Source organism: Actinomycetospora termitidis (assembly GCF_030286555.1).
Taxonomy (GTDB): domain Bacteria; phylum Actinomycetota; class Actinomycetes; order Mycobacteriales; family Pseudonocardiaceae; genus Actinomycetospora; species Actinomycetospora termitidis.
The window spans coordinates 341,002-452,354 of the sequence record NZ_JASVWF010000003.1; the positions used below are offsets into that span (position 1 = coordinate 341,002).

Genomic DNA, 111,353 nt, shown 5'->3' on the forward strand with positions numbered 1-111,353 from the left:
GTCCCGGGCGATTCCGACGACCTCGCCGAGCGCCTCCGCACCGTGCGCTCCCGCGACGACGCCCGCTGGCGCGCGGAGGTCCGCCGCCTCCGCCCGACGCTCAGCGAGAGGCACACCAGGCACGCCGAGGGCGCCCACGAGGTGCCTGATGTACCTCTCGGCGAGATCGACCGATCCGGCTCCGCCCGCCCCATTCGCGAGAGGCACACCAGGCACGCTGACGGCGGGCGCGAGGTGCCTGATGTACCTCTCGGCGAGACCGAGGCGCCTGCGGCCGTCGTCGCCCTCGCCTACCCCGACCGCATCGCCCGTGCCCGTGGCCAGGACGCCCGCGAGTTCCTGACGACGGGTGGCACCGGTGTCGAGCTCGCCGCCGGTTCGCGGCTGCGCGGCCAGGAGTGGATCGTCGTCGCGGACGCCGTCCGGGGGCCGGGCGACCGGGTCGCGAAGGTGCGCCTCGCCGTGCCCGTCGACGACGCTCTCGCCCGCTGGGCCGCCGCCCACCTCCACGCCGACGACGAGGTGGTCGCCTGGGAGGACGGAGACGTCGTCGCGGAGCGCCGCGAACGACTCGGCGCGATCGTCCTCGCCCGGCGACCCCTGACGAGCCCGAGCCGGGAAGCCGTCGCGGCCGCCGTTCGGACGGGTCTGCAGGAGGAAGGACCCGACCTCCTCCGGTGGACCGACGAGGCCACGTCCCTGCGCCGACGTCTCGCCTTCCTCCACGCCGCGCGCGGCGAGCCGTGGCCCGCCGTCGACGATGCGTCCCTGCTCGCGCGGACCGACGAGTGGCTCGACCTCTCCCGCGTCCGCCGCCGCGCGGACCTCGGCCGGACGACGCCGCACCTCACGGCCCTGCTCCCCTGGCAGGAGGCCGGCCGGCTCGACGAACTCGCCCCGACCCACGTCACCACCCCTGCCGGACGGCGGGTCCGGGTCGACTACACCGAACCCGACCAGCCGACCGTCGCGCTGAAGCTCCAGCACGCGTTCGGCTGGGAGCACGCGCCGGTCCTGGCCGGGGTCCCCGTCGTCGTGCACCTGCTCTCGCCCGCCGGCCGACCCGCGGCGGTGACGGCGGACCTGGCGTCGTTCTGGGGCGAGGGCTACCGCCAGGTTCGCGCCGACCTGCGGGGCCGCTACCCGAAGCACGCGTGGCCGGAGGACCCGCGGGCCTAGCGGCGGGTCCCCTGGTCGCGCACGAGTCGGTCGAACCTCGCCGGGCCGCAGATCGTCAGCATCCGCACCGGCTCGTCGCCGAGCACCCACAGCGAGTGCTCGACGTCGCGGGGCAGGAAGATGAAGCCGCCGGTGTCCGCGGTGAACTCGTCGTCGCCGCAGCGGCCGCCGACCCGCCCCGCGAGGACGTGGAACATCTCGTCCTCGCCCTCATGGGTGTGCGGGGCGACGACGAGCCCGACCGGCGCGGCCTGCTCCATCACCGACACCCGTCCCTCCGTGTCCTCGCCGGTCGCCTTCACGGTGAACGTGGCGCCGTCGAAGTCGTAGGTGTCCCCGGCGCCGGGCGCGCGTACGAACCAGCTCATGGGCACGGACTACCCGGTCGTGCCGGCGTGTGCGGGACGCACACGGGCAGCGGAGTTCGTGGAGTCCGCGGCAGGCGTTGCGAGACGCACACGGCCGGGGCGCTTGACCCTGCCCCCGGAGAGCGTTGCGCCACGCAACGCCGCGCCGGACGGGCTCGACCCGAGCCAGCCGTGTGCGCCGCGCAACGCCCGGCCGGACCAACTCGACCGGACCCGGCCGTGTGCGCCACGCAACGCCGCGCCGGAGCAGCCGCTCGACCTACCCACCCAGCGAGAACACCTTCCGCGCCGTCTCGCCCAGGATGTTGCGCTTGCCGTGCTCGGAGACGAACGGCAGCGCCGCGATCCGGCCCGGCACGTCGAAGTCCCAGTGCGGCCAGTCGCTCGAGTACATCAGCGTGTTCTCCGCGTCGATCGCCTCGAGCGTGGCGGCCAGCAACTTGTCGTCGGTCCACTCCATCGGCTGCGAGGTGTAGTACATCTCGCGGATGTAGTGCGACGGCGGCCGCGTGAGCAGCGGGGCGTCCGACTGGCGCATCGAGTACTCGTGGTCGAGCCGCTGCATCATGAACGGCAGCCACGCGAGGCCGCTCTCGATCCAGATCGTCCGCAGCCCCGGGAAGCGCTCCGGGATGCCGTTGACGACCCAGTTCGTCATGTGCGTCATGTTGCAGGTCACGAAGCTCATGGCGTGGGCCGAGAGGAACCGGTTCATCGTCGACGTCATCGTGTCGGCCTGGTTCGGCCCGGCGTGGAACCCGATCGGCAGCCCGCGCCGCTCCAGCTCCCGGTACACCGGCATGTACGCATTGCGGTGCACCCCCGCGTGCCGCTGCGACGTCACGAGGAACCCGATGACGCCGGGGGTGTCCGCGAACTCCTCGATCGTCGCCAGGCACGCGTCTGGGTTCTCGAACGGCAGCCCCAGCATCGTGCGGATCCGCGGCTCGCGCGGCAGCACCTCGGCGGTGAACCAGCGGTTGTAGGCCTGCAGCAGCGCCGTCGCGACCTCCGGCTGCGGGTGCAGCCCCGTCTCCAGCATCGGCTGCGGGAACACCACCTGGACGTCGATCGACATCGCGTCCATCGCCCGGCGCACGAGCGTCACGTCGCGCTCGGCACCGGACCCGACGTCGGGCGTCGACTCCCCCAGCGACGCCTGGTGCGGGATCCGTCCCGAGACGTCCTGCATCGTCAGGCCGGGCGGGTGGTTGTGCAGCGCCAGGTGCGAGGCCTGCGGCCAGTTCCGCATCATCTGCGAGGCGGTGTCCCGCATGACGGGGCTGTCGAGGTAGCCCAGGATCTCCGGCCACGAGTCCAGCTCCACGTGGTGGGAGTCGACGTCGACGATGAAGTAGTCGTCCAGGCCGTAGAACTCGGTGTCCCGACGCGCGTTGGCCAGGATCTCGCGGGTGTCGGTGGCGGTGGTGATCTCCTGCGTGGGCAGGCGTCGGACAGAGGTCATGACGAGCTCCTCGAGAACCACAGGGCGAGGTCGAACGGGTTCAGGTCGTTGCTGCGCAGCGCGGCCGTCGCCAGCGCCACCGCGTCGGTCGGTGTGAGGTCCGTTCCGGACGGCGGGTCGTACCCCTCCTCCGCGGCGACGGCCCAGCAGCGGCCGGCGACACCGACCAGCGCGCGCGCCGTGTCGGGTGGGAGCTTCGCGAGGGCCCCGTCGTCCAGACCCGCCGCGACCTCGGCGTCCAGTTCGGCCACCAGCGCGGCGATGCGCTCAGACCGTGACACGGATCCGGCCCTCCTCCTCGACCACCGGGAACGACCGCAGCGACGCCCCCGGCACCCCCGGGTGCCGACCCGTCGTCACGTCGTACTCGTAGCCGTGCCACGGGCACACGACGTGCATCGTGTCCTCGTCGAAGCGCAGGCCGAGGCTCCGCTTGCCCTCGTCGAGCCGCTCGCGGACCCGGCTGATGATCCGTCCCTGGCAGGCCGGCCCGCCCTGGTGCGCGCAGCGGTTCTCCCAGGCGTACAGCCGGCCGCCGAAGCGGAAGATGCCGACGGTGGTCGTGCCGTCGATCTCGACGACGAGGCGGCCCCGCTCGGGCACGTCCCCGGCCGCGGCGACGTCCACGGCGCGCGGCGTCGATGTGGTGGTGGTCATAGCAGTCAGCGTCCCCGCCGCCACCGCATCTGTAAATTTCACGATGTTACGGTGCTTCGTGAGTTCATCGAACTTTACGCTGCGGCAGGTCTCCTACCTGGTCGCCGTCGCGGAGCACGGCACGCTCGCCGCGGCCGCCGCGACGCTGCACGTCTCGCCGTCCGCGATCTCGGTCGCCCTCGACGAGCTCGAACGCGCCCTCGGGGTGCAGCTGACCCTGCGCCGCCGGGCCCACGGGGTGCGCCTGACCCCGGCCGGCCGCGCGGCCGTGACCCGCGGCCGCCGCCTGCTCCGGGACGCCGGCGAGCTGGCCACGAGCCTCGGCGGGGCGTCCGGCGTCGTGTCCGTCGGCTGCTACCCGACCCTCGCGCCCGTCGTCCTCGCCCCGTGGATCGCCGCGGTGCACCGGCGGCACCCGGACACGCGCGTGGAATTCGTCGAGGACGACCAGGACCACCTGCAACGCCGCCTGCTCGACGGCGAGCTCGATCTCGCCGTGCTCTACGACCACGGCCTCTCCGCCGACCTGGAGACCGAGCGCGTGGCCGCGAACGTGCCCTACCTGCTCGTCGCGCGCGACCACCCGGCCACCGACCTGCACGCGGTCGCCGACGAGCCCATGGTGCTGCTCGACCTCCCGCCGTCGTCGGACCACGCGCTCGCCGTCTGCCGCGAGCTCGGCGTCACGCCGCGGATCGAGCACCGCACCCGCTCGACGGAGATGGTGCGGGCCCTCGTCGGGCTGGGCCTGGGCTGGTCGGTGCTGGCGCAGGCCGTCCCCGACCACGACGTCAGGGTCGCGCGGGTCCCGCTGCCCGCCGAGCCGTTGCCGGTGGTGGCCGCGTGGTCGCGGGCGGTCACGCGGAGCCCGGTCGTGCAGGCGATGCTCGACGCTCGCCCGTGATCACGGCTCCTGCGCCGCGGCGATGACCGCCGTCAGGTCCCCGTGCAGTCGCATCAATTCCTCGACCGGCATCCCGAGCCGCTCGACGATCGCCGGCGGGATGCGCTCGGCCTCCGCCCGCAGCGCCCGCCCGGCCGCGGTCAGCGTGACGGCAAGCGTGCGCTCGTCGCCCGGGACCCGCCGTCGTTCCAGGTAGCCCTGGCCCTCGAGCCGCTTGAGCAGGGGCGACAGCGTGCCCGGGTCCAGGGCGAGCTTCCCCGACAGCGCGGTCACCGACAACGGCTCGTCGCCCCACAGCGCGAGCATCACCAGGTACTGCGGGTGCGTGAGACCCATCGGCTCGAGCAGGGGCCGGTAGAGCGCGATCACCGACCGCGCGGCGACCGCCAGCGCGAAGCAGACCTGGTTCTCGAGGGCGAGGGGGTCGATCTCGTCCGGGGCGGCCGTCACACCCCGAACCTTACACGTGGTGTGCATACTGTTGGTGTGCAAAGTGTTCGGCGGCCCGGTCCTCTGTGGTGGCTCTGGTACGCCTACGGCGGCGGCCTGCCCGAGCGGTTCTCCGGGTGGGTGCTGCACGACACCACCTGCCGCACCTGGTGGCTCCGCCACATCCTCCGCATCCTCGTGCAGATCGCGCCCTTCGCCGCCGCGATCATCGTGTTCGTCCCGGGCCCGCTGTGGCTGCGCGTGATGTGCGCGCTCGGCGGCGGCATCATGGGGATGATCTTCGCGGTGGCCTACGTGCACGAGACCGCGGAGCACCGGCTGCTCAAGGCCGGGTTCCCGGTGGGCACCGGGGTCGCGACCCGCGCCGAACGCGACCGCGAGAAGGACGAGGCGGCCGCCGCCCGGTACGCCGCCCGCTACCGCGTTCCCGACGACGGGTCCTGACGACGGGCCCGTCAGCCCGCCAGCGCCACCGACGCCCGGTACCGGTCCGCGACCAACGACGCGACCGCCGGGTGGTCCCCCAACGGCTCCGCGACGACCGCCGCCCCCGCGCCCGTGGCCCACCGGTGGAACACCCCCGGCGCAAGCAGCCACGTCAGCAGCGCCACCGGCCCGTCCTGCGCCGCCACGACGTCGGCCAACCGCGGGTCGCCACCCGCCACGTAGCCGACCGGGACCTCGACGCCGACCCGGTCCCGCGCCAGCGAGGCCGCCACCCGCAGGTCGGCCTGCGCCACCGCGTCCGTGGATCCCGCCGCGGCCAGCACGACCCGCTCGTCGGCCCACCCCGCGTCCCGCAGCCGAGAGAGCGCCGCATCGACGAGCACGGCGTCCGGACCGAGCGGCTCGGTCACCAGCACGTCGTCGCGCCCCAGCGCCGCCAGCTGGTCCGGCACGTCGCGCCGCACGTGGAACCCCGACGCGAGGAACGCCGGCACGACGACCACCGGCCCGTCCGGGACCTTCGGCAGCAGGTCCGCGAGCTGGGGGCGTGCCACGCCAGCCCAGGCCAGGCGCACGTCCACGTCCGGCAGCAGCGAGCGCACCCGTGTCAGCAACGCGCCCCACGTCGCCCGCCCGGCCGGGTCGTTCGTGCCGTGCGCGAGCACGACCAGGGTCACGAAGACGCCGCCACGTGCTCCTCCAACCGCCGCACCATCGCGCCGAGCCGGAAGCGCTCCGGAGCGATCGACGGGACGTCGAGCCGGTCCAACGGGGCCGCCGTCACGGGGCCCACCGCACACGCGAGCACGTCGCCGCGGAACGCCGACAGGAGCTCGTCCCGACGACCGACCGCCTCCGCCCGGTGCACCAGCCCCTCGACCGCCGGCGCCGACGTGAACGTCACCGCGTCCACCTCGTGGCCCACGATCGCCGCGATCAACGAGTCCACGGCGGGCAGGTCCGACGGCGGCTCCCACCGGTAGACGTGCACCTCGACGACGTCCGCGCCCGCCTCGCGCAACGCCGTCAGGAACGAGGTCATGGGATCGCCGTGCAGCTGCACCGCGATCCGGCGCCCGGACACCCCCTGCGCGAGGAGGTGCTCCAGGACCTCCGGCGAGGACTCCGTCTCGTCCGCGGACCACGCCTCGCGCAGCCCCGACCCGCGGATCGCGCCCCGCGCCTTCGGGCCCCGCGCGAGGACCTCCGCCGTCCCGAGCACGGACCGCAGCCGCTCCCCCAGGCCCCACTCGTCGGCGACCTCGAGCCACCCGCGGAAACCCTGGCCGGTGGTGGCGACGACGACGTCGGGCGGTGCGTCGAGCAGGCCCCGGGTCACCGCGGCGAGGTCGGTGTCGTCGGCCAGCGGCACGATCCGCATCGTCGGGCCGTGCACCGTCGTGGCGCCGCGTCGGTGCAGGAGCTCGATCTGGTCGTCGGCGCGGCGGTCCGCCGTCACGCCGACGCGCACGCCCGCCAGCGGCCCGTCAGCCACGCCCGACCTCCACCGTCCCGTTCACCACCCGCACAGGATAGGTCGCGACCACGACGTCCGAATCCTCCAGCGCCGTCCCGGACTCCAACGAGAAGTGCTGCTTGTACAGCGGCGACGCGACGACGGGGGTGCCGCCGAGGTCCCCGACGATGCCGCGCGAGAGCACCGAGGCGTTCGAGAACGGGTCCACGTTGTGGAGCGCGAACAGCCGGTCGTCGTGGGTGCGGAAGACCGCGACGGGCTCGCCGTCGACCAGCGCGCACACCCCACGCTCCGGCTGGAGCCGGTCGAGCGGACACACCTCCGTCCATCCCGTTCCCGACGCCGGGTCGGGCGGGTCCACCGGTTTCGGCTGCGGGTCCTTCGCAGGCTGGGCGACGACGTCGAGACTCATGCCGGGGCTCCCATCGGTATGACTCATGCCGGGGCTCCCATCGGTATCCGGGCTCCGTCGGTGATCGGGACCCCGCCGAGGCCCAGCGCGGCCAGGTCCGTCGGCTGGCCGTCCTTCATCCCGGCGGGGACGCGGCGGCCGAGGTGGTCGACGAACTCGATCGTCGGGTCCGGCACGCCCGGGGCGTTGACGAACGAGGTGAACCGCTCGAGCTTGTCCGGGTCGTCCAGCACCGCGGCCCACTCGTCGGCGTAGCCCGCGACGTGCCGGGCCATCTGCTCGTCGAGCGAGGCGCAGATCCCGAGCGAGTCGGACATGATCACGTCGCGGAGGTGGTCGATCCCGCCCTCGAGCGACTCGATCCACGGCGCGGTCCGCTGCAGCCGGTCGGCGGTCCGGACGTAGAACATGAGGAACCGGTCGATCGTGCGGACGAGCGTCGTGGTGTCCAGGTCCGAGGCGATCAGCTCGGCGTGCCGCGGGGTGAACCCGCCGTTGCCGCCGAGGTAGAGGTTCCAGCCGGTCTCGGTGGCGATGATCCCGAAGTCCTTGGACCGCGCCTCGGCGCACTCGCGGGCGCAGCCCGACACCCCGGACTTCAGCTTGTGCGGTGAGCGCAGCCCCCGGTAGCGCAGCTCCAGCGCGACCGCGAGCCCAACGGAGTCCTGCACGCCGTAGCGGCACCAGTCGGTGCCGACGCACGACTTCACCGTCCGCAGCGACTTCCCGTACGCGTGGCCGGACTCGAACCCGGCGTCCACCAGCCGCTTCCAGATGGCCGGCAGCTGCTCGACGCGCGCGCCGAACATGTCGATGCGCTGTCCGCCGGTGATCTTGGTGTAGAGGCCGAAGTCCTTCGCGACCGAGCCGATCGCGATCAGCCCCTCGCCCGTCACCTCCCCGCCGGGCAGGCGCGGCACCACGGAGTAGGTGCCGTTGCGCTGCAGGTTCGCGAGGAAGTGGTCGTTGGTGTCCTGCAGGGCCGCGGACTCGCCGTCGAGCACGTGCCCGCCCGCCAGCGTCGCGAGCATGGAGGCGACCGCCGGCTTGCAGACGTCGCACCCGCGGCCGGTGCCGTACTGCTCGACGATCGCGGAGAACGTCGTCAGGCCGGTCACCATGACGATCTCGTAGAGCTCCGCGCGGGACTGCACGAAGTGCTCGCACAGCGCCTTCGAGACCTCGACCCCGCAGCTCGTCAGCACCTTCGCGAGCGTCGGCACGCACGAGCCGCAGGTCGTCCCGGCCCGGGTGCACGCCTTGAGCTGCGGCACCGTCGTGGCCTCGCCGGAGCTGATCGCCTCCACCAGCGCACCCTTGGTGACCGCGTTGCACGAGCAGATCTGGGCACCGTCGGGAAGGGCCTCGAAGCCGACGGCCTCGCCACTTGACGGCGCGATCAGCGACATCGGATCCCCCGGGAGCGTCGCGCCCAGGAACCCGCGCAGCGTCTCGTAGTCCGAGGCGTCGCCGACCAGGACGCCGCCGAGCAGCGTCTGCGCGTCGTCGCTGACGACGAGCTTGGAGTAGGTCCCGGCGACCGGGTCGTTCAGCGTCACCTCGAGGGCGCCGGGGGTCGTGGCGTGGGCGTCCCCGAACGAGGCGACGTCGACGCCGAGCAGCTTGAGCTTCGTCGACAGGTCGGCCTCGGTGAAGCGGCCCTCGCCGCCGGTCAGGCGCTCCGCCACGACCTCGGCCATCGCGTAGCCCGGGGCCACGAGGCCGTAGGTGCGGCCCTTCACGGCGGCCACCTCGCCGATCGCCCAGACGTGCTCCGCGTACGTGCGGCAGCGCTCGTCGACCAGGACGCCGCCGCGCTCGCCGACCTCCAGTCCGACCTCGCGGGCCAGTGCGTCGGCGGGCCGGATGCCGGCGGAGAACACGACGACGGACGCGTCCAGCTCCGTGCCGTCGGAGAGCGTGACCGTGAGCCCGCCACGGTGGTCCCGGGCGATGGAGCTCGTGGAGACGCCGGTGTGCACCCGCAGGCCGAGCTCGGACACCAGCCGCGCCAGCAGCGCGCCGCCGCCCTCGTCGACCTGCACCGGCATCAGCCGCGGCGCCATCTCCACCACGTGCGGCGACAGGCCCAGCTGCCGCAGCGCGTTCGCGGCCTCCAGCCCGAGCAGCCCGCCCCCGACGACGACGCCCGCGCGGCGCCCCGCCCCGGCATGGGCGGTCGCCTCCTCGGCGGCCGCACGCAGCCCGTCCAGGTCGTCGAGGGTGCGGTAGACGAACACGCCGTCCTGGTCGCGGCCCGGGACGGGCGGCACGAAGGGCACGCTGCCGGTGGCGAGGACCAGCTCGTCGTAGGCGACGTCGCGACCCTTCCCGGTGCGCACCGTGCGCCCGGCGAGGTCGATCCCGACGACGGGTTCGTCCAGGTGCAGCTCGACCAGCGGGTCGTGCCCGTCGAGCGTGAGGTCCTCCGCGGAGGCGTCCCCGACGTAGGACGACAGCGCGACCCGGTCGTAGGCGGGCCGGTTCTCCTGCGCCAGCACCACGACCCGCCAGGCGTCCCCGGTGTCCCGGCGCCGCAGGCCCTCGACGAAGCGGTGTCCCACCATCCCGTGGCCGACGACGACGACGGTCTTCACGATGTGTTGTGCTCCCTCCGGTCGCAGGTGAGCAGTTGTTGCGGCTATGACCACAACAACTACTCACCTGTGCTCACACGGACGCGTACGAGACCTTCGAGCCCGTCGTGGGGTCGGTCGCCGCCTTCGGCGTGCGCATGTAGACGAGGTAGGTCACGACGAAGCAGACGGCGTAGAAGGCGAGGAACGCCCAGAACGCCGGCGAGCCGGACGTCGTCGTCAGGAACGACTGGCGGAACGCGAGGTTGATCAGCAGGCCGCCGAAGGCGCCGATGGCGCCCGCGATGCCGATCACGGCACCGGAGATCCGGCGCGCCCACAGCAGCGCGGCCTCCTGGTCCCAGCCGCGCGTCTCCGACGACGCCAGGGCCTTCGTCCGGAAGATCGCCGGGATCATCTTGTACACCGAGCCGTTGCCGATGCCCGAGGTGATGAACAGCAGCACGAAGCCGATGACGAAGATCGGCAGCGAGTCGATCGCGGAGGCCCAGATGCAGATCAGGGCAGCCACGGCCATCGCGACGAAGTTCCAGAACGTCACGCGTACGCCGCCGATCCGGTCGGAGAGCGCGCCGCCCACCGGGCGGATCAGCGACCCGAGCAGCGGCCCGATGAACGTCAGCGTCGCGGCCTGCAGCGGGGTGCGGCCGAACTGGTTCTGCAGGACGAGTCCGAACGCGAAGCTGTAGCCGATGAACGAGCCGAAGGTGCCGATGTAGAGGAAGGAGATGATCCAGGTCTGCGCCTCGGAGCAGGCCTCCTTCAACGCCCCGGTGTCGTTGCGCACCGAGGTCAGGTTGTCCATGAAGAAGACCGAGCCGACCAGGGCCAGCACGATCAGCGGGATGTAGATGGCGAGCAGGATGCGCGGCGCCCCGGTCCCCGCCGTCGCGATGATCAGCAGGCCGACCAGCTGGATGACCGCGACCCCGAGGTTGCCGCCCCCGGCGTTCAGCCCGAGGGCCTTGCCCTTCTCCTTCTCGGGGAAGAACGCGTTGATGTTCGTCATCGACGAGGCGAAGTTGCCGCCACCGACGCCGGCGATCGCGGCGATCACCATGAACGTGGTGTAGCTCGTCCCCGGCTGCATGAAGAAGGCCAGCAGCACCGTCGGGACCAGCAGCAGAGCGGCGCTGATGACCGTCCAGTTCCGCCCGCCGAACACCGCGACCGCCAGCGTGTAGGGCAGCCGCAGCACCGAGCCGACCAGCGTCGGCATCGACACGAGGAAGAACTTGCCCGCCGTGTCGATGTGGTAGGTCTGCTCGGGCATGAACAGCACGAGCACCGCGAACAGCGACCAGATCGAGAACCCGATGTGCTCGGAGAACACCGAGAACCACAGGTTCCGGTTCGCGACCTTCTTGCCGCCGCCCCGCCAGAACGACTCGTCCTCGGGCCGCCAGTCGTCGATCCACCGGCCCCGCAGCAGTCCCTCGGACCGTGGTGTCGCCACCGTCATGCCGTCCGCCTCTCGTCCTCGCCGGGGGCGCGACGCGGTGGGCGCCCCGTTCGGCGGCCGACGCTAGGAAGCGGCCGTTACACTCCGATGACGGTGTGTTTCCGGGGAACGACGGAACGAGGGCGGGCCGTCACGGTTCCCTCAGAGCAGTTCGGTGACCACGCGGGCGGCGTGCTCGAGGCCGCGCAGGGACTCCCGCGTGCACGCCGGGTGCTGGGCGTGCACGGCCAGGCGGAAGAGCAGGCCGTGCAGCAGCATCTGCGGCCACGCCTCCAGGTGCGCCCAGCGCGTGACGATGCCGGAATCGGCCCCGCCCCAGGCCAGCGCGTCCACGACGACGACCGCGGCGGCCCACTCCGCCGGACGCCAGAACGGCACGAGGTCCAGGACGGCGGGTGGGCCCTGGTCGGCGTCCGCCGCCCCGCCCGGGCCCTCGAAGAGCACCGTGCCGAACAGGTCGCCGTGCACGAGCTGGTTCGGCAGCGTCGTCGCGACCCGTCGTCGAGCCAGCTCGGCGAAGAGGTCACCGCCGGTCTCGGCGTCCAGGGACGCCTTCTTCTCGCCGAACGCCGCGCGGTCGGCGCGGGCGAGGATGTCGTCGCGGTCGTCGACCAGGCGCGGCCGGGACAGGCGCGCGGTGGCCCGGTGCAGCCGCAGCGACACCGCCACCACGTCGTCGTGCCGCGGGCGGATCTCCCCGGCGACGTCGTGGCAGGCGGCCCAGCCGGAGACGACGCGCCGCCCGTCGGAGCCCCGCACGGGCCGGGCGAGACGCACGCCGTCGACGCCGTCGGTGCCCAGCTCCTCGAGCGTCGCCGCCGACCAAGCGGCGAGCACGGTGTCGGACACCGGCCGCAGCAGGACGCCGTCGCAGCTCCACGCGGGCCCGGGCAGGTGCGGACGCGGGCGCGGCACCGAGTCCCGCACGCCGAAGGCGGTGCGGACGTGCAGCGGGGGGCCCTCGGGCTCCCCTGCGGCAGGGTCGTCGGAGGAGCCCTGGGAGGAGTCCTGAGCCACCGCGGTCATCGTTCCCCCGTCGCCCCGCCGAGCCTGACCGTCACGCTCCGCACGCTACCGCCGACACGGGTCGAGTCAGGGGCACGTGGACCGGCGTGTCCGTCCGCACCGGTGGAGCGCCGATCCCCGCTCAGGACCCCGGGACCATGCGTAGCACCCGGGCCACCCGGTCGAGCCACCACGTGGCCCGGTCCGGGGACATCGCCGGGAGGTTCCCGACGGCGGGTCCGGGCGCGTCCGGCAGGACCGGCAGCTCCCCGCCGGCAGGCACGAGGGAGTCGAGGACCGTGTCCTGCGCCAGCAGGCTCGTGGTGCCCAGGCCGCACGCGTACGGCAGCTCCGGCAGGGCGCCGGCGAGCGCGAGGCCGGCGGCGAGCCCGACCGAGCTCTCCACGGCCGACGACACCACGCACGGCAGCCCGATCGCCTCCGCGATCCGCAGCGAGGCGGCCACCCCGCCCAGCGGTGCGACCTTGACGACGGCGACGTCCGCGGCGTCCGCCTCGACGACCCGCATCGGGTCGGAGGCCCGCCGGATCGATTCGTCCGCGGCGACCGGGACGTCGACCCGACGCCGCACCGCGGCCAGCTCCTCGACGGTGCGGCACGGCTGCTCGACGTACTCCAGCCCGCCCGCGGCACGATCCAGGCCCCGGATCGCCGCCACCGCGTCGTCCACGGCCCACCCGCCGTTGGCGTCGACCCGCACACGCCCGCCCGGGCCCAGGGCGGAGCGGACGGCCTCGACCCGGGCGAGGTCGTCGGCGGCGGACTGCCCGGCCTCGGCGACCTTGACCTTCGCGGTCCGCGCGCCCGAGGCGGTGACGATGGTGTGCGCCTGCTCCGGCCCGACGGCGGGGACGGTCGCGTTGACCGGCACGCTCGTCCGCCGCGGCGCGGGCCACGCCGGGCCGAGCGCGGACTCCAGCGCGCACGCCAACCAGGGCACGGCCTCGTCGTCGTCGTACTCGACGAACGGGCAGAACTCGCCCCACCCGCCGTCGGGACCCTGCAGCAGGAGCGTCTCGCGCGTCGTGATGCCGCGGAACCGGACCCGCATCGGCAGGGCCACGGGTACGGCCCGGAGCACGACGCCACCGACGGTCGTGACCTGGTCCTCCACCCAGCCCAACGTAGCGCGTGATCATCGTCGGCGGGCGCGCCTACCGTGGGGGCATGGAGCGTTCCCGCCCGGTCGAGGTCGTGCCCACCGACGGCTCCGCCGCCGCGGCCCACGCGCTGGGCGAGCGGCTCGTGTCCGCGGTCGCCGGCCACGGCCCGGCGGTCCTGCCGACCGGCCCCGACGACCCGCCGCCCCCCGCGCACCTCACCGCCCCGGTCCCGGCCGGGGTGGCCGCCGTCGTGACGACGTCGGGGTCGACCGGCGTCCCGAAGGCGGTCCTGCTCTCGGGGACCGCGCTGGCGGCGTCGGCGGCGTCGACGACCGCGCGCCTCGGTGGCGAGGGCCGCTGGCTGCTCGCGCTGCCCGCCCACCACGTCGCCGGGGTCCAGGTGCTGCTGCGCTCCGCCCGGGCGGGGGTGCCGGCGGCGGTGATGGACCTGCGGGACGGGTTCCGCCCGGACGCGTTCGCCGCCGCCGTGGCCGAGGCGCGACCGACCGTCTCCCGGCTGTCCCTGGTGCCCACCCAGCTCCGCCGCCTCCTCGACGACGCCGGGGCGGGCCTGGCCGCGGTGCGGCGCTTCGACGCCGTGCTGATCGGCGGGGCCGCCGCGGAGGCCGCCCTGCTGGACCGCGCCCGGGAGGCCGGCGTGCGGGTGGTGACGACGTACGGCATGAGCGAGACCTGCGGCGGCTGCGTGTACGACGGTGTGCCCCTGGACCGGGTCACCGCCGAGATCGTCGACCCCGACCCGTCCGGTGTCGGACGGATCGTGCTCGGCGGGGCGACGATCGCCGAGGGATACCAGGGGCTGGACGACCCCGCGTTCCTGCCCGGCCGCCGCTTCGCCACCTCCGACCTCGGCCGGCTCGCCCCCGACGGCCGCCTGGAGGTCCTCGGCCGTGCCGACGACGTCATCGTGACCGGCGGCGAGAAGGTGCCCCCGGCCGTCGTCGAGAAGGCCCTGCTCGAGATGCCGGGGGTGCGCGAGGCGTGCGTGGTCGGCGTGCCGGACGCCGAGTGGGGGTCGCGGGTCGTCGCCGTGGTGGCCGGGAGCGGGCTGGACCCCGAGGAGGTGCGACGGCAGGTCGCGCCGGCCCTCGGCCGTGCGGCGCCCCGCGCGGTGCGGGTGCTCGACGCCGTGCCCCTGCGCGGGATCGGCAAGCCGGACCGGACGGCGGTCCGTGACCTCTTCGACGAGGGGTCGGGGGCAACACGCCCGTCATGAGCGGGTGATGACATGGGGCGATGCACCTGCTCGTCCTGACCGGGGAGTCGCGGCTCGACGTCGTGCTCCCGGGGCTCGCGGTGCTGCCCGACCACCGGGTCGCCCTCGGCGCCCTCACCGCCGCCGAGGCGGTCACCTCCGCGGTCGACGTCGACGCGGTCCTCCTCGACGCGCGCACGCGTCCGTTCGCGGCGGCCGAGCTGGCGGCGACCGTGGACACGGTGCGGCCCGGGCTGCCGGTCGTCGTCGTGGTCGGCCCGGACGCGGCGTTCCCGGTCGAGGACGACGTGCCCGTCGACACGCTGCTCCTCCCCGACGCGTCACCCGCCGAGGTCGCGGCCCGGCTGCGGCTGGTCGCCCGCCCCGTCCCGCCCGCCCCGCGCCCGCGCCGGGACCGCCGCCCGGCCGCGCCGCCCCCGGGCGCGCTGGTGGTCGACGAGCTCGTCGTCGACACCGTCGCCTACCAGGCCTGGCTCGCGGGCCGCCCACTCGCACTCGCCCGTCGGGAGCTGGAGCTCCTCGCCGCCCTGGCCGCGCGCCCGGGCCGCCCGATGAGCCGGACCGCCCTGCTCCGGCACGTGTGGGGCCGGGACTACGACGGCAGCGCCCGCACCGTCGACGTGCACGTCCGCCAGCTGCGCCGCGTGCTCGGACCCGGTCACCGCGAGATGATCCGCACCCTGCGCGGGGTCGGCTACGCCCTCTTCCCGACGGCGGGCCCTGCCGCGGCCGCCGCCGACGCCCCCGGCCGCGTGGCCGCGCCGCTGCGCCCGGAGGAGGCCCTCGACGCGCCGTCCGCCCCGGCCCGTCCCGGCGGACGGGACGCGCCCGGCGACGTCGTCGCGAGCAAGCGCGCCGGGCTGCCGCTGGACCTGGACGCGATCGCCGAGCCGACCCGGCTGGGCGCCCTCGAGCGCTACAGCCTCAAGACGCTCGGGGCCTGCTCGGAGGGCGACGACGGGCTCTTCCTCCTGCGGGCCCGCACCCGGGGACGTATCCCGGTGGCGGCCGCCCGCGCGCTCGCCGCGCTGCTGCGCGAGCGCGACCTCGGGCCGGTGCACCTGACGACCCGCCAGCAGCTGGAGCTGCACGACGTGCCGGCCGGGCTCGTCGTCGGGACCCTCGACGCCCTGCACGCGGCCGGCCTGGACACCGCCGCGACCTGCGGCCACACGGTCCGCGGGGTGACCAGCTGTCCCGACGCCGGGGTCTCGGCCGAGGAGCCCTTCGACTGCACCCCCGACGCCGACCGGCTCACCGACTCGCTGCTGCGGCTCGGCCCGGAGCTCAACACCCGCCTGCCGCAGCGCTTCACGATCAGCCTCGGCGGCTGCCCCGGGTGCCGAGGGCAGGCGAAGGTGTCCGACGTCGGGCTCGTGTCCGTGCTCGACGACGAGGGCCGGCCGGGCTACGAACTGTGGGTCGGCGGCGGGCTCGGCCGGTCGCGGCCGACGCTGGCGACGCGCCTCGCGCCCTTCGTCCCGCGCGACCGGCTGCTGCCCGCCGTGCACGCGGTGCTGGCGGTCTTCCTCGCCCACGGGGCGTTCGAGAACCCCAACCGGGCGCGGTTGAAGTTCCTGGTCGCGCGCCTCGGCCTCCCTCGCTTCCGCGCGCTCGTCGTGGAGGCCGAGACCGATCTGCGGCACCGGCCGTGGCCGGCGCCGGCCCCGCTGCCCGAGGTCCGCGTGCCCGGGGTCCCCGAGGGCCCGGCTCCGCCCGACGGCTGGGGCGACGACGTCCGTCCGCAACGCACCCCGGGGCTCGCCACGGTCACGGTCACCGTGCCGCTGGGGAGCCTGTCCGCGGCGGCGCTGGAGGCCGTGGCCGAGGTCGCGGGAGAGATGGGCGACGGGAGCGTGCGGCTGACCCGCGAGCAGAACGTGGTGGTCCGGGACGTGCCGGTCGGCCGCGTCGAGGCCCTCGCCGCCCGCGTCGCCGCCGTCGGCCTCGCCGTGCACACCGACCGCCCCGCCCGGGACGTGCGCGCCTGCGTCGGCGCCCCCTCCTGCGCGCTCGCGATCACCCCGACCCGCGACCTCGCCCGCGGCCTGTGGCACCTGCCCGCCCTGCGCCGGAACTCCGGCGTCGCGGTGAGCGTGTCCGGCTGCCCCGCGTCCTGCGCGCGCCACCAGGCCGCGGACCTCGGGCTCGCCGGCAACCTCGTGTCGGTCCGCGGGCACCGCGTGCCCGGATACCGGGTGCACCTCGGCGGCGACCTGGGGCGCGACCGCCTCGGCACCGTCCTGGGGCGCGTCGCGGCCGACCAGGTCACGCAGCTCGTGGACCAGGTGGTCCGGACGTGGGAGGGCGTACGGGTCGGGCACGAGAGCCTCGCCGACACCGTGGCTCGCACCGGCCTGGAGCCGTTCGTGTCCGCCCTGCGCGGGCTGCCCGGCCTGTCCTGGGAGGCGGGCGACGACGAGCGCCCGTCGCTCCCGCTGGTCACCCGCTGACCCGGGGGTCCACGATCACCGGGTGACCCGTACCGAGCTCGTCGTCGAGACCCCCGACGGCCCCTGCCGCGCCACGCTGCACACCCCCGAGGGCGCCGGCCCCTGGCCCGGCGTCCTGTACTACCCGGACGCCGGCGGGGTGCGGGAGACGATCGCGGGCATGGCGGACCGGCTCGCGGCGCACGGCTTCGCGGCCCTGCTGCCGGACATCTACCACCGCACGCCGTACCCGCCGTTCGACACGTCGACGCTGTTCGGGGACCCGGAGGAGTTCGCCCGGCTCACGGAGCTCGCCCGCACCCTGACCCCCGAGCGGGTCGCCGCGGACGCCGGCGCGTACGTGGACGCGCTGACCGCCCGTCCCGAGGTCGCCGACGGCGGGGTCGGCGCGGTGGGCTACTGCTTCGGCGGGTCGATGGCGTTCCGGGCGGCGGCGGAACGACCGGCCCTCGTCGCCGCCGTCGCGACCTTCCACGGCGGCGGGCTCGCGACGCCGGACGTCCCGACGAGCCCGCACCGCCTGCTCGGGTCGGTCCGCGCGGCGGTGTACGTCGCGGCCGCCACGGACGACGACTCGTTCGACGCCGAGGCCCACGAGCGGCTGCGCGCGGCCTTCGACGACACCGGCGTGCCCGGGACGATCGAGACCTACCCGGCGGCCCACGGGTTCGCGGTGCCGGACAACCCCACCCACGACGACGACGCGGACCGCCGCCACCTCGACGCCATGGTGACGTTCCTGCGCGAGCACCTCACGCGCTGACCTCCGCGCGCGGCGCGATCCGTTCCAGGGCCGCGAGGTCGTCCGCGAGCCAGCCGAGCCAGCCCCAGGCGTCGACCAGGCGCAGCGCGACGGCGGGGTGGGCGGCGCGGTCGGGGAGGTCGGCGACCGCCCGCAGGCCGTCCCGCACGAGGCCCGTCGGCGGGGCGGGGACCGGGCGCGGGTCGCCGTCGTGACCCAGCTCGGCCGCCCAGTGGTGGTACCGGTCGGTGACGACCGCGACGTCCTCGCGCAGCCGCGCCGCGAGGCCCGGCCACGGCGCGGCACAGGCCGGTCCGGGCTCGGCCGCGAGCGCGCTCCGGGCGCCCCGACTCACCCGGTGGAGCACGGCGAGCACGACCATCCAGTCCAGGTCGTGGTCGTGCCCGCGGTGGTGCTCGGACCGGAACTGGGTGTAGGTCGCCTCGTACCGGGCGATCCCCACGACCGTCGCGGCGAGACGGTCGGACACCACCTGGCGCGGGACCGTCCCCGCGAGCCACGCGGTCGTGCCGTCGACGAGCTCCGCGGCGTCCTCGAGACCGAGCGACGCGGCCCGACGGATCTCGCCGTGGCCGCCGGCGGGCCACACGGCGACACCGACCAGGAGCCCGATCGCGGCCCCGAGGAACACGTCGAGCACGCGCTCCGGGCCGAGCATCCACGTCGGCGGGGCGAGCTGCGCGAACAGGACCGCGACGACGAGGGTGAAGCAGGCCTGCGCGGCGACCGTCCCGGCAAATCGGCCGGAGGCGACCGCCACCACCACGACCACCGGCAGCAGCGCCCCCGTCGCCACCGGGTGCGGCCCGACGAGCAGCACGAGCCCGATCGCCAGTGCCCCGCCGATCGTCGTCCCCAGCAGCGCCGGCGGCAGGGCGGCCCGGGTCGACGCGGCCGACGTCCGCAGGAGCGTCAACGTCGCGAGCAGGACCCAGAACCCGTGCGCCACGTCCAGCTCGCCGGCGACCAGGCGGGCGAGGGCCAGGCCGACGCCCAGCCGCAGCGCGTTCTGCAGGTACACCGACCGCAGCGAGAGGTGGCACCGCACGCGCCGCCACCACAGGCGCACCGGAGAGGCACCGGCGTACCAGAACGGGTCGTCGGCGAGGTCCTCGCCCGGGCCGGTCGGGGTCGGGACCGGCCGCCGGGGCGCCAGCACGGCGTGCGTCGCCAGCACGACGATGCGCGCCTCCTCGGCGACCTGCGAGACCGCGACGGCGGTCTCGGCGCGCACCACCGCCTCCTCCCCCGGCCCCAGGACCTCCACCGCGTGCAGCCGCCGCGCCGTGAACGCGGCGCGGGCCGCGTCGAGGCCGTCGAGGTCCGGGGCCGCCCGATGGCCGGCGAGCGCGGCGGCCACCTGGTGCAGGGAGTGCGCGACGGCGGCCAGCAGCGCCCGCGGCGCCTCGGGGTCCGGGGCGGTCCCGGGACCGATCGGGGCGGGCGGCCACTCCTCGAGGGCCACGACCCGCTGGTGCAGCGCGCGCAGCGCCGCGGCGAGATGCGTCAGCCCCCGGTCGGCGGCGTCCGGGCCGGTCGGGCGCTCGGCGACCGGGACGACCGAGAGCCGCAGCCGCTCCGCCGTCCACGTCGAGGTCCGTCGGGCCCGGGCGAGGTCCGCCCCGTCGGTCGCCAGTGCCTCGAGGTGCGCGGCGAGCGCGCGGGCGGCGGCCGCGGCCCGCCGGGCGAACGGGTGGGGCGACGCGGGCGGGAGCAGGAACCGGTCGGCCAGCGCGAGCAGCGCGGTGCCGATCACGAGCCCGACGAGCCGCAGCGGGAGCTGGTCGGGCTCGAACGGCGGGAACGACGGCAGGATGTAGAGCAGGTGCAGGCCGACGACGACGCCCGCCGCGCGCGGTCCGCCCAGCGCGAGCAGGGCCACCGCGACGCCCGCGACGAGCACCCCGAGCGTCGCGGCCCAGGTGTCGACGGCGAGCAGCGACCCGAGGGTCACCAGCACCAGCCCGGCTGCGCAGCACGTCGCGATCGTGCGGAGGCGCTGCGCGGGGGTGCCGCTGACGTCGGAGAAGACGCCGAACCCGAGCACGCCGAAGACCGCGTACACCGCCACGGTCGGCTCGCCCAGCCCGTAGCGGCACACGAGGAACCCGACCGACGCCGCGACCGCGATCCGGACCGCCCGACGGGTCGCCGCCAGCCCGGGATCGCGGCGCAGCAGCCACCGCAGGAGACGCCGCCGCACCGCGTCATCGTGGCGGCGCCCGCCCGCGACCGGTAGTCCCCGCGACCGGGCGGCTCTACGGTCGATCTGCTCGTGCCCGACGCCGAGGGAGGGGACACCGATGGGCGGACTCCGCGTCGCGGTCGTCGGCGCCGGGATCGGGGGCGCCGCCGCGGCGCTCGTGCTCGCCCACCACGGCGTCGACGTCGCGGTGTACGAGCGGCGGTCGACGGTCTCGCCGGTCGGGTCCGGGTTGGGGCTCGCCCGCAACGGCCGTCGGGTCCTGGAGGACCTCGGCCTCGGGCCCGAGCTGGACCGGACGGGAGCGCCGATCACGACGATGCGGTTGCTCACCTCGGACGGGGACGAGGCGGGGCACTACGACGTCGGGGCGCTGCTCGGGATGCGCCGGGCGGACCTGCTCCGCATCCTGCTGGGCGGACTCGGGGCCGACGTCGTCCGTCGCGGTCGCGAGTGCGTCGGTGTGGACGTCGACGGCCCGCGGCCCGTGCTGCGCCTCGCGGACGGGTCGTCCGTGACCGCCGACGTCGTCGTGGGCGCCGACGGCCTCCACTCCCGGACCGCACCGGTCGTCACGACGGTGCCCGCTCCGCACCCGTCGGGCACCTCGGCCCTGCGCGGCTTCGTCGACGCGACCGGCCTGCCCCGGCACCTCCGGTCCGACCAGAACGCCTGGCTCGGCCCGGACCGCCACCTGCTCAGCTACCCCGTGGACCGGCACGGGACGGTGAACTTCGCGGCGTTCGTGCCCCGCCCGGGCGGGAGCGCCGACGAGTGGTCGTTCCGGGTCGATCCCGACGACGTGCGGGCCGGGTTCGCCGGTTGGGCGGAGGACGTCACGGCGCTCCTCGCGCGGGCGGACGAGGTCTACCGGTGGGACCTCGCCGACCGTGACCCGTTCACGCCGTGGTCGCGGGCCGGGGTCGTCCTGCTCGGGGACGCCGCCCACCCGATGCTGCCGCACATGGGCCAGGGTGCGAACCAGGCGATCGAGGACGCCGCGGTGCTGGCGGCCCTGCTCGCCGACGTGTCCGACCCGGCCGGGGTCCCGGCGCGCCTCGCAGCGTACGAGGACGAGCGCCGCCCCCGCACGGAGCGCATCCAGACGCGGTCCCGCCGCAACGGCGAGCGCTTCTCGACCGGCTCGGCGCCGGGCGGCGACCTGTCCTGGGTGCACGGCTACGACGCGCCCGCCGCGGGCCGTGCGGCGGCGGCGCGGGTGGCCGGCGCCTAGGGTCGCTCGTCGTGGATCAACCGCTGTTCGACAGCTCGGCCTGGCGCCCGGTGGAGGGCTTCGACTTCACCGACATCACCTACCACCGCGCCGTGGACCTCGGCTGCGTGCGCATCGCGTTCGACCGCCCGGAGGTCCGCAACGCGTTCCGCCCGCACACCGTCGACGAACTGGCGACGGCGCTGGAGCACGCCCGGACGAGCGCGGACGTCGGCGTCGTCCTGCTGACCGGCAACGGCCCCTCCCAGCGCGACGGCGGGCACGCGTTCTGCTCCGGCGGCGACCAGCGCATCCGCGGGCGCACGGGCTACCAGTACGCCTCGTCGGAGACCGCGGTCAGCCCGCAGGAGCAGGGCCGCGCCGGTCGCCTGCACATCCTCGAGTGCCAGCGCCTCATCCGGTTCATGCCGAAGATCGTCATCGCCGTCGTCAACGGCTGGGCCGCCGGCGGCGGACACTCGCTGCACGTCGTGTCCGACCTGACGCTGGCGAGCGCCGAGCACGCGCGGTTCAAGCAGACCGACGCCGACGTCGGCTCGTTCGACGGCGGGTACGGCTCGGCCTACCTGGCCCGGCAGGTCGGGCAGAAGTTCGCCCGCGAGATCTTCTTCCTCGGCCGCACCTACTCCGCCGAGCAGATGCACCACATGGGCGCGGTGAACGAGGTGGTCCCGCACGCCGAGCTGGAGTCGACGGCGCTGCAGTGGGCCCGCGAGATCCTCGGGAAGTCGCCGCAGGCCCAGCGGATGCTCAAGTACTCGTTCAACCTCATCGACGACGGCCTCGTCGGCCAGCAGCTGTTCGCGGGCGAGACCACGCGCCTGGCCTACATGACCGACGAGGCCGTGGAGGGCAAGGAGTCGTTCCTGGAGAAGCGCGCGCCGGACTGGTCGCCGTTCCCCTGGTACGCCTAACCCCTCGTCACTCTGCGCTCATCTCAATCGTCATCCTGCTCACAGCTGGTTAACACAACGGCAAAGGGAGTACACAAATACGCCATACGCGGCGTGCGAGGGTCGAACGGCGCCGGGCAAGGGAGCTCGCGCATCCCATGACCCGCCGCCGTCGGGGGCGGCCAGTCGGAAGGAACTCCCGCATGTCGAACAAGGTCGTCGCACGACTGGGCCGCCTCGCGGCCGCCGCCGCCGTCTCCGTCGCCCTCGTCGGGCTGGGCGGCGGCGTGGCCTCCGCCGAGGAGACTCCGGACGGGGTCATCCAGGAGGTCGGCGGCGCCGTCTCCGACGTCGAGGAGGCGACGGGCGTCGCGGACGCCACGGACAGCATCAGCGAGGCGACCGGGGTGGACGACGTCGAGGAGGACCTCGGCGTCACGAAGGCCGAGGAAGGGCTGGGGCTCGGCTGAGCCACCACGCGCGTCGTCGGGGCCGGGTCACCACTGTGGCCCGGCCCCGACGTGTGTCCGGCCCCGATCACGAGTGCTACACCTGACACGTCCCGGGACACCAGTTCCTGCGCCACGTCGCCCTCGCGGCGGGAGTCCGGAAGTGAACCGCCATGTGCACCGAGCAGGCCGATCCCGCCGCCGTCGCGTTCGCCGCTCCCCGACCCGCCGTCGGGAGCGCCGTGGACCCGGTGGTGCTGGAGCCGGTCGACGCACTGTCGATCACGGTGCTCGTCGACAACTCCTTCGACGCACTGCTGGCGAACACCGACGTCGCGACCCGGGCACGCCTCGGCACCGGGCCGGGGCTGGAGGCGGAGCAGTACGTCGACGGGCTCGCCCGTCCGGGCCTGGTCGCCGAGCACGGGTTCTCCGCGCTGGTCACCGTCACCCGCGACGGGCACGACCACACCCTCCTCTTCGACACCGGTGTCTCCCCGGACGGCATGGCCACGAACGGTCGCCGGCTCGGCGTCGACCCGACCGACGTCGCGGCCGTCGTCCTCTCGCACGGCCACGCCGACCACACCGGCGGCTTCCCCGGGCTCGAGCGCTGGCTCGGGCGTGCCGCGAGCCCGCTCGTCCTGCACCCGGTGGCCTTCACGCGACGCCGGCTCGCCCCGCCCGGTGGCGAGCCGTTCCTCATGCCGCAGCTCGACCGCGCTGCCCTGACCGGCGACGGGATCGAGCTGATCGAGCGCCGGGATCCGTCGTTCCTGCTCGGCGGGAGCGTGCTCGTCACCGGCGAGGTCGACCGCACCACCGAGTTCGAGCGGGGCATGGCCTTCCACGAGGCCCTGGTCGGCGACGCCTGGACCCCGGACCCGTGGATCATCGACGACCAGGCGCTCGTGGTGGACGTCCGTGGCCGTGGCCTGGTCGTCCTCACCGGGTGCGGTCACGCCGGCGCGGTGAACATCGCGCGGCACGCGCTGCGGCTGACCGGTGCCGACCGCCTGCACGCCCTGCTCGGCGGGCTGCACCTCACCGGGCCGGGCTTCGAGCAGATCATCGAGCCGACGGTGTCCGCGCTGGTCGACCTCGCCCCGGACGTCGTCGTTCCCGCCCACTGCACGGGGTGGCGCGCGCAGATGCGGCTGGCCCAGGAGCTCGGCGACGCGTTCGTCCCGGGCGCCGTGGGCAGCCGCTACGCGTTCAGCCCGTGAGCTCCCACTCCGCGCCGCCCGGGCCGACCCGCCGATGCCGAGCACGACGTGTCCGACCAGCACCACCACGGCTCCCATGACGATGCCGGCGGTCACCATCGGCCGGCTCCGACGCGGCCGTTCCGGCCCCGGCACCGGCAGCGCCGCGAGTCCGGCCGGGGCCGCCCCGCCGCCGGTCGGCGCCAGGGCCACCGGGCCGGCCGTCCACGTCGACACCACCGGCAGCCACATCGTCACGGCGGCGGCGAGGACGACCAGCGCGTGCAGGACGCTCAGCACGACGGGCAGCGGGCGGTCGAGCGTGAGCACCGCGGACACGTCGAAGACGACCGAGGACACCGCGAGGACGGTCAGCAGCGGCCGGAACCGTCCCCGTCCCTGCTGCAGGCGCCGCGTCCCCCAGGTCTGCAGGAGCCAGTGCACGGCGGGCGGGAGCGAGAACAGCACCGCCAGCAGGACCAGCATGGTGATCCGCGCGGACTCGTTCGATGCTCGCGACGAGAGCATCAGCCCGCCCGAGGCGACCGCGACCAGCTGGGCGACGATGCCGAGCGCGAGCGCCGCCCACCACAGCGCGACGGCGACGGTCGCGAGGCCGGGGCGGCCGGGACCGAGCTCCGGCGGCGGGGTGCGCACCGTCTCCTCGTCGGAGGGCGGGAGCGGGGCCGGCGTCGCGCGCACCGTCTCCTCGTCGGAGGGCGGCGGGAACACCGACGGACTCGACATGACGTTCTCCCCCCGGAGCGGGCCACTCGGACGAGCCGAGTACCCCGTCCGGGGCTCCTGTGCACCGTTCATGCCCCGGTGTCTACGGCGCCCATTCCGGGACCCCTCCCGAGAAGCACACCATGCACCTCCACCGGCCGTGCGAGGTGCATCACGTACCTGTCGCGACCGGGTCCCTACCGGCGGTGGCGGCTCGGGGCGTTCAGGTCGTTCAGGCGCCCGTCGGAGGTCTCGGCGCGGTGGCTCCCGGAGCGTCCCGGGGCCGCTGGGGCCGGCTCCTCGGCGCGCCGACGACGCCCGGGCGGCGCGTCGGCCATGGACGGCGACGGGTCGTCGCCGAACGACATCAGCCGCCGTCGTCCGGACGGGGCCCGACCGACCACCCCGGTGATCGCCTCCGGGTCGCTGTCCCGACGACGGGGCGGCGCGGGCTGCGGAGCGCTCGGCACCCGGGCCGCCGGCCACGAGCCGCTCGGACCCGGCGGCGACGGCCGCAGCGCGGGACCGGGCTGGGAGAACGGGCCGGCGCGACGGGCGTCGGGGACGCCCACCAGCGGACGTCGACCCGGCCCGGTCCCCGCCGGCGCCCGGAACCGCGGGTCCTGCCGGAAGTCCGAGGCCGGCCGCAGCGCGTTGAGCGCGGCGAGCGAGCTCTCCTCGGTCTCGGCGGGGACGATCATGCCCCCGGCCGGGATCTCGGGCGGCGCGGGCACCGGCCGCTTGGGGCCCCGGGGCCGGAGCGGACGCTGGGCCGGCCCGGGGATCAGGGCGGGCCTGCGCCCGGCGGCGACGTCCTCGATCCAGCCCAGGCCGAGCGCGAGGACCACCGTCAGGACGACCGCCGTCCCCACCATCGCGCCCGTGGAACTCCAGCCCAGCCGCTCGTCCACGAGCGGCGCGAGCGCGATCGCCACGTTGTGCCAGAGGTAGATCGTCACCGCCCGCGCGTTGATCACGGTGATGACCCGACCGAGCAGCGGGATCCGCTCGAGCCACGCGAGCCGCGGGGTGTAGCGGAGCACGAGCAGCACCGCGCCCAGCGACACCAGGGCCTGGCCGAGGGGGATGTCGTTCAGGTCGATCCCGACGTCGCCCGCCGGGTTCGCCAGCGCCCACGCGACCCCCGCGCCGATCGCGACCCCGGCCGCCAGCAGCGCCCAGCCCCACGGCATCCGCCGCAGCGAGCCGTCGCGGTGGGCGAAGCCGAGCATCCAGCAGCCGGCGAAGATCGACGCGTCGACGAGCGCCGTCCCGAAGGCGCCGAAGTCGCGCACCGCCCCGCCGAGCAGGGCGTCCAGCGCGACCACGACGAGCGGCACCGTGATCGCCAGCGCCGGCCGTCGCCGCCACGCCCACAGCAGGGCCGGCGTCAGCAGGACCAGCCACAGGTAGGTCCGGATGTACCAGAGGACGACGGTCGCGTCCCCGGCCCACTCGCTGCCGGGCGGGTCGAGCACGGGCACGAACCAGAACAGCCACTCGGTCACCGGCGGGGCCTCGTCGGGACCGAACCCGTGCCACAGCATCACCGGCACGACGATCAGCCCGAACAGCCAGAACGGCGGCAGCAGGCGCTTGAGCCGGCGCCCGATCACGTCGACCGCCTCGGCCCGCGCCAGCGACGCGAGCATCAGCGACCCGCCGAGCGCGAACATCACGCCCATCGACGGGAAGACGAACGACAGCCAGCCCCACCCGACGACGTGGTAGCCGATCACCCGCACCAGCGCGATCGCGCGGAGCACGTCCAGCCAGCGGGTCCGCTCCAGCGGCTCCTTCCCGACGGCCGGTGTGGCGGGCTTCGACGGTGTGGCTTTCCTGCCGTTGGACGTCAGCATGGCCGCACTGCTGACACCAGGAGAGGGCGCCACCGGCACCGGCGCCGCCTGCCCCGGCATCAGCGCACGCAGCGCCCCGAGCCGCTGGATGCGCTGCCAGCGCACGCGGCCGCCGGTCACCGCGGCCAGGACCGACCGGATGAGCACCGCGTACATCAGCGGCCGGTAGAGGATCTGCTGCACCGGGGCGACCCACAACGGCCCCATCGGCTCGCCGTCGAGCCGGAACGCGTACGCCGCGCCGGCCGTCTGTACCGCCAGCATCGAGCCCCACAGCACCAGCGTCAGCGCCGCGTCGCCGAAGACCAGGCCGTAGACGAAGAAGACGTCGACCAGCGGTGCGGCCAGGGGGAACAGCACCTGGAAGATCCCGATGTGGCCGAGCCCGAGCCACCCGGTGCGCCCGGAGGCACCGCGCTCACGCAGCGACCGGCGGTGCTTCCAGACCGCCTGCATCGTCCCGTAGGTCCAGCGGTAGCGCTGGCGCCAGAGCTGGGACACGGTGGTGGGCGCCTCGGTCCACGCGACCGCGCGCTCCTCGTAGACCACCCGCCAGCCCGCGCGGCCCAGGGCGATGGTGAGGTCGGTGTCCTCGGCGAGGGTGTCCAGCGAGAGCCCGCCGACCTCGAGCACGGCCTCGCGCCGGAACGCCCCGGCCGCGCCGGGGATCGTCGTGATCGCCTGCATCGTGTCCTGGACGCGGCGGTCGACGCCGAAGCCGACGACGTACTCGATGTGCTGCAGGCGCGGGATGAGCGCGGCGCGGTTCGCGACCTTGACGTTGCCGGCGACCGCGCCGATCCGCGGATCGGCGAACGGCGCGACCAGGCGGGCGACCGTGTCCGCCTGGAAGACGGTGTCCCCGTCCATCATCACGACGAGGTCGTGCTTCGCGCGGGCGACGCCGGTGTTGAGCGCGATCGGCTTGCCGCTGTTGGGCTGCCGGATCACGCGGACCGCGGGCAGGGCGAGCGACTCGACCAGCTCCGCGGTGCCGTCGGTCGACCCGTCGTCGACGACGAGGATCTCCAGCGGGTGCTCGTTCGCGAGGATCGAGCGCAGCGTGGCCTCGATGTTCTCGGTCTCGTTGTAGGCCGGGACGATCACCGACACCGGCGGCGGCGCGGCCGGTTCCGGTCCCCACGAGAAGGCGGGGTCCCGACGACGGCGGGCGTGGCGGCGCGCGACGAGGAGCGTCAGCAGCAGCCGCAGCACGACGATGCCGCCGACGGCGAGCAGCAGGCCCTGCAGCACGCGGACCGCACCGGTCGCCACGTCCACCGCCCCGACGAGGCCGCCGCCGACGAGCCGGTCGCGGTCCGAGGCGGGCGCGTGCGCGGCCGGGGCGCCGACCGCGCCGGTCACCGTCTCGAACCGGTACCCCCGCGCCTGCAGCTCGGGGATCAGCCGGTCGAGGGCGGCGACGGTCTGCGAGCGGTCCCCGCCCGCGTCGTGGAGCAGCACGGTCGCGCCCACCCCGTCGCGCGGGGTCGCGTTCCGGACGATCGCGTCGACGCCGGGACGCTGCCAGTCCTCGCCGTCGACGTCGGTGAAGACGTTGACGTAGCCGTCCTGCCCGGACTCGAGGACGGCGTCGTAGGCCCGGTCGTCGATCGCGTCGGGGGTCGAGGAGAACGGCGGGCGGACCAGGTAGGTCGTCTCCCCGGTGGCGCCGGCGATCGCCAGCTGGGTCTCGCCGAGCTCGCGCTCGAGGCGCCAGCGCGGCACCTGGGAGAGGTCGGCGTGGGTGAACGTGTGGATGCCGATCTCGCCGCCCGCGGCACGGATCTGGCGCAGCAGGTCCGGGTGGCGCACGCCCAGGGACCCGACGACGAAGAACGTCCCCGGCACCCGGTGCTTCGCCAGCACCGCGAGGATCTGCGGGGTCCAGGTCGGGTCCGGGCCGTCGTCGAAGGTCAACGCGATGGTGCGCGGCGGGAGCGCGGTGGACCGGGCGGGGGCGACCCGGCCGTCGACGAAGGTGCCGCCCCCCGAGACGGACGCCGGGACCGCCGCGCTGTCGCCCTGCTCGTGCTCGGAGTCGTTGCCGATCGAGGCGTTGACCAGGCCCGTGACGCCCAGCACGGTGACCACGAGGACGGCGAGGACGGCGAGGAGGATCCAGGTCCCGACCGAGGGTCCGGAGCGCGCGGGAGTCGCCCGACGTGCCACCCTGCGCTCACCCACCCTCGCTCGACGGGGCCACGCACCGTGACCGTGTCCGCAGTGTGACATCTCGATCCGGTCACGCCGCGCCGAGCCGAGAATGCCTGTTCACGATCGGTCACGGGCTTCGGGCGATGCGTCCGGTTCGTCCGGAAGATCGTCACGGTCCGGAGCGTCGATGGCCCGCAACGCCGTGGACTTGCGGTACCGGCGTGCGCACCGTCACGGTTCGACCGTGCCCGTACCCCGTCGTCGGTCCCGCCTCGTCCGCCGGCTGCTGGCGGTCGAGATCGTGACGGTGCTGGTGACGGTGCTGATCGCCGCCGGGGTGAGCGCGGTGAGCACGCGCACGCTGGTGGAGGACGACGAGGCGGCGCGGATGCTCGGGCTGGCCACCGCGCTGGCTGCCGCCCCCGGGGTCCCGGCCGCGGTCTCCGCGCGCGACGTCGCCGCGCTCGAGCCGGCTGCGGAGGCGGTGCGGCTCGACGCCGACGCCTCCTTCGTCACGATCATGACCCCGGACGGCACCCGCCTGACCCACCCCGACCGTGCCCTGATCGGGCAGACCTACCAGGGCACGTTCGCGCCCGCGGCGGCCGGCGCGACGCTGGTCGAGACCTTCCCCGGCACGCTCGGGCCGTCGGTGCGCGCGATCGTGCCGGTGCTGGCCACGGCGGGCGGACCCGTCGTCGGGATGGTCGCGGTCGGCCTGCTCCGGGTGGACGTGTTCTCCCGGGTGCTGCGGGAGCTCGGTTTCCTGGCGCTCGGGGCGGTGGCGGCGATCGGGATCGGGGTCGTGCTCGCCCTCGTGGCGGCCCGGCGGGTCCGGCGCGACACCCTCGGGCTCGAGCCGTCCGAGATCACCGCGCTGCACCGCCACCACGAGGCCGTGCTGCACGCGATCCGGGAGGGGCTCCTGGTCCTCGATGCGACGGACCGCGTGGTCGTGGTGAACGACGAGGCGACGCGCCTGCTGGAACTCACCGGACCCGCCGTCGGGAAGACCCTGGCGGAGCTGGGCGTCGATCCCGCGCTGGCGGCGCGTCTGGCCGACCCGAGTCCGGTCACGGACGAGACGCTGCTGGTCGGGGAGCGCCTGCTGCTGCTCAACCGGACGTGGGCCGGTGAGGCGAGCGGTGCGGGCCGCTCGTGGGTGATCACGCTGCGGGACCGCACGGAGGTCGAGCAGGTGATGCGGGCCCTCGACGACGCGCGGTCGGTCGCGGGAGCGCTGCGGTTCCAGGCCCACGAGCACGCGAACCACCTGCAGGCGGTGTCCACGCTCATCGAGCTGGGCGCCCACGACGACGCCCGCGACCTCGCCGTGCGCTGGAGCCGGGACATCGCGGACCTGGGCGCCGACCTCCGCGAGCGGATCGCCGACCCCGCCCTCGCGGCCCTGGTCCTGGACAAGGCCACCGATGCGCGCGACCGGGGTGTGGACCTGCGCGTCTCCGGCGGCTCGGCGGCGACGGCGGACTCCGACGACCTCGTGACCGTCGTCGGCAACCTCCTGGACAACGCCCTGGACGCGGTCCTGACGACGACGGGGCGGGGCGTGGTGGAGCTCGGCCTGTCCGACGGCCCCGACGGCCTGACGGTGCGGGTCGCCGACGACGGGCCGGGCCTGGCCGACCCGGAGGCGGCGTTCCGGGCGGGGTGGTCGACGAAGGCGGGGGCGGCGGGCTCCCGCGGGCTGGGTCTCGCCCTGGTGGCGCGGGTCGTGGAGCGGCGCGGCGGGACGATCACGACCGGGGCGGGCGTGGACGGGACCGGCACCGGCTTCGTCGTCGTGCTGCCGTCAGGGGTTCCCCAGCCGGTACCCCACACCCCGGACCGTGACCACGAGGCCGGGGACGCCCAGGCGTGAGCGCAGCGCGGCGACGTGCACCTCGAGGGTGCGCCCGCCCGCGTCGGCGCCGTGGTCGTCCGGGGCGAGCCCCCAGACGTCGTCGAGCAGCTCCTCGCGGGTCGCGACCTTCCCCTCCCGACGGGCCAGGGCGGCGAGAAGGTCGAACTCCTTGCGGCGCAGCGCCACCTCGGCGCCGTCGACGAGCACGGAGCGCGCGCCGAGGTCGATCTGGACCGGGCCCGCCGTGATCGTCGAGACCAGCGCGTGGCCGGAGACCCGGCGCATCACCGCCTCGATGCGGGCGACCAGCTCGTCGATCGAGAACGGCTTGACGACGTAGTCGTCCGCGCCGCTGCGCAGCCCCATGACGCGGGCGCTGTCGTGGCCGCGGGCGGTCACCGCGATGATCGGCACCGTCGAGCGGCCCCGGATGCGGCGGCACACCTCGATGCCGTCGAGGTCGGGCAGGCCGAGGTCGAGCAGGACCAGGTCGGGCGGGTCGGCCTCGTCGGAGACGGCGGCGACCGCCGACACGCCGCTCGCCGCCGTGCCGACACGCCACCCCTGGGCGCGCAGGACCTTGGCCAGCGCGTCGCGCACGGCCTCGGTGTCCTCGACGAGCAAGACCTTCATCGGTGCCTCAAAGGTTCCTCAAGTTCGGGTGGCACGACCTGGGTCCGGAGCGCGAGTGTCATCACACTCACCGCAACGCATGAGAGCTGTACCACGTCGCCCGCACCGAAGGAGACACCGATGTCGACCACCACCGAGGCCTCGCCGCAGGCTCCACCGCCGAGGAAGGGCCGGGGCGGCGTCTACAAGCAGCTCTGGTTCTGGGTGCTGGTCGGCATCACCGCGGGCATCGTGGTCGGCTTCGCGGCCCCCGGCTTCGCCTCCGACCTGAAGGTCCTCCCGGACATCTTCATCCAGCTCATCAAGATGGTGACCGCGCCGGTCATCTTCTGCACGGTGATCGTCGGGATCGCCTCGATCGGCAACCTCGCCGCCGCGGGCGGCATCGCCGGGCGGGCCCTGGCCTACTTCCTGCTGATGACGGTGATCGCGCTCGGCCTCGGGCTCGTCGTGGTCAACATCGTCCAGCCCGGCGCCGGCTTCCCGCAGATCCCGCCGGACCCGGCCACCCTCGCCGAGGCCCAGGAGGACGTCGCGGCGGGCGCCCAGGGCGGCGGCGCGATGGACTTCATCACCGGCACCCTGCTGCCCGAGAGCTTCCTCGGCCCGTTCGTGGAGAACGAGATCCTGCGGGTCCTCGTGCTCGCGATCCTGGTGGCGGCGGCGACGTCGATGCTGGCCCCGGCGCTGCGCAAGCGGGTCGTCGGCGGCGTCGACCTGATCGCCAAGATCCTGTTCGGGATCATCCGCATGATCATGTTCCTGGCGCCGCTCGCGGCCTTCGGCGGGATCGCCTACACCGTCGGCGCGCTAGGCGGCGAGAGCCTCACCAACCTGCTCTCGCTCATGGTCACCTTCTGGGCGACCTGCGCGATCTTCGTGTTCGGCGTGCTGTTCGTCGTCTGCCTGCTCTCCGGGTTCAACGTCTTCAAGCTGATCCGGATGATCAAGGACGAGATCCTCATCATCGTCGGGACCTCGTCGTCGGAGACCGTGCTGCCCCGCCTGCTCGCCAAGCTGGAGGCGGCCGGCGCGTCCCGCTCGACGGTCAGCATGGTGCTGCCGACCGGGTACTCGTTCAACCTCGACGGCACCTGCATCTACCTGACGATGGCCGCGCTGTTCATCGCCCAGGCCGGCGGGCAGGACCTGCCGTGGGGCGTGCAGCTCGGGCTCGTCGCGCTGATGCTGCTGACCTCGAAGGGCGCCGCGGGCGTCTCCGGCGCCGGGCTCATCACGCTCGCCGCGTCCCTGCAGGCCTTCGGCGGGGAGTTCTACACCGTCGAGTCGATCGCCATCGGGATCGCGATCATCGCCGGCATCGACCGCATCATGAGCGAGGGCCGCGCGCTGACCAACGTCATCGGCAACACGGTGGCGGTCATGGTCGTGGCCGGCTGGTGCGGCGAGCGCGACGACGAGAAGTTCCAGGCCGCCCTGAACGACCCGTCGCTGGTCCGCGACGCGATCGAGCAGGAGACCCACGGCGGCGAGGACGACGAGGCGTCGGCGTCCGGCGACCGCACGCCGGTGGGTGCGTCCGCGTAGCCACCTCCGGAACGAGCGAACGGCACTCTCTCAGCCTCCAGGGGGCGCGAGAGTGCCGTTCGTTCCGTCGAGAGGGGTGCGCCTCAGTACGTCGGCAGCGACGTGTCGACCTGCTGCGCCCAGCCGGTGACCCCGCCGCCCACGTGCACGGCGTTCGAGAACCCGGCCTGCTGCAGCGCGGAGAGCGCCTCGGCGGAGCGGACGCCGGACTTGCAGTACAGGATCGTCTGCCGGTCCTGCGGGATCTCCGCGAACGCCTCGCCCGAGAGGATCTTGTCCTTCGGGATGAGCTTCGCGCCCGGGATGCGGACGATCTCCCACTCGTGCGGCTCGCGGACGTCGATCAGCTCGAACTTGTCGCCCGCGTCGATCTTCTCCTTGAGCTCGACCGGCGTGATCGTGTGGCCGGCCGCCGCGGTCTGCGCCTCGTCGGAGACGACGCCGCAGAACGCCTCGTAGTCGATCAGCTCGGTGACCGGCGTGGCGTTCGGGTCACGCCGGATCTTCACCTCGCGGTACTCCATGTCGAGGGCGTCGTAGACCTTGAGCCGGCCGAGCAGCGTGTCGCCGATCCCGCAGATCAGCTTGATCGCCTCGGTGACCATGATCGAGCCGATCGACGCGCACAGCACGCCCAGCACGCCGCCCTCGGCGCACGACGGGACCATGCCCGGCGGCGGGGGCTCGGGGTAGAGGTGCCGGTAGTTCAGGCCCTGCCCGTTCGGGGCGTCCTCCCAGAAGACCGACACCTGGCCCTCGAAGCGGAAGATCGAGCCCCACACGTACGGCTTGCCCAGCAGCACCGCGGCGTCGTTCACCAGGTACCGCGTGGCGAAGTTGTCGGTGCCGTCGAGGATCAGGTCGTAGTCGCGGAAGACGTCCAGCGCGTTCGACGCGTCCAGCGGCTGCTGGTGCAGGTGCACCGTCACGAACGGGTTGATCTCGGCGACGGACTCCTTCGCCGAGACGGCCTTGGGCTTGCCGACGTCGGACTGACCGTGGATGACCTGACGCTGCAGGTTGGACTCGTCGACGACGTCGAAGTCCACGATGCCGAGCGTCCCGACGCCCGCCGCGGCGAGGTAGAGCAGCGCCGGGCTGCCGAGCCCGCCCGCTCCCACGACCAGGACCTTCGCGTTCTTCAGGCGCTTCTGACCGTCGACCCCGACGTCGGGGATGATCAGGTGCCGCGAGTAGCGGGCGACCTCCTCCTTCGTCAGCTCGGCGGCCGGTTCGACCAGGGGCGGCAGGGATGCCATCGCGCGTCCTTCTCCTTCGTCGACTACCTCGACCCGATTCAACCCCACATCGCCGGGAGGTGTTCCCGACGAGTCGGTCACCGTCCGGCGGGGTTCGGCCACGCGTTGGGCCGGCACACCTTGCCGTCGCGCGGAATCTGGATGCCCTGCGGGTTGGAGTCGGTGAGCTGGGCGAGGAAGTCGTTGGACACCCCGAAGCTCTGCTGCATCATCACCGGCGCCAGCCCGCCGTTCTCCGGGCACGGCACGTGCTGGTTGCGGAAGACGTGCCCGACCTCGTGGTTGATGGCGTACTGGCGGTAGAGCCCGAGCTGCCCCTCGAAGGCGTCCGCGCCGCGGACCCAGCGCGAGCCGTTGATCAGCACCCGGCCGATGTCGGACTTCCAGCACGACGCCTCGTAGCGGATCTGGTAGCCGCACTGCGCCCGGGTGGTGAGCTGCGAGGTGAGGCTGATGCGGAAGTCCGGGACGACCCCGGCGCTCGCGTCGACCCGTCGCAGGGCGATCTGTCCGGTCCCGGTCCAGCTGCGCGGGTCGTCGAGGGTCGCGTCGACCGCGGTGGCGAACGCGGTGTCCCCTTCGGCGAGGACCGCGCCGTCCTCGACCTCGACGGTGTAGGTGTACACCCGCCCGACCCCGACCTGCGGCGTCGTCCCGGGCACGATGCGCCAGGTCCCGGCGCCCGACACCGGGAAGTCGCCGCCCGCGGGCAGCTCCGCGGTGGGGATGTCGACGCCCGCGTAGTCACCGCCGCTGGGGGCCTCCCCGACGACGGGTCCCTGCTCCGCGGCGGCCGCGGGCGAGCGGACGTCGGTGGTCTCGGCGCTCGGGGCGAGCGCGCGCACGACGACGAAGCCGGTGAGGGCGAGCAGGACGACGGCGAGCGCGGCCAGCGCCCCGCGGCGCGACCGCGGTGCGGGACCACGGACGGACGGAGCGGCGGTGGGGGCCCACGACGCGGCCAGCGGGTCGCCACGGCGGCGCGTCGAGCGGCTCTCGCCCCGGGCCTCCGAGGACTCCGCCTCGGAGCGTCGCGATCCGCTCGGTCGGGTCACCCCGGCACGGTCCCACACGCATTCGGACGAAGGGGCACGGAGTCCCACGACCCTCCTGCCACGGCGTCGGCCATCCCGAGGATCGCGCGCGCGACGAGCGCCGGGCGCTCCATCTGCGCCACGTGACCCGTCCCGGGCAGGCGCAGCAGCCGGGCGCGCGGGATGGAGGCGACCGTCCGCCGGGCCTTGCGCACCGAGATCAACCGGTCGACCTCGCCCCACACGACGAGCGTCGGGGTGGTAATCCGCGCCGCGGTGGCCCACAGCGACCGCGAGCGGGGCGCGAACCAGGTGGAGACGAGCCCGCCGAACGAGCGCTGCAGGGCCTCCGCGAGCCAGGGGTACTCGGCCCGCTCCGCCGCCTCGGCGACCGCCTGGGCGAAGGCGGCGGGGCTGACGGCGTCCGGGTCGGCGTAGCAGAGCCGCATCGTCCGGCGCAGCCGCGTGCCCGGGTCCTCGGCCGCGAGCTCGCGCCGGGTCCGCGCACCGACCAGCGGGATCGCGGCCAGCGCCATCTTCCCGTCGCCCAGGCGTGCAGGCGCGGGCCGGAGATCCGGCATCGCGGGGCTGATCAGGGTCGTCGTCAGGACGTCGGCCGGGCGCTCGGCCGCCACCGTCATCGCGACCGCCCCGCCGAGCGAGTTGCCCACCAGGTGCACGGGCCCGTCGAGCGAGGCGACGAACTGCCCGACCGCCTCGGCGTGCGCCCGCAGCGAGTAGTCGCGGTCGGCGCGCGGCTCGGAGTGCCCGAAGCCCGGCAGGTCGACGGCGAACCCGTGCCAGCGCGACGAGAGCCCGCCCGCCAGGTCGGTCCAGTTGGTGGCCGACCCGCCGAGGCCGTGCACGTAGACGACGGTGCCCTCGGGGGTGGTCACGGCGGGGGTCTCGCGGACGTGCAGGTCGACGTCGCCCACGCGCACCCGGCGGCCCGGCCAGTGCGGCGTGGGGTCGCCGATCGGCCCGAGCGCGCCGGTCGGGGCGAACGGCAGGGCGGAACCGTTCCCCGTCGCTGCGCTCGCCCCGCCCCCGTTCACCTGCGGGCCACTCCCCGGAACCGTGATCGTCACGATGAACATGGTGCAGGTGGACGGCAGGTGAAGCGAACCCGACCCGGACATGTCGCACGAGGTGACCGCCGCCGAACCGCACGTGACGGGGGCGCGCGGGCGTCACGGTGGGTAGGGTCCTCGGCGACCGGGAGGGGTGGCACGCCGCTCCCGGACACCGAACGAGGCGGGGAGCGGGTCGATGAGTGAGTCCGGAGCGGCGGCGCAGCACGCGGCCGGTGCCCCCCTGTCGACGACGGGGTCCCCGGGCTCGTCGGCCGGCCGGCCGCGGATGTCGCGCTCGCAACGGCGCGCCCAGCTGCTCGCCGCGGCCCGCGCGGTCTTCGGGGCGCAGGGCTACCACGCGGCGGCCATGGACGAGATCGCCGAGCGCGCCGGCGTCAGCAAGCCGGTGCTCTACCAGCACTTCCCCGGGAAGCTGGACCTGTACCGCGCGCTCGTGGAGTCGGCCGCGAACGAGATGGTCCGCACGGTGCGGGCGGCGATGCGCTCGACCACGGACAACAAGGCCCGCGTGCACGCGGCCGTGCAGGCCTACTTCGACGTGGTGTCCTCCCGCGACGGCGCGATGCGCCTGGTCTTCGAGACCGACACCCGGGCGACGCCCGAGATCGCCGAGATCGTGGACCGCGCGACGAGCGACTGCATCGACGCGGTGACCGAGGTCGTCACCGCGGACGCCGGGCTGGAGCCGGACCGGGCCCGGCTGCTCGCGGTCGGGCTGGTGGGGCTGTCGACGACGGCGGCCCGCTACTGGCTCGACGCGGGGCTCCAGCCGCCGCGCGAGGACGCGATCGCCCTGATGTCCACGCTGGCGTGGCGCGGCATCGGCGGCGGGTTCCCCCGCCAGGAGGGCTGACCCTCCCGGCCGGGGACGCCTACCGGGGACTCCTCTAGCTACCGACCCCGAACCCCACGCGCCGCACCTCGGAGGGTGCGATCTCCACGTAGGCGATGCGGGTGGACGGGATGAGGTAGCGCCGGCCCTTGTCGTCGGTCAGCGACAGGGTGCCGCTGCTGCCGGACAGGGCGCCGTCGACGAGCTCGGCCACCTCGTCGGGCGTCTGCCCGCTCGAGACGACGAGCTCACGCGGGCTGTCCGCGACGCCGATCTTGACCTCCACGCGACCCTCCGGTCCTTGCGACTCACCTGGCGCCCGCAGGTTAGTCCAGATCGGGCACACCCGACGGCGGGGCTCGCTCAGGGCGAACGTGGACGGACCCGCTGCGGACCCTCACAGCCCCAGGGCCGCGACCCGCCGGTTGTGCGCGGTCTTGAGTCGCTTGAGCACCGGCGAGCGGGTGGAGCCCGCGCCCTCGGCCAGCACGGCCGCGAGGCCGGGGTCCTCGTCGAGCGCCGCGGTCACGGCCGCGAGGGCCTCGCCGAGCAGCCGGCGCGCCCACATCGACAGCCGCGCGTGCACCTGCGGGTCCCCGCAGGCCTCCCGGACGCGGGCCGCGACGAACGCGTCGTGCCCCACGTCGGCGATGACCTCCCCCACGAGCTCCGCGTCGGCGCCGGAGAGCCCCTCGAGCGCCTCGGCCTGCAGGTCGGTCACCAGACCGCGCCCGAGCGTCGTCGCGACCAGCGCCTCGGCCCAGTCCCGGCCCGCGACTGTGCGCAGCACCCGGTCGACGCGCTCGGTGAACGGCGCCATCGCCTCGAGGACGTCGACGCCGCGGGCGGCCAGGTGGTCGCGCACCCGACGGAAGTGGTCCATCTCGACGGCGGCGAGGGTCGCCAGGTCGGCCCGCCCGGCGAGGTCGGGTGCGAGTTGCGCGTCCGCGGCGAGCTGGGTGAACGCGGCGAGCTCGCCGTAGGCCACCAGGCCCAGCAGCGCCCGGAATTCGTCCTGCCCACCGGCTTCGGTCACGGCGGCGCAGCCTACGGTGCGCGGCCACCGTCGCGCCGCCGTCACACGTCACGGTGCGGTGGTGGTGAGCGGGAACGCACCGAGCGGGTACCATGGGGACTGGTCCGAGCCGGTGACACCCCTCTGACCCGATGTGGCCCCACCCGGGGCCGCTCCCCACGCACCCCGTCATCGGCGCGGTCCTCCCGCCCCCGGGCGGGCCGACCCGACGGCCGGCCCCGGGGATCGGGACGAACCAGCGCGCGCAGGCGCCATGTCGGCTCTCCCGCTCCGTCGCCCGATGCCACTGCTGCCCGGGCGCGGCGGTCGAGCCAGCCGGACATCTCGCGTGCACCAGCCGCGAGGAAGGCAGACCCCTGAACCCCACCGAAGACAACGCCCTCGTCAACGCCGAGGACTCCGAGGTCGTCACGCAGGCCGTGGCCACGACGACGTCGTCGCAGGACTCCCCCACCTTCGCCGAGCTGGGCGTGCTCCCCGAGATCGTCGAGGCGCTGGCCGCGAACGGCATCGAGCGCACCTTCGCCATCCAGGAGCTGACGCTGCCGCTGGCGCTCGCCGGCGAGGACGTGATCGGCCAGGCGCGCACCGGCACCGGCAAGACCCTGGGCTTCGGCGTCCCGCTGCTGCAGCGCGCCGGCTCGCCCACCGAGGACGGCACGCCCCGCGCGCTCGTCGTCGTGCCCACCCGCGAGCTGTGCCTGCAGGTCGCGAAGGACCTCGAGGCCGCGTCCAAGGGCCTCGGCACCCGCGTCGTGTCGATCTACGGCGGCCGGCCCTACGAGCAGCAGATCGCCGCGCTGCAGCGCGGCGTCGAGCTCGTCGTCGGCACCCCGGGGCGCCTGCTCGACCTGGCCCAGCAGGGACACCTGGTGCTCGCCAAGGTCGGCGGCCTGGTGCTCGACGAGGCCGACGAGATGCTCGACCTGGGCTTCCTGCCCGACGTCGAGCGCATCCTCGGGATGCTGCCCGCGAAGCGCCAGACGATGCTCTTCTCGGCGACGATGCCCGGGCCGATCATCACGCTCGCCCGCACGTTCCTGACGCAGCCGACGCACATCCGCGCCGAGCAGGTCGACGCCAGCGCCATCGGCGAGCGCACCGCGCAGTTCGTCTACCGCGCGCACGCCATGGACAAGGTCGAGCTGCTGGCGCGCACGCTCCAGGCCGCCGACCGCGGGCCGACCATGGTCTTCACCCGCACCAAGCGCACCGCGAGCAAGGTCTCCGAGGAGCTCGCCGAGCGCGGCTTCAAGGTCGGCGCGGTGCACGGCGACCTCGGCCAGGGCGCCCGCGAGCACGCCCTCAAGGCCTTCCGCACGGGACGCATCGACGTCCTGGTGTGCACCGACGTCGCCGCCCGCGGCATCGACGTCACCGGCGTCACGCACGTCGTGAACTACCAGTGCCCGGACGACGCGAAGACCTACGTGCACCGGATCGGGCGCACCGGCCGCGCCGGCAAGACCGGTATCGCGATCACGCTGGTCGACTGGGACGACCTCCCCAAGTGGAAGCTCATCTCGGACGACCTGGACCTCGGCGCCCCGGAGCCCCCGGAGACCTACTCCAACTCCCCGCACCTCCACCGTGACCTCGGCATCCCCGCCGATGCCACCGGCCGCGTCGCGCGCCGCCGGCGCCCGGCGGAGGAGGAAGAGGAGACCGGCGACGGGTCCGCGCCGCCGGAGCCCGCCGCGGAGGAGCGGCGTCCGCGCCGGTCCCGCAGCCGCACCCGCCGACGGGGTGGCGAGGTCGTGTCCGGGCCCGAGGGCGAGGAGGGCGCCGCGTCGGACACCACCGAGGCCGCGTCCGACGACGCCGAGGACCCGTCGTCCACCGAGGACGACGACTCCGGCCGCTCGCGCCCGCGTCGCCGTCGGCGCCGTGGCCGTGGCCGCGCCTCGGCCGGTGCCGAGGGCAGCGAGGCCGTCGCGGTCGGTGCCGACGCCGAGTGATCTCATCTCCGGTGTGAGCAGCGCACCACCGGACGAGCGCGCGCGGAGCCACCGCAGCACGTGGTGGCCCCGCGCGGAACGTCGCCGCCGCGTTGACCTGGTGGCGATCGCCCTGATCGTCGTCGCCGCGGTGGTCGGGGTCGTCCTCGTCGTCCGCTCGGGCGACGAGGCGGCCACGAGCCTGCAGCAGGGGGCCACGATCCCGTCGCCGGACACCCCGGCGGTGCCGACCGCGCTCACCGAGGCGTGGCGGGCCGCCGACCCGGTCGGCGCGCCGCCGGGTCCCGGGCTCGTCGGCGGGCCGGTGAGCGTCGGGCCCGCCGTCGCGACCGGGCGCACGGAGGCCGACGGCACCGCCGTCGTGACCGGCCTGGACGCGGCCACCGGCGCCGTCGCCTGGGAGTACCGGCGGCCCGACCCGTTGTGCACCCTCGGCGAGGGCTCCGGCGTGGTCCTCGCGGTGTTCGCGACGACGTCGCCGGTCGGGACGTTCTGCAGCGAGGTCGCCTCGTTCGACCCGTCGACCGGGGACCGCGGGCCGAGCCGCAACGCCGACGTCCGCCCCGGCACCCGGCTGCTCGCCGACGGGTCGCACGTCACCGCGACCGGGCGGGACTACCTCGAGGTCTGGCGCGACGACCTCGTCGCCACCCTCGAGTACGGGCAGCTGCCCACCCCGGTGCAGGGCACGCCGCAGCCCCGGGCCGGCTGCCCGCACGTGTCCGTCGCGGTGGGGGCGGACGACGTCGCGGTGCTCGAGCGCTGCCCCGGCGAACCCTCCGACCGGCTCTCCGTGCTGTCCGCCGGCCCCGCCGAGTACGACCGGCCGGAGGACCGGTTCAGCGTCCTGTCCGGCGTGACCGACGGGCGGGTCGTGGCCACCTCGGAGTCGCGGACCGCGGTCCGTGCGCCCGACGGCACGCTGCGGGTCTACGACGGCGCCGGGACCCCGGTCGCGACCGCTCCCCTCGGTCCGGCCGCCGGGCCGATCCCGGACGCGGGCACCACCGATCCCGCCGGGCAGGCCCTCGGCACCAAGGTCGCCGGGCCGGTGCTCCTGTGGTGGACCGGGACCGCGACCGTCGGCCTCGACCCCGCCACCCTGCTCCCCCGCTGGACGCTGCCGGGCACCCTCGGTCCGGGCGCCGCGGTGCCGACCGGGGTCCTGGGCGCGCCGACGACCGTGCTGGTCCCGGTCCCCGCGGGCCTCGCCCCCGTCGACGCCGCGACCGGGGCCGCCGGTCCGGTGATCGCGCTCGACCGGCGCGCCGACCCCCCGGGCCCCGTCGGCGTGGACGTCGTCGGCGCCACCGTGGTGGAGCAGCGCGGCGACGCCGTCGTGGGCCTGCGGCCGCCGCGCTGAGCCGCACGTCCGCCGGTCGCCCGATGGGGCAGACTGAGTGGGGTGAGCCACGATCCCCTGCCGGTGCGGGTCGCGGACGCCCGGCGCGCGGGAGCGCAGCTCACGCCGCACCGGGCCCGGCACGTGGAGCTCCCCGGGCCGATCGTCGCCCTGCGCGCCGAGGCCCGCCCGCGGGCCTCCGACGAGCCGTGGGACGCGGTCGCGGTGCTCGTCCCGGGCTACTCGGGGTCGAAGGAGGACTTCGCCCCGCTGATCGACCCGATCGCCGACGCCGGCATCGGGGTGCTGGCCCTCGACCTCCCCGGGCAGTTCGAGTCCCCGCCGCTGCCCGGCGAGATGGACCACCGGTCGGCCCCGCTCGGCTCGCTGGTCGCGCGGATCGTGCGGGACGAGGCGGCCGCGGGCCGGACGGTCCTGCTGCTCGGCCACTCCTTCGGCGGCCTGGTGGCGCGGGCGGCGGTGCTGTCCGGGGCGCCGGTGCGGGGCCTGACGCTCATGGACACCGGCCCCGGCGAGCTCCCGATGGGGCCGCGCCGCACCCGCCTCGACGTCCTCGAGCCCGTGCTGCGCCGGCGTGGCCTCGACGCCGTCGTCGCCCTGCGCGAGGAGACGGGCGACTGGGAGGCCGCCGCACCCGCCGTCGCCGGATTCCTCCGGGAGCGGCTGCAACGCTCCTCGCCGGTGGCGCTGCTGGGGATGGGGGACGCGCTGCGCGGCGAGCCCGACCGGGTGCCCGAGCTCGTCGCGGCGCTGCGCGGCCGCCGGCTCGCGACGCTCGTGGTCTGCGGGATGCACGACGACGCCTGGCCGGTCACCACCCAGCGCACGATGGCCGACCGGCTCGAGGCGGAGTTCGCCGCCGTGCCGGGCGCCGCGCACTCCCCGAACGTCGAGAACCCGCTCGCCCTGCTCGACGTCCTGGTGCCCACGTGGCGGACCTGGCTCCGCGAGGACACCCTGGAGGGATGAACGACGCCCCTCGGTCTCCCGGGTCGAGCTCCGCTGCGCTCCGTCTCCCGCGGGACCCCGAGCTCGGCTACTTCGGGCCTGGGAGCGTGACCTGGAAGGTGATGGCCGACCCGTCCGCGGGCCCCGGCGGCATCGCCGCGCTGTTCACCCAGGCACTGCACCCCCGCGCGCTGGCCGGGGTCGACCAGCACTCCGACTTCCGCACGCAGTTCTGGCCGCGGCTGGCCCGCACCGCGGAGTACGTCATGACGGTGACGTTCTCCTCGCGCGAGAAGGTCGACCGCGTCGCGGGCCACGTCCGCCGCGCCCACGAGCACGTCCGCGGCGTCGACCCGGTCACCGGGCGCACCTACGCGGCCTCGGAGCCCGACCTGCTGCGCTGGGTGCACGTCACCGAGGTCAACGGCTTCCTCGACGCGGTGCAGCGGGCCGGCGCCGGTCTCACCGACGACGAGGCGGACCGCTTCCTCGCCGAGCAGGTCCGGGCCGCGGAGCTGCTCGGGGCCACCGACGTCCCGGCCTCGCGCGCCGAGGTGGCCGACTACTTCGAGGCCGTCCGCCCCGAGCTGCAGGCGTCCCCGACGAGCCGCAGCGGCGCCCTGCGCCTGCTCGCGCCGCCGATGCCGACGCGGGTCGCCCTGACCACCCCCGCCCGCCCCGCGTGGACCGCCCTGGCCACGCTCGGCTTCGCGCTGCAGCCGCGGTGGGCGCGGCGCATGCACGGTCTGCCGGGGCTCCCGACGACGGATCTCGCGGCCGGCCTGGTGATCCGCGCGCTGCGGACGACGGTGCTGGCGTTGCCGGAGACCTGGCAGCGCGGCCCGGTCGCCCGGGAGGCCCTGGCCAAGGAGCGCGCGATCCTCGGGGACGCGGCGTGACCGACCTGGGCGACCGTGCGGCCGAGCTGGACGCCGCCGATCCGCTCGCGGCACTCCGGGAGCGCTTCGTCCTCGGCCCGGAGATCGCCTACCTGGACGGGAACTCGCTCGGACGCCCCCTCGTGGTCACCGCCGAGGCGCTCGCCCGGTTCACCCGCGAGGAGTGGGGCGGTCGGCTGATCCGGGGGTGGGACGAGACATGGGTCGCGCTCCCGACGGACCTGGGCGACCGGCTCGGCGCGGTCCTGCTCGGCGCCGCGCCGGGGCAGACGATCGTCGGCGACTCCACCAGCGTGCTGCTCTACAAGCTCGCCCGGGCCGCGGTGGACGCCGCCGCGCCGGAGCGCGACGAGATCGTCCTGTCCGACGACGACTTCCCCACCGACCGGTACCTGCTCGAGGGCATCGCCGCCGAGACCGGCCGGACGCTGCGGTGGATCCCCACCGACCACGCGGGCGGGGTCTCGGCGGACCAGGCCGCCGCGGCGCTCGGCCCGCGGACCGCCCTCGTCGTGCTGTCCCACGTCACCTACCGCTCCGGGTTCCTCGCCGACGCCGCCGCGATCACCCGGCTGGCGCACGACGCCGGCGCCCCGGTGCTCTGGGACCTCTGCCACTCGGTGGGCTCGGTCCCCGTCGACCTCGACGGCTGGGGCGCCGACCTGGCCGTCGGGTGCACCTACAAGTACCTCGGCGGCGGGCCCGGCTCGCCCGCGTTCGCGTACGTCGCGGCCCGCCACCACGGGGTGCTGCGCCAGCCGATCCAGGGGTGGTTCGGCCGCCGCGACCCGTTCGCCATGGCCGCCGGCTACGAGCCCGCCGCGGGCATCCGCCAGTTCCTCTCCGGCACCCCGCCGGTGCTCGCGACCGTCCCGCTGCAGGTGGGCCTGGACCTCTACGCCGAGGCCGGCATCGAGGCGGTCCGCGCGAAGTCGGTGGCGCTGACGGAGTTCGCCGTGGCCGCCGCGGACGCGCACGGTCTCGAGGTCGCCTCGCCGCGCGACCCCGGTCGCCGCGGCGGGCACGTGACCCTGCGGCACCCGGACGCCCGCGCGCTCGTGGCGGCGCTGTGGGAGCGCGGCGTCATCCCGGACTTCCGCGCCCCGGACGGCATCCGCGTCGGCCTCGCGCCGCTCTCGACGTCGTTCGCCGAAGTGGCGGCCGGGTTCGAGGTGCTCCGGGACCTCACGCCCACCAGTTGAGGGAGAGCACCACCAGCACCGTCACCGGGACGACCGACGCCGCGACGGTCGCCGCCCACACCGGGGTCCGCCGCCACGCCGCGATTCCGGTGGCCGTGAGCGCGACGACGACGCCCGCCAGGTGGGCGGCCAGGACGTCGAGCCCCGGACCCACCGCGCTCAGCACCAGCGGCGCGATGCCGACGACCAGCGCCAGCACCATCAGCCCTCCGGTGAGCACCCGCGCGACCTCCACCAGGCGCATCAGGGCCGTCGGACGGTGCCGACCGATCGGCCGGCCGAAGGCACCGGTCCGCGGCGCCGACGACGGCACGGCCTGCAGGTGCCGGGGCGTCGCCGGAGTGGGGTGCGTGGGCCCGTCGAACACCCCGCGCCGCACCGCGTCGACCGGGGTGCCCGGGGCCGGGGTGAACGCCCGGTCCATCGCCGCCCAGCCGTGCGGGGGCGTCGGGTCCTCCGGGTCGCCGTACGCGTCAGGGCCCGGCGTCTCGTCGGGGTGGGCGCTCATCGGGGCGGGATCATCGGGGTGCGGGATTCCTCCGGGGCGGGGCGGCTCACGGCGCGAGCAGGGACCACGGTCGCAGGGACGGCGACGCGGCTCGGCCCTCGGGGCAGCTGCGGCGGAAGTCGCACCGCGCGCAGCCGGGGCCGGTGGTCGGCGGGAAGAGGACCTCCGGGTCGCCCCCACCGCCGAGCGCGTCGCCCGCGTCGGCCATGGCCCGCGCCGAACGCTCGGCACCGTGCCGGTGCCGCGCGAGGGACGTCTCGTCGTGCTCGGCCACTGCCACCGTTCCCGACGGCAGGTGGTGCAGCTCCACCCGCCGGCAGGCCCGGCGCAGCGTCCGTCCGGCGGCCAGCGCGTACAGCGCGAGGGCGCGCGAGGCGCGGGCGTCCTCGGAGGTGGGGACCCCACGGCCGGTCTTGTAGTCGACGATCACCGCCTCGTCGCGCGGCCCGGCGTCGATCCGGTCGACCCGGCCCTCGGCGACGATGTCGCCGACCGGTGCGGTGACCCAGCGCTCCACGCCCAGCGGCTCGCCGACCTCGGTCTCGGCGACGTACCGGCCGACCCACTCCCGGGCGCGCGTGCGGTACCCCGCCGCCTGGTCGGAGTCCCGGAACCCCTCGTCCGACCACAGGGTGTCGACCAGCCGGGCCGCCGTCTCCGGCGAGCGCCGGGCGGCGGGCGTCTCGTAGACCGCACGGAGCACGTTGTGGACCACCGCGCCGAGCGTCGCGTGCGCCCAGGCACCCCCGCGGGGCGGGGTCGGCCGGTCCAGGTAGGTCATCCGGAAGCGCCGCCGACAGCCGTCCCACGTGGCGAGCCGCGCGGGGGTGACCTTGACGAGCGGGAGGGGCATGTCCGCCAAGCTCAGCTGCCCGCTCATCGGGGTCATCCTAGGCGCCGCCGATGATCACCTCCGCTCCGGTGGCCCTCCGGAGCAGGGCGTCGAGCGCGTCGGGGGCGGTCGTCGCCGCGGCGATCGGGGTCGTCTTGCGGGTGCCGTGGTAGTCGCTGGATCCGGTGACGACGAGGCCCAGCTCACCGGCCAGGGCACGCAGCCGCTCGCGGTCCGCGGGCCCGTGGTCGGGGTGGTCCACCTCGATCCCGACGAGGCCGGCCGCGGCCATGTCGACGATCACCGACTCCTCGATGACGTCGCCGCGCCGGCGCGCCCACGGGTGCGCCCACACCGGGACGCCGCCGGCGGCCAGGATCATCGCGATCGCGTCCTCGATCGGGGTGTCGGCCTTGGGCTCGTAGTAGGGGCCGTCCTTCGCGAGGAACGACGTGAAGGCCTCGCCGACACTCTCCACCGCGCCCAGGTCGACCAGGGCCTGCCCGAGATGCGGGCGGCCGACCGGCGCGCCGGTCCGGGCGGCGATGCCCTCCGGGTCGACGTCGTACCCGGCCGCGCGCAGCCGCTCCGTCATGACCCGGATGCGGCGCAGGCGCTCCCCGCGCATCCGCTCCTGGTCGGCCAGCACCGCGGGGTGGGCCGGGTCGAACAGGTAGCCGAGCAGGTGGGCCGAGACGTGACCACCCCGGCCGTCGGGGGCCTCGGTGGAGAACTCGGCGCCACGTACAAGTGAGACGCCGTCGGGCACGGCCGCGGCCGCGGCGTCCCAGCCCGCCGTCGTGTCGTGGTCGGTGAGCGCGAGCGTCGTCACCCCCGCGGCGGCCGCGAGGCGGACGACGTCGGCCGGGTCGTCGGACCCGTCGGAGGCGTTCGAGTGCAGGTGGAGATCGATCGTCACGGGCGCGACGGCGTCTGGCGCTTCTCGCCGAACACGAGCTCCGAGATCGCCTCGTACACCTCGTCGGGGTCGGGCAGGAAGCTGATCTCGCTGAGGGCCTGGATCTGACCGGCCGACTCGATCACGAGCGTGCCGTACCCGAGCATGCGGCCGGTGAGCGTGCGCTTGAAGGTCAGGTCGGTGACCTTCCCGAGCGGCATCATGCCGACCTTCTGCGTGAAGACGCCCTCGGTCAGCATCACCCGCTTGTCGGTGATGACGACCTTCTCCACCCACCACTCGCTGACCTTGTAGGCCGCCTTCACCAGCACCAGCAGGGCGCCGTACCAGAGCAGGTTGGACAGCACCGGCCCCTTCGGCAGCAGGTACGCCGCCACCATGAGGATGACCATGAGGACGGCCGCCTGGACCACCTCGTTGACGACGACCACCCAGTGCCGGCGGAACCTGATCACGCGCCGTTCGGTCGGCAGGACGTACTCGTCGACCTCGCGAGGTGCCAGCACGGCGGCCCTCCCCTTCTCCCGGGTGGAGAGCCTAACGCCTCGGCGTCAGCTGACGAGGTTGCGCAGGAAGAGGATGAGCGAGCTCGCCACGTCCCCGAGGGCGCTCAGGATCCCGGTGACGAAGTCCGCGGAGTTCTGCGGTTGGGAGATCACGAAGAACAGCACGAAGATCACGACGATCGCGATGCCGACCTTCTTCACGTCCACGGCGGCCGATCCTAGGGAGATCGTCGATCTCCCTAGGGTCGACACACCGCTTGCCGAACACTCAGTCGCGCTGCGGAACCGGGCGGCGCGGCTGCTCGGCCTCCTCGCCGGCGTTCTCCGGGCGCTTGGGCACCATCACCTTGCGGCGGTAGATGCACACGACGACGCCGTCCTGGTTGTAGCCGATCGTCTCGACCTGGACCACGCCGCGGTCGTTCTTCGACGACGACTCCTTCTTGTCCAGGACCGTCGACTCGCCGTAGATGGTGTCGCCGTGGAAGACCGGCTTGACGTGGCGCAGCGACTCGACCTCGAGGTTCGCGATCGCCTTCCCGGAGACGTCGGAGACGGACATCCCGAGCAGCAGCGAGTAGACGTAGTTGCCCACCACCACGTTGCGGCCCTGCTGCGTCCCGGACGCGTAGTGGTTGTCCAGGTGCAGCGGGTGGTGGTTCATGGTGATGAGGCAGAAGAGGTGGTCGTCGTACTCGGTGACCGTCTTGCCGGGCCAGTGCTTGTACGTCGCCCCGACCTCGAACTCCTCGAAGTACCGACCGAACTGCACGTGTCCACTCCCTGAACTCGTCGACGACAGCGACGTGATGAGTCACTCCCGGGGTGCTGTTCCCGGGCCGGGTCGTAGGATGGACCATCGGTGCACGGCGCGTACCAGCACGAACGCGTGAGCCGTGCGACATGGATCGAGACAGGTCGAGACCAGGAGGTGGACGTGGACGCCCCCGAGCAGGCAGCCGACACCCCCGGCGGAAGTACCGGCCGCGTCCCCTCGTCGAGGGTGCCGCGCCGCTAGACCGGCCGGCCGACGGGGCGACGCGGAGCCACCACCTCCGCCCCGACTGTGATCCGAGGTCCCGTCATGCCCGCCCTCCCCTCCCTGCGCACGGGCGCCCGCGTCCGTCGCCCCCGCGCCCTCGACAACGGCGTGCACGTCCCGCACGTCCCGCTCTCGGCGTTCGTCGTCGACTGCGCGGTGTACATCGACGGGCGGCGTCTGGAGGGGCACTGGAACCACCGGGACGCCATCGATGAGGTCCGCAGGCGCGGCGAGGGCTTCGTCTGGGTGGGTCTGCACGAGCCGGACGCCGAGCAGATCCAGGACATCGCCGAGGTGTACGGCCTGCACCCGCTCGCCGTCGAGGACGCGGTGCACGCCCACCAGCGCCCGAAGATCGAGCGCTTCGACGACATGCTCTTCTCGGTCTTCAAGACGATGCGCTACGTCGCGCACGCCTCGCCGACCACCGCGAACGAGATCGTCGAGTCCGGCGAGCTGATGTGCTTCGTCGGGAGGGACTTCGTGGTGACGGTGCGCCACGGCCAGCACTCCGGGCTGCGCCGCGTCCGCCGGATGCTCGAGGAACAGCCGGAGCACCTGACCCTGGGCCCGGCCGTGGTGCTGCACGCGGTGTCGGATCACATCGTCGACGCCTACCTCGACGTCTCGGCCGCGGTGGAGGGCGACCTGGACACGATCGAGGCCGAGGTCTTCGCGCCCTACTCCGAGCTCGGGGCCGACCAGATCTACCTGATGAAGCGCGAGGTGCTGGAGCTGCGCCGCGCGGTCGCACCGCTGGTGGCCCCGCTGCGCCGGCTCACCGAGGGCTACTCGCCGCTGATCCCCACCGAGGTCCGCAGCTACTTCCGCGACGTCGACGACCACCTCGTGACGGTGTCCGAGCGCGTCGCCCAGTTCGACGAACTGCTGACGACGCTCGTCGACGCCGTCCTGGCGAAGATCACGCTGCGGCAGAACAACGACATGCGCAAGATCACCGCCTACGCGGCGCTGCTGGCGGTCCCGACGATGTTCGCGGGCATCTACGGCATGAACTTCGACAACATGCCCGAACTGCACTGGGAGTTCGGCTACCCGCTGGTCATCGTCGTGATCCTGTCGATCTGCGCCTGGCTGTTCCGCACCTTCCGCCGCAACCGCTGGCTGTAGCTCGCCCCGTCCGCGGCAGGGCACCCCCACGGTTCCCGACGGCGGGTCGTGCCCCGGCCTGGCAGCATCGGCGGTCGTGAGCCACCTCGCCGGGCCCGACCAGCCGGTGCCGCCGGGCTGGCGACGCCACGAGCACGTGCAACGGTTCGTGGTGGCGGCCCCGCGCGAGCGGGTGTGGGCGTGGCTGAACGACCCGGCCACGTTCACCGACACGCAGATCCCGCCGTGGCGCGTCGAGTTCCTCGGCGGCGGCTTCGACGAGGGCACGGTGACCACCCACCACGGGCCGGGCCTGCACCTCCCCGGGGTGCTCGCGGAGATCCGCGACGGCGAGCACCGGGACCTGCAGTACCTCTACGGGGCGTACGCGATCTCGTTCCGGCTGCTGCGGCCGACGCGGCTGTGGATCGCGGTGGCGGACGCGCCGGATGGCGACACGGAGGTGGAGATCCGCATCGACGCGCACGTCCACCCGCGGATGCTGCGGCTCTGGGCCCTGTCGCAGCGGCTGTTCTGGCGCCGCTTCGAGACGTGGGCGGCGCGGGCCACGGCGTCCACATGATCAACGAGCATCGTCGGTGGTCGGCGCCAGGTCCGTGCCACCGCAGGTGCTCGCTCGCCGCGACGGCGGGTCGCGGCACCGACCCGTCGTCGGGAAGGGATCAGGTCTGCTCGGACCCGATCGCGAGCTTGGCCAGCATGTCGCGGGCCTTCTCGGCGTTGCGAGGCTGGCAGAGGACGTCGTAGCGGCCGGCGACGAGCTGGCTGGCCGAGGTGAAGTCCCGGCGACCGCGGCTCGCGCCGTAGGTGATCGCCCCGGACACGACGCCGAACACGATGCCCATGCCGAGGCCGAGCAGGATCGCGCCGAACGACCCGTTGGCGCTGAACAGCGACAGGATCACACCGACGAACAGGCCGAGCCAGGCGCCGGACGCGGCGCCGGTGGCGAGGACGCGACCCCACGTCAGGCGGCCGATCACGCGCTCGACGAGCATCAGGTCGACCCCGACGATGGTCACGTCGGCGACGGGGAAGTCGTTGTCGGCGAGGTGGTCGACCGCGCGCTGGGCCTCCTCGTACTTGGCGTACGACCCGATCGGCCACCCCGACGGCGGCTCGGGCAGGTTGGGGAGCCCGGGCGCGGACCCGGGACGGTTACCGATGAACGGCGCGCTCACGACTTCCTCCGCTTGCCTGGCGAACCCCACGTCTCGGGGTCCGCGCATCCTTCCAACGGATGCAACCGGGCGAAAGTGCCCACGCGGGGTGTGACCGGCGACGTCGCCGCGCGGACGGGCTCCTGCGGTACCGCCGCGGAGTTGCATGCTCGACGGCGGCACCGCAGGACGTGCACTCAGGCCTTCGCGCCCCGGACGCGTTCCCGCATGGTCTCGAGGACCCGGTCCTCGTCGGGCGTGGTCAAGGCGCGGTGGCCCATCACGTCGATACCGCCCTCCCAGGCCGCCATCCCGAGGGCGATGTCGGACTCGGCGTTGTCGGCGACGTGGGCCATCGACCACTTGACGAACGCCCGGTCCACGCCCTCGTGCGTCTCGACCAGCTTGACGTCCTCGTGCCGCGGGTCGCGGCCGATCTTCTCGTAGAGCGCCTGGACCTTCTCCTGCTCCCCCTCGAGGGTCTGCACCACGTCGATGTCGAACACGACCAGGGCCCCGGTGATGCCCTGGGCGGGGTTGTTCCGCCGTGAGGTGCTCAGGATGTTCGCCACCGACGCCTGGATGTCCTCGGACGGGACACTCAGCCGGCTGTGGTAGACCAGCCGGTAGACCTTCTCGGTGCTCGCGCTGTCTGACATGTCGTGACTCCCCTGTCATCGACGACGCACTCGCCGGCCCCTTGCTGGACCGGTCGTCGTGCGCCCTCCCACGACGGTAGAGCCGCGTGACCGTGATCACATGTCGAACGGCATCAGCGCAGCTTGTAGTCCTTGAGCAGGCCGCGGCTGATGATCGTCTTCTGGATCTCCGAGGTGCCCTCGCCGATGAGCAGGAACGGCGCCTCGCGCATGAGCCGCTCGATCTCGTACTCCTTGGAGTAGCCGTAGCCGCCGTGGATGCGGAACGACTCCTCGGTGACCTCCTTGCAGTACTCGGAGGCGATCATCTTGGCCATGCCGGCCTCGACGTCGTTGCGCTGGCCGCGGTCCTTGAGGCGGGCCGCGTTCACCATCATCAGGTGGGCCGCCTCGACCTTCGTGGCCATCTCGGCGAGCTTGAACGCGATCGCCTGGTGCTGGGCGATCGGCTTGCCGAAGGTGGAGCGCTGCTGGGAGTACTCGATGCCGAGCTCGAAGGCCCGGATCGCGATCCCGCACGCGCGGGCGGCGACGTTCACGCGCCCGACCTCGACGCCGTCCATCATCTGCGCGAAGCCCTTGCCGGGCAGCTCGCCGAGGACCTGGGTCTGCGGGATGCGGAAGCCGTCGAACACCATCTCGGTGGTGTCGACGCCCTTGTAGCCCATCTTGTCGATCTTGCCGGGCACCGAGAGACCCTCGGCCACCTTGCCGAAGCCGCGCGGCTTCTCCACCAGCAGCGTCGTCAGGTTCTGATAGGGCTTCTCGGCGCCCTCGTCGGTCTTGACGAGCACCGCGGTCAGGTTCGACGACCCGCCGTTGGTCAGCCACATCTTCGCGCCGTTGACGACGTAGTCCTCGCCGTCGCGGGTCGCGCGGGTCTTGATGGCGGCGACGTCGCTGCCGAGCTCCGGCTCCGACATCGAGAACGACCCGGTGATCTCCCCGGTGGCCATCTTCGGCAGGTAGCGCTGCTTCTGCTCCTCCGTGCCGTGGTGGATCAGCATGTAGGCGACGATGAAGTGGGTGTTGATGACGCCCGAGACGCTCATCCACCCGCGCGCGATCTGCTCGACGGTCAGCGCGTACGTCGTCAGCGACTCGCCCAGCCCGCCGTACTCCTCCGGGATCATGAGCCCGAACAGGCCCATCTCCTTCATCCCGTCGACGATCTCCTGCGGGTACTCGTCGGCGTGCTCGAGCTCCTGGGCGTGCGGGATGATCTCCTTGTCCACGTAGTCGCGGACGGTGGAGAGGATCTCCTCCTGGACCTCGGTGAGGCCGGCGGTCTGGGCGAGACGTGCCATGACGATGAGCTCCTGACGAAGTTTGTTACCGGCGAGTATGCGGTCAGCTCTCCGGCGGCGTCCACCGCTCGCCGCGGGTCATGCCGGCGGCCCGGCCCTTGCCCGCGATGACCAGCGCCATCTTCCGCGAGGCCTCGTCGATCATCTCGTCGCCGATCATGGCCGAGCCCTTCTTCCCCCCGGCCTCCGAGGTGAAGTACTCGTAGGCGTCGAGGATGTTCTCGGCGTGGTCGTAGTCGTCCTGGTTGGGCGAGAAGACCTCGTTGGCGGCGTCGATCTGGCCGGGGTGCAGCACCCACTTGCCGTCGTAGCCCAGCGCCGCGGACCGCCCCGCCACCCGGCGGAAGGCGTCCACGTCGCGGATCTGCAGGTAGGGGCCGTCGATGGCCTGCAGGTCGTAGGCGCGGGCCGCCATGAGGATCTGCATGTAGATGTAGTGGTAGGCGTCGCCCTCGGTGTAGCCCGGGGGCTGCTCGCCGACGACCAGCGACTTCATGTTGATCGACGCCATGAAGTCGGCCGGGCCGAAGACGATGGTCTCCATGCGCGGCGACGCGGCGGCGATCTCGTTGACGTTGGTCAGGCCGAGCGCGTTCTCGATCTGCGCCTCGATGCCGATCCGGCCGACCTCGTACCCCATGGTCTTCTCGATCTGCGTGAGCAGGAAGTCCAGGGCGTGCACCTGCGCCGCGGTCTGCACCTTCGGCAGCATGATCGCGTCGAGGTTGGCCCCGGCGCCCTCGACGACCTCGGTCACGTCGCGGTAGGTCCACTCCGTGGTCCAGTCGTTGACGCGGACGACCCGGGTCTTGCCCTCCCAGCCGCCCTCGTTCAGCGCCGAGACGATCGTCTTGCGCGCGCCCGGCTTGGCCAGCGGGGCGCAGGCGTCCTCGAGGTCGAGGAAGATCTGGTCCGCGGGCAGCGTCCTGGCCTTGTCGATGAACTTCTGGCTGGACCCCGGGACCGCGAGACACGACCGACGCGGGCGGTTCTCGACACTCACGCGCACTGACCTCCAAGACGACGTCCGATTGACCGGGATGCTGACACGCGCCGACGGTGGTGTCCCGAGCTGTCCCGATTCAGGTGAGCACCCTCTCCGCCGCGGGCCGGGACCGCAACGCCGCTAACCTCTGTGCGTGACCCGAGCCGTGAACACTGCGATGACCAGGGTGTTCGTCGCCCGCATGGTCGGGCTGCCCGTGCTGGGTCCCGATGGCGAGCACATCGGCCGCGTCCGCGACGCCGTCTCGGCCGTCTCGGTCGGGCCGCGACCGCCCCGGGTGCTCGGGCTCGTCGTCGGGGTCGGGTCCCGGCGGCGGATCTTCGTGCCGATGCTGCGGATCACCGCCATCGACGCGGGCGCGGTGACGCTGTCCACGGGCCAGGTCAACCTGCGCCCGTTCGCGCAGCGCCCGAACGAGGTCCTCGTCGTCGGGGAGATGCTGGACGCGACGGTGCGCGTCGTCGACCGGCAGACCGAGGCGACCGTCGCGGACGTGCTCATGGAGCACACCCGCAGTCGGGACTGGCTCATCACCCGGCTCGCCGTCACCGAGCGCCTCGGGGTCCTGGGACGACGGGGCCCGGTGCAGGTGCTGCCGTGGGCGGCGGTCAGCGGCCTGTCCCTCGCCGAGGAGGGACAGGGCACCGAGCAGCTGATGGCGACGTTCGAGGACATGCGTCCGGCCGACGTCGCCCGCGCCCTGCTCGACCTCCCGACCCGCCGTCGCTACGACGTGGCCGACTCCCTCGACGACGAGCGCCTCGCCGACGTGATCGAGGAGCTGCCGGGCGACGAGCAGCGCGACCTGCTGCGCCACCTCGCCTCCGAACGGGCCGCCGACGTCCTCGAGGCGATGGACCCCGACGACGCCGCGGACCTGCTCGCCGACCTCCCCGACCCGGAGTCCGAGCAGCTGCTCGGGCTGATGGAGCCCGAGGACTCGCAGTCGGTGCGGCGCCTGCTCACCTACTCCGCCGACACCGCCGGCGGCATGATGACCCCGGAGCCCATCGTGCTGGCCCCGGACGCCACCGTCGCCGAGGCCCTCGCCCGGGTGCGCAATCCCGACATCACGCCGGCGCTGGCCTCGATGGTGTTCGTCTGCCGCCCGCCCTCGGCCACCCCGACCGGGCGCTACCTCGGCTGCGTGCACTCCCAACGCCTGCTGCGCGAGGCCCCGTTCGAGCTGGTCGCGGGCGTGCTGGACGCCGAGCTCACGCGGCTGCACCCGGACGCGGCGCTGACCGAGGTCACCCGCTACTTCGCGACGTACAACCTCGTGTGCGGCCCGGTGATCGACGAGAACGACCACCTGCTCGGCGCGGTCACCGTGGACGACGTCCTCGACCACCTGCTGCCCGAGGACTGGCGCTCCCAGGACCCCGACCCCACCACGACCGGGGGCCTGCGGGTCCCGGAGTCCGCCCTCCCGTCGACCAGCAAGGGAGGCCGCCGTGCCTGAGCGTTCCACCCGGCGTCGGCTGGACACCCCCGCCGGCCCGCAGCGCCGCCTGCGGTTCGACCTGGACACCGAGGCCTTCGGGCGGGTGGCCGAGCGGCTCGCCCGCTTCCTGGGGACGGGCACCTACCTGCTGTGGCAGACGGTGTTCGTGATCGTCTGGATCGCGCTGAACCTCATCGGCATCCTCGGGTCCTGGGACCCGTACCCGTTCATCCTGCTCAACCTGGCGTTCTCCACCCAGGCCGCGTACGCCGCGCCGCTCATCCTGCTCGCCCAGAACCGTCAGGACGACCGCGACCGGGTCTCGCTCGAGGAGGACCGCGCCCGCGCCCAGCGCACCATCGCCGACACCGAGTACCTGTCCCGTGAGCTCGCCGCGGTGCGGCTGGCCGTGGGCGAGATGGTCACCCGCGACTTCCTGCGCAGCGAACTCTCCGAACGCGGAGCCGAGCGGTCCGGGGTCGACCGCGAGACGCAGAAGGCGCTGACGCGGGCCGTCGACAAGTCCCTGGACCGTTCGCTGGAGAAGGCCCTCGACCGCGCGGTGGAGAAGGCCGTCGAACGGGCCCTGAGCCGGGTGCCGGAGCACACGGGTCCGTCGAACGGGACGGGCGGTACCGACACGTAGCATCGAAGTATGTCTGCACCGTCCGTCGAGGCGATCCGCACCGCACTGGGCGGTGTCGAGGATCCCGAGATCCACCGTCCGATCACCGAGCTGGGCATGGTCAAGGACATCCGCGTCCTGGACCACGGCAAGGTCGAGGTCGCGGTGTACCTGACGGTCGCCGGCTGCCCGATGAAGGACACGATCACCAGCCGCGTGACGAACGCGGTGTCCGCGGTCTCCGGCGTCACCGCGGTGTCGGTCGAGCTCGACGTCATGAACGACGAGCAGCGGCGCGAGCTGCGCAAGACCGTCAAGGGCGACGCCGACGAGCCGGTCATCCCGTTCGCCCAGCCCGGGTCCATGACGCGCGTGTACGCGGTGGCCTCCGGCAAGGGCGGGGTCGGCAAGTCCTCGGTGACGGTGAACCTCGCGGCCGCCATGGCCGACAAGGGCCTGAAGGTCGGCGTGGTCGACGCCGACATCTACGGCCACTCCGTGCCGCGCATGCTCGGCACCGAGGATCTGCCGACCAAGGTCGACGAGATGATCCTGCCGCCCCAGGCACACGGGGTGAAGGTCATCTCGATCGGCATGTTCACCCCCGGCAACACCCCGGTGGTGTGGCGCGGGCCGATGCTGCACCGTGCGCTGCAGCAGTTCCTCGCCGACGTGTTCTGGGGCGACCTGGACGTCCTGCTCCTGGACCTCCCGCCCGGCACCGGTGACATCGCGATCTCGGTCGCGCAGCTGATCCCGAACGCCGAGCTGCTCGTCGTCACCACGCCGCAACAGGCCGCGGCCGAGGTCGCGGAGCGCGCCGGCGCGATCTCGCTGCAGACCCGCCAGCGCCTCGTCGGCGTGGTCGAGAACATGTCGTGGATGGACCTGCCCGACGGATCGCGCATGGACCTGTTCGGCACCGGCGGCGGTCAGCAGGTGGCCGACTCGCTGACGAAGTCGGTCGGCTCCGAGGTCCCGCTGCTCGGCCAGATCCCGATCGACACCCGGCTGCGCGAGGGCGGTGACGCCGGGGTGCCGCTGGTGCTCTCGTCACCGCAGTCCGCTGCCGGCGAGGCGCTGCGCCAGGTCGCGGACCGGCTGACCGTGCGGGCCCGTGGGCTGGCCGGGATGTCGCTGAACATCTCGCCCGCCGGTCGCTGAGGCGCGGCGCGGCCGCGTCAGAGGTCGCGCTGCATCCACGCGACGTCGTGCCAGGCGTCGAACTTCCACCCGACGCGGGGGAAGAGCCCGACGTCCGCGAAGCCGAGCGCACGGTGCAGGCCGACGCTGGCCTCGTTGGGCACCGTGATGCCGGCGGCGGCGCGCACGAACCCCTGCTCGCGCACCCGCGTGACCAGGGCCTCGTACAGCGCGCGGCCGGCGCCGGTGCGCCGGCGGCCGGTCTCGAGGTAGACGCTGACGGTGCACGTCCAGCGGTAGGCGACGCGCTCGTTGAACGTGCCCGCGTAGGCGTAGCCGACGGTGCGGCCGTCGAGTTCGCCGACGAGCCAGACGTGCGCACCCTCGATGCGCCGCGCCATCACGTCGGCCGTGGGCGGCTCCTCCTCCAGGCTGATCACGGTGTCGCGGACGTACGGCGCGTAGATCGCGGCGCAGTCGTCGGCGTCCTCGAGCGTGGCGTCCCGGATCGTCAGCACAAGTGGTCACTATAGTGGCCGAATGATGCGCCCTTGCGTCCTTGTCGCGGTGTTCCGCCCCTCCTCCGGCGTCTTGTCGCTGTGATTCCCAGCGACAACCCGGGCGCCGGCTCCCCGGAACCCGCGACAGGGCTCGGTGCGTCGTTGGCCGCGGCGGTCCGTGCGCGGCGGGTGGAGCGCGACCTCACCGTGCGCGCACTGGCCGACCGGGCCGGGGTGTCGCGGGCGATGATCGGCAAGGTCGAGGCGGGTGAGGCCCAGCCCACGGCCGCCCTGCTCGGGAAGCTGTCGGGGGCGCTCGGGCTGACCCTGTCCGAGCTGGTCGCCCGCGCGGAGGGCGCGGATCGTCTGGTGCGACGGGTGGACCAGCCGACCTGGACCGACCCGACGTCGGGATACACCCGGCGCGCCGTGTCGCCCCGGGTCGGAGGGGCCCTCGAGCTGGTCGAGGTGACGATGCCGCCGCACGCGCAGGCCGCGTTCGCCGCGGACACGTACGCGTTCCTGCGCCATCAGCTCTGGGTGCTCGACGGGACGCTCGAGTTCGTCGAGGGCCCGACGGTGCACCGCCTCGAGGCCGGCGACTGCCTCGAGCTCGGCCCACCCGCCGACTGCGTCTACCGCAATCCCGACGACGAGCCGGTCCGCTACCTGGTCGCGGTGACGCGCCGCTGAACCACTACTCCAGCGGCACCAACGGCGGCTGCATCCCCGGGCTGTCGACCGGACCCCCGGACATCCGGGTGAGGAAGGCCAGGATGCCGGCGGAGCCCCAGTGCCAGGACGGTTCGCCGAGCAGGCGCGGCCGCCCGTCGGTGAGGTTCGACGGCCACGTCCCGTCCGGGCGCATCGTGGCCACGAGCCAGCCCTGCGCCGCGCGGGCGGCGTCGCGGAAGTCCTCGTCCCCGGTGACCCGGCCCAGCGTGTCCAGGTACCACCCGGTGCCGGCGGCGCCGGAGTTCGTCGAGAGGTGCGTGATCGGGCTGCCCTCGAACTCCGGCCAGGCGGTCCCGCCCTCGACCGGGCGGCCGACGGCCAGCAGCCACCGTCCGGCGGCCTCCGCGCGTTCCCGGTGGCTCTCGTCGCCGAGCAGCTCCGCGGCCTGGAGCGACACCCAGCCGATCCCGGCCGCGCCCTCCTCCATACCGGTCGCCCGGCGGGCGTTGCCGGGGACGCCGGAGGCATCGACCCAGATCGGCCAGGTGGACCCCCCGGCGGCGGGGACGGCGGTGCGGTCGAGGAAGGCCAGCGCGCGGGAGGCCCCGTCGCGCCAGCGCTGCTCCCCCGTCGCCTGGTGCAGCCGCAGGAACGTGAACGCCGCCCCGGCCGCGCCGGAGAGGAACCCGGTGTTGCGGGCGGGCTGGTCGGCGCGCTCGGGCATCCCGCCGTCGGGACCCTGTTGGGAGAGCAGGTAGGCGCCCCCGGCCGCGGCGTACTGCGCCAGGCGCCGGTCGCCGGTGCGCTCGCCGAGCACGCTGAGCGCGTAGACGATGCCGGCCTGGCCCTCGCCCATGCCGTTGCGGTAGGAGGGCGCGCCGTCGTCGCTCCACGCCCACCGGCACACGGCCGGGCACGCGGGCGCACCGGGCACGTCCTCGGCCCGCTCGACCAGCCACGCCGCGGCGTCGAGCGCGACGTCGCGGTAGCGCTGCTCGCCGGTGCGCTCCCCCACCTGCCACAACAGGTCGGCGACCCCCGCCGCCCCGTCGTCGTAGGAGGAGTACGCGTACCCGGCCGGGCCGTCGGGGTCCACGTAGTCCGGGAACCGCCCTGCACCGCGCTGGGCGACGACGAGGAAGTCAGCGGCATCGCGGGCGGTGTCCCGCGCCCGGTCGCGGACCCCCGCGTCCGGGCTGCCCTCGGCGACGGCCAGCAGACCCGCGGCGATCCCGGCCGCCCCGACGTCGCGGTCGACCTGCCGGTGCGGAGCCTGGATGACGCTCGGCCAGACGCTCCCGCCGTCCGGACCCTTCTCGGCGGCCGCGATCAGCGCGTCGACCCCGCGGCCCACGCCTGGCGCCGCCGGGGCCGCGACCGGGCTCGGGGACCCGCCCGACCCGTCAACCCCGTCGGAACCGCCCGACCCGCCACCCGCCGTCGTCGAGCACCCGGCCAGCAGGGCGACCACGGCCACCAGCAGGACCAGCCGGCTCACGGCGCCACCACGGCGGTCTCCTCGGCCCCGTTCGGGCGTCCGGTCGGCGCGATCAGCCCGAACTCGAGCCCCTTCGCACGCACCTGGTCGATCGCCCGCGGCAGGTAGTCCCACTGCGGCGCCGGGCAGGTGATGGCGTCGCCGCCGTCGTGCAGCAGGATCACGGCCTCGTCGCGGGACTCGGTCACCACGAACCGGGCCACCGCGTCCGCGCCCGGGCACTCGAAGTCGCCCTTGAGGTTCGAGCGCCAGTCCCAGCCCACGCCGCCGACCAGGCGCCGCTCCGCAAGCACGGCGTCGGCGGCCGGCGACGCCTCGCCGAACGGGTAGCGCCACATCGTCGGCCGCACGCCCAGCGCGCTCGTCAGGGACTCCTCGGCACGCACGATCTGGTCGCGGGCCCGCGTCTGGTCGAGGTCCGGGAAGTACACGTGCTCGTAGGAGTGCAGGCCGATCGCGTGCCCCTCGGCGAGCGCCCGGCGTGCGATCTCCGGGTGCTTCTCCACCTGGTCGCCCTGGAAGAAGAACGTGGCCTTCGCCCCCTTGGCCGCCAGCACGTCGAGGACGAAGGGCGTGCGCTCCGGGGTGGGCCCGTCGTCGAAGGTCAGCGCCACGAGCGGCGTCGAGGGCGTGATCCGGTCGGGCGTGCGGGCCCGGTCGGCCGCGGTCGGCGTGTAGCGCGGGCCGACGACCTCGACCCGCTGCACCGCGGCCGGCGCCGCGACGGCGGCGGTGTCGTCGGCGCCCGTCAGCCACGTCGCGAACCCGGCCACCCCGGCGCCGAGCAGCCCGACGAGCACCGTGACCGTCACCAGCGCACGGCGTCGCCGCACGTCGAAGGCGGCCTTCCCCCGCCGTGGTCGGGAACCCCGGGCCTCGGCCGCGAGCGCGGCCACCCCGAGCAACGTCGTCTCCTGCGACGAGGTGTCCCGCCGCCTCCTGCCTCCGGACACGCCTCGAGCCCGCTCCCTCAGCGGAAGTGCCGGGCGCCGCGCCGGGCGATGCGCACCAGCAGCATGAGCGTGAAGGCCACGGTGACCCCGGTGAGGATCATCGCGATCGCGCTGACGCCCTGGGTGGCCGCCAGGGCCATCCCGGTGGCGCCACCGGTGACACCGCTGGTCAGGTACAGGGACTCGCCGTACATCGTTCGTCGCCTCTCGGTGGGGAGCGAGGGGTACTACCAGGCCTGTCGCCTGGCGAGGAGGCAGCGCCACGCGGCCACGACCGCGCAGAACTCGAGGAAGAAGCCGTACAGGTCCTCGACGACCAGCACGACCACGATCGCGACGTCCTTCGCGGAGCGCCCGGGGAGGCGCCACATGGACGTCACCCGTTCCAGCCACATGACGCCGAGCGGGATCAGCCCGATCAGCGCGTACCGGAACGGGACGGCATGCGTGACCATCAGGACCACCATCGTGACGAACAGGATCCGGAAGAACACGCTGAGCACGAACAGCCCGTACGCCACGATGTCGCGGCGGGTGGCGGGGATCCACCCGCGCTTGAGGCACTCGTCCATGCCGCCGCGGCCCCAGCGCAGCCGCTGGACCCACAGCTCACGGAACGACGTCGGCGGGTGGGTGAGCACGTGGGCGTCGCGCGCCGCCCCGACCGTCCAGCCGGCGGTCTTGAGGTCGAGCGTGAGCGCGTAGTCCTCGATGAGGGACGTGCCGTCCCAGGGACCGGACGCGCGGTGCGCGGCGACCTCGTCCAGGGCCTGGCGCCGGTACATCGCGGCAGCACCGCTGGCGACGCTGACCCGCCAGCTCCGGAGCTCCCGCAGGTCGTCGTAGCGGCTGTACTCGAGGCGCTGCAGCCGCCACGCCAGCCCCTTCCCGGGGGCGGCCCAGTAGCGGGCGCAGACCCCGCCGAGGGAGGCGTTGCCACGCATCTCCTCCGCCATCGCCGCGGCGCACCCGGGCGTCAGGACGGTGTCGGCGTCCATCGTCAGCACGAGGTCCGCGTCCCGGGCCGCTCGGCGCCAGCCCTCGTTCAGCGCGCCGGCCTTCTTCTCGGTGTTGCCCTCGGTCTCGATGACGGTCACCGGGTAGCCCCGGGCGATCTCGACGGTGCGGTCGGTGCAGTTGTCCGCGACGACGACGATCCCGGCGATCTCGAGCCAGTCCGGGCACTCCTGGGCGAGCAGGCCCTCGACGGTGTCGGCGATGCCCGCCTCCTCGTCGTGGGCGGGCACGAGCACCACGAGGCTGGTGACCGTCGTGCCGACCCGCGTCCCTTCCCGACGACGAGCGCGGGGCTGAGCGGGCGAGGGGGTGGGCGCGGGGGTCGGCGCGCACGCGGGCCGGGCCGCGGGGACGGGCGCGGCGGCGCGGTGGGCCGAGGTGTGACGGTCCGGCGGGTGCGTCGGCGCGGCCGGGGCCGGGGCGGTCGTCCGCGCGGCCGGGGTCGGGGCCGGGGCGGCCGGGGGCGGGGCCGGGGCGGCCGGGGGCGGGGACGCGCGGTGTGCGCCCCGACGGGGAGAGGGCGCGGTCGGGGCCACCGGCAGCGGCCCCGACCCGGCGCGGGCGCCGGGAATCCGGGCCGCGAGGTCGGACGCGCGCATCCGCGTGGTCGGCGCCTGCTCGTCCTCGAGCTGCGCGGCCAGGAGCTGCGCGACCGTGACCCGTGGGGTGTGGCGCGGACGGGCGCGCGGGACTCCCCCGGTCGGAGCATCGAGCAGCGCCGACGCGTGGCGCCGCCGTTCCTCGACCTGACTCATGGTGTCTCCCCGACCGACTCGTCACTCCGTCGACGTCGCCCGATCGATGTCGACATCGGGCATACCGTCACGGACTGTCCGAGTGTTACACCGCAATCACGGTTTGGCCACGGAAGTACCGATCATCACGTCCGGTCGGAACGTCCGGTTGGCCCGAGCCGCGCAGACCCGTCGGCCGGTCGGGTCAGGCGAGGGAGAACGACCGGCGGGAGAGGCCCCACATCATCCCGTCGATCTCGGTGTGCACGGGCGCCTCCGGGTCGGTCGCCGCGCCGAGCGTGACGAACAGCGGCACGTAGTGCTCCGCGGTCGGGTGCGCGTAGGGCATGCCCGGCGCGGAGCGGAAGCGGCGCAGCTCCTCGACGTCGCCGCGACCCAGCGCGTCGGCGACCCACGCGTCGAAGTCGTCGGTCCAGCCCGGCACCGCGTCGCCCCGGAGCATCTCGCGGGTGAGGAAGGGCAGGCCGTGCGTCATGAAGCCGGAGCCGACGACGAGCACGCCCTCCTCGCGCAGCTCGCGCAGGCGGGCGCCGATGCGCATCAGCCGCTCCGGGTCCTCGTCGGGCATCGACACCTGCAGCACCGGGACGTCCGCGTTCGGGTACATCACCGAGAGCGGCACCCACGCGCCGTGGTCGAGCCCGCGGGCGGAGCGGTGCACCTGCTCGGAGGACCCGTCACCGAGCAGGCCCACGACCCGGTCGGCCAGCGCGGTCGCGTCCGGCGTCGCGTAGGTCATCGTGTAGTAGCGCGGGGCGAAGCCGCCGAAGTCGTAGACCAGCGGCGCACCCTCGACCGGCGAGGAGACGGTCAGCGGGGCGGACTCCCAGTGCGCCGAGACGATCACGATCGCGCGCGGCTGGGGCATGCGGTGCGCCCAGCCGAACAGGTCCCGCATCCACCCGCCGTCGTCGTAGAGGGGCGGAGCGCCGTGCGAGAGGTAGATCGCGGGCATCGGGCCGTCCGCCGGGGTCCACGGCCGGCGCCCGCTCGCGGTGTCGCGGGCGGGGCCGATGAAGGCGTCGAACGCCGCGCCGGGGGCGGCCTGGTCGAACGGGGAGCTCATGGGAGGTTCTCCTGGTGCGTGACGGTTCAACCGTGCACGCTACGCCTGCACGGTTGAAGCATCAAGTGTAGGGTGGACCGCATGGCCGCCTGGTTGACAGCAGAGGAACAGCGGGCGTGGCGCCGCACGGCAGCGGTGTTCACCCTGCTCCCCGCCGCGCTCGACGCGCAGCTGCAGCGCGACGCCGGCCTCACCCAGTTCTCGTACCTGGTGCTCGCCATGCTCTCCGAGGAGCCCGGGCGGACGATGCCGATGAGCGAGCTGGCCTCCATGGTGAGCTCCTCGCTGTCCCGGCTCTCGCACGTGGTGTCGCGGCTGGAGAAGCAGGGCTGGGTGTCCCGGGAACCGTGCGAGGGCAACGGCCGCGTGACGATGGCCCGGCTGACCGACGCGGGCTGGGAGAAGGTCGTCGCGACGGCCCCCGGGCACGCCGAGGAGGTCCGCCGGCTCGTGATCGACGCGGTGGGGCCGGAGCGCATCGCCGACCTGGACGCCATCACGGGCGCCATCCTCCGCCGGGTCGACCCCGGCGGGAAGATGCGCGCGAACCCCATGAGCCAGGGCTGCTGACCGCGGCTCAGGTGGCGTCCGGGTCGAAGGGGGCCGCCTCGCCGGGCTGCAACGGCGTGGCCCGGTCCGACCGGTCCTTGAGCGCGCCGCCCGCGCCCGCCGCGGGCAGGCCGTGGGAGGTGCCGTTCGTGGCCGCCGGGGTCCCGGTCGTCAGCTCGCCGGTCGCGGGGGTGCCGGCGCCGGTCCAGGTGCCGTCCTGCACCGGGTCGAGCAGGGAGCGACGGACCGCCTGACGCGGATCCATGCTGCGGATCCGGCGCAGGTCCTCGATCGGCTGGCGGAACTCGTCGAACTCCGGGCCGATCTCGTAGCGCAGCTGGTCCCGCGCGCCCGCGGCGTACTCGCGGACGGTGCGCATGGTGTCCGCGACCCAGCGGATCGCGCCGGGCAGCCGCTCCGGGCCCAGCACGAACAGCCCGATCAGCGCGAGGACGAGGATCTCGCCCCACCCGACGCTCTCGAACACCCGGCCCTCCCGGTCCTACACCTGCGCCTGCAGCGACAGCGGTCGCCCGCCGCGGACCACCCCGAGCGTGACCGTGTCACCGGGTCGGTGCTCCCGGATCGCGACCACGAGCTCGTCGGCGGAGGCGATCGGGCGATCGTCGACCCGGACGACGACGTCGCCCTCCAGGACGCCCGCGCGGGACGCGGGTCCACCCTGGACCACGTTGAGCACCTGCGCACCGTCCGAGGTGCCGTCCGTGACGGACTTCGCGTTCACGCCGAGGTCGGTGTGGGCGAAGCCGCCGGTGCGGATGAGCGACTCCGCGATGGTCCGCACGTCGTCGATCGGGATCGCGAACCCGAGGCCGATCGATCCGCCCTGCCCCGACGAGTCCCCGCCGCCGAGGGTGCGGATCGCGGTGTTGATCCCGACGACCGCGCCGGTCGAGTCGACCAGCGCACCGCCGGAGTTGCCCGGGTTGATCGCGGCGTCGGTCTGGATCGCGTCGATCACCGGGTTGGCGTTCGCGGTCTCGGCGTCCAGACGCACCGGACGGCGCAGCGAACTGACGATGCCGGTGGTCACCGTGCCCGCGAGCCCCAGCGGCGACCCGATCGCGATGACGCCGTCGCCCACCTGCAGGTCCGCGGACCGGCCGAGCTGGGCCACCACCGGGTCGGCGACGTCGACCTTGATCACGGCGATGTCGGTCTGCGGGTCCCGGCCCACGATCCGGGCCGGTGCCCGCGCCCCGGAGGCGAACACGGCCTCGAGGGTGGCGCGCGGATCGGTCGCGGCCAGCGACACCACGTGGTTGTTGGTGACGATGTCGCCCCGGGGATCGATGACGACGCCCGAGCCGGTGCCGCCGGTGGTCCCCGAGCGGACCTCGATCGACACGACGGCGGGCACCACGCGCCCGGCGACGTCGGAGACCGACCCCGCGGGGCGCTCCTTGCCCGGGTCGACCTGCGCGAGGGAGGCGCCGGGATCGACGAGCGCGTCGGAGCTCTGCGCGGTGAGGTGCCCGACGATGCCGCCGACCGCGCCGACGAGCAGCGCCAGCACCGTCAGCAGGACCAGGGCGCTCGGCGCGACCCGGCGCCCGAAGAGCAGTTCCCGGGCCGAGAGCTTCGGCCCGGTGGCCCGGCGGTCGGCCGCGGGGCCGTCCTCGCGCACCGCGGGCGCGCCGAGCTCGACGGCGGCCGCGGGATCGCGCCAGGGGTCACGCTCGGCGGACGCGCCGTCCCAGAAGTCGTCCGGACCCGCGGGGTCGCGGCCCTCGCCGCCCCCCGGGCGCTGCAGCGTCTCGGCCGAGCCGGTGGGCCGGCCGAACGCGCCGGCGAGCGCGACCGACGGCTCCCGGGACGACGTCGACGACAGGGCCGACGGCGCGGGTCGCTCGGCGAAGGAGCCGTCGGCCCCGGTCGGGCGGGCGAACTCGGTGCCGTTCGTGCGGCCGTTGGTGTGGTGACCGTTGGTGTGGTGGCCGTTCGACGCCGTCGGCCCGGAGCCGCGCTCCGGCTGCTCGCCGGACTCGTCGGTGGTCTCCCGGGGCGCGTCGGGGCGCTCCGTCGTCGCGGGTCGCGACCAGGGGCTGCTCATGGGTGCGCTCTCGTCAACGACGCTGCCGCCGCCGGAGGCGTGATCGGGCGAGCGCGGTGGGTGGTCATCGTCGCCCCACGGTAGAGCGCGGACGTCTCCCGGGGCGACACCACCCGATCCTGCGGCCCGGACCGTGAAGGACCGGTCAGGACGACGGGCGCGCCCGGGTGGCGTCCGGGGGCGGCGTGGCGGACGTCGTGGCGGTCGACGTGCCGGAGCCCGTCCGCCGGTCGACGGCGTCCTGGGCGACCGCTCCGGCGACCGGGTTCCCGCGGTCGCCCGCGACCGGGACCGCGGCGGTGAGTGACGCGGCGGCCCCGGGGGCGCGCTCGGGCGCCACCGCGGTGGGCACCGCCCCGGCGGCGAGCACGGGGCCCGCGACGACGGCCGCGCCCGCGACGAGACCCGAGGCCACGACGGCGGGGACGACCCGTCGTCGGGACCGGGGGCCGCCCGCGCGGCGGCCACGGCCGCGTCGGGCCGGCGGGGCCTCGGCGGGCACGACGAAGCGGCCCTGCGCGTCCACGGCGAGGCCGGCCGGGGCCTCCGGGAGCTCGGCGCTGTCCGGGATCGAGCGCAGCGAGTTCATCAGCGACGACGGGGCGCAGGGCGTGTCGGCCGCCCGGAGCCGGCGGCGGGCCTGGCGCTGCGCGGCCGCCTCCACGGCACAGGCCGGGCAGTGGTCGACGTGGGCGGCGGCCCGACCGGCGGCGGCCTCGCCCAGCTCACCGTCGACGAAGGCGACCATCGCGTCGAGCGAGAGGTGCCCGGCGTCGGACCAGCGGGACCAGGGGGTGCCCCCGGACCGGCCGATCACGACCGGGCTCCCGTCCGCTCCGCGTCCCCACGACGACGCTCCAGCGCACTGCGGAGGGCCTGACGGCCCCGGTGGATTCGGCTGCGCACGGTACCCAGTTTGACATCCAGCGTGGCCGCGATCTCCTCGTACGAGAGACCCTCGACGTCGCAGAGGACGACGGCGGCGCGGAACTCGGGCGCGAGCTCGTCGAGCGCGCCCTGCAGGTCGGGGTCGAGGTGGGCCTCGGAGAACACCTGCTCGGGGTCCGGGCCACCGCCGGGGAGCCGGTCGGTGTCCTCGGGCAGACCCTCCATCCGCAACCGGCCCCGGCGGCGCACCATGTCCAGGAACAGGTTCGTGGTGATGCGGTGCAACCAGCCCTCGAAGGTGCCGGGCTTGTACGCGGCGAGCGAGCGGAACACCCGGATGAACGTCTCCTGGGTGAGGTCCTCGGCGTCGTGCGCGTCGCCGGTCAGCCGGTAGGCGAGGCGGTACACACGGTCGGCGTGCTCGCGGACGACGTCGTCCCACGACGGCGGGGTCCAGGCGGCGGCCTCGTCCTCGAACGCCTCGAGGTGGTCGGGCCGCGCGGCGAGCGTCTCGGTCATGGCTCCACTGTGTCGGTCGGTCATGACACCCGGGTGTGGGTCGTCTGAGAAGGGGCTGAGGAAGCAGCCGGATCCGGGGGTGCACCATCCGGACGCGCGCGGCGCGGCGCGGTGATCGACACGGACTCCCGATCTAGCCTGGGCCGCGTGGGTGAGGACGGGGGTCGCGAGGGCACGCGCCGGGCGCGCACGTCGCTGCGGGTCGTCGGCCCCGACCAGGTCCCCTCGACCACTCCGCCTCCTCCCGCCGCACCGTCCACCCCGAGGACGACCCCGCGCCCCGCGGATGACGCGGGCCGTCGGCACGGCCACCGTCCGGGTCGCGCCACGGCCCGGATCCCGGTCTACCCGCGGGTGCCGACCGGCCCGCTGCGGCTGCCGAGCACCACCTTCCCCGGCCGGCGGGGTCCCGACCCCGCTGCCGACGAGCCGACCACCACCCCGCACCCGCTCCCGCGGCTGGTGCCCGCCGACGGGCCCGCACCGCTCGGCCCGTCCGGTCCCGTCGGGCCGTCCGGACCGGACGGGTCGGACGACGTCGAGCCCCCGACGACGACCGTGGTCCCGGGGCCGTCCGACGACGCCGCGGACGACGCCGGGGAGCGCGAGCGGCTGCGGACGCGCGCCGAGCGCTTCAGTCCCGAGGACGAGGTACTGGCCGCCGCGCGGGAGCGCGCCGCCGAGCACGGCATCGTCCCGGTCGGCGTCGGCGCGGCGGCCGCGCTGACCTTCCTCGCCTCGGCCGGGCGGGCCCGCGCCGTCGTCGAGATCGGCAGCGGGGCGGGCGTCGGGACGGTCAGCCTGCTCCGCGGGATGCCGCGCGAGGGTCTGCTCACCAGCATCGACACCGAGGTGTCGCACCAGCGGCTGACCCGCATCACGTGCGCCGAGGCCGGCTTCGGGTCCGGGCGCGTCCGCATGATCACCGGGCGGGCCCTGGAGGTGCTGCCGCGGCTGTCCGACGGCGCGTACGACCTCGTGCTGGTCGACGCCGCCACCGTCGAGTACCCGCTCTACCTCGCCGAGGCGGTCCGGCTGCTGCGCCCGGGCGGCGTGGTGGCGCTGGACAACGTGTGCTGGACCGGGCGGATCACCGACCCCGCGCGCCGGGACGCCGTGTCGGCGGCGCTGCGCGAGACGGTGCGGGCGGTGCGCACCGACGAGCGGCTCGCCCCGCTGCTGCTGCCGGTCTCCGACGGGCTGCTCTGCGCCTCACTGCTCGGCTGATCGGCCCCTCCCGATCCGAACGAACGGCCCTCTCGCGCACGGACGAGGCTGCGAGAGTGCCGGTCGCTCAGGGGGCGGGCGTCCGGGCGGCGACGAACTCGACGAGCGTGCGGGCCGCGAAGCCCGTCGCGCCCTTCGCGACCTCCTCGTGCGGGGAGTCGCAGCGCGCCGGGCCGGCGATGTCGAGGTGGGCCCACGGCACGTCGCCGACGAAGCGGTGCAGGAACAGGGCCGCGACGATGCCGCCCGGCCCGGGCGGGGCCTGCCGGACGTCCGCGAGCCGGGAGTCGACGTCGCCGTCGTGCTCGGCCGCGAGCGGCACCCGCCACCAGGCCTCGCCGGTCGCCGCGCCCGCCGTCGTGAGGTCCACGGCGAGGTCGTCGGTGGTGGCGAACAGCCCGCCGGTGCGCACGCCCAGGGCCACCTTCATCGCGCCGGTCAGGGTCGCGACGTCGACGACGACGGCGGGCGCGAGGGTCTCGACCGCGTAGCCGAGGGCGTCCGCGAGCACCATCCGGCCCTCGGCGTCGGTGTTGGTGACCTCGGTGGTGCGCCCGTCGTAGTGCCGGACGACGTCACCGGGCCGGTAGGCCGAGCCCGACACGTGGTTCTCCGCGAGCGGGACGAGCCCGACGACCCGCACCCCGAGCCCGAGGCGCGCGATCGTCGCCAGCGCCCCGACGACCGCGGCGCCGCCGGAGCAGTCCGTGCGCATGTCGGCCATGCCGGCGTTCGGCTTGATCGAGATGCCGCCGGTGTCGAAGGTGATGCCCTTGCCGACCAGGACGACGGGCGCTCCCGCCGTTCCCGACGGCGGGTCCCACGAGATCTCGAGGAACCGCGGCGGGCGCGACGACCCGCCACCCACGGCCAGGACCCCACCGAAGCCCTGCTCGACGAGCCACGCCTCGTCGCGGACCACGGTGGTCAGCCCGTCGAGCCCGGCGCAGGCGGCCACCGCCTGCTCGGCGAACCAGGCGGGTGACTTGGCGCCCGACGGGGTGTCGGCCAGGTCGCGGGCGACGGCGGTGGCGCGGGCCAGGACCAGGGCGCGCTCGAACGCGGGACGGTCGGCCGCCGGGGCCTCGACGGTCACCTCCGGCGGCGCGGCGGGTGCGGCGGAGCGGACCGAGAACCGGTGCGACCCGAGCAGCAGCCCGGTGGCGAGCGCGGCCCAGTCCGGCTCCGCCGCCTCGTCGGGCGCGACGTGGAGCCGTGCCGGCCCGTCCTCGGCGGCACCGAACAGCGGTCCGGGCTCGGCGCGGCCGGTGGCCACGCGGACCGCGGCGGCGCCCGCGGCCCGCCAGTCCTTCGCCGATCCGGCCCCGACCCCCACGAGCCAGCGACCCGGCCCCGCCGACCCGTCCGGGGACAGCGCGGCGACCGCCCCGGCGGAGGCGATCCACCCGCTCGGGGCGTCGGCCGGCGCCGGGACGTCCTCGCCGGTGCGGCACAGCCGGACCGCGGCGGCTCCGTCGGGCCCGGCACCCGGGTCGACGGCGCGGACCCCGGCGACCGGGGTCGGCAGGGTCGGCGCGGCGAAGGTCTCGGGGGCGGCGCTCATCGCTCTAGGACGAGATCGAGGAGAGGGCCTCCCGCAGATCGCCCGCCTCGTCGGCGGTCATCTCGACGACGAGCCGGCCCCCACCCTCGAGCGGCACGCGCATCACGATGCCGCGCCCCTCCTTGGTGACCTCGAGGGGACCGTCACCGGTCCGGGGCTTCATGGCCGCCATAGTCGTGCTCCCTCCGCATGGTCGTCGTGGCAACGCCCCTCGTCGGAGCGCTGCACACCGCGCGACGATTCTTCCCCATCGGCGCGCACGGCACGACATCGGAGCGATCATCGGCCGCGGTGTGTCGCTCAGCGTGTCGCGCGGAAGCACCCGGCGAGGTGTTCGTCGACCATGCCGGTGGCCTGCATCAACGCGTGCGCGGTGGTCGGGCCGACGAAGCGGAACCCCCGCCGGCGGAGCTCCTTCGCCATCGCGACGGACGCCGGCGTCGTCGCGTTCACGTCGCCGAGCGTGCGCGGCGCGGGGGCCGGCGGGTCGGGCGCGTGGGACCACAACAGGGCGTCCAGCCCCGGGCCCTCCTCCTCGAGCCGCAGCACCGCGCGGGCGTTGGAGACCGCGGCCTCGATCTTCGACCGGTTCCGGACGATGCCCGCGTCGGCCAGCAGGCGCTCGACGTCGTCGTCGCCGAACCCGGCGACGGCGTCCACGTCGAAGCGCGCGAACGCCGCCCGGAACGCCGGCCGCTTGCGCAGGATCACCAGCCACGACAGCCCGGACTGGAACGCCTCCAGGCACAGCCGCTCGTAGAGCGCGTCCCGCCCGTGCAGGACGTGGCCCCACTCGGTGTCGTGGTACTCCCGCAGCAGCGGGTCGTGCGCACCCCACGGGCAGCGGGCGACCCCGTCCTCCCCGACGACGGCGCCGTCGTCGACCGCCGTGGTCACCGCTCGGCCTGGCAGCGGGCGGCGAGCCGGCGCAGCGAGAACACCAGCCCGAGGCGGAACACCGGGGACACCAGCGGCCAGCCGATCGCGCCCAGGAACCCGAGCGGCAGGTCGAGCCGTTCGCCCCACTCGAAACGCGAGCGCCCCGGCCCCAGCTCGATCACGGTGAACGTGCCGGATCCGCGGACCACCGACCCGGTGTGCACCACCGTGGCCCGGTGCGGCGGGTCCCAGCCGACGATGCGCATCGTGTCGGTGACGCCGAGCGGGCCGACGCCGGTGGTGGCCGCGAGCTCGGAGCCGACGCCGACGCCGTCCCCCTGCGTCACCCGGACCGCGGTGCCGAGCATCCACTCGCTCTGGCCCTCCCAGTCGGTGACGGCCTTCCAGACGACGTCGGCCGGGGCGTCGACGTCGACGCCGACGGTGATGTCACGGGTGGCCATGGGCGGTTCCCCTCGTGGTGGCGCCGATGCCGGCGGTCGGGTCGGTGGGCGTGGGGTCCTCGAGGACGGACGTGCCGTTCACCTCGGTCAGCGGGTCCGCCTCCTCGGCGTCGGCGTGGGGCGGCCCCTCGTACACCGCCAGCCGCGAGCGCAGCGTGTCGACCTCGGCGGCCAGCCGGTCCAGCGCCCAGTCCACCTCGCTCATCCGGTATCCGCGGAACGCCTGCTGGAACCGCAGCCCCCGCACGTCGGACCCGAGCAGGTCGCGCGCCGGGAGCCGGGTGGGCGTGGCCCCGGGAGGCATCGGCGCGAGCTCCTCCCCCCGCCCGGCCAGCAGCGCCGTCGCCAGGTAGATGACCGCGGCGACGACCCCGACGACGAGGACGTAGACCAGAGCACTGCCCATGGCCCCATTGTGGACCGGACCCCCGACAGTCTCGCCGCACGCCGCCCCTCGTCGGGCGGGCCGTCGTCAGGCGCAGGCGTCCAGGGCCGCGTCCACGGTCGTCGTCCGGGTCAGCGCCGCGAGCGAGCGCTCGCCGACGAACCCCGTGCCGCGCAGTCCGTCCACCCAGGCCAGCAGCCCGTCGTAGAAGCCGCCGGGGTCGCAGACCACGACCGGCTTGGCGTGCATGTCGAGGTAGCGCGAGGTCCACGCCTCGAACAGTTCCTCCAGCGTGCCCAGGCCGCCGGGCAGCGCGATCCACGCGTCGGAGCGCGCGTCCATCTCGGCCTTGCGCTCGCGCATGCCCGGCACGACGACGAGCTCGCCCGAGTCCTCGTCGGCCACCTCCCGGTGCACGAGGCCCTCGGGGATCACGCCGACCGTGTGGCCGCCGGCGGCCCGGGCCGCGCGCGTGACCTCGCCCATCATCCCCACGCGCCCGCCGCCGGAGACCAGCGTCCAGCCCCGGGCGGCGATCCCGGTGCCGACGGCGCGCGCGAGCGCCAGGTACTCCTCCCCGACCGGGCCGGACGCGCAGAAGACGCAGACGGCCTTCGTCGAGCTCACTTCTCCGGGTCCAGCTCCGCTGCGCTGCGTGTCCCTCACTTCTCCACCAGCTCGTGGAACCGCTGCTCCACGATGGCGACGACCTCCTCGACGTCGTCGACGACGTGGATCAGGTCCACGTCCTTCGGGCTGATGACGCCGTGCTCGAGGGCGCTCGTCTTCAGCCACTCGACCAGGCCGCCCCAGTAGGCCGAGCCGAGCAGGACCACCGGGAACCGCGTGACCTTGCCGGTCTGCACGAGCACGAGCGCCTCGAAGAGCTCGTCGAGCGTGCCGAACCCGCCGGGCAGGCAGACGAAGGCCTGCGCGTACTTCACGAACATCGTCTTGCGGGCGAAGAAGTAGCGGAACCCGACGCCGAGGTCGACCCACGGGTTGAGGCCCTGCTCGAACGGCAGCTCGATGCCCAGACCCACCGACATCCCGCCGGCCTCCGAGCAGCCCCGGTTCGCGGCCTCCATGATCCCCGGACCGCCGCCGGTGATCACCGCGTACCCGGCGCGCGCGAGGGCTGCGCCCAGGGCCATGCCGGTGGCGTAGTCCGGGTGGTCGGGCGCGGTGCGGGCGGACCCGAAGACGGTGACCGCGCGCGGGATCTCGGCGAGCACCGAGAAGCCCTCGACGAACTCCGCCTGGATGCGCTGGACGCGCCACGCGTCGGAGTGCACCCAGTCGGCCGGTCCGCGCGAGTCGAGCAGGCGCTGGTCGGTGGTGGACGACAGGCGCGCCGGGTCCTTGTGCTCGGCGGGCCGCTTGTCGATGGTCGTCGGTCGCGGCGTCGTCAGATCGTCGAAGTGGGACCCGGTCATGCACCCAGCGTAGGGACGCCGGATCGTGGGGTTCGCGTCGGTCGCACGCCGGACATCCGGAATTGCGCGTGTGCGGTCCTCGGCACCGGGTAACTGGTTGAAGCAGCAATCACCCCGTCGTCGGGAAGGACGATCCACGATGGCCACGAAGGTCGCCGTCATCTACTACAGCCAGACCGGCACCATCCACCAGCTGGCGCAGGAGTACGCCGCGGGCGCCGAGAAGGCCGGCGCCGAGGTGCGGCTGCGGACCGTGCACGAGCTCGCGCCGCAGGCCGCGATCGACTCGAACGAGAAGTGGAAGGCCCACCGCGAGCAGACCGCGGACACCCCGGAGGCGACCGCGGACGACGTCCTGTGGGCGGACGCGGTGATCTTCGGGTCGCCGACCCGGTACGGCAACGTCGCCGCGCAGCTCAAGCAGTTCATCGACCAGCTCGGCCCGCAGTGGGCGCAGGGCCTGCTCGCCGACAAGGTCTACTCGGGCTTCACCTCGAGCGCGACCGCGCACGGCGGCCAGGAGTCGACGCTGCTGGCGCTCTACAACACGATCCACCACTTCGGCGGCATCATCGTCTCGCCCGGCTACACCGACCCGGTGATGTTCGCGACCGGCAACCCGTACGGCGTCTCCCACGTCGACGGCCAGGGTTCGATCCCGATCGCGGACGAGACCCGGCAGGCGGCCCGGTTCGCCGGGGAGCGTGTCGCCGGGATCGCCGCCCAGCTGGCCGCGGGCCGCGACGCGGCGCTGGCCGCGAGTTAGGGCACCCGATCCGTACGAACGGGCCGTTCATCACCTTCTTCGGTGACGAACGGCCCGTTCGTCGGTTCCGGACTACGCCAGATAGCGCCGCAACGTCTCCGTGCCGGCCGTGATCCTCCGGACGTCGACGTGCTCGTCGCGGGTGTGCGCGAGGTTCGGGTCGCCCGGGCCGAAGTTCACCGCGGGGATGCCGAGCGCGGAGAAACGCGAGACGTCGGTCCAGCCGTACTTGGCCACCGGTGTCCCACCGGAGGCGGCGACGAACTCCGCCGCGGCCGGCGCGGACAGACCCGGCAGCGCGCCCGGGGCCGCGTCGGTGACCACGAGGTCGAACCCGTCGAGGACCTCCCGCACGTGCGCCTCGGCGTCGGCGAGCGAGCGGTCCGGGGCGAACCGGAAGTTGACGGTCACCTCGCAGAGGTCCGGCACGACGTTGCCTGCGACCCCGCCCCCGATGCGCACGGCCTGCAGGCCCTCGCGGTAGACGCAGCCGTCGATGTCCACACTGCGGGGCTCGTAGACCGCGAGCCGCGACAGCACCGGTGCCGCCGCGTGGATCGCGTTCTCCCCCAGCCACGACCGCGCGCTGTGCGCCCGGCGGCCGGCCAGCGTGACGACCACCCGCATCGTCCCCTGGCACCCGCCCTCGACCAGGCCGGACGTGGGTTCGCCGAGGATCGCGAGGTCGGCGTCCAGCCAGTCCGGCAGCGTCCGTTCGATCCGCCCGAGGCCGTTGCGCGACGCCTCGATCTCCTCACAGTCGTAGAGCACGAGGGTGACGTCGTGGGCGGGCTCGCGCAGGGTCGCCGTCAGGTGGGCCATGACCGCGACGCCGGCCTTCATGTCGCTCGTCCCGCACCCGTAGAGCAGGTCGCCGGCGCGGTGGGACGGCACGTTGTCCGCGATCGGCACCGTGTCGAGGTGCCCGGCGAGCAGCACCCGCCGGTCGCGACCGAGCAGCGTCCGCGCCAGCACCGCGTCTCCGGAGCGGACCACCTCCAGGTGGTCGTGCGCGCGCAGCGCGATCTCGACGGCGTCCGCGAGCGCCTTCTCCTCCCCCGAGACCGACGGCACGTCCACGAGGGCGGCGGTCAGGTCGACGGGGTCGGTGGCCAGATCGATGCGCACGGCCGTCGAGCGTAGAGCCCCACCGATAGGCTGGTCGGCGATGAGCACTCCCACCCGCGCCGTCGGACTCGGCCTCGCGACCGTCGCCCTCGACGGCACCGTCCTCGACACCTGGTACCCGCTGCCGGAGCTGTCCGCCGACACCGACGACATGGCCGCCGAGCCGGGCACCGTCGTCGTCCCCGCCGGGGAGCTCGAGCCCTCGCTGGTCGACGCCCTCGGGACCGACGCCGACCGCGGCGTCGAGGTGGTCGCCGTGCGCACCGTCGCCGACCTCAGCGGCCCGCCCACGTCCGCCTACGACGTCTACCTGCGCCTGCACCTGCTCTCCCACCGCCTGGTCCGCCCGCACGGCGTCGACCTCTCGGGGATGTTCGGCCTGCTCGCGAACGTCGTGTGGACCAACCACGGGCCGTGCCCGGTGCCGGAGTTCGAGCGGGTCCGCGCCCGGTTGCGCGGCCGGGGCCCCGTGACGGTGTACTCGGTGGACAAGTTCCCGCGGATGGTCGACTACGTCGTCCCGACCGGGATCCGCATCGGCGACGCCGACCGGGTCCGCCTGGGCGCGCACCTCGCCGAGGGCACCACGGTGATGCACGAGGGCTTCGTCAACTTCAACGCCGGCACGCTCGGCACGTCGATGATCGAGGGCCGGGTGTCCGGCGGGGTCGTCGTCGGCGACGGCTCGGACGTCGGCGGCGGCGCGTCGATCATGGGCACGCTGTCCGGGGGCGGCAAGGAGGTCGTCTCGATCGGCGAGCGCTGCCTGCTCGGCGCGAACGCCGGCATCGGGATCTCGATCGGTGACGACTGCGTGGTCGAGGCCGGGCTGTACGTCACCGCCGGGACGCGGGTCGTGCTCGACGACGGCAGCGTCGTCAAGGCCGTCGACCTCTCCGGCCGCTCCGGGCTGCTGTTCCGCCGCAACTCCACCACCGGCGCCGTCGAGGCGCTGCCGCGCACCGAGGGCGCGCGGGTCGAGCTGAACTCCGCCCTGCACGCGAACTGAGTCCCGACGGCGGGTCCGCGGTCCGGACCCGCCGTCGGGCCCGCGTCACGCGCAGACCGGCACCGCGGACAGCACGTCCCCGTCCCGGTAGCGCACGAGCGTCCCCTTCCAGACCTGCCCCGGCGCGCAGGGGCCGATGTCCGCCGGGTTCTCGTTGGGCTCCAGGACCGTGACGATCCTGGGGTGCTCCGGCCGTTCACCGAGCGGGATCGACGGGAAGCCCGACACCTCGAACCCGTTGCCCCCGGTCTCCTCGACACTCCATCCGTTCCCGCTCGGGGCGTTGCAGTCCGCGCAGGGCATCGCCAGCGCCGTGCCCGGCACGAGTCCGACTCCCCCGGCCGCGATCACCGTCGCCAGCAGCCCCCGTACGAGTCGCCTGCGCAGCCCGGATGCCCTCGTCGTCGCCTCGTCCACGATCTCCTCCTCACGTCCCGTGAACCGCCGTCCGGTTCGGGGAGAAGCGTGCGCGGATCGGGCCGGACGATCGTCGGTCCGTGGGCCCCACCTCGGCCTCCACCCACGGGTGGAGGCGGTGCCACACTCGTCGTCGTGACCGATGCCCTCCCGGACGAGCGCCGCGCCGGGGTGACCGACCCTCGCGCAGCCGACCTCTCGGGCTACCGGCTCGTCACGTGCTCGCGGCCTGCGTGACGAGCTCCTCGGCCCGCTCCGTCGACACCTGCCCCGACATCCCGCACAGCGTGCACTGCACGACGTGGCGGGTGCGCACCCGGAAGAGCGGCACGAAGAACAGCGTGAACCGCGTGACGAGGCGGGTCACGGTGTGCGCCGCCGGGTGTCCCTGCGGGCACGTCAGCATCAACACCGCGAGCTGCTGCGCCGTCCGGCGCGTCCCGAAGATCAGCATCAGGCCGCACCCACCCGGGCCGCACCGGCCTCGATGCGCTCGTCGGACGCGGTGAGCGCGATCCGCACGTGCTGCCCGCCGTCGGGACCGTAGAACTCCCCGGGCGCGACGAGGATGCCGCGCTCGGCGAACCACGCCACGGTCGTTCGGCACGGCTCGCCGCGGGTGGCCCAGAGGTAGAGGCCGGCCTCGGAGTGGTCGAGGGTGAACCCGGCCTGCTCGAGCGCGGGCCGCAGCAGGGCCCGGCGGGCGTCGTAGCGCTGGCGGGTCTCGGCGACGTGCAGGTCGTCGGACAGCGCCGCCGTCATCGCGTCCTGCACCGGGCGCGGCACGATCATCCCGGCGTGCTTGCGGACCGCGAGAAGGCCTGTCACCAGCGCCGGGTCCCCGGCGACGAACGCCGCCCGGTACCCCGCGAGCTGGGAGGTCTTCGACAGCGAGTGCACCGCGAGCAGGCCCTCGGGCGTCCCACCGTGCACCCGGGGGTCGAGCACCGACACCGGGTCCGAGCCCGGCCCGGGCAGCCCCAGGTAGCACTCGTCGGACGCCACGACCGCGCCGAGCGACCGCGCCTCGGCCACCCGCGCCGCGAGCGCCTCCGCGGAGAGCACCCGTCCGGTCGGGTTCGACGGCGAGTTCAGCCAGACCAGCCGCGTGTCCGGCGGCAGCGACCCGTCGTCGGGAACCCGCACCGGGTGGGCGCCCGCCAGCAGGGCGCCGACCTCGTAGGTCGGGTACGCCAGCGACGGGATCGCGACGGTCGCGCCCCGCAGGCCCAGCAGCGTCGGCAGCCACGCGACCAGTTCCTTGGAACCGATCGTGGGCAGCACCGCGTCGGGCTCGACCCCGGTCGCCCCGTACCGGCGGCCGAGCGCGTCGACCACGGCGTGCCGCAGCGCCGGCGTCCCGTGGGTCTGCGGGTAGCCCGGCGAGTTCCAGGCGTTCTGCAGGGCGGTCGCGACGACGGCGGGCACCGGATCGACCGGGGTGCCCACGGAGAGGTCGACGACCCCGTCGGGATGCGACCGGGCCGTCGCCGTCTCCGTCGCCAGGCTGTCCCAGGGGAAGTCCGGCAGGGAGGGCAGGCTCACGCGCTGGCCCGTCGGCCGGTCACTCGCCCTGCGGCGGCAGGCTCGGCACCGGGCCCACGTCCTTGTCGACCTTGCCGACCTTGGAGGCGCCGCCCGGCGACCCCAGCTCGTCGAAGAAGTCGACGTTGGCCTGGGTGTAGACCGACCACTGGTCCGGCACGTCGTCCTCGTAGTAGATGGCCTCGACCGGGCAGACCGGCTCACAGGCACCGCAGTCGACGCACTCGTCCGGGTGGATGTACATCATCCGCCCGCCCTCGTAGATGCAGTCGACGGGGCACTCCTCGATGCATGCCTTGTCGAGCACGTCCACACACGGTTCGGCGATCACGTACGTCACGTCGGCTCCTGCTCCCTACCTCAGCTGTGGGTGTCACCACCGGGCCGGTGGTGGTCGGCCCGCACACGGCGATGAAACGCCTCCGCAGTATTCCGTCCGGCGGCGCGTCGTGCCCGGGCGGGTCGCCCGTCCCACGACGTGTCGGCGGCCACATCCCCCCGGGCCACCGTCGCGGGCCGCCGCGCGGCTACCCGTGCTCCCGGGCCACCCATGCGGCCGCCCGCCGCGCGGCCCGCTTCAGTCCGGACCGCTCCGACTTGTACGCCCCGACCGCGCCCACCACCGGCAGGTTGGCAACCGTCCGCCAGAACCAGCGACCCTGCGGACGCCGGCCGAGCTCGTCGTGCAGCGCGAAGAGCGAGCGTCCCATCCGCCACACGGCCCGCGCCAGCGCCCGCAGGCGGCTGTCCCCGGAGTGCTCGCGGTGCAGGTCACCGGTGAGGTCGGCGGCGTCGCGCTCGACCTGGTCGCCGTGCGCGTCGCCCTCCGGGGCGAGGTTCCGGTCGAAGAGCACCGCCGCGAGCAGCCGGACCTGCTCGTCCCGGTCGGTCACGCCGTGCTCGCCGGCGATCGCGCAGATGACCAGGCCCTGGGCCGACAGCCCGAGGATGTCCGACACCGGTAGTCGTCGGGCCAGCGCCCCGCCGATGCCGGGGAACGCCGCGATCGCCGACGTGAAGCGCCCGACCCGGCCCACCCACCAGTGGTCGCGCTCCTCCGGCGACATCACGGCCCACCGCGGCGTGCCGGGCAGGCGCGAGGTGGCCAGGCGGTCGAGGGCCCGGCCCCGCAGGCGGCGCGCGGTGCGGAGGACCTTCTGCCGTCGGTTCCGCGCCGGCGGCTCCTCGGTGGCCGGCCCCTCCAGCTCCAGCGAGCGCCGCTGGGCGAGCTTCCCCAGCCGGAACGGGTCGGCCTCCCGCAACCCGCCCAGGACCGGCCCCGTCGCCGCGACGAAGGGCCGGAGCACGCTGATCATGTACTGGTCCGAGACGGCCGCCATGCCCGCCTCTTGCCCGATCGCCGGGGTGGCCACACCGCATGATGTGGGTCACAGTGGCCCGGTGAGCGGGGGGATCGGGGCGAACGCGGTGCGGGCGGAGGTCGGACCGCGCCTGGCCGCGCTCGGCGCGCACTACGGCGCCTGCCGCGCGGGAGCGGTCTCCTGGTGGTTCCCGACGACCGGTCGGCGCGAGCGGCGCCTGCTCTTCCGCCCGGTCCGTGGACTCGACGAGTGGGAGGTCGAGTACGCCGAGCACTCGGCCGACGGACGCCGCACCTGGGTCCACGGCTCGCGCTCGATCCGGTGCTCCCGGGCCGGCCTCGGCGCGGCGGTCGACGAGCTCGTCGGGGCCGGCCTGCCGCGCCGTCCCGGCCGTCGTCTTCCCGACGGCGGGTCCGGCCGGCCGGTCGTCGACGGTGCAGCTCCCGGGCCCCGGGCGGCCGCCGCCGCGGCGGCGGCGCACCGGCCTCCCCCGCCCCCGCGCGGCGTGCGGGTGGCCGACGGCGTACTCGGCGTGGTGGTCGCGGTTGCCCTGCTGGTGGCCTGTCGGGTCGACATCGACCTCGCGCCGAACATCGCGGCCTTCGCGGTGCCGCTGCTCGGGGTGTCGGCGGTGTGGACGATCATCGGGCTCAGCGGGGCGGAGCACCGACGGCGCTGAGCGCGGCTGGCGGGCTCCGGACCCGCCCGCCCGCCCGCGGTGCGCCCCGCACGCGGCCGGCCGGGGCTGTCCGCTGCCGCTGCGGCGTTGCGTCACGCACACGGCCGGCCGGGTTCGCCCGCCACCGCGCCGGCGTTGCGTCACGCACACGGCCGGCCGGGTCCGCCCGCTGCTGCCACGGCGTTGCGTCACGCACACGGCCGGCCGGGGCTGTCCGCTGCCGCCGCGGCGTTGCGTCACGCACACGGCCGGCCGGGCCCACGGGCCTTGTCGCGGGTTTCCGCCCTCGGGCCGCGCGCTTGTCGTGGGGATTCCCAGTGACAGGGTGGCGGTCGCCGGGACGTTCCCCGCGACAAGGCAGGCCGGACCGGTCGTCGCTGGGAAACCCCGCGACGAGGCACGCGCCGGAGCGCCACTCCCCCAGGCCGGACACCTGACGCCGCCGGTTGCAGGCTCCCGCACGCCGAGCGCCCACTTGTCGCTGCGAATCCTCACGACAAGGCACCCACCGGAGCAGCCCCCCGTGACCGGCCCCGGGTCCGCCTGTCGCGGTCTCCTGCGCCCCGACCGCCCACTTGTCGCTGGGAATCCCCACGACAAGGCACCCACCGGACCGGAATTCGCCGTGACAGGCTGCTCCCGTCGGACGTCGCGACCCAGCCGTGTGCGCCACGCACACGCCATCCCACCGAACACGCCGACCGCCAGCCGTATGCGCCACGCACACGCCGCCCCGCCGAACACGCCGACCGCCAGCCGTGTGCGTCGCGCACACCGGTCACCCCGGGGACCCGGCCTCCGACGAGGGCCGCACCGGCCGACTCGCCACCCACACCCCCGGGAAGAGGCCCGCGGCGATCAGCACGATCGGGCGCCAGTCCGGCGGGAAGGTGCCCGTGCCGGTCGGGCTCCAGAAGCCGAACACCACCACGACGACCATCCACACGACCAGCGGCGCGAACACCAGCCGCGAGCCCGGGAAGCAGCGGTCGACGAGGCGCACGGCGAGCGGGGTCGTCACCGCCGCCACGAGGATCGACACCGGCAGCGGCACCGACCCGACCTGCAGCGACAGCCACGCCACCTCGGTCAGCGCGAGCAGCACCACGTCGAGCAGCACCACCGCGAGCAGGGCCGTCCGCGCCACCCCGTCACGGCCCATAACCTCGCCCGACGTCATGCCGACAGCGCCGCCAACCCGCCGTCCGGACCCCGCAGGAGCACGAAGCCCTCGGACGCGACCACGGGCTGCGCGAGCCCGTTGGACAGGGCGAACGCGGGCGGTTCGGACCCGTCGTCGTCGACGGTGATCTGCGTCGCGTGCGCCCGCAGCGCCGCGAGCTTGCGCACCCGCGCCGGGCCGAGCGCGATCCGCACGGTGATCGAGGCGTCCGGGACCGTCGGGAGGTCGTCCACCGCCGGGACGGGCATGGCGAGCCACGACCGCCGTCGGAGAGCCTCCAGCCCGCGCGCGACCTCGTCGTGCGCCGCGGCGGTCGCGTAGAGCGCCACGCGCTCGCCGAGCGGGTCGATCCGCTCCACGGCGCCGCCGGCGATCTCGTGGGCGCGGACGTGATCGGGGTGGCCGTAGCCGCCCGAGGCGTCGTAGCTGACGACGACGTCGGGCCCGACCTCGGCCAGCACCTCGACGAGCTGGTGGACCTGCAGGTCGACGTCGGCGCGCACCGCGAAGGCGCCCTCGCCCAGGTCGGCGGGCGCGGCGGCGCGGATGCCCTCGCCGGTGGCGACCATGCCGGAGTCGCGCCAGCGGCCGGCGCCGCCGAGGAGGCGGTGGTCGGTGACCCCGACCGCGGCGCACGCGGCGTCGAGCTCCTTCGCCCGGAACGCCGCGAGGTCCTCGGATCCCTCCAGGTGCTCCAGCTCCGGCGGGATCACCTCGCCGAGCTCCCCGAGCGTGCAGGTGACCAGCGTGACGTCCCACCCGGCATCGACCGCCCGGGCCATCAGCCCCCCGCAGGTGATCGTCTCGTCGTCGGGATGGGCATGGACCAGCACCAGGCGCGTCACTCGGACCGGTCCTCGGACGGCAGGTCGCCCAGGGTCGCGAACGCGTCGAGGACCGGCTCCACGTCGCCCTTCGTGGTCCAGGAGCGGATCTGGGCGGCGGAGCGACGGGCGAGCGCGGCGCGGTGCAGCTCGAACTCGTCGGCGTGCAGCACGACGTCGGCGCGCTCCGGTTCACCGCCGTCCGAGGCCCACGACCAGCCCGGACCGACCAGCCCCAGCGTCGTCCCGGCGGGCAGGCGCGCGCCGACGCGGGGGGCGAAGCGGTCGCGGATCGCCGCGACGCCCGCCGAGTCCTTCCCGCCGGGCACGCCGAGCGCCCCGCGCAGGTCCTGCTCGTGGATGATCACGTCGCCGAGCGGGCGCGGGCCGTGCTGCCGCATCCACTCCCGCAGCGGCTCGGCGGTGGCCCGCCACTCCTCGATCAGCTGCGCCACCGTGTGGTCCCGGCGCGCCTCGACCTGGCGCTGCGTCCAGGCCTCGTTGTGGTCGTCGGGCTCGTCGCCCGCGACGACGTCGGAGCCGAGGCCGACCATGTGGCTGAACAGGTCCCGGACGGTCCAGTCCGGGCAGGCCGGCACGCGACGGTCCGCCTGCTCCTCGGTCGCACCGTCCAGCAGCGCGATCACGCGCTCCTGGGCCCGGCTCCACTCCTCGATCGGATCCACGGGCGCATCGTGCCAGGGTCACGGGTCGGGCACCTCGTCACGACGCAGTGGCGAGAGCAGCACCGGCAGGCTCCCCAGCGCCGTGAGGACCACCGCGCCCCACAGCACGGCGACGTTCCCGACGACGCCGGCGAGCGCGCCCCCGGCCAGCGCCCCGAGCGGCGGGCTCCCCCACACCACCGTGCGGATCGACGCGTTCATCCGCCCGAGCAGCTCCGGCGGGCACGCGCGCTGGCGCATGCTGAGCTGCGCGACGTTGTAGACCACCGTGGCCGCCCCGATCCCGGCGGCCGAGATCACGAGCAGGACGGCGGGTGCGGCGCCGGCGACCGCCGTCAGCGCCGTGAACGGGAGCAGCGCCAGCGCACCGACCGGCACGATCCGGGCCTGCCCCACGAGGCCGGCGAGCGGCCCGGCCGCCACCGCCCCGACCACCCCGCCCGCGGCGCCGACGGAGAGCACCAGGCCGAGGAGGCTCGGGCTCAGCGCCAGGTCCCGCAGGGCGAACAGCACGAGCACCGCGTCCCGCAGCCCGCCCGCCAGGTTCACCGTCGCCGTGCACAGCGTGATGCGGCGCAGGATCGGCCGTCCGAGGACGTAGCGCAGCCCCGCGACGATCTCCGCGCCCAGCGCCCGGTCCTCCGTGCGCTCCGGGCGCGCCGGTGCCGGCACCCGGAGCAGCAGCAGGGCGGACGCGAGGAAGCTCACGACGTCCGCGAGCAGCGCCGCCGGTGCCGAGACGACCCGCAGCAGGAGTCCGCCCAGCCCCGGCCCGGCCACCTCGGCCGCCGTCGTCCCGGTCATGAGCACGGAGTTGGCGCGCACCAGGTCGTCCCGGGCCACGAGCGCGGGCAGGATGCTCTGCGCGGCGACGTCGCCGAAGACCGTCGCCACCCCGACCGCGAACGCGACCGCGACGAGCTGGGCGAACGAGAGCCCGCCCCCGAGGAAGGCCAGCGGCACCGTCACCAGGAGCAGGGCGCGGACCAGGTCGCAGACCACCATCACCCGCCGGGGGCGCCACCGGTCCACCAGCGCGCCCGCGGGCAGCCCGATCACCAGGAAGGCCGCGGTCCCGGCCGCGGCGAGCACGCCCATCTGCCACGGCGTCGCGGTCAGCACGGTCGCTGCGATGACCGGCAGCACCAGCACGCTGACCTGGCTGCCGACCTCGCTGACCGTCGCCGAGGACACCAGCGGGGTGAAACCGCGTCGCCCCCACACGCTCACCGCGTCAGTGTGGGGGCATGGTCGAGGTTCCCGACGAGGCCCGGCGCCGGTTGGTCGCGCGGTTCGGGCCGGAGGTGTCCGGTTGGCTCGACGACGTCCCGGGCCGGGTCGCGCGCCTGGCCCACCGGTGGGGCCTCGCGCTCGACGGGACCGTGCTCTCCGGCAACTCGGCCCTGGTCCTGCCCGCCGACCGCGGCGTCCTCAAGCTCCACCCCGACCCGACGATCGCCGCCACCGAGGCCGCCGCCCTCGAGCACTGGGCCGGGGCCCCGCACGTCGTCGACCTCCTCGCCCACGACGACGGGGCGCTGCTGCTCGACCGGCTCCGCCCGGGCACCGCGCTGCCGGCCGGGACGGGCGTGCCCGCGCTGCTGCCCGCCGTGCGCGACCTCTGGACCGCCGACCCCGTCGCCCCGCCCGACCTCCCGCCGCTCGCCGACCGCGTCGCGTTCTGGCTGGGCCGGGTCCGGGAGCAGGTGGTCGACGACGCCCGGGTGCGCGCCCGGATGCCGCTGGAGGCCCTCGACCGGGGGCACGCCGCCGCCACGGCGCTCGCGGCCCGCCCCGGACACCACGGCGTCGTGCACGGCGACCTCCACCCGGCCAACGTGCTCGCCGGGCCGGCCGGACCCGTCGTCATCGACCCCCGACCGCACGTCGGCGACCGGACGTTCGACCTCGTCGACCTGGTCCTCGTCGACCCGCCCGGCCGCGACGCCGCCGTGGCCGCCCTCGCCCGCGCGCTCGACGGCCTGGACGCCGACCTGCTGCACGCCTGGTGCCGGGCCCTCGCTCCCGCGACCGCCGTTGCCGCACTGCGCACCGCCCCCGACGCCCCGCGCACGGCGGCACTGGTCCGATCGGTCCAGCACCCCGGATGAACGAACGGCACCCTCGCGCGCCTAGAAGCAGCGAGAGTGCCGTTCGATCGGGAGGGGGCGGGGGTCAGGCGGCCGAGTCCGCGTCCCCGTCGGGGAAGTGGCAGGCGAAGGTGTGCCGGTTGGCGGCGTCGCTCGGGCGCAGCAGCGGGACCTCGTCCGCGCACCGCTGCTGCGCCTTCGGGCAGCGGGTGCGGAACCGGCATCCCGACGGCGGGTCCGCCGGGCTGGGGATCTCGCCCGACAGCACCACGCGGGACTTCCGGCGCCGGCGCTCGGCGGACGGGTCGGGCAGCGGCACCGCGGAGAGCAGGGCCCGCGTGTAGGGGTGCCGCGGGTTGTCGTAGACCTGCGCGGCGTCGCCGAGCTCGACCACCTTGCCCAGGTACATCACCGCGACCCGGTCGGAGATGTGCCGGACCACCGAGAGGTCGTGGGCGATGAACAGGTACGACAGCCCGAGGCGCTCCTGCAGGTCCTCGAGGAGGTTGACCACGCCGGCCTGCACGGAGACGTCCAGCGCGCTCACCGGCTCGTCCAGCACGATCAGGCGCGGGTTCGCCGCGAGCGCCCGGGCGATCCCGATGCGCTGGCGCTGGCCGCCGGAGAACTCGTGGGAGTAGCGGTTGCGGTGCTCGGACTTCAGCCCGACCAGCCCGAGCAGCTCGTCCACGCGGGCCCGCAGGTCGGACTCGGCGGCGTACACCTGGTGGATCCGCAGCGGCTCGGCGATCAGCTCGGCGACCGGCAGGCGCGGGTCCAGCGAGCCGAACGGGTCCTGGAACACCATCGCGAGCTCGCGGCGCAGCGGCCGCATCTCCTTCGCCGAGAGCCCGACCAGCTCGCGGCCGTCGTAGACCACCGACCCCGAGTCCGGGCGGATCAGCTGCAGGATCGAGCGCCCGGTCGTGGACTTGCCGCACCCGGACTCCCCGACGATGCCGAGGGTCTCGCCCGCGTCGACGTCGAGCGAGACGCCGGTGACGGCCTGCACAGCGCCGACGGTCCGGCGGAAGACGCCGTTGCTGCGGACCGGGAAGGTCGTGGTCAGGTCGCGGACCTGCAGCAGCGCCCCGTCGCGCACGCCGTCCGACGTGGTGGTGGCATCGGATGCGGGCGCGGTCATGCGGACACTCCCATGGTCGATCCCGTCGCTCCGCTCGCCCCGGAAGAACGGGCGAACAGGTCTGTGGTCGAGCCCTCGGCGAGGACCTCCCAGCGCCGGCAGCGCGAGTGGTGGTCGGTGCCGACCGCCACGAGAGCGGGCTCGGCCTCGCGGCACGCCTCCTCGACCAGCGGGCAGCGCGGGGCGAACGTGCAGCCCGACGGCAGCGACACCAGCGACGGCGGCGCACCGGGGATCGGGTGCAGGCGCTCCCCGATCTGGTCGACGGCGGGCAGCGAGGACAGCAGGCCGACCGTGTAGGGCATCCGGGGGCGGTCGAAGACCTCCTCGGTGGGGCCGGTCTCCACGATCGTCCCGCCGTACATCACCTGCACGCGGTCCGCGGTGCCGGCGACGACGCCGAGGTCGTGGCTCACCAGCACCAGCGAGGCGCCGGACTCGACCCGGGCCTGGTCGAGCACCTCGAGGACCTGGGCCTGGACGGTGACGTCGAGCGCGGTGGTCGGCTCGTCGGCGATGATCAGCCGCGGCCGGTTCACCATCGCCATCGCGATCATCGCGCGCTGGCGCATGCCGCCGGAGAACTCGTGCGGGTACTGCTTCGCGCGGGTCTCCGGCTGCGGGATGTCGACCAGGGCGAGCGCCGCGACCGCGTCGCGCCACGCCTCGTCCTTGGACACCGACGCGTGCGCCCGCCGGGCCTCGGCGATCTGCCGGCCCACGGTGTGCACCGGGTTCATCGAGCTCATCGGGTCCTGGAAGATCATCGCGATCTCGGACCCGCGCAGCCCCCGCAGCGTCTCGGCGCCCGCGCCGACCAGCTCGGTCCCGTCGAAGCGGATCGAGCCCGTGACCGACGCCGAGTTCGGCAGCAGCCGGGGCACCGCCATGAGCGAGACCGACTTCCCGGAGCCGGACTCTCCGACGACCCCGAGGACCTCCCCGGGCTCGACGTGGAAGCTGACGTCGCGGACGGCGTGCACCTGGCCGTCCTCGGTGGGGAACGTGACCGAGAGGCCCTCGACCTCGAGCAGCGACATGGCCCTCACCGCCTGGTCTGGCGCGGGTCGAACGCGTCGCGCAGCCCGTCGCCGATGAAGTTGATGGTCAGGGAGATCAGCACGATCGCCACGAACGGCGCCCAGAACAGCCACGGCCGCGTCGCCAGCTGGGTGTAGTTCTGGTTGAGCACCAGGCCCAGCGAGGTGTCCGGGATCTGCACGCCCAGCCCGATGAACGACAGCGCCGCCTCGGTGAGAACGGCCAGCGCCAGGGTGAGCGTCGCGTTCACGACGATGGTGCCGATCATGTTCGGCACCAGGTGCTTCGTGACGATGCGCCAGGTGGTGGCCCCGGACGCACGTGCCGCCTCGATGAACTCGCGCTGCGCGAGGGCCAGCGCCTCGGCGCGGGTGACGCGGGCGATCGGCGTCCAGAGGAAGAAGCCGAGCACGAGGCCGACCAGCCACCACGAGCCGCCGACACCGGCGATCAGGACGGCGGCCGCGGCCTGCAGCGGCACGACCAGGAACAGGTCGGTCACGCGCGAGACCGCGGCGTCGGTGCCCCGCCGCAGGTAGCCCGCGAAGGTGCCCATCAGCACCCCGATCACGGTCGCGATGACCGTGGTCAGCACCCCGATCTGTAGCGAGTACTGCGAGCCCCGCATCACGAGGGAGAAGACGTCCGCGCCGACCTGGTCGGTCCCGAAGACGTGCGCCGGACTGGGGTCCTCGTACGACCCGGCGTCGAGGTCCGTCAGCGAGTAGCCCAGGAAGAACGGGGCGATGTAGACGAACAGCACGTAGAGCACGAGCACCGTCAGCGCCGTCATCGCGGCCCGGTGGCGCAGGAACCGCCGCCGGACGAGCTGGCCCTGGGAGAGGAACTCCCCGCCCACGTCCCCGCCGTCGGTCCCCGGCGACGGGGCGGGCACCTTGCCCGGGTGCGTCGGTGCGGTCTGCGTGGATTCCGTGGTCTCAGCCAAGGCGGATCCTCGGATCGAGGTAGCTGTAGGTGATGTCGGCGAGCAGGTTGAACAGGATGACGATCGTCGCGGTGACGATCAGCCAGCCCATCAGCATGTTCGGGTCGTACTGCTGGATCGACCGGACGAGCAGGGAACCCATCCCGTTCCAGCCGAACACCTGCTCCGTCACGATGGCCCCGCCGAACACGGCGCCGAAGTTGTAGGCGAAGTAGGTGGTGACCGGCAGCAGGGCGTTGCGCAGCGCGTGGCGCAGCACGACCTGGCGTTCGGTGAGCCCCTTCGCCCGGGCGGTGCGGACGTAGTCCGAGCGCATCGTCTCGAGCATCGACGCGCGCTGGAAGCGGCTGTACGCCGCGAAGCTGATCGCGGCGAGGGCGATCGTGGGGAGGACGTACGCGCCGGTGAACTTGAAGAAGACCTCGCCCGGGGACCCCGTGAACCCGCCGGCGGGCGGACCCGCCGTCGTGAGCCAGCGGTCCAGCCCGAGGTCGATCAGCAGCAGGTTCAGCTCGATCCCGTAGACCTTGAGGATGATGCCGATGCAGAACACCGGCATCGCGAACAGCACGAACGCGAGCGTGGTGGCGACGTAGTCGGTGATCGAGTACTGGCGCAGGGCGGCGATCGCGCCGACCGCCCCGCCGATCAGCAGGGCGAGCAGCTCGGCGATCACGACCAGCCGGATCGTCACCCACAGCGCGTTCCCGACGCTGGGGAGGACCTCCGCCCGGGCCTGGCCGAGCGCGACGCTGGTGCCCCAGTCCCCGGAGAGCACCCCGGTGAACCAGGTCCAGTAGCGCACGAGGATCGGCTGGTCGAGCCCGAGCGAGCGGGCCGTCGCGTCGATGGTCGCCTGGGTGATGCCCGGCCGCGCCTTGAGCGCGGCCAGCGGGTCACCGGAGAGCCCGACCATCAGGTAGAGCAGGAACGACGCCACCAGGAGCACGCCGATCGAGATCAGGACGCGCCGCACGATGTAGGCGGCCACGTGTCACCTCTTTCCACTCGGGGTCCCCGCCGGGGCCGGGATCGCCGGCCCCGACGGGATGCCCACGGTGTCGTGGACCCGGGTCAGCCGCCCTGCACGACCCACTCGTTGGCGTTGTACAGCGGACCGAAGTTCGGCTGGAAGTACGCATTGTCGATCCGGTCGCTGTATCCCAGCATGTTCGGCTGCACGAACAGCGGGATCGACGGCAGGTCCGCCGCGATGAGCCGGTCCACGTCCTGCCACTTCTGCCGGAACCCGTTCGGGTCCAGGTCGGACACCGCCTGGTTCATCAGCGCGTCGACCTGCGGGTTGGAGTAGCCCTGCCAGTTCTGCCCGCCGCCGGTCGCGTAGATCGACTGGTGCGAGGAGATGTAGGGGTCGTTCGCCCACCCGAACAGCGCGACGTCGTAGTCGCCCTGGCTGACCCGCTGGTCGAGGAAGTTCGGGTCGGTGTCGTCGACGACCTGCATCCCGGCCTGCTGGCACTGCGCCTGGATCAGCTGCACCGTCTGCACGCGCCGCGGCACGTTGGTGTGGCTGATCCGGAACTGCAGCCGCTGCCCGTTCTTGGCGTAGACGCCGTCCGCGCCGCGGACCCAGCCCGCCTGGGTCAGGGTCTGGTTGGACTGCTGCGCGTTCCCGGTCGCGATCTGCGAGTAGGTGTCCTGCGAGCCCTGCTGGTTGGGCAGGTAGATCAGGCTCTGCAGCGGAGCCGCGTCCGGCTGGACACCCTTGATCAGCTTGTCGACCAGTTCCTGACGGTTCACGCACTGCGCGAACGCCTGCCGGACCGCCTTGTCGGCGAAGATCGGGTTCTTGAAGTTCATGTCCAGGTGCTCGTAGGTGACACCCGTCGTCGCCTGGAACTTGATCCCCTGAGCGGCGAGCCCACGCAGCAGGTTGGCGGAGTTGACGTCCACCTGGGGGGCGGCCGCCTGGATCTCACCGTTCTGCAGCGCCTGCGCCTCGGCGGTCGCGTCGGCGATGTTGCGGTAGGTGATGCTCTCCGGCCCGCCGGGGTTGCCCTTCGAGGCCGGGTTGCGGGTCAGGCGCACCGACTGGTCCTGCACCCAGCTGTCGAGCTGGTAGGGCCCGGAGGCCGGCATGACCGACTTGTCGAACCCGTTCCACCCGGTGTTCCAGAACTGCGTGATCCGCTGCAGCACGTCGGGAGGCGACTGCGGGTTGATCTGTCGGATGTCCGGGACGCCGGTGCGCTGCTCGAGCACGTGCGCGGGCAGCAGGTCGAGGTTGCCCTGGCCGAACAGCCCGCGGTAGTCCGCGTAGGGCTTGGCGAACGTGGCCTCGAAGGTGAGGTCGTTGGTGCACTGCGCCGAGCCGATGTCCTGGTAGCCGTTGTTCGAGGCCGCCGTGAACCCAGGGATCTTGCCGCTCCCGGCGAGGTAGGCCAGGTAGAAGTCCTTGCAGTTCCAGGGCTGGCCGTCGGACCAGGTGATGCCGGGCTTGATCCGCCAGCGCACCACCTCGGGGTTGGTGGAGACCAGGTCGATCCCGTCCATCACGTCGCCGTTGACCAGCACGGTGCCGTCGGCGTCGACCCACGTCGCCGAGGCGATGACCTGGGTGAGGACGTAGGCGTTGTACAGCGAGTTCGCGTCCGCCGCGGCGTTGTTGTACGCGGTGTACGCGGTGTCCGCGGCCAGGGTGACGCCGGGGCCCTGCTGCACCTGCGGGGCGCGGTAGAAGTCGCCGTCGCGGCCCTTGGCCTGCGGAGCGGCGGTCCCCCCGAAGTTGTTCTCGCCCCCGCCGCCGCCACAGGCCGCGACGAGGGCCAGCAGCGCCGCGACGGCCGCGGCGAGCATCCAGCGCGACCGACCGCGCCCGGTGAACCTGGTCACCACACCTCCCGAATTCGTTTGACGGGCGGGATCGCCGCCGACCGGGGAAACCTAAGTGGTCTGGACCTCTTCCGCTACCCCGGGCTGTTACGGGGAGCTGACGAATTCGTCAGGTGCCGGTCAGTTGTTCGCGTCGCCGTTCGCCTGCCCCTGGCGGGCGGGCGGGGTCCACCGGTCCGCCGAGGCGAACGGGCTGACGCCGAACGGCGGCACGACGACGTCCGCCCGGTCGGCGGGGGCGACGAGCGTGGTGGCGGCCTGGAACAGCGGCACCAGCGGGGTGGCCCGCCAGAGCATCGGTTCGACGAGGGCGAGCGCGGTGTCGGTGTCGATCGACCCGGAGGACGCGCCGTCGAGGATCGACTGCAGCGTCGGGTCGCAGAACCCGGTCACCGACAGCGCCTCGGACGCCTCCGGGGTGCCGTCCTGCGCGAGCGGGGCGGGCGTCGTCGTGGTCGGGGCGGCCGCGGAGGTGGGCGCCGGCCCGGTGGAGGTGGGCGCCGCACTGGTGGTGGGAGGCGCCGCCGGCGAGGTCGACGGGGCGACCGGGCGGCTCGTCGTCGTGCGCGGGAGCGCCGGCGAGACCCCCGAGGACGTCGGGGCCTGGCGCCCGGGGCAGCCGATCAGCGAGTCGAGCCCGGCGACGGGGTCGGCGCCGACCGGCAGCGCGAGCACCGTGACGTCGGCGACGGCCATGTCCGAGGGCGACTTCGGGATCGGCGGTACCGAGGTCGTCGTCTCCGTCGGCGGGGTCGAGGTGGTGGTCGGCGCCGTGGAGGTGGCCGCCGGCGACGTCGTCGTGGTGCCCGGCACGGCCGAGGAGGTCAGCGGACCGGGCGTGGACGGGGTCGCGACGACGGACGGGGTGTCCGACGGGATCGGGCCGCGCCCGGGCGGGAACGGGTTGGACCCGGCGTCGGCGACCACCGTGGTGCCGATCCCTGCGGCGTTCAGCTGTGCGGCGAGGGTCTCGACCAGCCGGCCGTAGGGCGAGGACTGCGCCGGGGCGGACAGCCGCAGCCGCAGCGCGGTCCCGTCGCGGGTCCACCGGCCGTCGGGCCCCCGCAGGTAGCCGGCCTGGGCGAGCAGCCGGGTCGCCGTCGCGGGGTCGGGCGCCTGCACCGGGGAGTCGGCGGTCAGCGTCGGGCGGTAGCCGGGCTCGCTCGGCGCGGTCGCGAAGGCGTCCGCGCGCAGCGCCTGGCCCGGGCCGCCGTCCGCGCCCGCCGCGACGAGGGCCTGCCGGTCCAGCAGCGAGACCACCGCCCGCCGCACCCGCGGGTCCGAGAGCGGGCCGTCGTCGGAGCGCAGCGCGAGCTGGACCAGCTGCGCCTCGGGGACGGTGCGGACCGCGAGCGGGCCGGCGGGCCCGGGCGCCGCCGCGCCCAGGGCGTTCAGCGCCGCGAGGTCGTCGCCGTCCGCCCGGAACTGGGTGGCCTGCACGTCCCCGGTGCGCACCCGGTCGATCAGCGAGGCGTGGTCGGCGGCCTGCAGCACGATCTGGTCGGGGACCGACGGCGTGCCCCAGTAGACGCTGTTGCGGACCAGGGTGACCTGGCCACGGATGCGGTCCACCAGGCGCACCGCGTAGGGCCCGCCGGAGACCGGGATGCTGTCCTGCAGCGCCCCGCCCCACGAGCCGGGGGCGTCCTTGAGCAGGTGGGCGGGCAGCAGGCTGTCGAACAGCGTCTGCCACGCCGGGTAGGGCCGGTCGAAGACGACGTCGACCGCCTTGCCCCCCGCGCGCGAGCGGACGTCCGAGATCGCGCGGTAGCCCGCCGCGTCGACCACACCGGGCTGCGAGCGCATCTGCTGCCAGAGGTAGACGAAGTCCTCGGCGGCGATCGGGGCGTTGTCGCTCCACGCCGCGGCGGGGGCGATCTCGTAGGAGACGGTGTAGGGCCGGGTGGAGGTCACCCGCGCCGAGGTCACCACCGTGGTGTCCGGCCGCCGCACCCCGTCCGGGCCGACGCGGAAGGCGCTCGGCAGCACCAGCGAGGCGATCGTGCGGCTGGCCGGGGTGAGGTCCGCGATCCGGTGCGGGTTGAGGCCGCCGCCCAGGTCGTCGACGCCGATGCGCAGCTGGGTCGGGTCCGGTTCGAGCTGCGGCTGCGGGCGGGACGCCGTCGTCGGGGCCTGACCGACCACCGGTGGCGGCGACGACGAGCACCCGGCCAGCACCAGCAGACCGGCGAGCACGACGACCAGGAGGGCTCTCATGACGTGGCGGTGCGCGGGGGCCTCTCGTGCGGCGGCGATGACGGAGGAGTCATCGTGGCACGGTGGGCGGTGGGGGCCGCGTGCGGCCCTTCCGCGCGCGGGCGTACGGAGGTTAGCCTCACCTCATGGGCAAGCGGGCCGCGACGACGTGGGTGGATGCCCTCGCGCGGCTGCGTCCCCGCGACCGTGCCGCCGCCGGTCCCGTGCCCGTCCCCGCGCCGACCCGGCTCGTGGTCGATCCGGCCCGGGCGTGCGCGATCACCGGGGCGAAGCGGGCCAAGAAGAAGTGCTGCCGGTCCACGCCCCGCTGCAAGGGCTGCCCCGTGGTGCTGATGCGCGCCGCGCGGGCCGCCGAGTCCGGGCTGACGGGCAAGGAGCTCGCCCGCGCCGTGAAGCGCGCCCGGGCGGCCTGACGCCTCACCCCTGGCCCCACCCGCACGAACGGCACTCTCGCAGCTTCTACGTGCGCGAGAGTGCCGTTCGCGCACTACGGGGAGCCCTCCAGCGCGGCCCGCAGCGCCGGGAGCAGGACCTCGTCGGCCGGGAGCCACTCCACGCCGTCGAGGTCGTCGATGCCCACCCAGCGCAGGGCCAGGTGCTCCAGGGCGACCGGCTCGGCCCCGTTCTCCGGGGTGCAGCGGTAGAAGCGCAGGACGAGCTCCTGGCCCGCCCGGCCCGTGACCGGCACGTCCGGCCCGAGGCGGTCCCCGACGACGACCGCGTACGCCAGTTCCTCGCGCAGCTCCCGCGCCAGGGCGTCGGTCTCGGACTCGCCGTCCTCCACGGACCCGCCCGGGAGCTCCCAGCGTCCGCGCATGTCCGGCGGTTCCGCCCGCTGGGCCACGAGCAGCCGCCCGTCCCGCACCACCGCCGCCCCCACCACGACCCGCACGCGTGCATCATGACGTGTCATGGCCGAACTGCTGTCCGACGACGCCGTCACCCAGGCCCTCGCCGACCTCCCCGGGTGGGAGCGCGACGGCGACTCGATCGTCCGCACCGCGGAGCTGCCGGGCTTCCCGGCCGCGATCTCCGTGGTGGACGAGGTCGCCGCGGCGGCCGAGGCCGCGAACCACCACCCGGACATCGACATCCGGTACTCGACGCTCACGTTCCGGCTGTCCACGCACTCCGAGGGCGGGCTCACCGCGAAGGACCCGGACCTCGCCGCGACGATCTCCGCGGTGATCGACCGACACTCCTGACCCGCTGCGCTCCGCGCCGTTCCTCGCCGTCCTCGCCGCGACCCTCGCGGCGTTCGGCGGCTACGCACTGCTGCTGCCGGTCCTGCCCCTGTGGGCGGCGGCCGGCGGCTCGGGCCCGGGTCTCGCCGGGTCGGTCACGGGCGTGTTCATGGCCGCGACCGTGGTCTCCCAGCTCGGCGTGCCCGCGCTCCTGCGCGCCGTCGGGCACCGCGCCGCGCTCGCCCTCGGTGCGCTCGCCCTCGGCCTGCCGGCCGCCCTACTGCCCCTGTCGCCGTCGCTCGCGCTGACGATGCCGGTCGCCGTCGTGCGCGGGATCGGCTTCGGCGTCCTCACCGTCACCGGCGCCTCGCTGGTCTCGGACCTGGTGCCCGCCCGGATCCGCGGGCGCGCCACCGGGGTCTACGGGATCGCGATCGGGCTCCCGCAGCTCGTCCTGCTCACCGGCGGGGTGTGGGCGTGGTCCCGGCTGGGGCCGACGACCGTGCTGCTCGTGGGCGCGGTGCTCCCGTTGCTCGCCCTCCCGGCGATGCTCCTGCTCCCCCGGCGGGTGGTGCCGGCGGGCCTGGATCCCGCCCCGGACGCCACGAACGGGCCGTTCGTCACGGGAGAAGGGGACGAACGGCCCGGTGGTGCCGACCCGGCGGGGCTCCGCGCGCGCAGTGCCGCCGGGCCGTGGCTGGTGATGCTCGTGTGCGCCGCGAGCGCGGGCGGGGTCATCACGGTGCTCCCACTGACCGGCGCCTCGGCCTCCGCGGCCGTGGCCCTGTTCGCCCTGACGATCGCGCAGCTGGCCGGGCGCGCGGCCTCCGGCGAGCTCGGCGACCGATTCGGGCTCGCGGGCCGGGTCACCGGCCCGGCCCTGGCGATCACCGCGGTCGGGGCGGGGACCGCGGCGGCCGGGCTGGGGACGGGGACGTCGTGGGTCGTGGTGCTCGGGGCCGGGCTGATCGGCCTGGGGTTCGGTGCGGTGCAGAACGACACCCTGGTGACGCTGTTCGACCGAGCCGGCCCCGGGCGCTCCGGCACCGCCAGCAGCGTGTGGAACACCGCGTACGACGCGGGGACCGGGGTCGGGGCCACGGCGTTGTCGGCGGTGCTGGGCGCCGCGGGCGCACCGTGGTCCTTCGCAGTCGCGGCCGCGGGGTGCGTGCTCGCGCTCGGAGCAGCGCCGTGGCGGCGCGTGCACGACGATCCGGCGTCGGGGTGAACCCGTCCCGACGTCCGCGTCCCGCCGTAATGCGCCGGGATCACGCACCGACTCCCTGATCGTCGAGGCGATCGGGAGGAGACGGGGTGCGGCGGATCCTGCTCGCCGTGGCGGGCGGCGCGGTGGCGATGATGATCGTGGCGCAGGCGGCCACGGTACTCACCCGCGTGGACGCGGACCCGACGGCGGACCTCGGACCCGTCCCGAGCGCTCCCGCCGGGGTGGCCCCGCCCGCCACGCTCGCGCCGCTCGCCGTCGTCGCGCCCGCAGCGACCGCGGCGCCCGGCGCGGCCACACCGCCCGCCCCGAGCTCGTCGCCGGCCGTTCCGGGCGCCGGCACCCCGGGTGCGGCCGGGACGGCGACGGTCACGTCGACCGCCCGAGCCGCCACGCGCGCACCGGCCGCGGCCGACCCGTCGTCGGGAACGGGCAGGGCGGCGACACCGGAGCGGCCGACGGCGGATCCACCGGCCCCCGCGCCGACGACGCGCACGCCACTGGCCCGGGTGTGCCTGCAGCCCGTCCTCGGCGGCTGCCTGCAGGTCGGCTGAGATCAGCCGGCGGTGGCGGGCTCCTTCGCGGAGGTGGTCCGGCCGCGGACCGCCGCGAGGCAGTCGTCGAGCAGGGCGAGCATGACGCCGTCCCGCGCGGAGCCGTCGAGACCGGCCGCGCGCGCGGCGACCAGCAGGTGGGCGCACGCGTGGTTGACCGGGCCGACGTGGAGCAGCGTCGAGAGCCGGCCCCCGGCCCCGTCCCCCGGGTCCTGCCCCGCCGCGCGGCGGGCGTCGGCGCGGGCCCGTGCGGCCTCGATGCGCCGCTCGAGGCGGCCGAAGAAGCGGTTCTGCGGGTCGAGCGCGAGGCCCGCCCGCGCGATCGCCGCGAGGACCAGCGGGCGGACCGGCCCGTCGTGGTCGCGGCCGGCGCCGACGAGATCGACCGCGCGCAGCGCGAGCGCCTGGCGCGCGTCGTGCGAGACGGCGTCGTTGACCTGCCAGGCGAGGGCGGCGACGGCGGGGTGGGTGCACTGCGGACGGTCGGTGAAGCGTTCGCCGGCCAGCACGGAGACGTACTCCATGACACAGCTCCCCGAGCGGGCGTCACGGTGGGCGCCGGCCTCCAGGATCGGGAGCCCCTCGGGCGTGACGGACGTCGGCTGCGTGGTCGGCATGGCTGCCCCCTGAAGAACGCTGCGCGCGGAACAAGGGACGAGAGTAGACCGCCGGAGCCGGGTTCGGGACCCCTTGCGATCAGCGTCCGGGACGGGTGCTATCGGGGGTTCAGCCCCCGGAGCTCATCACCTCGGTCGCGGTGAGCGCGGCCAGCACCGTCTGCACCGTCGGGCTGACGAGCCGGACGATGTCCTGGTCGATCCCCGGCGGCACGAAGTGGCCGGAGGCGATCGCCCGCGCGCGGTCCGTCGCCGCGGTCGGGTCGAGCGGGTGCAGGGCCCGCACCCGCCGTCCGTGGTGGAGGAGCACGGTGACCATGGCGGTGTCCTCGTCCGGGTCCGCGCCGTCGAGCACCTGGCGGACCACGCTCCGGTCGTGGTGCAGGGCCCCGGTCTCGTGCACGCGCAGCGCGGAGCCGAACACCGGCATCGCGAGGTAGCCGAAGACCCGCCGCGGCTCCCGGTGGGCGAGGCCGCGCTCGACGAGCCGGTCCATCGTCCGCCGGATCATCTGGGCCCCGCGCGGCCCGGTGACGGCGTGCCCGAGGTCGCTCTTGCGGCCACCCGGGCGCACCAGGCCGTCGGCGACCCAGCAGAGCAGCGGGTCGGTGGGCTCGACCGGCCCGTACCGGTAGGACGACCCGGCGTCGAGCACGGAGGCGTCCAGCAGCAGCTCGACCATGGCCGCCGCGACGAGGAGCCCCGCCGGCTCGGTGAGGCTCGAGACGGGGCGCCCGTCCTCGTTCCCGAGGACCCAGGCGATGCGCTCGGGCAGAGTCAGTTCCCGGGTGGGGGCCGACCATCGTTCGGAACGCACGCCGGACAGCGTAGGCACACGACCCCGCCGGACCTCACCCGGTCGGGCGCCGGGATCGACCGCTCGTCCTCACCGTTCGTCGACGATCTCCACGATCGACCGGTCGTCGCATCGGGCCCACCACCCGTCCGCGCCGCACCGGACGACACGCCGAGTCAGAACCCGAGAGCCCGGATCGCAGCCGCGGCGGCCGCCGGGACGGCCGGGACGTTCCGCTGCGAGGTCGGGTCGGCGGGCTCGGTGTAGACGGCGACGAGGAGCGGACCGCGGTCCTGCGGGGTCGAGCTCCGCTGCGCTGCGTCTCCCGCCTGCGGGGTCGAGCTCCGCTGCGCTGCGTCTCCCGCCGGCGGCCACGTGATCGCGACGTCGTTCACCTCGCCGCCGTCGCCGCTGCCGGTCTTGTCCCCGGTGCGCCAGCCCGGCGGCAGCCCCGCGCGGATGCGCGGCCCGCCGGTGGTGTTCGCGACGAGCCAGGCGGTCAGCTGCCGTCGCCCGGTGTCGTCGAGCCCGGCTCCCAGCGTGCAGGCCTGCAGCGTGGCCGCCATCTGCCGGGGCGTGGAGGTGTCGAGGGTGCCGGTGCGGACGTTCAGGTCCGGCTCGGTGCGGTCGAAGCTCGAGACGCCGTCCCCGATCGAGCGCACGTACGCCTCGACCGCCTTCGGCCCGCCGAGCCGGCGCAGCAGCAGGTTCTCCGCGGTGTTGTCCGAGACCGTGATCGCCGCGGCGCAGAGGTCCCGGATCGTCATGGCCGTCGCCCGGGAGGTGGTCGGCGAGTTGCGCACCAGATCGCCCGCCGAGTACCGGACCACCTCGTCGAGCGGCACCCGTGCGGCCAGGATCGCGGCCGCCGTCGGCATCTTCGAGGTCGAACACATCAGGAACCGTTCGTCGGCGCGGTGGCCGACCGTCCGCCCCGTCGCGGTGTCGAGCGCGAAGACGCCGAGCCGCCCGACGAAGCCTGCCTCGATCGGGGCGAAGGGATCGTTCGTGACGGCGGGTGGCGCCGGGGCCGAGGCGGGAGTCGGGGCACAGCCCGCCGCGAGGGCTGCCGCGCCGAGCACGAGGACCCGTCGTCGGGAAGGAGGCATGTCGACGACCTCATCAGGCCCGGACCTGTGACTGCCCGCACACCAGGAATCGGTTGCACACAACCCGGGTTCCGACCGACATGAGCACCGCTGACAAGGCCCGGGACCTGCAGGCACTGCACGCCGCCCCGGAGCTGCTGCGCGTCGTCAACGTCTGGGACGCGATCACGGCGAAGGTCGTCTCGGACATCCCCGGGACGAAGGCCCTCGCCACCGCCAGCCACGGCATCGCGGCCTCGCGGGGGTACGAGGACGGGGAGAACATCCCCCGCGACGAGATGATCGCCGAGGTCGGCCTGATCGCGCGCCAGACCTCGCTGCCGGTCTCCGCGGACCTCGAGGGCGGGTACGGCGACCCGGGCGGCACGATCGCCCGCGCGATCGGCGTCGGGATCGTCGGGGCGAACCTCGAGGACCAGATGAAGCCGCTGGCCGAGTCGGTCAAGGCCGTGGAGGCCGCTGTCGCCGCCGCGCAGTCCGAGGGCGTCGACTTCGTCCTGAACGCTCGGACGGACGCATTCGTCAAGGCCGGCGACCGCGACCCCGCGGAGGTGCTGAAGGACGCGATCGAGCGCGGCCGCGCCTACCTGGACGCGGGCGCGTCGAACTTCTTCGTGCCCGGGAAGCTCGACGAGGCGCAGTGGACCGAGCTGGTCGGCGCTCTCGGGGAGCGCAAGGTCAACATGATCGGTATCCCCGGGTCGATCTCCCAGGAGGCGGCGCAGCGGATCGGGCTCGCCCGCATCTCGTTCGGACCGTGGTCGCAGAACACGGCGCTGACCGCCCTCGCGGAGCTGGCCGAGCGCGCCTACGACGGCGGCGGACTCGCCGAGGGCGTGCGCAAGCTGAACTAGGAGGTGCACAGGCGGAGCACCTCCCAGTCCGCCAGGTCGGCGAGCAGCTGCCGGTCGTGGGTCGCGACGACGACGGCAGCCGGGGTCGCGAGCAGGCCCGCTGTCAGCTCGTCGACGAGCGCGGCGGACAGGTGGTTGGTCGGCTCGTCGACGATCAGCAGGTCCGGCCGCCGGGCGAGCACGAGCGCGAGCTGGAGCCGCCGTCGCTGCCCCTGCGAGAGCCGCCCGACCGGCGTGCGCCGCGCCTCGGCGTCCAGCAGCCCGGTGGCCGCCAGTGGCACGGCGTCCGCGCCGGCCTCGCGCTCGTGCAGCAGCCACGGCGTGAGCTCCGGCCGCCACGGCGGTGCCTCCTGGGCCATGAACCCGACCCGCGCCCGGGACCGGGCCAGACCCGTCGTCGGGAACAGCTCCCCGGCGAGCAGCGCCAGCAGGGTCGATTTCCCCGCCCCGTTGGGGCCGGTGACGAGCAGCCGGTCGCCGGCGCCGATCCGACGCGAGACGGGTCCGAGCCGTCCCGCGACGCCCGCCCGGTCCAGCTCCACCAGGGTCCCCGTTCCCGACGGCAGGTCGGGCCAGCGGAGCCGAGCCGGCGGCTCCGGGACGTCGAGGCGGTGAGCCGCGAGGGCCTCCTGGTCGCGCCGGAGGGCCTGCACGACGCCGGGGGCGTGCGACTGCCGCTGGTGCTTCCCGGTGCCCTTGTCGGGCCGCCAGCCGGTGGTGAGCCGATCGCGGGCCCGGTCAACGACCTCGGCGAGGCGACGGTGCTCGGCCTGCTGCTCGGCGTGGTCGCGCTCCCAGCGTTCGCGTTCCCGACGACGGCCGGCGCGCCAGCCGTCGTACCCCCCGGCGTAGGTCCGGGGCCGGCTGTCCCGGGTGGGGTCGAGGTCGAGGACCTCCTCCGCGACGTCGCGCAGCAGCGCGCGGTCGTGGCTGACCAGGGCGAACCCACCGTCGTGATCGCGTAGACGGGCGGTGAGGAACGCGAGCCCGTCGGCGTCGAGGTGGTTGGTGGGCTCGTCGAGCAGCAGCAGGTCGTGCCGCGCACCGAGCAGGCAGGCCAGCCGGACGCGGTAGCGGTGACCGACGGAGAGCGTGGCCAGCTCGCGGTCGCGGTCGGTGCAGGCGTGCAACGCCTCGAGGGCGAGGTCGACCCGGCGTTCGGCGTCCCACGCGTCCAGCCCGACGGCTCGGTCGAGCGCGACGGCGTAACGGTGGTCGTCGAACGGGTCCGTGGCGGCGTCGAGCTCGGCGAGCGCGGCCCGCGCGGGCCCGACGGCGGACTCGGTGAGGGTGCGGACGGTGCCGTGGGCCGCGAGGTCCTGCTGCGCGAGGCCGATCGTGCCCGTCCGGTGGACCGTGCCCGCGTCCGGCGGGAGCAGGCTGGCGAGCACGTGCAGCAGGGTGGTCTTGCCGCGGCCATTCTCGCCGACGATCGCGACGCGGGAGCGGGCGGAGACGGTCAGCGACACGTCGGAGAGGACGCGCCGCCCGCCGAGGGTGACGTCGACGTGCTCGGCACGGACGTGGGCGTGGGTGGATCGGTGGGTGGTGTGCACCAGGGGCTCCGGGACGTCGGAGGCGGAGCCGGGCAGCACGGATCGACCGCCCGGCGGCTGGCCGGGACGGCGGAGCGGGTCGTGGGAGAGGGCGCCGCCGTCAGCGGCGGGTGCGGAGCCTCATCGACTGGATCAACACACCGTCGAGACTACGTGGTGCCGCAAGACGATTGCGCCTGAGCCATCATGGTGCCATTGTGGCTCACATGGACCTGTCCCCCTTCGTCGACCGTCTGGCCGACGAGCTCACGCTCGCCGCCGAGGCCGGCGGCGACGAGGCCCGCGCCGTAGCCGCACGGCTGTCCGCATCGCTCTCCTCCTCCGTGCGGCTGGTGCTGCTCGAGGCGCTCGCCGAGGCCGCCGACGAGATCACGCGCGACCTCGCCCCCGGCTCGGTGGAGGTCCGCCTGCGCGGGCGGGAGCCGGGCTTCGTCGTGAACCCGCCCGTGTCCGAGCCACCAGCGGCACCAGCCGGAGCCAGGACGGAGCCGGAGGTCGAGAGCACCCTCGAGCTCGACGCCGGCCCGACCACCCGGATCAACCTCCGCCTGCCCGATGCACTGAAGGCCCGGGTCGAGGAGGCCGCCGGCCGCGAGCACCTGTCCATCAACGCCTGGCTCGTCCGCGCCGCGTCCGGCGCCCTGGCCACGGGCGCCGGCGACGCGTCCCGAGCGCGGGGCCGCCGCGGGCAGAGCTTCACCGGATGGGTCCGATGACCCGGGACCAGGAGGGCCCCATGACCCACTACGACACCCCCGGCCCCGTCGAGCTGGCCCTGACCGCGGTCTCGGCGGACCTGACCGTCCGCGCCTCCGACCGCGAGGACACCGTGGTGGTCGTGACCCCGAGCGACCTCGGGAACGACGACGACCTCGCTGCCGCCGAGCGCACCCGGGTCGACCTGACCGGCACCACGCTGACGATCACCGGCGCCCGGCTGATGCGCCGCTTCAGCCCGACGAGCGGGGGCGGCAGCATCGACGTCACCGTCGACCTCCCTGCGGGGTCGGCCGTGAAGGCCGAGGCCCAGGTCCTGGACGTCCGCACCACCGGTCGCCTCGGCGCGTGCCGGGTCAAGACGTCCGTCGGGGCCCTCGCCCTGGACGTGGTCTCCGACGCCGAGCTGTCGACCACGGGGACGATGACGATCGGCCGCGTCGAGCACGACGCCACGCTCGCCGGCACCGGCCGCATCCAGGTCGGCCGGGTCGGTGGCCGGGTCGCCGTCACGAACAACAACGGTCCGACCGTGGTGGGCGGCGCCGGGGCCGTGGTCACCGCCCGGTCCGCGAACGGCGACATCACCGTCACCGATCCCGGCTCGGACGTGCAGGCCCGGACGGCCAACGGGGACGTCGTCGTCGACGGCATCGCGCGCGGCGAGGTCGACGTCGAGACCAGCAACGGCCGTGTGGAGCTCGCGCTGCGCCGCGGCAGCGCCGCCCACCTCGACGTCTCCACCCGCTTCGGACGCATCGACAACCGGCTCGACGAGGTCGCGGCGCCGGGCGACGCGGGCGAGACCGCCGCGGTCCGCGCCCGGACCTCGCTGGGCGACATCGTCCTGCGCCACGCGGACACCCCTGCCGAGGAGACCGTATGACCCCCGCCGTCCTCGTCCGCGGCCTGCGCAAGGCCTTCGACGACCACACCGTCCTGGAATCGCTCGACCTGGAGATCCGTCGCGGTGCGGTGTTCGCGCTGCTCGGCCCGAACGGGGCGGGCAAGACGACCACCGTCCGCATCCTCGCCACCCAGCTCCTTCCCGACGCCGGGTCGGTGCGGGTCGCCGGGCACGACCCGGCGTCGGAACCCGACGCCGTCCGCCGCGCCATCGGCGTGACGGGCCAGTTCGCCGCCGTCGACGACCTGTTCACGGGGCGCGAGAACCTGCAGCTGATGGCCGACCTCCACCACTTGGGGCGCTCCGGACGGGCCCGCGTGACGGAGCTGTTGCGCCGCTTCGACCTCGTCGACGCCGCGGGCCGCCCAGCGTCGACCTACTCGGGCGGGATGCGGCGCCGGCTCGACCTCGCGATGGGGCTGATGGGTCGACCGGAGATCCTGTTCCTCGACGAACCGACCACCGGGCTCGACCCGCGGACCCGCCGGGCGCTGTGGGACCTGGTCCGCGAACTCGCCGCGGACGGGGTCACCGTCCTGCTGACCACCCAGTACCTCGAGGAGGCCGACCAGCTCGCCGAGCGCGTCGCCGTCCTCGACGGCGGGCGGATCGTCGCCGAGGGGACGCCCGAGGAGCTCAAACGGCGGGTCGGGGGCGGGCACGTGCGGCTGCGCTTCGCCGATCCCGACGACGTGGCCCGGGCCGGATCCGTCCTCCCGGCCGCGGTGACCGACCCCGCCACGCTCTCCGTCCGCGTCCCCGGCGAGGGCTTCGGCGCCGTCCGCGAGGTGGTCGACGTCCTCGAGACGGCCGGCCTCGTCGCGGTCGACCTGTCGGTCCACACGCCCGATCTCGACGACGTCTTCCTCACCCTGACCGGAAAGGTCACGTCATGACCGCCGCCACCGCGCCCGTCGCCGACGTCTGGACGATGTCGCGCCGGCAGCTCCGCCGGATCCGCCGCTACCCCTCCCTCACCGTGATGCTCGTCGGGCTCCCGGTGGTCTTCCTCCTCCTCTTCGTGTTCGTGCTCGGCGGGACGCTGTCGGGCGGACTGGGAGGGTCGTCCTACGTCGACTACGTGGTGCCCGGCGTGCTCGCCATGACGGTCGCGAGCGTGGTGCAGGGCCCGATCATCTCCGTGGCCCAGGACATGAGCGAGGGCATCATCGCCCGGTTCCGCACCATGGCGATCTTCCGACCGTCGGTGCTCGCCGGGCACGTCCTGGGCGGGCTGCTGCAGGTCGTGCTCGGCGTCGTCGTGGTGCTCGGGGTGTCGGTAGCGATCGGGTTCCGCCCGGACGCCGGGCCCGCCGACTGGGCGGGCGTGCTCGGCCTGGTGATCGTGTTCGGTGCCGCCCTGACGTGGTTGGCCGTGGCCATGGGGCTGGCGGCCGACTCCGTGGAGACGGCGTCGAACGTCGGGCTGCCGCTCACGCTGCTGCCATTCCTGGGGTCGGGCTTCGTCCCGACCGACTCCATGCCCGGCTCGCTGCGCGTGTTCGCCGAGTACCAGCCCTTCACCCCGGTCACCGAGACGCTCCGCGGGCTCCTGCTCGCCGCGCCCGTGCCGACGTCGACGTGGCTCCTCGCCCTCGGATGGTGCGTGGTCATCGGCGTCGGCGGCTATCTCTGGGCGCGCCGGGGGTACGAGCGCCGCTAGGTCACCGGATGCCGCGTTGCTGTCGATGGCGACGTGATTGTCGGAGGATCGCGCTATCCTTCGAACATGAGTTCGGACGATGGTGGGGACGCGGTCAGCATGGAGCTGACCGCGCTGCTCACCCGCCTCGCCGAACTCGCCGACACCGCCACCGACCCGTCGCGCGGAATCACCGACGCCGCCCGGATCGACCGGATCGCGCTGCTCGAACAGACCCGCGCCGCGCTGGCCGCCGCCCAACACACCGAGATGGTCGCCTTCGCCAAAGCCCACATCGAAGTCCAGGCCGACCTGGTCGCCGCCCACGAACTCGACCCCCGCGATGTCGGCACAGGCATCGCCGACCAGATCGCGCTGGCCTGCCACGTCTCACCCACGGTCGGGTCCCGCCGGTTGGGGGTCGCCCAGGCGCTGGCCGACGACCTGCCGTGCACGCGGGCCCTGCTCGCGGCCGGTCGGGTCTCGGAGCGGGTCGCCGAGCTGGTGGTGTCCTGGACCAGCCACCTCGACCCCGACACCCGCCGACTCGTCGACAAGCAGATCGCCGCCTCCGGGATCGAGACCCAGAGCCGGTTCCAGGCCGAGGCCACCATCAAGCGGTTGGCCTATGAGGCCGACCCGGCCGGGTTCACCCAACGTGGGCGGACCGCCCGCACGCAGCGGCGGGTCACGCTGCGCCCCGCGCCGGACACCATGTCCGTGCTGTCGGGGTTGTTGCCGGTCGAGCAGGGCGTCGCCTGCATCACCGCGCTCCGCAAGCACGCGGACACGTTGATCGCCGGTCGGGACGCCGAGGGGCGCAGCCGGGACCAGATCGTGGCCGACACCCTGGTCGAGCGGATCACCGGGCAGGCCTTCGCCGAGGACGTCACCGTCGAGGTCGGGATCGTGCTCCCCCTCGACGCCCTCACCGACCCCGACAGCGACACCACCGGCGAGGTCGTCGGCTACGGGCCACTACCCGCCGGGATCGTCGCCGACCTGCTCAACAGCACCCAGGGCCGCAAGTGGTGGCGGCGGCTGTTCACCCACCCCCGCTCCGGACGCCTCGTCGGCGGTGACCCCCAACGGCGGCTGTTCGACGGGTTCCTCGCCACCCTGATCCACCACCGCGACCACGGCCGCTGCCGGGATCCGTACTGCGGAGCCCCCGCCCGACACACCGACCACATCCGCGGCAAGACCGCCGGGGGCCCGACCAGCCTCGGCAACGGCCGGCGTACCTGTGTGCGCGGCAACCAGGTCAAAGAGCTGCCCGGCTGGTCCACCGACCTCATCGACGACGGCCTCGGCGACCAGCCGCACACCGTGCAGACGACGACCCCCACCGGCCACACCTACACCAGCCGCGACGGACCATGAGCCGCCGCAGCACGCCACACCCGGACGCCGGCCCGTGCCGCGTCCCGCACCGCTGCGGGCGCGGCCGCCCCGGCGATCGAGGCGTGCGCGATCCCGGCGAGCTCGTCGTCGGACAGGCCGAGGTCCCGGGCGATCTCGTACTCCCGCGCGAGCGTCGTCGAGAAGAGCAGCGTGTCGTCGGCGTTGACGGAGCAGGGCACCCCGGCGCGCACGAGGGCGGGCAGCGGGTGGTCGGCGACCGACGGCGCGACACCGAGCGCGACGTTCGAGCTCACGGCCACGTCGAGGGCGATCCCGCGGTCGGCGAGCTCACGGACGAGCGTCGGGTCCTCGACCGCCCGCACGCCGTGCATCAACCGGTCGGGCCGCAGCACCCGGAGGTCCTCCCGGATCGACTCCGGCCCGCACAGCTCGCCGGCGTGCGGCACGACCAGCAGGCCGGCGTCGCGGGCGATCGCCGCCGCCCGCGCGAAGGGGGCGATCGGCTCGGTCTCGTCGCCGGCGATCCCGAGCGCGACCACCCCGCGGTCGGCCCATGCCGCCGCCAGCAGCGCCATCCGGTCCGGGTCGGCGGCGTCGCGCTCCCGGTCGATCCCGACGACGATCCCGGCCGCGGACCCCGCCGTCGTCACCGCGTCGCAGACGATCTCCATCGTCGCCTCGTCCGAGCCGGTGAGCGCCCGGTGCCGTCCCGACGGGGAGATGCTCACCTCGGTCCACACCGCCCCGTCGGCCGCCGAGTCCTCCACCAGTTCGACGACGAGTCGATGCAGGTCGTCGGGGCGGCGCAGCACCTCCTTCGTCGCCCGGTACGCGGCGACGAACCCGGGCCAGGTGTCGTACCGGGCGGGGAACTCCCGCATCCCGCCGAGCTCGACGTACGTCGACGGGCGGATCGAGCCCATGAGGTGGACGTGCAGGTGGGCCTTCGGCAGCGCACGCAGGTCCGCCGTCACAGCGGCTGCAGGAACTCGAGCCGGTTGCCGAACGGGTCGTGGGCGTAGAAGCGGCGGAAGCCCGGGAAGTCGGTGTCCCACGCGACGTCCCGACCGGTCGTCGCCACCCGTCGCGCCGCCTCGGCGATGTCGTCCACGACGAGGCCCGGGTGGGCCTTCCGCGCGGGGGCGAACGGCTCCTCCACCCCCAGGTGCAGCTCGACGCCGCCGCCCCGGAACCAGGCCCCACCCCGGGCGGCGAGGACCGGCGGCTTGTCGACCTCGATCATCCCGAGCGCCCCGACGAAGAACGTCCGGGCCTCGTCCTCCCGGCCGGCCGGCATGGCGAGCTGCACGTGGTGGATCGTCGCGAACACCCGGTCAGTATCGGGTCCGGGCCTCCTCGAGGCCCGGACCGTCGAGACGGTCCAGGCCGGCCACGCGACCGTTGAGCGCCAGGAGCATTCCCGACGCCGGGCCGCGCAGCTCGGGCCCGTCGCCCCGGGTCCACGCGCAGTCGGTGGCGACGAGCCGCAGCCCGGCGAAGCGCCTCGCCGCACCCACGAACGGGGCGGCCCAGGTGTGGTCCAGGCACGGTTCGACCCGCGCCGCGGGGACGTCCGTCGGGTGTCCGAGGGGCACTGCGATGTCCTGGCGGTGCACCAGCAGGTCGTTGAGCGGGTCCAGCGGGCCGGAGATCCGCAGCCGCCGGTCGACGTGCGCCATCTCCCGTAGCTGCGCGATCAGCTGGGCGGGGGTGAAGGACCGGGCGCGTTCCCGGGCCTCGTCCGCGAACGCGCGGTCGACGTCGCCCCGGGCCCGCAGCACCGCCCGGGCGACCCGGGGGACGCTCGTGCGGGTCGACATGGTCAGGTGCGCCACCACGTCGCGCACGGTCCATCCGGCGCACAACGACGGCGTGGCCCACTCGTCGTCGGTGAGGTCCTCCAACTCGTCGGCCAGGTCGAGCCGCTCCGCGGCGACGTCCTCGAGCATCTCCACGCGTGTCATGTCCGTACGACTCCCCCGCCCGCTCGGACTCATCGCGCCGCCCACACCCTTCCGTGGCAGCACCGCATCGTCACCGGAGGAGGGCCGCCACCAGCTGCCCCGGCGCGTCCTCCTGCAGCAGGTGCCCCGCACCCTCGATCCAGGTCAACGTCGAGTGCGGGATCCGCTCGTGCAGCCAGGTGCCGTACTCCGGCGGGAGGATGCGGTCCTCCGTGCCCCACAGCAGCGTCACGGGGACCTCGATCGAGCCGAGGAGGTGCTCGTAGGGCTCCGTGTCGGCCTGCGCGAGCTGGCGGTACTGCCGGTAGTAGGCCGCCTGCCCCTCCTCGCCGCGCCACGGGGCGAGGAACGCCTCCCGCACGCCCGGTCGGTAGCCACGGGCCGTGGCGTTGTCGAGGTGTGCCCCGACGAGCGCCTCGTGCGCGTACGGCGGGAGGGCGGCGAACACCTCGGGGTTCTCCCGCATCAGCGCGAACAGCCCACGCTCCCAGGCCCCACCGCTGACGGCGTCGAAGATCGTCAGGTCGCGGACGGCGAGGCCCTCCAGCAGGTGCGCGCGGAGCACGATCGAGCCGCCGATGTCGTTCGCCACCACCCGCGGCGCGTCCAGCCCCCAGTGCCCGACCAGCTCCGTGAACCGTCGGGCCTGCGCGGCGATCGAGAGGTCCTGGCCCTCCCGCTTCTCGGAGGCGCCGTACCCGAGGTGGTCGAACACGTGGACCGTGTGGCGGCCCGCCAGCGCCGGGGCGACGTCCCGCCACAGGTACGACGAGTACGGCGTGCCGTGGACGAGCACGATGGGCTCGCCCTCACCGAACCGCTCCCATCGGATCGTCCCGGCGTCGGTCTCGAACGTCCTCGACATCTCCATAGAGGCTTTATACCCCTTACTCGGCGCGAGGAATGCGCTCGTGCTTCATGTTGTTCCTTCAACCGTGAAGAAGATCGGGTTCCTCTCGTTCGGGCACTGGTCGCCGTCGTCGCACTCGATGGTGCGGTCGGCGCGGGACTCCCTGCTGCAGTCGATCGACCTGGCGGTCGCGGCCGAGGAGCTGGGCGCCGACGGCGCCTACTTCCGGGTGCACCACTTCGCCCAGCAGCTCGCCTCGCCGTTCCCGCTGCTGGCTGCCGCCGGCGCGCGGACCAGCCGCATCGAGCTGGGCACCGGGATCATCGACATGCGCTACGAGAACCCGCTCTACATGGCCGAGGACGCCGGCGCCGCCGACCTCATCGCGGGCGGACGACTGCAGCTCGGGATCAGCCGCGGCTCCCCCGAGCAGGTCATCGACGGCTACCGCTACTTCGGGTACGCGCCCACCGAGGGGCAGACCGACGCCGACATGGCGCGCGAGCACACGCGGATCTTCCTCGAGGCGCTGAAGGGCGAGGGCTTCGCGCAGCCGAACCCGCGGCCGATGTTCGCGAACCCGCCCGGGCTGCTGCGGATCGAGCCGTACTCGGAGGGGCTGCGCGAGCGCATCTGGTGGGGCGCGGGCAGCCGCGCGACGGCCGAGTGGGCCGGCGAGCAGGGCATGAACCTCATGAGCTCGACGCTGCTCACCGAGGACACCGGCGTGCCGTTCCACCGCCTGCAGGCCGAGCAGATCCAGCGCTATCGCGATGCCTGGACCGCAGCCGGGCACGCAGGGACACCCAGGGTGTCCGTCAGCCGCAGCGTCTTCCCGATCGTCTCCGACCTCGACAAGCAGCTGTTCTGGCGCGAGCGGCACTCGACCGACCAGGTCGGCCACCTCGACGGCGGCAACGCGCGGTTCGGGAAGACCTACGCCGGCGAGCCCGACAAGCTGATCGCCGAGCTCGCCGAGGACGAGGCGATCGCGGCCGCGGACACGCTGCTGCTCACGGTGCCGAACCAGCTCGGTGTGGACTACAACGCCCACGTCCTCGAGAGCGTGCTGACCCACCTCGCGCCGGAGCTCGGCTGGCGCTGACCCGGGACCGTCAGGAGCCGTAGGGCCCGACCTCGCCGGCCTGCACCCCGATCACGCGACACGGACGGTTCATCGCGTGCAGGGCGCGCTCCAGGACACGGCCGACCTCGTCCACCGCCGCCCGCGCGTCCTCCGCCGTCGTGCTGCCGGTGACCTCGAGGACCCCGAAGGGGACGGTCGGGACCCCGCCGACCTCCACGAGACGCTCGAGGAGGTCGGCGAGTCCGTCCTCGTCGAGCCGCGTGAGGTCGGTCATCAGGTGGACCCGGAACTTCGTCATGCGGGGAGTGTCCCGTAGTCCGGCAGCTCGACCCCGTTGATCGCCCGCTCGACGAGCGCGGTCAGCGCCTCCATGTCGGGCTCCGGCGGTGGCCCGACGTCCGGGTCGGGCGCCTGCAGACTCTCGACGTGCATCCGTCCGATCTCCTGGTTCGCCTCGACGAACGGGCGCATCCGCTCCTCGTAGCGGGCGAACCCGACCTCCGGGTCCCAGCCGGCGGCGGCCAGCTCCCCGGCCAGCAGGTACGCGCCGACCAGGGCGATCCCGGTCCCCTGCCCGGACATCGGCGACGCGCTGCACGCCGCGTCCCCCAGTAGGCCCACCCGGCCGCTCGACCAGCGGTCCATGACCACCTGGGCGACCTGGTCGAGGTAGAAGTCCGGGGTCTCGTCGAGGTGGGCGAGGATGCGCGGCGTCTCCCAGCCGAGGTCGGCGACCCGCTCGCGCAGCAGGCGCTTCTGCGCGTCGACGTCGCGGTGGTCGACGGCGAACTCTGCGGCCGGGAACGAGAACATGGCCATCGCCCGCGTGGCGTCCCGGATGGGACGCAGGAGCGCCGAGCGCCCGGACGCCTGGTCCTGGTACTCGAGCAGCCAGCGGTCCAGCCCGAACTCGTTGGGCACGCTGTAGAACGCCAGGACGAGCCCGAGGTGGCGCACGAACCGCTCGTGCGGCCCGAAGACCGAGGCGCGCAGCGCCGAGTGCAGCCCGTCCGCCCCGACCACCAGGTCGAAGCGCCGCCGGTTCCCGCCGGCGAAGGTCACGTCGACCCCGTCGGCGTCCTGGGTGAGCTCGGCGATCCGGTCCCCGAAGACGTACTCGACGCCGTCGCGGGTGGCGTCGAACAGCACCTGCGACAGGTCGCCGCGCAGGATCTCGATCTCGGCGATGTACCCGTCGCCGCCGTGGTCGTCCGCGCGGTGGGTCTCCAGCACGGTGCCGTCCGCGGCCACCGTGTGCGCACCCGCCGTCTCCGTGCGGGCGGCGCGGACGGGCGCATCCAGCCCCATGCGCCGGATGACCTCCCGGGTCACCCCGCGCGCGTCCACCGCCTGGCCGCCCGGCCGCAGCCCCGGCGCCCGCTCCACCACGGTCACCTCGGCGCCCCACCGGTGCAGCCAGTGCGCCAGCGCGGGCCCCGCGATGCTCGCCCCGGTGACCAGCACCCTCGTCGTCATGGCGCGGATCGTAGGGCCGCCGCTCAGGCCGGGGCCGGAACCGCCCGCGGCGTCGAGAACGCGAAGCCCGGGTAGCCGCGGGCGGCGAGGTCGTCGCAGTGCTCCCGGTAGGCCCCGACCCCGCCGATGTAGGCCATGAAGCGCCGCGGTTTCCCGGGCACGTTGGAGCCCATGTACCAGGAGTTCGCCTGCGGGTAGAGCGTCGCCTCGCCGACGACGCGGACGTGCTCGGTCCACTCGGTCTCGGCCTCGGGCGTCGACTCGACCACCGTCTCGCCGCGATCGTGCGCGTAGGCGAGGCAGTCGGCGACGAAGTCCACGTGCTGCTCGATCGACACCATCATGTTCGAGAGCACCGACGGGCTGCCCGGCCCGGTGATCATCCACAGGTTCGGGAACCCAGCCACCTGCAGCCCCAGGTTCGTCGTCGGCCCGTCGGCCCACCGCTCGCGCAGCGTCGCGCCGTCCCGGCCGAC

115 protein-coding genes and 4 pseudogenes (2 of these 119 only partly in view) are annotated in these 111,353 nt (G+C 74.5%); 41 read left to right on the forward strand and 78 right to left on the reverse strand.

Going from position 1 to position 111,353, the window contains the following annotated elements; translation table 11 throughout:
* Window positions 1–1,179 carry the end of an ATP-dependent helicase HrpB gene (gene hrpB, locus QRT03_RS15030; RefSeq protein ID WP_286053712.1) on the forward strand. 1,350 nt of this gene lie to the left of the window's left edge, so the window shows 1,179 of its 2,529 coding nt (coding positions 1,351–2,529); its start codon lies off the left edge, out of view; its stop codon occupies window positions 1,177–1,179.
* Here the strand turns inward: hrpB and QRT03_RS15035 are convergent.
* The 4 genes from QRT03_RS15035 to QRT03_RS15050 all read right to left on the reverse strand — a co-directional run bounded on the left by QRT03_RS15035 (window position 1,176) and on the right by QRT03_RS15050 (window position 3,669).
* A complete protein-coding gene (locus QRT03_RS15035; RefSeq protein WP_286053713.1) occupies window positions 1,176–1,547 on the reverse strand; it encodes a cupin domain-containing protein in 372 nt (123 codons plus the stop codon). The two genes, hrpB and QRT03_RS15035, sit on opposite strands and share 4 nt — an antisense overlap.
* Window positions 1,548–1,806: 259 nt before the next feature.
* Window positions 1,807–3,012 carry an amidohydrolase family protein gene (locus QRT03_RS15040; protein ID WP_286053714.1) on the reverse strand — a complete coding sequence of 402 codons (1,206 nt, stop codon included), beginning with the start codon at window positions 3,010–3,012 and terminating at the stop codon, window positions 1,807–1,809.
* The gene (locus QRT03_RS15045; protein ID WP_286053715.1) at window positions 3,009–3,293 is read right to left on the reverse strand and encodes a hypothetical protein; all 285 of its coding nucleotides are present in this window, start codon (window positions 3,291–3,293) and stop codon (window positions 3,009–3,011) included. Before QRT03_RS15045 ends, QRT03_RS15040 begins: the two co-directional genes overlap by 4 nt.
* Window positions 3,280–3,669: a Rieske (2Fe-2S) protein gene (locus QRT03_RS15050; protein WP_286053716.1), complete on the reverse strand. Its 390-nt coding sequence runs from the start codon at window positions 3,667–3,669 to the stop codon at window positions 3,280–3,282. Before QRT03_RS15050 ends, QRT03_RS15045 begins: the two co-directional genes overlap by 14 nt.
* A 58-nt stretch (window positions 3,670–3,727) precedes the next feature.
* Between QRT03_RS15050 and QRT03_RS15055 the strand changes: the two genes are divergently transcribed.
* On the forward strand, window positions 3,728–4,573 hold the full coding sequence (locus tag QRT03_RS15055) for a LysR substrate-binding domain-containing protein (RefSeq protein ID WP_286053717.1): 846 nt from the start codon (window positions 3,728–3,730) through the stop codon (window positions 4,571–4,573).
* Here the strand turns inward: QRT03_RS15055 and QRT03_RS15060 are convergent, their stop codons facing one another.
* Complete coding sequence (locus QRT03_RS15060) at window positions 4,574–5,023, reverse strand: MarR family winged helix-turn-helix transcriptional regulator (protein WP_286053719.1); 450 nt, start codon at window positions 5,021–5,023, stop codon at window positions 4,574–4,576.
* Window positions 5,024–5,059: 36 nt separating this feature from the next.
* Between QRT03_RS15060 and QRT03_RS15065 the strand changes: the two genes are divergently transcribed.
* Window positions 5,060–5,467: a DUF5313 family protein gene (locus tag QRT03_RS15065; protein ID WP_286053720.1), complete on the forward strand. Its 408-nt coding sequence runs from the start codon at window positions 5,060–5,062 to the stop codon at window positions 5,465–5,467.
* A gap of 11 nt (window positions 5,468–5,478) precedes the next feature.
* On the opposite strand, the gene QRT03_RS15070 is transcribed toward QRT03_RS15065, so the two are convergent.
* From QRT03_RS15070 to QRT03_RS15105, 10 genes and pseudogenes are all read right to left on the reverse strand, one after another.
* Window positions 5,479–6,147 carry a sirohydrochlorin chelatase gene (locus QRT03_RS15070; protein ID WP_286053721.1) on the reverse strand — a complete coding sequence of 223 codons (669 nt, stop codon included), beginning with the start codon at window positions 6,145–6,147 and terminating at the stop codon, window positions 5,479–5,481.
* On the reverse strand, window positions 6,144–6,965 hold the full coding sequence (locus tag QRT03_RS15075; RefSeq protein ID WP_286053722.1) for a uroporphyrinogen-III synthase: 822 nt from the start codon (window positions 6,963–6,965) through the stop codon (window positions 6,144–6,146). Before QRT03_RS15075 ends, QRT03_RS15070 begins: the two co-directional genes overlap by 4 nt.
* Window positions 6,958–7,359, reverse strand: a complete 402-nt coding sequence (gene nirD / locus QRT03_RS15080; protein WP_286053723.1) for a nitrite reductase small subunit NirD — start codon at window positions 7,357–7,359, stop codon at window positions 6,958–6,960. The genes QRT03_RS15075 and nirD overlap by 8 nt, the downstream gene beginning before the upstream one ends.
* Window positions 7,360–7,382: 23 nt before the next feature.
* Window positions 7,383–8,078, reverse strand: a complete 696-nt coding sequence (locus tag QRT03_RS15085; protein ID WP_286054375.1) for a nitrite reductase large subunit NirB family protein — start codon at window positions 8,076–8,078, stop codon at window positions 7,383–7,385.
* Between the two features lie 10 nt (window positions 8,079–8,088).
* Window positions 8,089–8,159, reverse strand: a pseudogene (locus QRT03_RS15090).
* A gap of 18 nt (window positions 8,160–8,177) precedes the next feature.
* Window positions 8,178–8,390, reverse strand: a pseudogene (locus QRT03_RS32190) (hypothetical protein); the annotation flags it as partial.
* A 177-nt stretch (window positions 8,391–8,567) separates the two neighbouring features.
* A pseudogene (locus tag QRT03_RS32195) lies at window positions 8,568–10,010 on the reverse strand (FAD-dependent oxidoreductase); the annotation flags it as partial.
* Between the two features lie 19 nt (window positions 10,011–10,029).
* Window positions 10,030–11,418 (reverse strand): nitrate/nitrite transporter, encoded by a 1,389-nt coding sequence (locus tag QRT03_RS15095; RefSeq protein ID WP_286053724.1) that lies wholly within the window; start codon window positions 11,416–11,418, stop codon window positions 10,030–10,032.
* Between the two features lie 141 nt (window positions 11,419–11,559).
* Complete coding sequence (locus QRT03_RS15100) at window positions 11,560–12,444, reverse strand: TIGR02569 family protein (protein WP_286053725.1); 885 nt, start codon at window positions 12,442–12,444, stop codon at window positions 11,560–11,562.
* Window positions 12,445–12,565: 121 nt separating this feature from the next.
* The gene (locus QRT03_RS15105) at window positions 12,566–13,495 is read right to left on the reverse strand and encodes an o-succinylbenzoate synthase (RefSeq protein WP_425604856.1); all 930 of its coding nucleotides are present in this window, start codon (window positions 13,493–13,495) and stop codon (window positions 12,566–12,568) included.
* A 116-nt stretch (window positions 13,496–13,611) separates the two neighbouring features.
* Here QRT03_RS15105 and menE point away from each other — a divergent pair, with 116 nt between their 5' ends.
* From menE to QRT03_RS15120, 3 genes are read left to right on the forward strand one after another with little or no spacing between them, the layout of a single operon-like run.
* Window positions 13,612–14,784, forward strand: a complete 1,173-nt coding sequence (menE, locus tag QRT03_RS15110; protein ID WP_286053727.1) for an o-succinylbenzoate--CoA ligase — start codon at window positions 13,612–13,614, stop codon at window positions 14,782–14,784.
* A 20-nt stretch (window positions 14,785–14,804) separates the two neighbouring features.
* A complete protein-coding gene (locus QRT03_RS15115; RefSeq protein ID WP_286053729.1) occupies window positions 14,805–17,237 on the forward strand; it encodes a winged helix-turn-helix domain-containing protein in 2,433 nt (810 codons plus the stop codon).
* Window positions 17,238–17,259: 22 nt separating this feature from the next.
* A complete protein-coding gene (locus QRT03_RS15120) occupies window positions 17,260–18,000 on the forward strand; it encodes a dienelactone hydrolase family protein (protein ID WP_286053730.1) in 741 nt (246 codons plus the stop codon).
* On the opposite strand, the gene QRT03_RS15125 is transcribed toward QRT03_RS15120, so the two are convergent.
* Window positions 17,990–20,203, reverse strand: coding sequence for an FUSC family protein (locus QRT03_RS15125; RefSeq protein WP_286053731.1), 2,214 nt, complete (start codon window positions 20,201–20,203; stop codon window positions 17,990–17,992). The genes QRT03_RS15120 and QRT03_RS15125 overlap by 11 nt on opposite strands.
* Window positions 20,204–20,303: 100 nt before the next feature.
* Between QRT03_RS15125 and QRT03_RS15130 the strand changes: the two genes are divergently transcribed.
* The 4 genes from QRT03_RS15130 to QRT03_RS15145 all read left to right on the forward strand — a co-directional run bounded on the left by QRT03_RS15130 (window position 20,304) and on the right by QRT03_RS15145 (window position 24,005).
* Window positions 20,304–21,437, forward strand: a complete 1,134-nt coding sequence (locus tag QRT03_RS15130; protein WP_286053732.1) for an FAD-dependent monooxygenase — start codon at window positions 20,304–20,306, stop codon at window positions 21,435–21,437.
* Between the two features lie 11 nt (window positions 21,438–21,448).
* Window positions 21,449–22,351, forward strand: a complete 903-nt coding sequence (locus tag QRT03_RS15135; protein WP_286053733.1) for a 1,4-dihydroxy-2-naphthoyl-CoA synthase — start codon at window positions 21,449–21,451, stop codon at window positions 22,349–22,351.
* Window positions 22,352–22,533: 182 nt separating this feature from the next.
* Entirely contained in the window at window positions 22,534–22,800 is a 267-nt protein-coding gene (locus QRT03_RS15140) for a hypothetical protein (protein ID WP_286053734.1), read from the forward strand.
* 152 nt (window positions 22,801–22,952) lie between these two features.
* A complete protein-coding gene (locus QRT03_RS15145; RefSeq protein ID WP_286053735.1) occupies window positions 22,953–24,005 on the forward strand; it encodes an MBL fold metallo-hydrolase in 1,053 nt (350 codons plus the stop codon).
* Window positions 24,006–24,907: 902 nt separating this feature from the next.
* Here the strand turns inward: QRT03_RS15145 and QRT03_RS15150 are convergent.
* A complete protein-coding gene (locus QRT03_RS15150) occupies window positions 24,908–28,741 on the reverse strand; it encodes a glycosyltransferase (RefSeq protein ID WP_286053736.1) in 3,834 nt (1,277 codons plus the stop codon).
* Window positions 28,742–28,970: 229 nt separating this feature from the next.
* On the opposite strand from QRT03_RS15150, the gene QRT03_RS15155 reads away from it, so the two are divergent.
* Window positions 28,971–30,605, forward strand: coding sequence for a sensor histidine kinase (locus tag QRT03_RS15155; RefSeq protein ID WP_286053737.1), 1,635 nt, complete (start codon window positions 28,971–28,973; stop codon window positions 30,603–30,605).
* Here the strand turns inward: QRT03_RS15155 and QRT03_RS15160 are convergent.
* On the reverse strand, window positions 30,537–31,220 hold the full coding sequence (locus tag QRT03_RS15160; RefSeq protein ID WP_286053738.1) for a response regulator transcription factor: 684 nt from the start codon (window positions 31,218–31,220) through the stop codon (window positions 30,537–30,539). The two genes, QRT03_RS15155 and QRT03_RS15160, sit on opposite strands and share 69 nt — an antisense overlap.
* A 120-nt stretch (window positions 31,221–31,340) precedes the next feature.
* Here QRT03_RS15160 and QRT03_RS15165 point away from each other — a divergent pair, with 120 nt between their 5' ends.
* Window positions 31,341–32,768 carry a cation:dicarboxylate symporter family transporter gene (locus QRT03_RS15165; protein WP_286053739.1) on the forward strand — a complete coding sequence of 476 codons (1,428 nt, stop codon included), beginning with the start codon at window positions 31,341–31,343 and terminating at the stop codon, window positions 32,766–32,768.
* An 83-nt stretch (window positions 32,769–32,851) separates the two neighbouring features.
* Here the strand turns inward: QRT03_RS15165 and moeZ are convergent, their stop codons facing one another.
* From moeZ to QRT03_RS15180, 3 genes are all read right to left on the reverse strand, one after another.
* The gene (gene moeZ / locus QRT03_RS15170) at window positions 32,852–34,027 is read right to left on the reverse strand and encodes an adenylyltransferase/sulfurtransferase MoeZ (RefSeq protein WP_286053740.1); all 1,176 of its coding nucleotides are present in this window, start codon (window positions 34,025–34,027) and stop codon (window positions 32,852–32,854) included.
* 77 nt (window positions 34,028–34,104) lie between these two features.
* Window positions 34,105–35,082 (reverse strand): DUF3152 domain-containing protein, encoded by a 978-nt coding sequence (locus QRT03_RS15175; protein ID WP_286053741.1) that lies wholly within the window; start codon window positions 35,080–35,082, stop codon window positions 34,105–34,107.
* Window positions 35,079–36,158, reverse strand: a complete 1,080-nt coding sequence (locus QRT03_RS15180) for an alpha/beta fold hydrolase (RefSeq protein ID WP_286053742.1) — start codon at window positions 36,156–36,158, stop codon at window positions 35,079–35,081. Before QRT03_RS15180 ends, QRT03_RS15175 begins: the two co-directional genes overlap by 4 nt.
* Before the next feature lie 172 nt (window positions 36,159–36,330).
* Here QRT03_RS15180 and QRT03_RS15185 point away from each other — a divergent pair, with 172 nt between their 5' ends.
* Window positions 36,331–37,008 carry a TetR/AcrR family transcriptional regulator gene (locus QRT03_RS15185; RefSeq protein ID WP_286053743.1) on the forward strand — a complete coding sequence of 226 codons (678 nt, stop codon included), beginning with the start codon at window positions 36,331–36,333 and terminating at the stop codon, window positions 37,006–37,008.
* Window positions 37,009–37,042: 34 nt separating this feature from the next.
* Here the strand turns inward: QRT03_RS15185 and QRT03_RS15190 are convergent, their stop codons facing one another.
* Window positions 37,043–37,273, reverse strand: coding sequence for a DUF3107 domain-containing protein (locus QRT03_RS15190; protein WP_286053744.1), 231 nt, complete (start codon window positions 37,271–37,273; stop codon window positions 37,043–37,045).
* A 111-nt stretch (window positions 37,274–37,384) separates the two neighbouring features.
* Entirely contained in the window at window positions 37,385–38,023 is a 639-nt protein-coding gene (locus tag QRT03_RS15195) for a ferritin-like fold-containing protein (RefSeq protein ID WP_286053745.1), read from the reverse strand.
* A gap of 419 nt (window positions 38,024–38,442) precedes the next feature.
* Between QRT03_RS15195 and QRT03_RS15200 the strand changes: the two genes are divergently transcribed.
* The 5 genes from QRT03_RS15200 to QRT03_RS15220 are packed head-to-tail and all read left to right on the forward strand — an operon-like array spanning window position 38,443 to window position 44,393.
* A complete protein-coding gene (locus QRT03_RS15200) occupies window positions 38,443–39,981 on the forward strand; it encodes a DEAD/DEAH box helicase (protein WP_286053746.1) in 1,539 nt (512 codons plus the stop codon).
* Window positions 39,982–39,994: 13 nt separating this feature from the next.
* Window positions 39,995–41,344, forward strand: a complete 1,350-nt coding sequence (locus QRT03_RS15205) for an Rv3212 family protein (protein ID WP_286053747.1) — start codon at window positions 39,995–39,997, stop codon at window positions 41,342–41,344.
* 42 nt (window positions 41,345–41,386) lie between these two features.
* Window positions 41,387–42,313, forward strand: coding sequence for an alpha/beta fold hydrolase (locus QRT03_RS15210; RefSeq protein ID WP_345783253.1), 927 nt, complete (start codon window positions 41,387–41,389; stop codon window positions 42,311–42,313).
* Window positions 42,310–43,191 carry an oxygenase MpaB family protein gene (locus QRT03_RS15215; protein WP_286053748.1) on the forward strand — a complete coding sequence of 294 codons (882 nt, stop codon included), beginning with the start codon at window positions 42,310–42,312 and terminating at the stop codon, window positions 43,189–43,191. Before QRT03_RS15210 ends, QRT03_RS15215 begins: the two co-directional genes overlap by 4 nt.
* A complete protein-coding gene (locus QRT03_RS15220; RefSeq protein WP_286053749.1) occupies window positions 43,188–44,393 on the forward strand; it encodes a kynureninase in 1,206 nt (401 codons plus the stop codon). The genes QRT03_RS15215 and QRT03_RS15220 overlap by 4 nt, the downstream gene beginning before the upstream one ends.
* Here the strand turns inward: QRT03_RS15220 and QRT03_RS15225 are convergent.
* The 6 genes from QRT03_RS15225 to QRT03_RS15250 all read right to left on the reverse strand — a co-directional run bounded on the left by QRT03_RS15225 (window position 44,377) and on the right by QRT03_RS15250 (window position 47,930).
* A complete protein-coding gene (locus QRT03_RS15225; RefSeq protein ID WP_286053750.1) occupies window positions 44,377–44,901 on the reverse strand; it encodes a hypothetical protein in 525 nt (174 codons plus the stop codon). The genes QRT03_RS15220 and QRT03_RS15225 overlap by 17 nt on opposite strands.
* Window positions 44,902–44,947: 46 nt before the next feature.
* Window positions 44,948–45,790, reverse strand: a complete 843-nt coding sequence (locus QRT03_RS15230; protein ID WP_286053751.1) for a RecB family exonuclease — start codon at window positions 45,788–45,790, stop codon at window positions 44,948–44,950.
* 1 nt (window position 45,791) lies between these two features.
* On the reverse strand, window positions 45,792–46,652 hold the full coding sequence (locus QRT03_RS15235) for a PHP domain-containing protein (protein ID WP_286053752.1): 861 nt from the start codon (window positions 46,650–46,652) through the stop codon (window positions 45,792–45,794).
* Window positions 46,649–47,158 carry a PH domain-containing protein gene (locus QRT03_RS15240; protein ID WP_286053753.1) on the reverse strand — a complete coding sequence of 170 codons (510 nt, stop codon included), beginning with the start codon at window positions 47,156–47,158 and terminating at the stop codon, window positions 46,649–46,651. Before QRT03_RS15240 ends, QRT03_RS15235 begins: the two co-directional genes overlap by 4 nt.
* 45 nt (window positions 47,159–47,203) lie before the next feature.
* Entirely contained in the window at window positions 47,204–47,365 is a 162-nt protein-coding gene (locus QRT03_RS15245) for a hypothetical protein (RefSeq protein ID WP_286053754.1), read from the reverse strand.
* 61 nt (window positions 47,366–47,426) lie between these two features.
* Entirely contained in the window at window positions 47,427–47,930 is a 504-nt protein-coding gene (locus tag QRT03_RS15250; RefSeq protein ID WP_286053755.1) for a MaoC family dehydratase, read from the reverse strand.
* 312 nt (window positions 47,931–48,242) lie between these two features.
* Here QRT03_RS15250 and QRT03_RS15255 point away from each other — a divergent pair, with 312 nt between their 5' ends.
* Both QRT03_RS15255 and QRT03_RS15260 read left to right on the forward strand, forming a co-directional pair.
* Window positions 48,243–49,331 carry a magnesium and cobalt transport protein CorA gene (locus tag QRT03_RS15255; RefSeq protein ID WP_286053756.1) on the forward strand — a complete coding sequence of 363 codons (1,089 nt, stop codon included), beginning with the start codon at window positions 48,243–48,245 and terminating at the stop codon, window positions 49,329–49,331.
* Between the two features lie 76 nt (window positions 49,332–49,407).
* Window positions 49,408–49,893 (forward strand): hypothetical protein, encoded by a 486-nt coding sequence (locus QRT03_RS15260; RefSeq protein ID WP_286053757.1) that lies wholly within the window; start codon window positions 49,408–49,410, stop codon window positions 49,891–49,893.
* A 100-nt stretch (window positions 49,894–49,993) separates the two neighbouring features.
* Here the strand turns inward: QRT03_RS15260 and QRT03_RS15265 are convergent, their stop codons facing one another.
* The 4 genes from QRT03_RS15265 to QRT03_RS15280 all read right to left on the reverse strand — a co-directional run bounded on the left by QRT03_RS15265 (window position 49,994) and on the right by QRT03_RS15280 (window position 53,460).
* Window positions 49,994–50,512 (reverse strand): YflT domain-containing protein, encoded by a 519-nt coding sequence (locus QRT03_RS15265; RefSeq protein WP_286053758.1) that lies wholly within the window; start codon window positions 50,510–50,512, stop codon window positions 49,994–49,996.
* Between the two features lie 176 nt (window positions 50,513–50,688).
* Complete coding sequence (locus QRT03_RS15270; RefSeq protein WP_286053759.1) at window positions 50,689–51,150, reverse strand: BLUF domain-containing protein; 462 nt, start codon at window positions 51,148–51,150, stop codon at window positions 50,689–50,691.
* A 113-nt stretch (window positions 51,151–51,263) separates the two neighbouring features.
* The gene (locus QRT03_RS15275; protein WP_286053760.1) at window positions 51,264–52,457 is read right to left on the reverse strand and encodes an acyl-CoA dehydrogenase family protein; all 1,194 of its coding nucleotides are present in this window, start codon (window positions 52,455–52,457) and stop codon (window positions 51,264–51,266) included.
* Between the two features lie 43 nt (window positions 52,458–52,500).
* Window positions 52,501–53,460, reverse strand: coding sequence for an HpcH/HpaI aldolase/citrate lyase family protein (locus QRT03_RS15280; RefSeq protein WP_286053761.1), 960 nt, complete (start codon window positions 53,458–53,460; stop codon window positions 52,501–52,503).
* Between the two features lie 160 nt (window positions 53,461–53,620).
* Between QRT03_RS15280 and QRT03_RS15285 the strand changes: the two genes are divergently transcribed.
* From QRT03_RS15285 to QRT03_RS15295, 3 genes and pseudogenes are all read left to right on the forward strand, one after another.
* A complete protein-coding gene (locus tag QRT03_RS15285; RefSeq protein WP_286054377.1) occupies window positions 53,621–54,925 on the forward strand; it encodes a magnesium transporter MgtE N-terminal domain-containing protein in 1,305 nt (434 codons plus the stop codon).
* Window positions 54,918–55,358: pseudogene (locus tag QRT03_RS15290) on the forward strand (DUF1003 domain-containing protein); the annotation flags it as partial. The gene QRT03_RS15285 and the pseudogene QRT03_RS15290, both read left to right, overlap by 8 nt.
* A gap of 204 nt (window positions 55,359–55,562) precedes the next feature.
* Window positions 55,563–56,696 carry an Mrp/NBP35 family ATP-binding protein gene (locus QRT03_RS15295; RefSeq protein WP_286053763.1) on the forward strand — a complete coding sequence of 378 codons (1,134 nt, stop codon included), beginning with the start codon at window positions 55,563–55,565 and terminating at the stop codon, window positions 56,694–56,696.
* A 17-nt stretch (window positions 56,697–56,713) separates the two neighbouring features.
* Here the strand turns inward: QRT03_RS15295 and QRT03_RS15300 are convergent, their stop codons facing one another.
* Entirely contained in the window at window positions 56,714–57,190 is a 477-nt protein-coding gene (locus tag QRT03_RS15300) for a GNAT family N-acetyltransferase (RefSeq protein WP_286054378.1), read from the reverse strand.
* A 147-nt stretch (window positions 57,191–57,337) separates the two neighbouring features.
* On the opposite strand from QRT03_RS15300, the gene QRT03_RS15305 reads away from it, so the two are divergent.
* Entirely contained in the window at window positions 57,338–57,868 is a 531-nt protein-coding gene (locus tag QRT03_RS15305) for a helix-turn-helix domain-containing protein (RefSeq protein WP_286053764.1), read from the forward strand.
* A 4-nt stretch (window positions 57,869–57,872) separates the two neighbouring features.
* Here the strand turns inward: QRT03_RS15305 and QRT03_RS15310 are convergent, their stop codons facing one another.
* The 5 genes from QRT03_RS15310 to QRT03_RS15330 all read right to left on the reverse strand — a co-directional run bounded on the left by QRT03_RS15310 (window position 57,873) and on the right by QRT03_RS15330 (window position 63,139).
* Window positions 57,873–59,348 (reverse strand): lanthionine synthetase LanC family protein, encoded by a 1,476-nt coding sequence (locus QRT03_RS15310; protein WP_286053765.1) that lies wholly within the window; start codon window positions 59,346–59,348, stop codon window positions 57,873–57,875.
* Window positions 59,345–60,301 (reverse strand): polysaccharide deacetylase family protein, encoded by a 957-nt coding sequence (locus tag QRT03_RS15315; protein ID WP_286053766.1) that lies wholly within the window; start codon window positions 60,299–60,301, stop codon window positions 59,345–59,347. Before QRT03_RS15315 ends, QRT03_RS15310 begins: the two co-directional genes overlap by 4 nt.
* Window positions 60,302–60,318: 17 nt before the next feature.
* Window positions 60,319–60,495 (reverse strand): hypothetical protein, encoded by a 177-nt coding sequence (locus tag QRT03_RS15320; RefSeq protein ID WP_286053767.1) that lies wholly within the window; start codon window positions 60,493–60,495, stop codon window positions 60,319–60,321.
* A gap of 33 nt (window positions 60,496–60,528) precedes the next feature.
* A complete protein-coding gene (locus QRT03_RS15325; RefSeq protein WP_286053768.1) occupies window positions 60,529–62,073 on the reverse strand; it encodes a glycosyltransferase family 2 protein in 1,545 nt (514 codons plus the stop codon).
* A gap of 184 nt (window positions 62,074–62,257) precedes the next feature.
* Window positions 62,258–63,139, reverse strand: coding sequence for a dioxygenase family protein (locus tag QRT03_RS15330; protein ID WP_286053769.1), 882 nt, complete (start codon window positions 63,137–63,139; stop codon window positions 62,258–62,260).
* Window positions 63,140–63,220: 81 nt separating this feature from the next.
* Here QRT03_RS15330 and QRT03_RS15335 point away from each other — a divergent pair, with 81 nt between their 5' ends.
* Window positions 63,221–63,709, forward strand: coding sequence for a MarR family winged helix-turn-helix transcriptional regulator (locus tag QRT03_RS15335; protein ID WP_345783254.1), 489 nt, complete (start codon window positions 63,221–63,223; stop codon window positions 63,707–63,709).
* 7 nt (window positions 63,710–63,716) lie between these two features.
* On the opposite strand, the gene tatB is transcribed toward QRT03_RS15335, so the two are convergent.
* The 4 genes from tatB to sigE all read right to left on the reverse strand — a co-directional run bounded on the left by tatB (window position 63,717) and on the right by sigE (window position 67,169).
* Entirely contained in the window at window positions 63,717–64,175 is a 459-nt protein-coding gene (tatB, locus tag QRT03_RS15340; protein ID WP_286053771.1) for a Sec-independent protein translocase protein TatB, read from the reverse strand.
* A gap of 15 nt (window positions 64,176–64,190) precedes the next feature.
* Window positions 64,191–65,762 carry a trypsin-like peptidase domain-containing protein gene (locus QRT03_RS15345; RefSeq protein WP_286053772.1) on the reverse strand — a complete coding sequence of 524 codons (1,572 nt, stop codon included), beginning with the start codon at window positions 65,760–65,762 and terminating at the stop codon, window positions 64,191–64,193.
* A gap of 145 nt (window positions 65,763–65,907) precedes the next feature.
* The gene (locus QRT03_RS15350; RefSeq protein WP_286053773.1) at window positions 65,908–66,579 is read right to left on the reverse strand and encodes a zf-HC2 domain-containing protein; all 672 of its coding nucleotides are present in this window, start codon (window positions 66,577–66,579) and stop codon (window positions 65,908–65,910) included.
* A complete protein-coding gene (sigE, locus tag QRT03_RS15355; protein ID WP_286053774.1) occupies window positions 66,576–67,169 on the reverse strand; it encodes an RNA polymerase sigma factor SigE in 594 nt (197 codons plus the stop codon). The genes QRT03_RS15350 and sigE overlap by 4 nt, the downstream gene beginning before the upstream one ends.
* Window positions 67,170–67,316: 147 nt before the next feature.
* Between sigE and QRT03_RS32075 the strand changes: the two genes are divergently transcribed.
* Window positions 67,317–68,396 (forward strand): O-methyltransferase, encoded by a 1,080-nt coding sequence (locus tag QRT03_RS32075; RefSeq protein WP_345783255.1) that lies wholly within the window; start codon window positions 67,317–67,319, stop codon window positions 68,394–68,396.
* A gap of 67 nt (window positions 68,397–68,463) precedes the next feature.
* On the opposite strand, the gene QRT03_RS15365 is transcribed toward QRT03_RS32075, so the two are convergent.
* The 7 genes from QRT03_RS15365 to QRT03_RS15395 form a co-directional block, all read right to left on the reverse strand.
* Window positions 68,464–69,960, reverse strand: a complete 1,497-nt coding sequence (locus tag QRT03_RS15365; RefSeq protein ID WP_286053775.1) for a leucyl aminopeptidase family protein — start codon at window positions 69,958–69,960, stop codon at window positions 68,464–68,466.
* 4 nt (window positions 69,961–69,964) lie between these two features.
* Window positions 69,965–70,132: a DUF3117 domain-containing protein gene (locus tag QRT03_RS15370; protein WP_018335229.1), complete on the reverse strand. Its 168-nt coding sequence runs from the start codon at window positions 70,130–70,132 to the stop codon at window positions 69,965–69,967.
* 128 nt (window positions 70,133–70,260) lie between these two features.
* Window positions 70,261–70,857 (reverse strand): DNA-3-methyladenine glycosylase I, encoded by a 597-nt coding sequence (locus QRT03_RS15375; RefSeq protein WP_286053776.1) that lies wholly within the window; start codon window positions 70,855–70,857, stop codon window positions 70,261–70,263.
* Entirely contained in the window at window positions 70,854–71,303 is a 450-nt protein-coding gene (locus QRT03_RS15380) for an SRPBCC family protein (RefSeq protein ID WP_286053777.1), read from the reverse strand. Before QRT03_RS15380 ends, QRT03_RS15375 begins: the two co-directional genes overlap by 4 nt.
* Window positions 71,290–71,709 (reverse strand): DivIVA domain-containing protein, encoded by a 420-nt coding sequence (locus tag QRT03_RS15385; RefSeq protein ID WP_286053778.1) that lies wholly within the window; start codon window positions 71,707–71,709, stop codon window positions 71,290–71,292. The genes QRT03_RS15380 and QRT03_RS15385 overlap by 14 nt, the downstream gene beginning before the upstream one ends.
* Before the next feature lie 66 nt (window positions 71,710–71,775).
* On the reverse strand, window positions 71,776–72,315 hold the full coding sequence (locus QRT03_RS15390; RefSeq protein ID WP_286053779.1) for an LOG family protein: 540 nt from the start codon (window positions 72,313–72,315) through the stop codon (window positions 71,776–71,778).
* A gap of 35 nt (window positions 72,316–72,350) precedes the next feature.
* The gene (locus QRT03_RS15395) at window positions 72,351–73,124 is read right to left on the reverse strand and encodes an LOG family protein (RefSeq protein ID WP_286053780.1); all 774 of its coding nucleotides are present in this window, start codon (window positions 73,122–73,124) and stop codon (window positions 72,351–72,353) included.
* A gap of 139 nt (window positions 73,125–73,263) precedes the next feature.
* On the opposite strand from QRT03_RS15395, the gene wrbA reads away from it, so the two are divergent.
* Entirely contained in the window at window positions 73,264–73,890 is a 627-nt protein-coding gene (gene wrbA, locus QRT03_RS15400; protein WP_286053781.1) for an NAD(P)H:quinone oxidoreductase, read from the forward strand.
* A 72-nt stretch (window positions 73,891–73,962) separates the two neighbouring features.
* Here the strand turns inward: wrbA and dapE are convergent, their stop codons facing one another.
* Window positions 73,963–75,018, reverse strand: a complete 1,056-nt coding sequence (dapE, locus tag QRT03_RS15405; RefSeq protein WP_286053782.1) for a succinyl-diaminopimelate desuccinylase — start codon at window positions 75,016–75,018, stop codon at window positions 73,963–73,965.
* A 40-nt stretch (window positions 75,019–75,058) separates the two neighbouring features.
* Between dapE and dapD the strand changes: the two genes are divergently transcribed.
* Window positions 75,059–76,027 (forward strand): 2,3,4,5-tetrahydropyridine-2,6-dicarboxylate N-succinyltransferase, encoded by a 969-nt coding sequence (gene dapD / locus QRT03_RS15410; protein ID WP_286053784.1) that lies wholly within the window; start codon window positions 75,059–75,061, stop codon window positions 76,025–76,027.
* 45 nt (window positions 76,028–76,072) lie between these two features.
* On the opposite strand, the gene QRT03_RS15415 is transcribed toward dapD, so the two are convergent.
* From QRT03_RS15415 to QRT03_RS15435, 5 genes are all read right to left on the reverse strand, one after another.
* Window positions 76,073–76,444, reverse strand: a complete 372-nt coding sequence (locus tag QRT03_RS15415; protein WP_286053785.1) for a hypothetical protein — start codon at window positions 76,442–76,444, stop codon at window positions 76,073–76,075.
* Window positions 76,445–76,658: 214 nt separating this feature from the next.
* Complete coding sequence (locus QRT03_RS15420) at window positions 76,659–76,898, reverse strand: zinc-ribbon domain-containing protein (protein WP_286053786.1); 240 nt, start codon at window positions 76,896–76,898, stop codon at window positions 76,659–76,661.
* A complete protein-coding gene (gene dapC, locus QRT03_RS15425) occupies window positions 76,898–77,989 on the reverse strand; it encodes a succinyldiaminopimelate transaminase (protein WP_286053787.1) in 1,092 nt (363 codons plus the stop codon). The genes QRT03_RS15420 and dapC overlap by 1 nt, the downstream gene beginning before the upstream one ends.
* A gap of 19 nt (window positions 77,990–78,008) precedes the next feature.
* Window positions 78,009–78,329: a ferredoxin gene (fdxA, locus tag QRT03_RS15430; RefSeq protein WP_286053788.1), complete on the reverse strand. Its 321-nt coding sequence runs from the start codon at window positions 78,327–78,329 to the stop codon at window positions 78,009–78,011.
* A 187-nt stretch (window positions 78,330–78,516) separates the two neighbouring features.
* On the reverse strand, window positions 78,517–79,329 hold the full coding sequence (locus QRT03_RS15435; RefSeq protein WP_286053789.1) for a hypothetical protein: 813 nt from the start codon (window positions 79,327–79,329) through the stop codon (window positions 78,517–78,519).
* A gap of 61 nt (window positions 79,330–79,390) precedes the next feature.
* On the opposite strand from QRT03_RS15435, the gene QRT03_RS15440 reads away from it, so the two are divergent.
* Window positions 79,391–79,990, forward strand: a complete 600-nt coding sequence (locus QRT03_RS15440; protein WP_286053790.1) for a hypothetical protein — start codon at window positions 79,391–79,393, stop codon at window positions 79,988–79,990.
* 778 nt (window positions 79,991–80,768) lie between these two features.
* Here QRT03_RS15440 and QRT03_RS15445 read toward each other — a convergent pair.
* The 4 genes from QRT03_RS15445 to QRT03_RS15460 are packed head-to-tail and all read right to left on the reverse strand — an operon-like array spanning window position 80,769 to window position 83,913.
* Window positions 80,769–81,170 carry a hypothetical protein gene (locus tag QRT03_RS15445; protein WP_286053791.1) on the reverse strand — a complete coding sequence of 134 codons (402 nt, stop codon included), beginning with the start codon at window positions 81,168–81,170 and terminating at the stop codon, window positions 80,769–80,771.
* The gene (gene mshB, locus QRT03_RS15450) at window positions 81,167–82,018 is read right to left on the reverse strand and encodes an N-acetyl-1-D-myo-inositol-2-amino-2-deoxy-alpha-D-glucopyranoside deacetylase (protein ID WP_345783256.1); all 852 of its coding nucleotides are present in this window, start codon (window positions 82,016–82,018) and stop codon (window positions 81,167–81,169) included. The genes QRT03_RS15445 and mshB overlap by 4 nt, the downstream gene beginning before the upstream one ends.
* Window positions 82,015–82,683: a maleylpyruvate isomerase family mycothiol-dependent enzyme gene (locus tag QRT03_RS15455; RefSeq protein WP_286053792.1), complete on the reverse strand. Its 669-nt coding sequence runs from the start codon at window positions 82,681–82,683 to the stop codon at window positions 82,015–82,017. Before QRT03_RS15455 ends, mshB begins: the two co-directional genes overlap by 4 nt.
* Window positions 82,684–82,701: 18 nt before the next feature.
* Window positions 82,702–83,913, reverse strand: a complete 1,212-nt coding sequence (locus tag QRT03_RS15460; RefSeq protein WP_286053793.1) for an MFS transporter — start codon at window positions 83,911–83,913, stop codon at window positions 82,702–82,704.
* A gap of 17 nt (window positions 83,914–83,930) precedes the next feature.
* On the opposite strand from QRT03_RS15460, the gene QRT03_RS15465 reads away from it, so the two are divergent.
* Window positions 83,931–84,794, forward strand: coding sequence for an aminoglycoside phosphotransferase family protein (locus QRT03_RS15465; protein WP_286053794.1), 864 nt, complete (start codon window positions 83,931–83,933; stop codon window positions 84,792–84,794).
* A gap of 64 nt (window positions 84,795–84,858) precedes the next feature.
* On the opposite strand, the gene QRT03_RS15470 is transcribed toward QRT03_RS15465, so the two are convergent.
* The 6 genes from QRT03_RS15470 to QRT03_RS15495 form a co-directional block, all read right to left on the reverse strand.
* Complete coding sequence (locus QRT03_RS15470; protein WP_286053795.1) at window positions 84,859–85,917, reverse strand: ABC transporter ATP-binding protein; 1,059 nt, start codon at window positions 85,915–85,917, stop codon at window positions 84,859–84,861.
* Window positions 85,914–86,957, reverse strand: a complete 1,044-nt coding sequence (locus QRT03_RS15475; RefSeq protein WP_286053796.1) for an ABC transporter ATP-binding protein — start codon at window positions 86,955–86,957, stop codon at window positions 85,914–85,916. Before QRT03_RS15475 ends, QRT03_RS15470 begins: the two co-directional genes overlap by 4 nt.
* Window positions 86,958–86,962: 5 nt before the next feature.
* Entirely contained in the window at window positions 86,963–87,853 is an 891-nt protein-coding gene (locus tag QRT03_RS15480) for an ABC transporter permease (protein ID WP_286054381.1), read from the reverse strand.
* Window positions 87,854–87,896: 43 nt separating this feature from the next.
* The gene (locus tag QRT03_RS15485) at window positions 87,897–88,895 is read right to left on the reverse strand and encodes an ABC transporter permease (RefSeq protein WP_286053797.1); all 999 of its coding nucleotides are present in this window, start codon (window positions 88,893–88,895) and stop codon (window positions 87,897–87,899) included.
* Window positions 88,896–88,978: 83 nt separating this feature from the next.
* Complete coding sequence (locus QRT03_RS15490) at window positions 88,979–90,757, reverse strand: ABC transporter family substrate-binding protein (protein WP_286053798.1); 1,779 nt, start codon at window positions 90,755–90,757, stop codon at window positions 88,979–88,981.
* Window positions 90,758–90,877: 120 nt separating this feature from the next.
* Window positions 90,878–92,974 (reverse strand): ABC transporter family substrate-binding protein, encoded by a 2,097-nt coding sequence (locus QRT03_RS15495; RefSeq protein WP_286053799.1) that lies wholly within the window; start codon window positions 92,972–92,974, stop codon window positions 90,878–90,880.
* A gap of 125 nt (window positions 92,975–93,099) precedes the next feature.
* Here QRT03_RS15495 and QRT03_RS15500 point away from each other — a divergent pair, with 125 nt between their 5' ends.
* Window positions 93,100–93,387, forward strand: a complete 288-nt coding sequence (locus QRT03_RS15500) for a hypothetical protein (RefSeq protein WP_286053800.1) — start codon at window positions 93,100–93,102, stop codon at window positions 93,385–93,387.
* Window positions 93,388–93,461: 74 nt separating this feature from the next.
* On the opposite strand, the gene QRT03_RS15505 is transcribed toward QRT03_RS15500, so the two are convergent.
* Window positions 93,462–93,866: a (deoxy)nucleoside triphosphate pyrophosphohydrolase gene (locus QRT03_RS15505; RefSeq protein ID WP_286053801.1), complete on the reverse strand. Its 405-nt coding sequence runs from the start codon at window positions 93,864–93,866 to the stop codon at window positions 93,462–93,464.
* Between the two features lie 19 nt (window positions 93,867–93,885).
* Between QRT03_RS15505 and QRT03_RS15510 the strand changes: the two genes are divergently transcribed.
* From QRT03_RS15510 to QRT03_RS15520, 3 genes are all read left to right on the forward strand, one after another.
* On the forward strand, window positions 93,886–94,179 hold the full coding sequence (locus QRT03_RS15510) for a 4a-hydroxytetrahydrobiopterin dehydratase (RefSeq protein ID WP_286053802.1): 294 nt from the start codon (window positions 93,886–93,888) through the stop codon (window positions 94,177–94,179).
* A gap of 4 nt (window positions 94,180–94,183) precedes the next feature.
* On the forward strand, window positions 94,184–95,386 hold the full coding sequence (locus tag QRT03_RS15515; RefSeq protein ID WP_286054382.1) for an MFS transporter: 1,203 nt from the start codon (window positions 94,184–94,186) through the stop codon (window positions 95,384–95,386).
* 86 nt (window positions 95,387–95,472) lie between these two features.
* On the forward strand, window positions 95,473–95,937 hold the full coding sequence (locus tag QRT03_RS15520) for a hypothetical protein (protein ID WP_286053803.1): 465 nt from the start codon (window positions 95,473–95,475) through the stop codon (window positions 95,935–95,937).
* A gap of 2 nt (window positions 95,938–95,939) precedes the next feature.
* Here QRT03_RS15520 and QRT03_RS15525 read toward each other — a convergent pair whose 3' ends face one another.
* From QRT03_RS15525 to bla, 3 genes are all read right to left on the reverse strand, one after another.
* Entirely contained in the window at window positions 95,940–96,554 is a 615-nt protein-coding gene (locus QRT03_RS15525; protein ID WP_286053804.1) for a hypothetical protein, read from the reverse strand.
* Between the two features lie 109 nt (window positions 96,555–96,663).
* Window positions 96,664–97,371, reverse strand: coding sequence for a GPP34 family phosphoprotein (locus tag QRT03_RS15530; RefSeq protein WP_286053805.1), 708 nt, complete (start codon window positions 97,369–97,371; stop codon window positions 96,664–96,666).
* A 155-nt stretch (window positions 97,372–97,526) separates the two neighbouring features.
* Window positions 97,527–98,459 carry a class A beta-lactamase gene (gene bla / locus QRT03_RS15535; RefSeq protein WP_286053806.1) on the reverse strand — a complete coding sequence of 311 codons (933 nt, stop codon included), beginning with the start codon at window positions 98,457–98,459 and terminating at the stop codon, window positions 97,527–97,529.
* Between the two features lie 80 nt (window positions 98,460–98,539).
* Here bla and QRT03_RS15540 point away from each other — a divergent pair, with 80 nt between their 5' ends.
* Window positions 98,540–99,313 (forward strand): isocitrate lyase/PEP mutase family protein, encoded by a 774-nt coding sequence (locus QRT03_RS15540; protein WP_286053807.1) that lies wholly within the window; start codon window positions 98,540–98,542, stop codon window positions 99,311–99,313.
* On the opposite strand, the gene QRT03_RS15545 is transcribed toward QRT03_RS15540, so the two are convergent.
* Entirely contained in the window at window positions 99,310–100,872 is a 1,563-nt protein-coding gene (locus QRT03_RS15545) for an ABC-F family ATP-binding cassette domain-containing protein (protein ID WP_425604857.1), read from the reverse strand. The genes QRT03_RS15540 and QRT03_RS15545 overlap by 4 nt on opposite strands.
* A 203-nt stretch (window positions 100,873–101,075) precedes the next feature.
* Here QRT03_RS15545 and QRT03_RS15550 point away from each other — a divergent pair, with 203 nt between their 5' ends.
* From QRT03_RS15550 to QRT03_RS15570, 5 genes are all read left to right on the forward strand, one after another.
* The gene (locus tag QRT03_RS15550) at window positions 101,076–101,585 is read left to right on the forward strand and encodes a toxin-antitoxin system HicB family antitoxin (RefSeq protein ID WP_286053809.1); all 510 of its coding nucleotides are present in this window, start codon (window positions 101,076–101,078) and stop codon (window positions 101,583–101,585) included.
* Between the two features lie 20 nt (window positions 101,586–101,605).
* On the forward strand, window positions 101,606–102,472 hold the full coding sequence (locus QRT03_RS15555; RefSeq protein WP_286053810.1) for a DUF4097 family beta strand repeat-containing protein: 867 nt from the start codon (window positions 101,606–101,608) through the stop codon (window positions 102,470–102,472).
* The gene (locus QRT03_RS15560; protein WP_286053811.1) at window positions 102,469–103,389 is read left to right on the forward strand and encodes an ATP-binding cassette domain-containing protein; all 921 of its coding nucleotides are present in this window, start codon (window positions 102,469–102,471) and stop codon (window positions 103,387–103,389) included. Before QRT03_RS15555 ends, QRT03_RS15560 begins: the two co-directional genes overlap by 4 nt.
* Window positions 103,386–104,156 carry an ABC transporter permease gene (locus tag QRT03_RS15565; RefSeq protein WP_286053812.1) on the forward strand — a complete coding sequence of 257 codons (771 nt, stop codon included), beginning with the start codon at window positions 103,386–103,388 and terminating at the stop codon, window positions 104,154–104,156. The genes QRT03_RS15560 and QRT03_RS15565 overlap by 4 nt, the downstream gene beginning before the upstream one ends.
* A gap of 66 nt (window positions 104,157–104,222) precedes the next feature.
* Window positions 104,223–105,518, forward strand: coding sequence for a DUF222 domain-containing protein (locus QRT03_RS15570; protein ID WP_286053813.1), 1,296 nt, complete (start codon window positions 104,223–104,225; stop codon window positions 105,516–105,518).
* Here QRT03_RS15570 and add read toward each other — a convergent pair.
* From add to QRT03_RS15590, 4 genes are all read right to left on the reverse strand, one after another.
* Entirely contained in the window at window positions 105,494–106,474 is a 981-nt protein-coding gene (gene add, locus QRT03_RS15575) for an adenosine deaminase (protein ID WP_286053814.1), read from the reverse strand. The two genes, QRT03_RS15570 and add, sit on opposite strands and share 25 nt — an antisense overlap.
* A complete protein-coding gene (locus QRT03_RS15580; protein WP_286053815.1) occupies window positions 106,471–106,830 on the reverse strand; it encodes a VOC family protein in 360 nt (119 codons plus the stop codon). Before QRT03_RS15580 ends, add begins: the two co-directional genes overlap by 4 nt.
* A 4-nt stretch (window positions 106,831–106,834) precedes the next feature.
* Window positions 106,835–107,464, reverse strand: a complete 630-nt coding sequence (locus QRT03_RS15585) for a maleylpyruvate isomerase family mycothiol-dependent enzyme (protein ID WP_286053816.1) — start codon at window positions 107,462–107,464, stop codon at window positions 106,835–106,837.
* Window positions 107,465–107,534: 70 nt separating this feature from the next.
* Complete coding sequence (locus tag QRT03_RS15590; protein ID WP_286053817.1) at window positions 107,535–108,329, reverse strand: alpha/beta fold hydrolase; 795 nt, start codon at window positions 108,327–108,329, stop codon at window positions 107,535–107,537.
* Window positions 108,330–108,399: 70 nt separating this feature from the next.
* On the opposite strand from QRT03_RS15590, the gene QRT03_RS15595 reads away from it, so the two are divergent.
* A complete protein-coding gene (locus QRT03_RS15595; RefSeq protein WP_286053818.1) occupies window positions 108,400–109,419 on the forward strand; it encodes an LLM class flavin-dependent oxidoreductase in 1,020 nt (339 codons plus the stop codon).
* Window positions 109,420–109,429: 10 nt separating this feature from the next.
* Here the strand turns inward: QRT03_RS15595 and QRT03_RS15600 are convergent, their stop codons facing one another.
* The 3 genes in view from QRT03_RS15600 to QRT03_RS15610 are tightly spaced (at most 23 nt apart) and all read right to left on the reverse strand, a layout consistent with a single transcriptional unit that may run on beyond the window.
* Window positions 109,430–109,699: a hypothetical protein gene (locus QRT03_RS15600; RefSeq protein WP_286053819.1), complete on the reverse strand. Its 270-nt coding sequence runs from the start codon at window positions 109,697–109,699 to the stop codon at window positions 109,430–109,432.
* Window positions 109,696–110,877: an FAD-dependent monooxygenase gene (locus tag QRT03_RS15605; protein WP_286053820.1), complete on the reverse strand. Its 1,182-nt coding sequence runs from the start codon at window positions 110,875–110,877 to the stop codon at window positions 109,696–109,698. Before QRT03_RS15605 ends, QRT03_RS15600 begins: the two co-directional genes overlap by 4 nt.
* A gap of 23 nt (window positions 110,878–110,900) precedes the next feature.
* Window positions 110,901–111,353 carry the end of a flavin-containing monooxygenase gene (locus QRT03_RS15610; protein ID WP_286053821.1) on the reverse strand. Its footprint extends 1,194 nt past the window's final position, so only the last 453 of its 1,647 coding nucleotides appear in the window; the start codon falls outside the window, past its right edge; its stop codon occupies window positions 110,901–110,903.

Coding starts and splice junctions, on each gene's coding strand:
- sigE (WP_286053774.1), bottom strand. CDS start 67,169: ATGACCGAGACGCTCGCCGCGCGGCCCGACCACCTCGAGGCGTTCGAG.
- QRT03_RS15165 (WP_286053739.1), top strand. CDS start 31,341: ATGTCGACCACCACCGAGGCCTCGCCGCAGGCTCCACCGCCGAGGAAG.
- QRT03_RS15295 (WP_286053763.1), top strand. CDS start 55,563: ATGTCTGCACCGTCCGTCGAGGCGATCCGCACCGCACTGGGCGGTGTC.
- QRT03_RS15140 (WP_286053734.1), top strand. CDS start 22,534: ATGTCGAACAAGGTCGTCGCACGACTGGGCCGCCTCGCGGCCGCCGCC.
- QRT03_RS15500 (WP_286053800.1), top strand. CDS start 93,100: ATGGGCAAGCGGGCCGCGACGACGTGGGTGGATGCCCTCGCGCGGCTG.
- QRT03_RS15435 (WP_286053789.1), bottom strand. CDS start 79,329: ATGGCGGCCGTCTCGGACCAGTACATGATCAGCGTGCTCCGGCCCTTC.
- QRT03_RS15510 (WP_286053802.1), top strand. CDS start 93,886: ATGGCCGAACTGCTGTCCGACGACGCCGTCACCCAGGCCCTCGCCGAC.
- dapD (WP_286053784.1), top strand. CDS start 75,059: ATGAGCACTCCCACCCGCGCCGTCGGACTCGGCCTCGCGACCGTCGCC.
- QRT03_RS15275 (WP_286053760.1), bottom strand. CDS start 52,457: ATGGCACGTCTCGCCCAGACCGCCGGCCTCACCGAGGTCCAGGAGGAG.
- QRT03_RS15180 (WP_286053742.1), bottom strand. CDS start 36,158: ATGTTCATCGTGACGATCACGGTTCCGGGGAGTGGCCCGCAGGTGAAC.
- QRT03_RS15255 (WP_286053756.1), top strand. CDS start 48,243: ATGCCCGCCCTCCCCTCCCTGCGCACGGGCGCCCGCGTCCGTCGCCCC.
- QRT03_RS15590 (WP_286053817.1), bottom strand. CDS start 108,329: ATGTCGAGGACGTTCGAGACCGACGCCGGGACGATCCGATGGGAGCGG.
- QRT03_RS15560 (WP_286053811.1), top strand. CDS start 102,469: ATGACCCCCGCCGTCCTCGTCCGCGGCCTGCGCAAGGCCTTCGACGAC.
- QRT03_RS15465 (WP_286053794.1), top strand. CDS start 83,931: ATGGTCGAGGTTCCCGACGAGGCCCGGCGCCGGTTGGTCGCGCGGTTC.
- QRT03_RS15185 (WP_286053743.1), top strand. CDS start 36,331: ATGAGTGAGTCCGGAGCGGCGGCGCAGCACGCGGCCGGTGCCCCCCTG.
- QRT03_RS15105 (WP_425604856.1), bottom strand. CDS start 13,495: ATGCGGGTCCGGTTCCGCGGCATCACGACGCGCGAGACGCTCCTGCTG.
- QRT03_RS15540 (WP_286053807.1), top strand. CDS start 98,540: ATGAGCACCGCTGACAAGGCCCGGGACCTGCAGGCACTGCACGCCGCC.
- QRT03_RS15225 (WP_286053750.1), bottom strand. CDS start 44,901: ATGAGCGCCCACCCCGACGAGACGCCGGGCCCTGACGCGTACGGCGAC.
- QRT03_RS15345 (WP_286053772.1), bottom strand. CDS start 65,762: ATGAGCAGCCCCTGGTCGCGACCCGCGACGACGGAGCGCCCCGACGCG.
- QRT03_RS15130 (WP_286053732.1), top strand. CDS start 20,304: ATGGGCGGACTCCGCGTCGCGGTCGTCGGCGCCGGGATCGGGGGCGCC.
- QRT03_RS15570 (WP_286053813.1), top strand. CDS start 104,223: ATGAGTTCGGACGATGGTGGGGACGCGGTCAGCATGGAGCTGACCGCG.
- QRT03_RS15100 (WP_286053725.1), bottom strand. CDS start 12,444: ATGACCGCGGTGGCTCAGGACTCCTCCCAGGGCTCCTCCGACGACCCT.
- QRT03_RS15285 (WP_286054377.1), top strand. CDS start 53,621: ATGACCAGGGTGTTCGTCGCCCGCATGGTCGGGCTGCCCGTGCTGGGT.
- QRT03_RS15600 (WP_286053819.1), bottom strand. CDS start 109,699: ATGACGAAGTTCCGGGTCCACCTGATGACCGACCTCACGCGGCTCGAC.
- QRT03_RS15475 (WP_286053796.1), bottom strand. CDS start 86,957: ATGTCGCTGCTCGAGGTCGAGGGCCTCTCGGTCACGTTCCCCACCGAG.
- moeZ (WP_286053740.1), bottom strand. CDS start 34,027: ATGGCATCCCTGCCGCCCCTGGTCGAACCGGCCGCCGAGCTGACGAAG.
- QRT03_RS15330 (WP_286053769.1), bottom strand. CDS start 63,139: ATGAGCTCCCCGTTCGACCAGGCCGCCCCCGGCGCGGCGTTCGACGCC.
- QRT03_RS15550 (WP_286053809.1), top strand. CDS start 101,076: ATGGACCTGTCCCCCTTCGTCGACCGTCTGGCCGACGAGCTCACGCTC.
- QRT03_RS15380 (WP_286053777.1), bottom strand. CDS start 71,303: ATGGCCACCCGTGACATCACCGTCGGCGTCGACGTCGACGCCCCGGCC.
- QRT03_RS15420 (WP_286053786.1), bottom strand. CDS start 76,898: ATGCTGATCTTCGGGACGCGCCGGACGGCGCAGCAGCTCGCGGTGTTG.
- QRT03_RS15325 (WP_286053768.1), bottom strand. CDS start 62,073: ATGAGTCAGGTCGAGGAACGGCGGCGCCACGCGTCGGCGCTGCTCGAT.
- QRT03_RS15555 (WP_286053810.1), top strand. CDS start 101,606: ATGACCCACTACGACACCCCCGGCCCCGTCGAGCTGGCCCTGACCGCG.
- QRT03_RS15370 (WP_018335229.1), bottom strand. CDS start 70,132: ATGGCGGCCATGAAGCCCCGGACCGGTGACGGTCCCCTCGAGGTCACC.
- QRT03_RS15160 (WP_286053738.1), bottom strand. CDS start 31,220: ATGAAGGTCTTGCTCGTCGAGGACACCGAGGCCGTGCGCGACGCGCTG.
- QRT03_RS15095 (WP_286053724.1), bottom strand. CDS start 11,418: ATGACGGTGGCGACACCACGGTCCGAGGGACTGCTGCGGGGCCGGTGG.
- nirD (WP_286053723.1), bottom strand. CDS start 7,359: ATGAGTCTCGACGTCGTCGCCCAGCCTGCGAAGGACCCGCAGCCGAAA.
- menE (WP_286053727.1), top strand. CDS start 13,612: ATGGAGCGTTCCCGCCCGGTCGAGGTCGTGCCCACCGACGGCTCCGCC.
- QRT03_RS15365 (WP_286053775.1), bottom strand. CDS start 69,960: ATGAGCGCCGCCCCCGAGACCTTCGCCGCGCCGACCCTGCCGACCCCG.
- QRT03_RS15035 (WP_286053713.1), bottom strand. CDS start 1,547: ATGAGCTGGTTCGTACGCGCGCCCGGCGCCGGGGACACCTACGACTTC.
- QRT03_RS15115 (WP_286053729.1), top strand. CDS start 14,805: ATGCACCTGCTCGTCCTGACCGGGGAGTCGCGGCTCGACGTCGTGCTC.
- QRT03_RS15215 (WP_286053748.1), top strand. CDS start 42,310: ATGAACGACGCCCCTCGGTCTCCCGGGTCGAGCTCCGCTGCGCTCCGT.
- QRT03_RS15230 (WP_286053751.1), bottom strand. CDS start 45,790: ATGACCCCGATGAGCGGGCAGCTGAGCTTGGCGGACATGCCCCTCCCG.
- QRT03_RS15525 (WP_286053804.1), bottom strand. CDS start 96,554: ATGCCGACCACGCAGCCGACGTCCGTCACGCCCGAGGGGCTCCCGATC.
- QRT03_RS15385 (WP_286053778.1), bottom strand. CDS start 71,709: ATGGGCAGTGCTCTGGTCTACGTCCTCGTCGTCGGGGTCGTCGCCGCG.
- QRT03_RS15495 (WP_286053799.1), bottom strand. CDS start 92,974: ATGAGAGCCCTCCTGGTCGTCGTGCTCGCCGGTCTGCTGGTGCTGGCC.
- QRT03_RS15320 (WP_286053767.1), bottom strand. CDS start 60,495: ATGTACGGCGAGTCCCTGTACCTGACCAGCGGTGTCACCGGTGGCGCC.
- QRT03_RS15270 (WP_286053759.1), bottom strand. CDS start 51,150: ATGTCAGACAGCGCGAGCACCGAGAAGGTCTACCGGCTGGTCTACCAC.
- QRT03_RS15565 (WP_286053812.1), top strand. CDS start 103,386: ATGACCGCCGCCACCGCGCCCGTCGCCGACGTCTGGACGATGTCGCGC.
- QRT03_RS15145 (WP_286053735.1), top strand. CDS start 22,953: ATGTGCACCGAGCAGGCCGATCCCGCCGCCGTCGCGTTCGCCGCTCCC.
- QRT03_RS15040 (WP_286053714.1), bottom strand. CDS start 3,012: ATGACCTCTGTCCGACGCCTGCCCACGCAGGAGATCACCACCGCCACC.
- wrbA (WP_286053781.1), top strand. CDS start 73,264: ATGGCCACGAAGGTCGCCGTCATCTACTACAGCCAGACCGGCACCATC.
- QRT03_RS15395 (WP_286053780.1), bottom strand. CDS start 73,124: ATGACCGGGTCCCACTTCGACGATCTGACGACGCCGCGACCGACGACC.
- QRT03_RS15470 (WP_286053795.1), bottom strand. CDS start 85,917: ATGACCGCGCCCGCATCCGATGCCACCACCACGTCGGACGGCGTGCGC.
- QRT03_RS15050 (WP_286053716.1), bottom strand. CDS start 3,669: ATGACCACCACCACATCGACGCCGCGCGCCGTGGACGTCGCCGCGGCC.
- QRT03_RS15585 (WP_286053816.1), bottom strand. CDS start 107,464: ATGACACGCGTGGAGATGCTCGAGGACGTCGCCGCGGAGCGGCTCGAC.
- QRT03_RS15445 (WP_286053791.1), bottom strand. CDS start 81,170: ATGACGTCGGGCGAGGTTATGGGCCGTGACGGGGTGGCGCGGACGGCC.
- QRT03_RS15605 (WP_286053820.1), bottom strand. CDS start 110,877: ATGACGACGAGGGTGCTGGTCACCGGGGCGAGCATCGCGGGGCCCGCG.
- bla (WP_286053806.1), bottom strand. CDS start 98,459: ATGCCTCCTTCCCGACGACGGGTCCTCGTGCTCGGCGCGGCAGCCCTC.
- QRT03_RS15335 (WP_345783254.1), top strand. CDS start 63,221: ATGGCCGCCTGGTTGACAGCAGAGGAACAGCGGGCGTGGCGCCGCACG.